Source organism: Kitasatospora sp. Xyl93, assembly GCF_055383135.1.
Window position 1 is genome coordinate 5,487,672 of record NZ_AP029185.1, and the last position, 115,343, is coordinate 5,603,014.

Annotated in this window: 90 protein-coding genes, 3 rRNA genes and 1 pseudogene (2 of these 94 cut by a window edge); 66 read left to right on the forward strand and 28 right to left on the reverse strand. The window is 72.9% G+C overall.

Annotated features, from left to right (window positions below):
- Both ACZ5GH_RS24370 and ACZ5GH_RS24375 read left to right on the forward strand, forming a co-directional pair.
- Positions 1–47, forward strand: partial view of an IucA/IucC family protein gene (locus tag ACZ5GH_RS24370; protein WP_464335229.1) — the 3' portion only. The gene continues 1,777 nt to the left of window position 1, outside the view; the window shows 47 of its 1,824 coding nt (coding positions 1,778–1,824); the start codon falls outside the window, past its left edge; its stop codon occupies positions 45–47.
- A 12-nt stretch (positions 48–59) separates the two neighbouring features.
- Complete coding sequence (locus tag ACZ5GH_RS24375; RefSeq protein WP_464335230.1) at positions 60–2,183, forward strand: ATP-dependent DNA helicase; 2,124 nt, start codon at positions 60–62, stop codon at positions 2,181–2,183.
- Positions 2,184–2,268: 85 nt separating this feature from the next.
- Here ACZ5GH_RS24375 and lexA read toward each other — a convergent pair whose 3' ends face one another.
- The gene (gene lexA, locus ACZ5GH_RS24380) at positions 2,269–2,931 is read right to left on the reverse strand and encodes a transcriptional repressor LexA (protein WP_464336859.1); all 663 of its coding nucleotides are present in this window, start codon (positions 2,929–2,931) and stop codon (positions 2,269–2,271) included.
- Between the two features lie 562 nt (positions 2,932–3,493).
- Here lexA and nrdR point away from each other — a divergent pair.
- From nrdR to ACZ5GH_RS24455, 15 genes are all read left to right on the forward strand, one after another.
- A complete protein-coding gene (gene nrdR / locus ACZ5GH_RS24385) occupies positions 3,494–3,994 on the forward strand; it encodes a transcriptional regulator NrdR (protein WP_387759488.1) in 501 nt (166 codons plus the stop codon).
- A gap of 206 nt (positions 3,995–4,200) precedes the next feature.
- Complete coding sequence (locus ACZ5GH_RS24390) at positions 4,201–7,092, forward strand: vitamin B12-dependent ribonucleotide reductase (protein ID WP_387759489.1); 2,892 nt, start codon at positions 4,201–4,203, stop codon at positions 7,090–7,092.
- A 170-nt stretch (positions 7,093–7,262) separates the two neighbouring features.
- Positions 7,263–8,027 carry an SDR family oxidoreductase gene (locus ACZ5GH_RS24395; protein ID WP_464336860.1) on the forward strand — a complete coding sequence of 255 codons (765 nt, stop codon included), beginning with the start codon at positions 7,263–7,265 and terminating at the stop codon, positions 8,025–8,027.
- Positions 8,028–8,085: 58 nt separating this feature from the next.
- On the forward strand, positions 8,086–8,322 hold the full coding sequence (locus ACZ5GH_RS24400; RefSeq protein ID WP_387759491.1) for an RNA polymerase subunit sigma-70: 237 nt from the start codon (positions 8,086–8,088) through the stop codon (positions 8,320–8,322).
- 2 nt (positions 8,323–8,324) lie between these two features.
- Entirely contained in the window at positions 8,325–8,891 is a 567-nt protein-coding gene (locus ACZ5GH_RS24405; protein ID WP_464335231.1) for a Clp protease N-terminal domain-containing protein, read from the forward strand.
- A gap of 274 nt (positions 8,892–9,165) precedes the next feature.
- Positions 9,166–10,995 (forward strand): sensor histidine kinase, encoded by a 1,830-nt coding sequence (locus ACZ5GH_RS24410; RefSeq protein ID WP_464335232.1) that lies wholly within the window; start codon positions 9,166–9,168, stop codon positions 10,993–10,995.
- Positions 10,995–11,429, forward strand: a complete 435-nt coding sequence (locus tag ACZ5GH_RS24415) for a roadblock/LC7 domain-containing protein (RefSeq protein WP_387759497.1) — start codon at positions 10,995–10,997, stop codon at positions 11,427–11,429. Before ACZ5GH_RS24410 ends, ACZ5GH_RS24415 begins: the two co-directional genes overlap by 1 nt.
- A complete protein-coding gene (locus tag ACZ5GH_RS24420) occupies positions 11,426–11,794 on the forward strand; it encodes a DUF742 domain-containing protein (RefSeq protein WP_401116657.1) in 369 nt (122 codons plus the stop codon). The genes ACZ5GH_RS24415 and ACZ5GH_RS24420 overlap by 4 nt, the downstream gene beginning before the upstream one ends.
- Positions 11,775–12,512, forward strand: coding sequence for a GTP-binding protein (locus ACZ5GH_RS24425; protein WP_387759501.1), 738 nt, complete (start codon positions 11,775–11,777; stop codon positions 12,510–12,512). The genes ACZ5GH_RS24420 and ACZ5GH_RS24425 overlap by 20 nt, the downstream gene beginning before the upstream one ends.
- Positions 12,509–13,753: a cytochrome P450 gene (locus tag ACZ5GH_RS24430; protein WP_387759503.1), complete on the forward strand. Its 1,245-nt coding sequence runs from the start codon at positions 12,509–12,511 to the stop codon at positions 13,751–13,753. The genes ACZ5GH_RS24425 and ACZ5GH_RS24430 overlap by 4 nt, the downstream gene beginning before the upstream one ends.
- A 75-nt stretch (positions 13,754–13,828) precedes the next feature.
- Complete coding sequence (locus ACZ5GH_RS24435) at positions 13,829–15,043, forward strand: cytochrome P450 family protein (protein WP_387759505.1); 1,215 nt, start codon at positions 13,829–13,831, stop codon at positions 15,041–15,043.
- A gap of 286 nt (positions 15,044–15,329) precedes the next feature.
- Entirely contained in the window at positions 15,330–16,715 is a 1,386-nt protein-coding gene (locus ACZ5GH_RS24440) for an ABC transporter substrate-binding protein (protein WP_464335233.1), read from the forward strand.
- Positions 16,716–16,953: 238 nt separating this feature from the next.
- Complete coding sequence (locus ACZ5GH_RS24445; protein ID WP_464335234.1) at positions 16,954–18,051, forward strand: carbohydrate ABC transporter permease; 1,098 nt, start codon at positions 16,954–16,956, stop codon at positions 18,049–18,051.
- 104 nt (positions 18,052–18,155) lie between these two features.
- Positions 18,156–19,058 (forward strand): carbohydrate ABC transporter permease, encoded by a 903-nt coding sequence (locus tag ACZ5GH_RS24450; protein WP_387759510.1) that lies wholly within the window; start codon positions 18,156–18,158, stop codon positions 19,056–19,058.
- Between the two features lie 258 nt (positions 19,059–19,316).
- The gene (locus ACZ5GH_RS24455) at positions 19,317–21,059 is read left to right on the forward strand and encodes a DUF4153 domain-containing protein (RefSeq protein ID WP_464335235.1); all 1,743 of its coding nucleotides are present in this window, start codon (positions 19,317–19,319) and stop codon (positions 21,057–21,059) included.
- Positions 21,060–21,239: 180 nt separating this feature from the next.
- On the opposite strand, the gene ACZ5GH_RS24460 is transcribed toward ACZ5GH_RS24455, so the two are convergent.
- Complete coding sequence (locus tag ACZ5GH_RS24460) at positions 21,240–22,787, reverse strand: MFS transporter (RefSeq protein WP_464335236.1); 1,548 nt, start codon at positions 22,785–22,787, stop codon at positions 21,240–21,242.
- Positions 22,788–23,204: 417 nt separating this feature from the next.
- On the opposite strand from ACZ5GH_RS24460, the gene ACZ5GH_RS24465 reads away from it, so the two are divergent.
- From ACZ5GH_RS24465 to ACZ5GH_RS24475, 3 genes are all read left to right on the forward strand, one after another.
- Positions 23,205–23,756, forward strand: a complete 552-nt coding sequence (locus ACZ5GH_RS24465) for a TetR/AcrR family transcriptional regulator (protein ID WP_387759516.1) — start codon at positions 23,205–23,207, stop codon at positions 23,754–23,756.
- Positions 23,757–23,959: 203 nt separating this feature from the next.
- Positions 23,960–24,658 (forward strand): ribonuclease HII, encoded by a 699-nt coding sequence (locus ACZ5GH_RS24470; RefSeq protein WP_464335237.1) that lies wholly within the window; start codon positions 23,960–23,962, stop codon positions 24,656–24,658.
- A gap of 101 nt (positions 24,659–24,759) precedes the next feature.
- Positions 24,760–25,413, forward strand: a complete 654-nt coding sequence (locus ACZ5GH_RS24475) for a hypothetical protein (protein WP_464335238.1) — start codon at positions 24,760–24,762, stop codon at positions 25,411–25,413.
- Between the two features lie 211 nt (positions 25,414–25,624).
- On the opposite strand, the gene ACZ5GH_RS24480 is transcribed toward ACZ5GH_RS24475, so the two are convergent.
- Together ACZ5GH_RS24480 and ACZ5GH_RS24485 are read right to left on the reverse strand one after the other, a co-directional pair.
- Positions 25,625–26,281, reverse strand: coding sequence for a hypothetical protein (locus ACZ5GH_RS24480; RefSeq protein ID WP_464335239.1), 657 nt, complete (start codon positions 26,279–26,281; stop codon positions 25,625–25,627).
- Between the two features lie 425 nt (positions 26,282–26,706).
- Positions 26,707–28,905 carry a RecQ family ATP-dependent DNA helicase gene (locus tag ACZ5GH_RS24485; protein ID WP_464335240.1) on the reverse strand — a complete coding sequence of 733 codons (2,199 nt, stop codon included), beginning with the start codon at positions 28,903–28,905 and terminating at the stop codon, positions 26,707–26,709.
- Positions 28,906–29,134: 229 nt separating this feature from the next.
- On the opposite strand from ACZ5GH_RS24485, the gene ACZ5GH_RS24490 reads away from it, so the two are divergent.
- On the forward strand, positions 29,135–30,700 hold the full coding sequence (locus ACZ5GH_RS24490; RefSeq protein WP_464335241.1) for a DUF4192 domain-containing protein: 1,566 nt from the start codon (positions 29,135–29,137) through the stop codon (positions 30,698–30,700).
- Positions 30,701–30,734: 34 nt separating this feature from the next.
- Here ACZ5GH_RS24490 and ACZ5GH_RS24495 read toward each other — a convergent pair whose 3' ends face one another.
- On the reverse strand, positions 30,735–32,048 hold the full coding sequence (locus ACZ5GH_RS24495) for an alpha/beta fold hydrolase (protein ID WP_387759523.1): 1,314 nt from the start codon (positions 32,046–32,048) through the stop codon (positions 30,735–30,737).
- A gap of 757 nt (positions 32,049–32,805) precedes the next feature.
- On the opposite strand from ACZ5GH_RS24495, the gene ACZ5GH_RS24500 reads away from it, so the two are divergent.
- The 8 genes from ACZ5GH_RS24500 to ACZ5GH_RS24535 all read left to right on the forward strand — a co-directional run bounded on the left by ACZ5GH_RS24500 (position 32,806) and on the right by ACZ5GH_RS24535 (position 43,948).
- Positions 32,806–34,932: an amylo-alpha-1,6-glucosidase gene (locus ACZ5GH_RS24500; protein ID WP_464336861.1), complete on the forward strand. Its 2,127-nt coding sequence runs from the start codon at positions 32,806–32,808 to the stop codon at positions 34,930–34,932.
- A 249-nt stretch (positions 34,933–35,181) separates the two neighbouring features.
- The gene (locus tag ACZ5GH_RS24505; RefSeq protein WP_387759525.1) at positions 35,182–35,940 is read left to right on the forward strand and encodes an NUDIX hydrolase; all 759 of its coding nucleotides are present in this window, start codon (positions 35,182–35,184) and stop codon (positions 35,938–35,940) included.
- Between the two features lie 171 nt (positions 35,941–36,111).
- Complete coding sequence (locus ACZ5GH_RS24510) at positions 36,112–36,390, forward strand: hypothetical protein (RefSeq protein ID WP_464335242.1); 279 nt, start codon at positions 36,112–36,114, stop codon at positions 36,388–36,390.
- 370 nt (positions 36,391–36,760) lie between these two features.
- Positions 36,761–38,485 carry an ATP-binding cassette domain-containing protein gene (locus tag ACZ5GH_RS24515; RefSeq protein ID WP_464335243.1) on the forward strand — a complete coding sequence of 575 codons (1,725 nt, stop codon included), beginning with the start codon at positions 36,761–36,763 and terminating at the stop codon, positions 38,483–38,485.
- A gap of 3 nt (positions 38,486–38,488) precedes the next feature.
- Entirely contained in the window at positions 38,489–39,397 is a 909-nt protein-coding gene (locus ACZ5GH_RS24520; RefSeq protein ID WP_464335244.1) for a hypothetical protein, read from the forward strand.
- 186 nt (positions 39,398–39,583) lie between these two features.
- Positions 39,584–40,516 (forward strand): FadR/GntR family transcriptional regulator, encoded by a 933-nt coding sequence (locus ACZ5GH_RS24525; RefSeq protein WP_387759532.1) that lies wholly within the window; start codon positions 39,584–39,586, stop codon positions 40,514–40,516.
- A 629-nt stretch (positions 40,517–41,145) separates the two neighbouring features.
- Positions 41,146–42,792 carry an RNA polymerase sigma factor gene (locus ACZ5GH_RS24530; RefSeq protein WP_464335245.1) on the forward strand — a complete coding sequence of 549 codons (1,647 nt, stop codon included), beginning with the start codon at positions 41,146–41,148 and terminating at the stop codon, positions 42,790–42,792.
- 355 nt (positions 42,793–43,147) lie between these two features.
- On the forward strand, positions 43,148–43,948 hold the full coding sequence (locus ACZ5GH_RS24535) for a S1 family peptidase (RefSeq protein WP_387759569.1): 801 nt from the start codon (positions 43,148–43,150) through the stop codon (positions 43,946–43,948).
- A gap of 251 nt (positions 43,949–44,199) precedes the next feature.
- Here ACZ5GH_RS24535 and ACZ5GH_RS24540 read toward each other — a convergent pair whose 3' ends face one another.
- Positions 44,200–44,433 (reverse strand): DUF7455 domain-containing protein, encoded by a 234-nt coding sequence (locus ACZ5GH_RS24540; protein WP_387759535.1) that lies wholly within the window; start codon positions 44,431–44,433, stop codon positions 44,200–44,202.
- A gap of 537 nt (positions 44,434–44,970) precedes the next feature.
- On the opposite strand from ACZ5GH_RS24540, the gene ACZ5GH_RS24545 reads away from it, so the two are divergent.
- The 6 genes from ACZ5GH_RS24545 to ACZ5GH_RS24570 all read left to right on the forward strand — a co-directional run bounded on the left by ACZ5GH_RS24545 (position 44,971) and on the right by ACZ5GH_RS24570 (position 52,350).
- On the forward strand, positions 44,971–47,082 hold the full coding sequence (locus tag ACZ5GH_RS24545; protein WP_387759537.1) for a DNA gyrase/topoisomerase IV subunit B: 2,112 nt from the start codon (positions 44,971–44,973) through the stop codon (positions 47,080–47,082).
- 156 nt (positions 47,083–47,238) lie between these two features.
- Entirely contained in the window at positions 47,239–47,724 is a 486-nt protein-coding gene (locus ACZ5GH_RS24550) for a DUF1453 domain-containing protein (protein ID WP_387759539.1), read from the forward strand.
- A 193-nt stretch (positions 47,725–47,917) separates the two neighbouring features.
- Positions 47,918–49,051 carry a sensor histidine kinase gene (locus ACZ5GH_RS24555; RefSeq protein WP_464336862.1) on the forward strand — a complete coding sequence of 378 codons (1,134 nt, stop codon included), beginning with the start codon at positions 47,918–47,920 and terminating at the stop codon, positions 49,049–49,051.
- A gap of 142 nt (positions 49,052–49,193) precedes the next feature.
- Complete coding sequence (locus tag ACZ5GH_RS24560; RefSeq protein WP_464336863.1) at positions 49,194–49,820, forward strand: response regulator; 627 nt, start codon at positions 49,194–49,196, stop codon at positions 49,818–49,820.
- 326 nt (positions 49,821–50,146) lie between these two features.
- Positions 50,147–50,572, forward strand: a complete 426-nt coding sequence (locus ACZ5GH_RS24565; protein ID WP_464335246.1) for a DUF485 domain-containing protein — start codon at positions 50,147–50,149, stop codon at positions 50,570–50,572.
- Positions 50,569–52,350, forward strand: a complete 1,782-nt coding sequence (locus ACZ5GH_RS24570; RefSeq protein ID WP_387759542.1) for a solute symporter family protein — start codon at positions 50,569–50,571, stop codon at positions 52,348–52,350. The genes ACZ5GH_RS24565 and ACZ5GH_RS24570 overlap by 4 nt, the downstream gene beginning before the upstream one ends.
- Before the next feature lie 89 nt (positions 52,351–52,439).
- Here ACZ5GH_RS24570 and ACZ5GH_RS24575 read toward each other — a convergent pair whose 3' ends face one another.
- Both ACZ5GH_RS24575 and ACZ5GH_RS24580 read right to left on the reverse strand, forming a co-directional pair.
- Positions 52,440–53,126, reverse strand: a complete 687-nt coding sequence (locus ACZ5GH_RS24575; protein WP_359912604.1) for a response regulator — start codon at positions 53,124–53,126, stop codon at positions 52,440–52,442.
- A complete protein-coding gene (locus tag ACZ5GH_RS24580) occupies positions 53,126–54,721 on the reverse strand; it encodes a sensor histidine kinase (protein ID WP_387759543.1) in 1,596 nt (531 codons plus the stop codon). The genes ACZ5GH_RS24575 and ACZ5GH_RS24580 overlap by 1 nt, the downstream gene beginning before the upstream one ends.
- Positions 54,722–55,058: 337 nt before the next feature.
- Here ACZ5GH_RS24580 and ACZ5GH_RS24585 point away from each other — a divergent pair, with 337 nt between their 5' ends.
- The 3 genes from ACZ5GH_RS24585 (at position 55,059) to ACZ5GH_RS24595 (ending at position 57,961) form a co-directional block, all read left to right on the forward strand.
- The gene (locus ACZ5GH_RS24585) at positions 55,059–55,868 is read left to right on the forward strand and encodes an ABC transporter ATP-binding protein (RefSeq protein ID WP_387759544.1); all 810 of its coding nucleotides are present in this window, start codon (positions 55,059–55,061) and stop codon (positions 55,866–55,868) included.
- Complete coding sequence (locus ACZ5GH_RS24590; RefSeq protein ID WP_387759546.1) at positions 55,858–56,763, forward strand: ABC transporter permease; 906 nt, start codon at positions 55,858–55,860, stop codon at positions 56,761–56,763. Before ACZ5GH_RS24585 ends, ACZ5GH_RS24590 begins: the two co-directional genes overlap by 11 nt.
- A gap of 121 nt (positions 56,764–56,884) precedes the next feature.
- On the forward strand, positions 56,885–57,961 hold the full coding sequence (locus ACZ5GH_RS24595; protein WP_464335247.1) for an ABC transporter substrate-binding protein: 1,077 nt from the start codon (positions 56,885–56,887) through the stop codon (positions 57,959–57,961).
- Positions 57,962–58,026: 65 nt separating this feature from the next.
- Here the strand turns inward: ACZ5GH_RS24595 and ACZ5GH_RS24600 are convergent, their stop codons facing one another.
- From ACZ5GH_RS24600 to ACZ5GH_RS24625, 6 genes are all read right to left on the reverse strand, one after another.
- Positions 58,027–58,929: a sucrase ferredoxin gene (locus ACZ5GH_RS24600; RefSeq protein WP_464335248.1), complete on the reverse strand. Its 903-nt coding sequence runs from the start codon at positions 58,927–58,929 to the stop codon at positions 58,027–58,029.
- 38 nt (positions 58,930–58,967) lie between these two features.
- Positions 58,968–59,690 (reverse strand): hypothetical protein, encoded by a 723-nt coding sequence (locus tag ACZ5GH_RS24605; protein ID WP_387759551.1) that lies wholly within the window; start codon positions 59,688–59,690, stop codon positions 58,968–58,970.
- A gap of 17 nt (positions 59,691–59,707) precedes the next feature.
- Complete coding sequence (locus tag ACZ5GH_RS24610) at positions 59,708–60,748, reverse strand: hypothetical protein (protein ID WP_387759553.1); 1,041 nt, start codon at positions 60,746–60,748, stop codon at positions 59,708–59,710.
- A gap of 13 nt (positions 60,749–60,761) precedes the next feature.
- A complete protein-coding gene (locus ACZ5GH_RS24615) occupies positions 60,762–62,030 on the reverse strand; it encodes a hypothetical protein (RefSeq protein ID WP_464335249.1) in 1,269 nt (422 codons plus the stop codon).
- 33 nt (positions 62,031–62,063) lie between these two features.
- Positions 62,064–62,357: a hypothetical protein gene (locus ACZ5GH_RS24620; protein WP_464335250.1), complete on the reverse strand. Its 294-nt coding sequence runs from the start codon at positions 62,355–62,357 to the stop codon at positions 62,064–62,066.
- Positions 62,358–62,544: 187 nt separating this feature from the next.
- Positions 62,545–64,995 (reverse strand): DNA gyrase/topoisomerase IV subunit A, encoded by a 2,451-nt coding sequence (locus tag ACZ5GH_RS24625; protein WP_464335251.1) that lies wholly within the window; start codon positions 64,993–64,995, stop codon positions 62,545–62,547.
- Positions 64,996–65,302: 307 nt separating this feature from the next.
- Between ACZ5GH_RS24625 and ACZ5GH_RS24630 the strand changes: the two genes are divergently transcribed.
- The 3 genes from ACZ5GH_RS24630 to ACZ5GH_RS24640 all read left to right on the forward strand — a co-directional run bounded on the left by ACZ5GH_RS24630 (position 65,303) and on the right by ACZ5GH_RS24640 (position 69,556).
- Positions 65,303–66,661 carry a M16 family metallopeptidase gene (locus tag ACZ5GH_RS24630; RefSeq protein WP_387759560.1) on the forward strand — a complete coding sequence of 453 codons (1,359 nt, stop codon included), beginning with the start codon at positions 65,303–65,305 and terminating at the stop codon, positions 66,659–66,661.
- Positions 66,662–66,681: 20 nt separating this feature from the next.
- Positions 66,682–68,046 (forward strand): M16 family metallopeptidase, encoded by a 1,365-nt coding sequence (locus tag ACZ5GH_RS24635; protein ID WP_387759575.1) that lies wholly within the window; start codon positions 66,682–66,684, stop codon positions 68,044–68,046.
- Positions 68,047–68,362: 316 nt separating this feature from the next.
- Entirely contained in the window at positions 68,363–69,556 is a 1,194-nt protein-coding gene (locus ACZ5GH_RS24640; RefSeq protein WP_464335252.1) for an RtcB family protein, read from the forward strand.
- 85 nt (positions 69,557–69,641) lie between these two features.
- Here the strand turns inward: ACZ5GH_RS24640 and ACZ5GH_RS24645 are convergent, their stop codons facing one another.
- Positions 69,642–69,923, reverse strand: a complete 282-nt coding sequence (locus ACZ5GH_RS24645) for an HPr family phosphocarrier protein (RefSeq protein WP_359817494.1) — start codon at positions 69,921–69,923, stop codon at positions 69,642–69,644.
- 229 nt (positions 69,924–70,152) lie between these two features.
- Here ACZ5GH_RS24645 and ACZ5GH_RS24650 point away from each other — a divergent pair, with 229 nt between their 5' ends.
- The 4 genes from ACZ5GH_RS24650 (at position 70,153) to ACZ5GH_RS24665 (ending at position 75,619) form a co-directional block, all read left to right on the forward strand.
- On the forward strand, positions 70,153–72,969 hold the full coding sequence (locus ACZ5GH_RS24650; RefSeq protein WP_387760804.1) for a bifunctional acetate--CoA ligase family protein/GNAT family N-acetyltransferase: 2,817 nt from the start codon (positions 70,153–70,155) through the stop codon (positions 72,967–72,969).
- Positions 72,970–73,060: 91 nt separating this feature from the next.
- Positions 73,061–73,660: a DUF5998 family protein gene (locus ACZ5GH_RS24655; protein ID WP_355254021.1), complete on the forward strand. Its 600-nt coding sequence runs from the start codon at positions 73,061–73,063 to the stop codon at positions 73,658–73,660.
- A gap of 44 nt (positions 73,661–73,704) precedes the next feature.
- On the forward strand, positions 73,705–74,892 hold the full coding sequence (locus ACZ5GH_RS24660; protein WP_464335253.1) for an alkaline phosphatase family protein: 1,188 nt from the start codon (positions 73,705–73,707) through the stop codon (positions 74,890–74,892).
- Between the two features lie 70 nt (positions 74,893–74,962).
- Positions 74,963–75,619 (forward strand): thymidine kinase, encoded by a 657-nt coding sequence (locus ACZ5GH_RS24665; RefSeq protein WP_387760802.1) that lies wholly within the window; start codon positions 74,963–74,965, stop codon positions 75,617–75,619.
- Between the two features lie 15 nt (positions 75,620–75,634).
- On the opposite strand, the gene ACZ5GH_RS24670 is transcribed toward ACZ5GH_RS24665, so the two are convergent.
- Positions 75,635–76,378, reverse strand: a complete 744-nt coding sequence (locus ACZ5GH_RS24670) for a VOC family protein (RefSeq protein WP_464336864.1) — start codon at positions 76,376–76,378, stop codon at positions 75,635–75,637.
- A 273-nt stretch (positions 76,379–76,651) separates the two neighbouring features.
- On the opposite strand from ACZ5GH_RS24670, the gene ACZ5GH_RS24675 reads away from it, so the two are divergent.
- Complete coding sequence (locus tag ACZ5GH_RS24675) at positions 76,652–77,530, forward strand: sulfurtransferase (RefSeq protein ID WP_387760801.1); 879 nt, start codon at positions 76,652–76,654, stop codon at positions 77,528–77,530.
- A 63-nt stretch (positions 77,531–77,593) separates the two neighbouring features.
- Here the strand turns inward: ACZ5GH_RS24675 and sepH are convergent, their stop codons facing one another.
- The gene (sepH, locus tag ACZ5GH_RS24680; RefSeq protein ID WP_464335254.1) at positions 77,594–78,676 is read right to left on the reverse strand and encodes a septation protein SepH; all 1,083 of its coding nucleotides are present in this window, start codon (positions 78,674–78,676) and stop codon (positions 77,594–77,596) included.
- A gap of 517 nt (positions 78,677–79,193) precedes the next feature.
- Here sepH and ACZ5GH_RS24685 point away from each other — a divergent pair.
- Both ACZ5GH_RS24685 and ACZ5GH_RS24690 read left to right on the forward strand, forming a co-directional pair.
- On the forward strand, positions 79,194–80,096 hold the full coding sequence (locus ACZ5GH_RS24685; protein ID WP_464335255.1) for a hypothetical protein: 903 nt from the start codon (positions 79,194–79,196) through the stop codon (positions 80,094–80,096).
- 74 nt (positions 80,097–80,170) lie between these two features.
- Positions 80,171–81,067 (forward strand): IS982 family transposase, encoded by an 897-nt coding sequence (locus ACZ5GH_RS24690; RefSeq protein WP_464335256.1) that lies wholly within the window; start codon positions 80,171–80,173, stop codon positions 81,065–81,067.
- A gap of 20 nt (positions 81,068–81,087) precedes the next feature.
- On the opposite strand, the gene ACZ5GH_RS24695 is transcribed toward ACZ5GH_RS24690, so the two are convergent.
- Together ACZ5GH_RS24695 and ACZ5GH_RS24700 are read right to left on the reverse strand one after the other, a co-directional pair.
- Positions 81,088–82,410 (reverse strand): D-arabinono-1,4-lactone oxidase, encoded by a 1,323-nt coding sequence (locus ACZ5GH_RS24695; RefSeq protein ID WP_387760798.1) that lies wholly within the window; start codon positions 82,408–82,410, stop codon positions 81,088–81,090.
- Positions 82,411–82,515: 105 nt separating this feature from the next.
- On the reverse strand, positions 82,516–83,784 hold the full coding sequence (locus ACZ5GH_RS24700) for an MFS transporter (RefSeq protein ID WP_387760797.1): 1,269 nt from the start codon (positions 83,782–83,784) through the stop codon (positions 82,516–82,518).
- Positions 83,785–83,914: 130 nt separating this feature from the next.
- On the opposite strand from ACZ5GH_RS24700, the gene ACZ5GH_RS24705 reads away from it, so the two are divergent.
- Entirely contained in the window at positions 83,915–85,057 is a 1,143-nt protein-coding gene (locus ACZ5GH_RS24705) for a ferrochelatase (protein ID WP_387760796.1), read from the forward strand.
- A 111-nt stretch (positions 85,058–85,168) separates the two neighbouring features.
- Complete coding sequence (locus ACZ5GH_RS24710) at positions 85,169–85,987, forward strand: inositol monophosphatase family protein (protein WP_464335257.1); 819 nt, start codon at positions 85,169–85,171, stop codon at positions 85,985–85,987.
- Positions 85,988–86,145: 158 nt separating this feature from the next.
- On the opposite strand, the gene ACZ5GH_RS24715 is transcribed toward ACZ5GH_RS24710, so the two are convergent.
- Entirely contained in the window at positions 86,146–86,331 is a 186-nt protein-coding gene (locus ACZ5GH_RS24715; RefSeq protein ID WP_030057688.1) for a hypothetical protein, read from the reverse strand.
- A 441-nt stretch (positions 86,332–86,772) separates the two neighbouring features.
- Here ACZ5GH_RS24715 and ACZ5GH_RS24720 point away from each other — a divergent pair, with 441 nt between their 5' ends.
- From ACZ5GH_RS24720 to ACZ5GH_RS24735, 4 genes are all read left to right on the forward strand, one after another.
- A complete protein-coding gene (locus ACZ5GH_RS24720; protein ID WP_030057689.1) occupies positions 86,773–87,426 on the forward strand; it encodes a response regulator transcription factor in 654 nt (217 codons plus the stop codon).
- Positions 87,427–87,498: 72 nt separating this feature from the next.
- Positions 87,499–88,797, forward strand: coding sequence for a sensor histidine kinase (locus ACZ5GH_RS24725; protein WP_387760794.1), 1,299 nt, complete (start codon positions 87,499–87,501; stop codon positions 88,795–88,797).
- A 229-nt stretch (positions 88,798–89,026) separates the two neighbouring features.
- Positions 89,027–90,010, forward strand: coding sequence for an acyl-ACP desaturase (locus ACZ5GH_RS24730; RefSeq protein WP_387760793.1), 984 nt, complete (start codon positions 89,027–89,029; stop codon positions 90,008–90,010).
- A gap of 472 nt (positions 90,011–90,482) precedes the next feature.
- On the forward strand, positions 90,483–90,782 hold the full coding sequence (locus tag ACZ5GH_RS24735; RefSeq protein ID WP_030285479.1) for a DUF4193 domain-containing protein: 300 nt from the start codon (positions 90,483–90,485) through the stop codon (positions 90,780–90,782).
- A 279-nt stretch (positions 90,783–91,061) separates the two neighbouring features.
- Here the strand turns inward: ACZ5GH_RS24735 and ACZ5GH_RS24740 are convergent, their stop codons facing one another.
- Positions 91,062–91,511: a DUF3093 domain-containing protein gene (locus tag ACZ5GH_RS24740; protein WP_387760792.1), complete on the reverse strand. Its 450-nt coding sequence runs from the start codon at positions 91,509–91,511 to the stop codon at positions 91,062–91,064.
- A 135-nt stretch (positions 91,512–91,646) separates the two neighbouring features.
- Between ACZ5GH_RS24740 and ACZ5GH_RS24745 the strand changes: the two genes are divergently transcribed.
- From ACZ5GH_RS24745 to rrf, 6 genes and pseudogenes are all read left to right on the forward strand, one after another.
- Positions 91,647–92,225 (forward strand): PaaI family thioesterase, encoded by a 579-nt coding sequence (locus ACZ5GH_RS24745; protein WP_387760805.1) that lies wholly within the window; start codon positions 91,647–91,649, stop codon positions 92,223–92,225.
- Positions 92,222–92,756, forward strand: a pseudogene (gene dut, locus ACZ5GH_RS24750) (dUTP diphosphatase). The gene ACZ5GH_RS24745 and the pseudogene dut overlap by 4 nt, the downstream one beginning before the upstream one ends.
- 2 nt (positions 92,757–92,758) lie before the next feature.
- A complete protein-coding gene (locus ACZ5GH_RS24755; RefSeq protein ID WP_387760791.1) occupies positions 92,759–93,562 on the forward strand; it encodes a DUF3710 domain-containing protein in 804 nt (267 codons plus the stop codon).
- Positions 93,563–94,014: 452 nt separating this feature from the next.
- Positions 94,015–95,538, forward strand: a 16S ribosomal RNA gene (locus ACZ5GH_RS24760).
- Between the two features lie 271 nt (positions 95,539–95,809).
- A 23S ribosomal RNA gene (locus tag ACZ5GH_RS24765) occupies positions 95,810–98,930 on the forward strand.
- An 80-nt stretch (positions 98,931–99,010) separates the two neighbouring features.
- Positions 99,011–99,127 (forward strand): 5S ribosomal RNA (rrf, locus tag ACZ5GH_RS24770).
- The 16S, 23S and 5S rRNA genes sit together here, the layout of an rRNA operon.
- A 64-nt stretch (positions 99,128–99,191) precedes the next feature.
- Here rrf and ACZ5GH_RS24775 read toward each other — a convergent pair.
- The gene (locus ACZ5GH_RS24775) at positions 99,192–99,653 is read right to left on the reverse strand and encodes a GNAT family N-acetyltransferase (RefSeq protein ID WP_387757792.1); all 462 of its coding nucleotides are present in this window, start codon (positions 99,651–99,653) and stop codon (positions 99,192–99,194) included.
- A gap of 113 nt (positions 99,654–99,766) precedes the next feature.
- Positions 99,767–100,558, reverse strand: coding sequence for a VOC family protein (locus ACZ5GH_RS24780; protein WP_387757793.1), 792 nt, complete (start codon positions 100,556–100,558; stop codon positions 99,767–99,769).
- 194 nt (positions 100,559–100,752) lie between these two features.
- On the opposite strand from ACZ5GH_RS24780, the gene recD2 reads away from it, so the two are divergent.
- The 3 genes from recD2 to ACZ5GH_RS24795 all read left to right on the forward strand — a co-directional run bounded on the left by recD2 (position 100,753) and on the right by ACZ5GH_RS24795 (position 105,785).
- On the forward strand, positions 100,753–102,990 hold the full coding sequence (gene recD2 / locus ACZ5GH_RS24785) for an SF1B family DNA helicase RecD2 (RefSeq protein WP_464335258.1): 2,238 nt from the start codon (positions 100,753–100,755) through the stop codon (positions 102,988–102,990).
- 225 nt (positions 102,991–103,215) lie between these two features.
- Positions 103,216–104,505, forward strand: a complete 1,290-nt coding sequence (locus tag ACZ5GH_RS24790; protein WP_387757796.1) for a citrate synthase — start codon at positions 103,216–103,218, stop codon at positions 104,503–104,505.
- A gap of 560 nt (positions 104,506–105,065) precedes the next feature.
- Entirely contained in the window at positions 105,066–105,785 is a 720-nt protein-coding gene (locus ACZ5GH_RS24795; protein WP_387757797.1) for an SDR family NAD(P)-dependent oxidoreductase, read from the forward strand.
- Positions 105,786–105,863: 78 nt separating this feature from the next.
- Here ACZ5GH_RS24795 and ACZ5GH_RS24800 read toward each other — a convergent pair whose 3' ends face one another.
- A complete protein-coding gene (locus tag ACZ5GH_RS24800; protein WP_464335259.1) occupies positions 105,864–108,116 on the reverse strand; it encodes a heavy metal translocating P-type ATPase in 2,253 nt (750 codons plus the stop codon).
- Between the two features lie 68 nt (positions 108,117–108,184).
- Positions 108,185–108,403 carry a heavy-metal-associated domain-containing protein gene (locus ACZ5GH_RS24805; RefSeq protein WP_387757800.1) on the reverse strand — a complete coding sequence of 73 codons (219 nt, stop codon included), beginning with the start codon at positions 108,401–108,403 and terminating at the stop codon, positions 108,185–108,187.
- 177 nt (positions 108,404–108,580) lie between these two features.
- On the opposite strand from ACZ5GH_RS24805, the gene ACZ5GH_RS24810 reads away from it, so the two are divergent.
- Positions 108,581–109,753 carry a PP2C family protein-serine/threonine phosphatase gene (locus ACZ5GH_RS24810; protein ID WP_387757801.1) on the forward strand — a complete coding sequence of 391 codons (1,173 nt, stop codon included), beginning with the start codon at positions 108,581–108,583 and terminating at the stop codon, positions 109,751–109,753.
- Positions 109,754–110,084: 331 nt separating this feature from the next.
- Here ACZ5GH_RS24810 and dhaL read toward each other — a convergent pair whose 3' ends face one another.
- Both dhaL and dhaK read right to left on the reverse strand, forming a co-directional pair.
- The gene (dhaL, locus tag ACZ5GH_RS24815; protein WP_464335260.1) at positions 110,085–110,711 is read right to left on the reverse strand and encodes a dihydroxyacetone kinase subunit DhaL; all 627 of its coding nucleotides are present in this window, start codon (positions 110,709–110,711) and stop codon (positions 110,085–110,087) included.
- A gap of 12 nt (positions 110,712–110,723) precedes the next feature.
- Positions 110,724–111,719: a dihydroxyacetone kinase subunit DhaK gene (gene dhaK, locus ACZ5GH_RS24820; RefSeq protein WP_464335261.1), complete on the reverse strand. Its 996-nt coding sequence runs from the start codon at positions 111,717–111,719 to the stop codon at positions 110,724–110,726.
- A gap of 137 nt (positions 111,720–111,856) precedes the next feature.
- Between dhaK and dhaM the strand changes: the two genes are divergently transcribed.
- Positions 111,857–112,249, forward strand: a complete 393-nt coding sequence (gene dhaM / locus ACZ5GH_RS24825) for a dihydroxyacetone kinase phosphoryl donor subunit DhaM (RefSeq protein WP_387757806.1) — start codon at positions 111,857–111,859, stop codon at positions 112,247–112,249.
- Positions 112,250–112,264: 15 nt separating this feature from the next.
- On the opposite strand, the gene ACZ5GH_RS24830 is transcribed toward dhaM, so the two are convergent.
- Positions 112,265–113,977, reverse strand: a complete 1,713-nt coding sequence (locus ACZ5GH_RS24830) for a bifunctional 3'-5' exonuclease/DNA polymerase (protein ID WP_464335262.1) — start codon at positions 113,975–113,977, stop codon at positions 112,265–112,267.
- 228 nt (positions 113,978–114,205) lie between these two features.
- Between ACZ5GH_RS24830 and ACZ5GH_RS24835 the strand changes: the two genes are divergently transcribed.
- Positions 114,206–115,343 carry the 5' portion of a M3 family metallopeptidase gene (locus tag ACZ5GH_RS24835; RefSeq protein ID WP_387757809.1) on the forward strand. Its footprint extends 887 nt past the window's final position, so only the first 1,138 of its 2,025 coding nucleotides appear in the window; the start codon lies at positions 114,206–114,208; its stop codon lies beyond the right edge, outside the window.

Consider the following 115,343-nt stretch of genomic DNA (forward strand, 5'->3'; position numbering starts at 1 on the left):
TGCGACAGCCCGGAGAACGGGACCGGATTGTCACCCCCGCCCCGTAGGCTGGGAGCGTCATGACGAACGACTCCGAATCCCACGACTCCGAATCCCAGCGGGCGGCGGACCTCGGCGACGAGGCCGAGGAAGCCGTCGCCGTCCCGCGCTCGCGGATCCCCGAGCTGCTGCACGCCGCGGTGGCGGCCGTCGGCGGCGTGGAGCGCCCCGGCCAGGCCCGGATGGCCGAGGCCGTCGCCGCCGCCGTCGACCACGGTGAGCACCTGCTCGTCCAGGCCGGCACCGGCACCGGCAAGTCCCTGGCCTACCTGGTGCCCGCGCTGGCCCACGGCGACCGCGTGGTGGTCGCCACCGCCACCCTGGCACTGCAACGGCAGCTGGTGGAGCGGGACTTGCCGCGCACCGTCGAGGCGCTGCACCCGGTGCTGCGCCGCCGCCCGCTGTTCGCGATGCTCAAGGGCCGCTCCAACTACCTGTGCCTGCACCGGGCCAACGAGGGCACCCCGAGCGACGAGGGCGAGGGCCTGTTCGATCCGGTGGACGCGCTCGGCGGCCCCACCGGGAAGCTCGGGCAGGACGTGCTGCGGCTGCGCGAGTGGGCCGACGAGACCGACACCGGGGACCGCGACGACCTCAGCCCCGGCGTCTCCGACAAGGCCTGGGCCCAGCTCTCGGTCACCTCCAAGGAGTGCCTGGGCGCCACCCGCTGCCCCTACGGGCAGGAGTGCTTCGCGGAGAAGGCCCGGGAGCGGGCCAAGCTGGCGGACGTCGTGGTCACCAACCACGCGATGCTCGCGATCGACGCGATCGAGGGCGCGCCGGTGCTGCCCGAGCACGGGCTGCTGATCGTCGACGAGGCGCACGAGCTGGTCAACCGGGTCACCGGAGCGGCCACCGCGGAGCTGACCGTCGGGGCGGTCAACCGGGCCGTGAAGCGGGCCGCGCGGCTGGCCAACGAGAAGGCGGTGGACGCGCTCCAGGCCGCCGCCGAGAACTACCACGGCCTGATGGAGACGGCCCAGCCCGGCCGGGTCGAGGAGCTGCCCGAGTACCTGGCGTACGCGGTCACCGCGATCCGCGACGCCTCCCGCCAGGTGATCACCTCGCTGGGCGAGACCAGGGACAAGGGGCTCAGCGACGAGGACGCCGTCCGCAAGCAGGCGATGGCCTCGGCCGAGGCGCTGCACGAGACGGCCGACCGGCTGCTGGAGGACTCCGAGTACGACGTGGTCTGGATCGAGCGCAGCGACCGCTACGGGCTGGGCGCCGCCTCGCTGCGGGTCGCCCCGCTGAGCGTCTCCGGGCTGCTGCGCGAGGGGCTGTACAAGGAGCGCTCGGTCGTCCTCACCTCGGCCACGCTCAAGCTCGGCGGGGACTTCAACGGCGTCGCCGCCTCGGTCGGCCTGCCCTCCGAGGCGCGGCTGCCGGACGTCCGCACCGCCGGGGACAACCCCGAACCGGGCTTCGGGGAGGATGCCGTCCCGCACTGGCGCGGGATCGACGTCGGCTCGCCGTTCAAGTACCCCAAGCAGGGCATCCTGTACGTCGCCAAGCATCTGGCCGACCCCGGGCGGGACCCGGAACGGCCGGACATGCTGGACGAGTTGGCCGAGCTGATCGGCGCGGCCGGCGGGCGGACGCTGGGCCTGTTCTCCTCGATGCGCGGTGCCCAGACGGCCGCCGAGGCGATGCGCGAGCGGCTGGACCACCGCGTCCTGCTCCAGGGCGAGGACACCCTGGGCGAGTTGATCCGGGAGTTCGCCTCGGACGCGACCACCTGCCTGTTCGGCACGCTCTCGCTCTGGCAGGGCGTGGACGTGCCCGGCTCGGCCTGCCAGCTGGTCGTGATGGACCGGATCCCGTTCCCCCGGCCGGACGACCCGCTGATGAGCGCCCGCCAGAAGGACGTCGAACAGCGCGGCGGGAACGGCTTCATGGCCGTCGCGGCGACGCACGCGGCGCTGCTGATGGCCCAGGGCGCGGGCCGGCTGGTGCGCGCGGCCGACGACCGGGGCGTGGTCGCGGTGCTGGACCCTCGGGTGGAGACCAAGCGGTACGGGGGCTTCTTCAGGTCCTCGATGCCGGAGTTCTGGTACACCACGGACCGCAACCAGGTGCGCCGCTCGCTGGCGGCGATCGACGCCTCGGCGGCGCCGGTGCGACCGGTGGTGAAGCGGGGCTGAGCGGCCCCCGGAAACGCCGGAGGGGCTCCTCGCGGATCGCGATGAGCCCCTCCCCGGTGTGTGCGGCGGCCGGCCGCCGGGGCGCTCAGAGCCGGCGCAGGACCGCGACGACCTTGCCCAGGATGGTCGCGTTGTCGCCGTTGATCGGCTCGTACGCCGGGTTGTGCGGCAGCAGCCAGATCCGGCCGTCCTCGCGCTTGAGCCGCTTGACGGTGGCCTCGCCGTCGATCATCGCGGCCACGATGTCGCCGTTCTCGGCGACCGGCTGGCGGCGCACGGTGACCCAGTCGCCGTCGCAGATGGCCGCCTCGATCATCGAGTCGCCGCGCACGGTGAGCGCGAACAGCTCGCCCTCGCCGACCAGCTGGCGGGGCAGCGGGAAGACGTCCTCGACCGTCTGCTCGGCCAGGATCGGCCCGCCGGCGGCGATCCGGCCGACCAGCGGGACGTAGGAGGTGGACGGGCGGCCGGCCGTCTCGGCGGTGTTCGGACGGGCCACCTCGACGCCGCGGACCTCGTACGCGCGCGGGCGGTGCGGGTCCCGGCGCAGGAAGCCCTTGCGCTCCAGGGCCATCAGCTGGTGGGCGACCGAGGAGGTGCTGGACAGGCCGACGGCCTGGCCGATCTCGCGCATGGACGGCGGGTAGCCGCGCCGCTGGACGGAATCCCGGATGACCTCGATCACCCGGCGCTGGCGCTCGGTGAGACCCGCCTCGTCGGTGCGGATGCCGGGGGGGCGGCCGGGCATGGCGCGGGCGGGGGAGGGGTGGGCGTCGTCCACGGCGGCGGAGTGTTCGATCGGCTGGTCGGGAACGCGGGGCGCGCCGGAAAGGGCCGCGCCGGGGAGACGGTGGTCTTCGCTACGGTCCATGCTGATGTCCAGACCCTGCTGATTCGTGGTGCGCTGCCCCACCTTGAACTGGGAGTGTTCCTGCACCGGGATGGTGTTGCTTTCGATCGTGTTCACGGCGGCCCCTCTCGACGGCTGTCCTCTCCCCTTTTCCAGCCCAACGCGCCTCCTATCGAAAGGTTGCGCCAAACACACGTTCGAGTGAATTATTCGGGAGTTGACTGACTCGATCAAGGCTTTGTTGTACATCGAGTAAATGTTCGAGCAGAACTCGACCACGGCAGTCTAATCGGCACCGACACGCCAAGGTGCTCACCTCCCCCCGAGGCCTACATGTAGTGGCTACAGTCCTCTCCGTGCCCAGTACTAGTGGTCGCCCCGCATGATCAGCTTGCCGAGGCCGGGGGCGCATCGCATAGACTCAACCGGTCCGAACGTTCTGCCAGGGAGGGATCCCGAGGTGCACTGCCCCTTCTGCCGGCACTCCGACAGCCGTGTTGTCGACAGCCGGACCACCGAGGACGGCAGCTGCATCCGCCGTCGTCGGCAGTGCCCGGACTGCGGCCGCCGCTTCACCACGGTGGAGACGGCCGCGCTGATGGTCATCAAGCGCAGCGGCGTCACCGAGCCGTTCTCCCGGCAGAAGGTCATCACCGGCGTCCGCAAGGCCTGCCAGGGCCGCCCGGTCACCGAGGACGCGCTGGCCCAGCTCGGCCAGCGGGTCGAGGAGTGCGTGCGCGCCAGCGGCAACGCCGAGCTGACCACCCACGACGTGGGGCTGGCCATACTCGGTCCGCTCAAGGAGCTCGACGTGGTCGCGTACCTGCGCTTCGCCTCCGTGTACCAGGCGTACGACGGACTGGAAGACTTCGAGGCCGCCATCGCGGAACTCCGCGCCGAGCGGCCCCACACCCCCGAGGCGGACGACACCCGCGTGTCCGTCTCCACCGCCGCGCCCTAGGAGGCACCGGCGCCGGGCCCCGACGGGCCCCTCCGCACCACCACGGCCCCACGGGGCCCACGCGTGCCCGAAATATGGGCACAGAACACTACAAACCGTGCGTAAGCAGGCGAGGTCTCCGCCTGCCCGCACACCGGAAGAACGAACCAGCAGTGCCCGGACTTTTCGGGGCACTTCGGGCGTTTGCCCAGGAGGAGGAGCGAGAAGTGACAGACACCACGAGCGGTTCCGCACGCGGGTCGAAGTCCGAGAAGGCCGCGGCCAAGGGCGCCAAGGCCCCGAAGGGCGGTCTCCGGATGGAGCGCATCTACACCACTCCTGGCGTGCACCCGTACGACGAGGTCCGCTGGGAGCGGCGTGACGTCGTGATGACCAACTGGCGCGACGGCTCGATCAACTTCGAGCAGCGCGGCGTCGAGTTCCCCGACTTCTGGTCGGTCAACGCCGTCAACATCGTCACGTCCAAGTACTTCCGCGGCGCCGTCGGCACCCCGCAGCGCGAGTGGAGCCTCAAGCAGATCATCGACCGCGTGGTGCTCACCTACCGCGCGGCCGGCGAGAAGCACGGCTACTTCGCCACCAAGGACGACGCCGAGATCTTCGAGCACGAGCTGACCCACGCCCTCCTCCACCAGGTGTTCAGCTTCAACTCGCCGGTCTGGTTCAACGTCGGCACCAAGCAGCCCCAGCAGGTCAGCGCCTGCTTCATCCTGTCCGTCGACGACTCCATGGAGTCGATCCTCGACTGGTACAAGGAAGAGGGCATGATCTTCAAGGGCGGCTCCGGCGCCGGCCTCAACCTCTCCCGGATCCGCTCCTCCAAGGAGCTGCTCTCCTCCGGCGGCAACGCCTCCGGCCCGGTCTCCTTCATGCGCGGCGCCGATGCCTCGGCCGGCACCATCAAGTCCGGTGGCGCCACCCGCCGCGCGGCCAAGATGGTCGTGCTCGACGTGGACCACCCGGACGTCGAGGCCTTCATCGAGACCAAGGTGAAGGAGGAGGAGAAGATCCGCGCCCTGCGCGACGCGGGCTTCGACATGGACCTCGGCGGCGACGACATCGCCTCCGTCCAGTACCAGAACGCCAACAACTCGGTCCGCGTCAACGACGAATTCATGACCGCCGTCGAGAACGGCACCGAATTCGGCCTGCGCGCCCGGATGACCGGCGAGGTCATCGAGACCGTCGACGCCAAGAAGCTGTTCCGCAAGATGGCCGAGGCCGCCTGGGCCTGCGCCGACCCCGGTATCCAGTACGACACCACGATCAACCACTGGCACACCTGCCCGGAGTCCGGCCGCATCAACGCGTCCAACCCCTGCTCCGAGTACATGCACCTGGACAACTCCAGCTGCAACCTCGCCTCGCTGAACCTGATGAAGTTCCTGCGCGACGACGACTCGTTCGACGCCGCCACCTTCGCCAAGGTCGTCGAGCTGGTCATCACCGCGATGGACATCTCCATCTGCTTCGCGGACTTCCCCACCGAGAAGATCGGCGAGACCACCCGCGCCTACCGCCAGCTCGGCATCGGCTACGCCAACCTCGGCGCCCTGCTGATGGCCACCGGCCACGCCTACGACAGCGAGGGCGGCCGCGCCCTGGCCGGCGCCATCACCTCGCTGATGACCGGCACCGCCTACCGCCGCGGCGCCGAACTCGCCGGTGTGGTCGGCCCGTACGACGGCTACGCCCGCAACGCGACCGCCCACCGGCAGGTCATGAAGCAGCACGCGGACGCCTCGCTGGACGCCGTCTCGGTCGACGACCTGGACTCCCCGGTCTGGCTGGCCGCCAACAGGACCTGGCAGGACGTGCTGCGCATCGGCGCCGAGAACGGATTCCGCAACGCCCAGGCCTCGGTGCTCGCCCCGACCGGCACCATCGGCCTGATGATGGACTGCGACACCACCGGCGTCGAGCCCGACCTGGCCCTGGTCAAGTTCAAGAAGCTGGTCGGCGGCGGCTCGATGCAGATCGTCAACGGCACCGTCCCGCGCGCCCTCAAGCGCCTGGGCTACCAGGACGAGCAGATCGAGGCGGTCGTCGCCCACATCGCCGAGCACGGCAACGTGGTGGACGCCCCGGGCCTGAAGCCCGAGCACTACGAGGTGTTCGACTGCGCGATGGGCGAGCGCGTCATCTCGGCCATGGGCCACGTTCGGATGATGGCCGCGATCCAGCCCTGGATCTCCGGCGCCATCTCCAAGACCGTGAACATGCCCGAGTCCGCCACTGTGGAGGAGATCGAGGAGATCTACTTCGAGGCGTGGAAGATGGGCGTCAAGGCGCTCGCCATCTACCGCGACAACTGCAAGGTGGGCCAGCCGCTCTCGGCCAAGAAGAAGGACTCCGAGACCGCCGGGGCCAAGGCCGAGGAGGCCCCGGCCGCCGTGGTCGAGAAGGTCGTCGAGTACCGCCCGGTCCGCAAGCGCCTGCCCAAGGGCCGTCCGGGCATCACCACCTCCTTCACGGTCGGTGGCGCCGAGGGCTACATGACCGCCAACTCCTACCCGGACGACGGTCTGGGCGAGGTCTTCCTGAAGATGTCCAAGCAGGGCTCGACCCTCGCGGGCATGATGGACGCCTTCTCCATCGCCGTCTCCGTCGGCCTCCAGTACGGCGTGCCCCTGGAGACGTACGTCTCGAAGTTCACCAACATGCGCTTCGAGCCGGCCGGTCTGACCGACGACCCGGACGTGCGGATGGCGCAGTCGATCGTCGACTACATCTTCCGCCGCCTGGCGCTCGACTTCCTGCCGTTCGAGACCCGCTCGGCGCTCGGCATCCACTCCGTCGAGGAGCGCCAGCGCCACCTGGAGACGGGCTCGTACGAGCCGCTGGAGGCCGAGGAGGAGCTGGACACCGAGTCGCTCGCCCAGTCCGCCCCCGTCGCGGCCAAGCCCGTCCAGCCGGCCCCGGCCGTCGAGGCGCCCAAGCCGGCCGCGAAGCAGGCCCACAACTCCACGGAGCTGATGGAGATCCAGCTCGGCCTCAATGCCGACGCCCCGCTCTGCTTCTCCTGCGGCACCAAGATGCGCCGCGCCGGCAGCTGCTACCTCTGCGAGGGCTGCGGCTCCACCAGCGGCTGCAGCTGACCACGCCCGACCCCGGTGGTCGCCTCCTGAGGTGACCCCCTGAAGCGGGGCGAGGACCTTCCCGGTCCTCGCCCCGCTTCTTCGTGTTCCCGGGGGTGCCGATGTCACGTCCGGGGGTGGTGTCCGGTCCGTAGGGGGTGACGGGTTCTGCCGAGAAGGAGTGGTGCGTGATGGGGACGGTGCTGGTGACCGGGGCGACGGGGACGCTCGGGCGGGAGGTGGTGCGGCTGCTGGCGGCGCGCGGGGTGGCGGTGCGGGGGCTGAGCCGGCGGGCGCGGGACGGGGGCGACGGGGTCGAGTGGGTGGTCGGGGACCTGGTGAGCGGGGCCGGGATCGCGGAGGCGGTGGCCGGGGTCGACGTGGTGCTGGACTGCGCGACCACGCAGCGGAAGGCGGACCTGGCGGGGGTGCGGACGCTGGTGGCGCGGGCGCGGGCGCGGGAGGCGGGGGTCCGGCACCTGGTGTACGTGTCGATCGTCGGGGTCGAACGGGTGCCGCTCGCGTACTACCGGACGAAGCTCGCCTGCGAGCGGGTGGTGCGGGAGTCGGGGCTGGGCTGGACGGTGCTGCGGGCGACGCAGTTCCACGACCTGGTGCTGAAGGTCTTCGACGCCTCGGTGAAGCTGCCGGTCTTCCCGGTGTTCGGCGGGGTGCGGTTCCAGCCGGTGGACGTGCGGGAGGTGGCGGCGGCGGTCGCGGACCTGGTGGGGGAGGAGCCGGCCGGGTTCGCGCCGGAGGTGGGCGGCCCGCGGGTGTGGACGTACCGGGAGCTGGCCGAGGCGTACCTGCGGGCGGCGGGCAGGCGGCGGGTGCTGCTGCCGCTGCGGCTGCCGGGGGCGGTCGGCCGGGGGCTGCGGGCGGGCGGGAACCTGACGCCGGAGCGGGCGGTCGGCACCGGGACCTTCGAGGAGGCGCTGGAACGGCGGTTCGGCTGAGCCCCGCGAATGTCAACCAGGGTTGACATTCGCGCGCGTGTCAACCAAAGTTGACGGCATGAGCGAGAGCGGAGAACTCGCGGCCGCCGCGAGCAGTCGTGACCCCGCCGTGGGGCTCCGGGCGGTCCGCGCCCTGCGCGATCTGGCCGATCGCCTGGAGTCCCTGCAGGTGGGCAACGCCCGGTCGCAGGGCTGGTCCTGGCAGGACATCGCGGTCTGCCTCGGGGTGACCAGGCAGGCGGTCCACAAGAAGTACGCGAAGCGCGGTACCCGCGGCGACCAGGACGGAGGCTGAGGATGTTCGAGCGTTTCACCCACGCGGCACGGCAGGTGGTGGTCGCGGCGCAGCAGGAGGCGAGGGAGCTGCGGCACGGCCACGTCGGGACGGAGCACCTGCTGCTCGCCATCCTGGCCCGGACGGACGACCCGGCCGCCGCCGTGCTGACCGGGGCCGGGCTCGACCGGGAGACGGCGCGGCAGGCGGTGCGCCGCCTGTCCGGGGACGGGGACCGGACCCAGGCGCTGGCCTCGATCGGGGTCGACCTGGACGCGGTGCGGGAGGCGGTCGAGTCGGTCTTCGGCGAGGGCGCGCTGGACGCCCCGCCGGAGGAGGAGTCGAAGCGCCGGGGCTGGTTCCGCTCCGGTGGCGGCAAGGGCGGGCGCGTCCCGTTCACGGCCCGGGCGAAGAAGGTGCTGGAGCTGTCCCTGCGCGAGTCGCTGCGGCTGAAGTCGGGGCAGATCGCGGTGGGCCACCTGCTGCTCGGGGTGCTCCGCGAGGGGGAGGGCCTCGGGGCCCGGGTGGTCGCCGACCACGGGCTGGACTTCCAGGCCGTACGGCGGGCGGTGGAGGCGGAACTGGCCTGAGCCCCGGCGCCCGTCGGGCCCGCGGTGGGGCGTCGTCGCCGGCGCCGAGCGGTGCGGACGGAGTGAAAGCAGGAGATTGGCCGTCAACTGGCCGCTTGAGGCCTATGTCTGAATCGATATGATCGGCCGAAAGCGTGAACCGATCAGACGCCCGGAGACGTTTCGTCACGTCTCCGGGCGGTCTGGTATGCGCCCGACCAGCTGTCGGCGGCCGCAACCGTCGCCGACCCGCCGCCCGCGCCGCCGCCCGCCGACGTTGCCGAGGACCGCACCGATGAGAGAAGCCACCAGCCCCGACGGCCGATCGCGCCGACGGCCCGCGCCGCGCACCGTCGCCCTGACCGCGGCGGCCGTGCTGCTGTCGCTGGTCGCCGCGCCGGTCGGCATCGTCCGGGCGTTCGGCGCGCACCAGCCGCTCACCGCCCTCGCGGTGGCCGCCGTCACGGTGCTCTGGCTGATCGCCGTCGGCCTCGCGGCGACCGGCGTCGAGCGCACCCGCGCGCTGACCGAGGACCTGGCCGCGCAGCACGAGGAGACCCGGGCCGCGCTGGTTGCCGCGGGCACGGCCCGGCAGGCCGAGACGGCCGCCGCCGACCGCGCCGGCGCCGCGCTCGCCGAGCGGGACGCCGCCCGGGCCGAGCGGGCCCGCGCCGAGGCGGACGTCACCGCCGCGCACGCCGAACTGGCCCGGCTGCGGGCCGAACTCGACGCCGAGCGGGCCGGGGCGGAGACCGAGCGGGCCCGGGCCGAGGCCGAGCGCGCCGAGCTGGCCGGGATCGCCGAGGGCGTGCTGCCCGAGGTGGTGGCGAAGCTGCGGGCCGGCGCGGCCGTGGACAGCGCGCTGGCCGCCCACCGCAAGCACCCCCAGTACGCGCTGCTGCGGGCCGTCGGCGAGGAGATCGGCCGCGGCGAGCGGCTGCGGGCCGCCGCGCTCGCGGTCTGCGCGACCGCCGCCGGCCGGGTCCAGGCGCTGGCCACGAGCATGCACGCCGAACTGCGCGAGATGCAGCACCGGCACGACGAGGAGGTCCTCGGCGACCTGCTGAGCCTGGACCACTCGACCGCCCAGGCGGGCCGGATGGCCGACAGCATCGCGGTGCTCACCGGTGCCCGCTCGGGCCGCCGCTGGGCCAAGCCGATCGCGGTGGAGTCGGTGCTGCGCGGAGCGCTCGGCCGGATCGGCGCCTACCAGCGGGTGCGGCTGCACAACGCCAGCACCGCCGCGGTCGCCGGGTACGCGGCCGAGGGCGTGATGCACGCGCTGGCCGAACTGCTGGACAACGCCACCAACTTCTCCGCCCCGCCGGCCGAGGTGCACGTCTACGTCGAGGAGGTGCCGGCCGGCCTGGCGGTCACCGTCGAGGACAGCGGGCTGGGCCTGGGCGAGAGCTGGCTGCGCCGGGCCGAGCGGGCCGTCTCCGCCGAGCCGCTGGACCTCACCACGCTCTCCGCCGGTACCCGGCTGGGACTGGCGGTGGTCGGCGTGCTGGCGCGCAAGCACGGGCTGCAGATCTCCTTCCGGCCGTCGGCGCGCGGCGGCACCGGGGTGGTGATGCTGATCCCGCAGCAGCTGGTCACGCACGCACCGGCCGCCACCTCGGCGCCCGTCCAGGCGTCCGTCCCGGCGCAGGCGCCGCCGCCGGAGACCACGCGCCCCGCGCTCACCTCGGCGCGTCCCGCGCCCGCCTCGCTGCCTCCGGCGCTCGCCGCGCCGCGGACCCCCGTCGGGCAGCGGACCTCCGAGGGGCAGCGGACCGCTGCGGGGACGCCGTCCGTCACCGGTACGTCGACCGTCACCGGGACGCCGTCCGCGCCCGCGCTGCCGTCCGCGCCCGCCCGGATGACCGACAGCGGCCTGCCGCAGCGCCGCCGGGGGCAGACGCTGACCGCCAACGCGCCCGCGACGGACCGGACCGCGAAGCCCGTCCGTGGCGACGCGGCGAGCGCGGCCGCCCGGTTCGGCGCGTTCCGCCGGGCCGCCGCCCTGCCCGCGGCGGCCGCGCAGTCCCCCGCCGGGGCGCCGACCACGGACCCCGCCGGGGCGCCGGCCGCGGATCCCGACACCATGCCCGACGCTTCCCCCGTCACCGAGAAGGACACCTGATGAGCAGTGCCACCGACCGTGACCTCGACTGGCTGTTGGAGAACCTGCTGGCGGCGACCCCCGGCACCCGGCACGCCCTGGTCCTCTCCGCCGACGGCCTCAAGCTCTGCCACACCGCCGGACTGAGCACCGACCAGGCCGACCAGCTGGCCGCCATCGCCTCCGGCCTCCAGAGCCTGGCGCACGGCGCCTCGATCGAGTTCGGCGACGGCAGCGGCGGCGTGCGGCAGTCGATGACCGAGTTCCACGGCGGCATCCTGTGCATCGTGGCGGCCGGCGAGGGCGCGCACCTGGCGGTCGTCACGGACGACGAGGCGGACGTCGGCGTGGTCGGCCACAACATGCACGGCCTGATCGAGCAGATCGGGGTCCACCTCAGCGCGCCCGCCCGGGGCGCGGAAGGCGAGGCCGCTCAAGAGAGCGCGACCATATGAGCGGGACGCCGCCGCTGCCGGGCCGTGACGATGACCCGGACCGCCTCTACACCATCACCCGGGGCCGCAGCCGTGCTCCGGAGAACGCCTTCGACCTGGTCACCCTGATCGTCGCCGAGCGGGAGCCGGCGCCCGGCATGCAGTCGGAGCACGCCCGGATCCTGCGGATGTGCGAGGCCCCGACCGCCGTCGTGGAGGTGGCGGCGGAGCTGGCGCTGCCCGTCTCGGTGGTGAAGATCCTGCTCGGCGACCTGCTGGAGTCCGGGGCGGTCACCGCCCGCCACCCCCGGTTCGCGCCGAACAAGGCCAGGCTGCCCGACCTCGACACGCTGAAGCAGGTGCTGCATGGCCTCCAACAGCTCTGACCTCCGGCCCGTCGGCGCGCGCACCCCGCTGCGGGCGACCGCCGACAACGCGCTGAAGATCGTCGTGGTCGGCGGCTTCGGTGTGGGCAAGACCACCCTGGTCGGCTCGGTCAGCGAGATCCGCCCGCTGAACACCGAAGAGGTGATGACCAGGGCGGGCGAGGGCATCGACCCGGCCGGCACCTGGGGCAAGCGCTCCACCACGGTCGCCTTCGACTTCGGCCGGATCACCCTCTCCGCGCGCCAGGTGCTGTACCTGTTCGGCGCGCCCGGGCAGGAGCGCTTCTGGTTCCTCTGGGACCGGCTGTTCAGCGGCGCCCTGGGCGCGGTCGTCCTGGTCGACACCCGGCGGCTGGAGGAGTCCTGGTACGCGATCGACCGGCTGGAGCACCACGGCACGCCGTTCATCGTGGCCCGCAACAACTTCGGCGAGCCCAGCCACACCCTGGAGCAGGTCCGCGAGGCGCTGGACCTGCCGGCCGAGGTGCCGCTGGTGGACTGCGACGCGCGTGACCGGGAGTCCGGCAAGCGGGTGCTGATCACCCTGGTCCACCACCTGGCCGCCCTGGCCGGGGCCGACGAGGCCGCCCTGAGCGACGGGCTCGTTCCGACCGACGGGCTCGTCCCGGCCGACGGCGGTGTCCTGGCCGGAGCGGCCGCCCCGGTCGAGGAGCCCGCCCCGGCCCGCACCGCGACCTACGAGGAGAGCACCCCGTGACCGAGCCCGCCGCCACCCCGCCCCCGGGCTGCCCGGCGCACGCCGGCGCCACGCCGCTGTACGGGCCGCGCTTCCAGACCGACCCGTCCCAGCTCTACCGCGAGCTGCGCGCCGCGCACGGCCCGGTCGCCCCGGTCGAGCTGGCCGGCGGCGTGCCCGCGTGGCTGGTCATCGGCTACCGCGAGCTCCAGCAGGTGACCGGCCAGCCGCAGCTGTTCGGCCGCGACTCCAGCCGCTGGCACGCCTGGGCGACGCTGCCCGCGGACTGGCCGCTGAAGCCGATGATGGCGCCCGTCCCCTCGATCCTCTACGCCGAGGGCGAGGAGCACGTCCGGCGCTCGCGCGCGGTCACCGACGCGCTGGCCGGGATCGACCCGTACGAGCTGCGCAAGCACGCCGAGGAGATCGCCGACCGGCTGATCGACGAGTTCGCCGGGCGCGGCGAGGCCGACCTGGTCGCCGAGTACGCGCACCGGATGCCGCTGCTGGTGCTGTGCCGGGTGCTCGGCCTGGACGAGGAACAGGCGCCGCAGCTGATCGCGGCGCTGCTGGCGATGCTGGACGGCGGTCCGGACGCGCCGGCCGGCGCCCAGCGGCTGCTGGAGCTGATGCTCGCGCTGGTCGAGGAGAAGGCCGAGTACCCGGGCGCCGACGTCGCCTCGCGGATGCTGGCGCACCCGGCCGGGCTGACCCACGACGAGGTGATGCGCGACCTGCGGGTGCTGCTGATCGCCGGCCACCAGCCGAGCTCGTACTGGATCTCCAACGCGCTGCGGCTGATGCTCACCGACGAGCGGTTCGCCGCCTCGCTGGCCGGCGGCCGGCGCAGCATCAGCCAGGCGCTGAACGAGGCGCTCTGGGAGGACACCCCGACCCAGATCTTCGCCGGCCGCTGGGCGGTCCGCGACACCCAGCTGGGCGGCCAGCGGATCGGCGAGGGCGACATGGTGCTGCTCGGCTTCGCCGGGGCCAACGCCGACCCGGCGGTCCGGCAGGCGGACGGCCGGCCGGCGGAGGGGAACCGGGCGCACATGAGCTATTCGTACGGCGAGCACGGCTGTCCGTTCCCGGCCCAGGAGGCGGCCGAGGTGATCGCCACCACCGCGATCGAGGTGCTGCTCGACCGGCTGCCGGACCTGCGGCTGGCGGTGGCCGAGCACGCGCTGGTGTGGCGGCCGTCGGCCTGGGTGCGCGGGCTGGTGGCGCTGCCGGTCTCGTTCACCCCGGGCCACCCGGCCTGATCCCTCGGTACTCGGCTCGACCGGCCGACGCCCGGCCCGACCCACCAACGCCCGTCGTTCGAAAGAGAGCTGTCGATGACCGCTGCCCCGGCCCGAATCGTCCTCGACCCGCTGGCCCGCGACAACGCGGCCGAGGGCGCGCTGCTGCGGGCCGCCGGTCCGGTGGTGCCGGTCGAGCTGCCCGGCGGGGTCGCCGCCTGGGCGGTGACCCGGCACGCCGCCGCGCGCGACCTGTTGACGGACGCCCGGCTGGTGAAGGACGCCGCGCACTGGGCGGCCTACCAGCGCGGCGAGGTGTCGAGGACCTGGCCGCTGATCGGCCTGGCGGTGCCCGGCCCGAGCATGGTGACCACCGACGGCGCCGAGCACCGCCGGCTGCGGGCGCTGGTCGCGCAGGCCTTCACGCCGCGCCGGGTGGAGCTGATGCGCCCGCGCGTCGAGGAGATCACCCACGCGCTGCTGGACGGCCTGGCGGCGGGCGAGCCGGTGGTCGACCTCAAGACCGCCTTCGCCTTCCCGCTGCCGATGACGGTGATCTGCTCGCTGCTGGGCGTGCCGGAGTCGGACCACGGCCTGCTGCGCGACCTGTACGAGCGGTTCTTCGGGACCAAGCCGAACCCGGAGGGCATCCAGGCGACCGTCGCCGGACTGAACGCCTTCGTGAACGGCCTGGTGGCGCAGCGCCGTTCGGCGCCGGGCGAGGACCTGGCGAGCGTGCTGCTGGCGGCCGACACCGAGGGCGGGGCGCTGACCGACGCGGAGGCGGCGGCCACCCTGCGGGTGATCATCGCGGCCGGCCACGAGACCACGGTGAACCTGATCGGCAACGCGGTGCGGGCCCTGCTGGCCCACCCGGACCAGCTGGAGCTGGTGCGCTCGGGCCAGGTGTCCTGGGACGCGGTGGTGGAGGAGTCGCTCCGCTGGACGCCGCCGACCAGCAACTTCCTGTTCCGCTTCACCGCCGAGCCGGTTCCGGTCGGCGAGGTGGTGATCCCGGCCGGCGAGGCGGTGCTGGTGTCGTACAACGCGATCGGCCGCGACCCGCTCCAGCACGGGGTGACGGCCGAGGTCTTCGACATCACCCGGGACCCGACCCGCCACCTGTCCTTCGGCCACGGCCCGCACGTCTGCCCGGGCTCCCCGCTGGCCCGGCTGGAGGCGGGGATCGCGCTGCCCGCGCTGTTCGAGCGCTTCCCGGGGCTGTCGCTCGCGGTGCCGGAAGGCGAGCTGCGGCCGAGCCCCTCGCTGGTGGTGAACAGTCTGCTGGAGCTGCCGGTCCGACTGTTCTGACGTGCCGTCACGTTGTGGGGCCCCGGCCGGTTTTCCGGTCGGGGCCTTCGACTTCTGGCGGTGGCGTTCCGGGAAGTGCCTGGTCGCGGGTCACGGTCAGGACACCGGCTTGTGAAGGTCGAACATGGACCTTGGCGAGGGGCGGCGGCTGCGTTAACGTCTTCGATCAGTCCGGCCGCCGTTCGTTCGTGATCCCGTCCGCGATTCCCCCTGCAGGCCCATCTCCGGTACAGCGCAATGTCGTTCAGCCCAACGTCGGCAGCACGCCTTGGCGAGGAGAACCGCATTGACCCTCAACCCGACCGCGCCGCACCAGAGGTCCCGCCGCCGTCTGGCCGCCTTGCCCGCCCTGCTGGCGGCGCTGGCCCTGACCGCGGCCTGCTCCAACAGCTCCGGCGGATCGGGCGGCGGAGGCGGATCGGCCGCGTCGCTGTCCGGTGAATGCGCCGGGTTCCAGCCGTACGCCGGGCATTCCGGTACCACCGTGACGATGTTCGCCTCGATCCTGAACCCGGAGTCGGACAACCTGGAGAAGTCCTGGGCCGAGTTCAGCAAGTGCACCGGGATCAGGATCAGCTACGAGGGGTCGAACGACTTCGAGTCGCAGCTGCCGGTCCGGGTCTCCGGCGGCAACGCCCCGGACTTCGCGATCATCCCGCAGCCGGGCCTGCTGGCGCAGATGGTGAAGAGCGGCAAGGTGGTGAAACCGCCCGCCCAGACCGTCGCCAACCAGGACCGGTGGAGCCCGATCTGGAAGACCTACGGCTCGGTCAACGGCACCTTCTACGCGGCCCCGATGAGCGCCAACATGAAGTCCCTGGTCTGGTACTCGCCGAAGGCCTTCAAGGCGGCCGGCTACGAGGTGCCCAAGACCTGGGCGGACCTGATGGCGCTCAGCGACAGGATCGCCAAGGCGGGCGGCGCCAAGCCGTGGTGCGGCGGCATCGCCTCCGGGACGGCCACCGGCTGGCCGGCCACCGACTGGCTGGAGGAGGTGGTGCTGGGCTCGTACGGCGGCGAGGTGTACGACCAGTGGGTCGGCCACCAGGTGAAGTTCTCCGACCAGCGGATCACCACCGCGATGAAGACGGTCGCCGACTGGATGCAGAACCCGGCCTGGGTCAACGCGGGCTTCGGCGACGTGAAGTCCATCGCCACCACCACCTTCCAGGAGGCGGGCACCCCGATCCTGAGCGGCAAGTGCCAGCTGCTCCAGCAGGCCTCGTTCTACGAGGCGCAGTGGCCCAAGGGCACCAAGGTCGGCCCGGACGGGGACGTCTTCGCCTTCCGCCTGCCCGCCGTCAACCCGTCGATCGCCAACCCGGTCGAGGGCGGCGGCGAGTTCCTGGCGGCCTTCTCCAGCCGGCCCGAGGTGCAGGCGGTGCAGAACTACCTGTCCAGCTCGGACTGGGCGAGCAGCCGGGTGAGGACCGCGAGCGGCTGGGTCTCGGCCAACCAGGGCGTGGACAAGAGCCTCTACACCGACCCGATCGACAAGCTGTCGGCCGAGGCCCTGACCGACCCGGCGGCGACCTTCCGCTTCGACGGCTCCGACCTGATGCCCGCCGCCGTGGGCGCCGGGCAGGAGTGGAAGTCGCTGACCGCCTGGTTCGCGGAGGGGCAGTCGATCCAGAAGACCGCTGCCGACATCGACGCCGCCTGGCCGCAGTAGCCGACGCGCCGGGCGCGGACCGGTCGAGGCGCCGGGCCGCTTCCGAGGCGTCGGACCGCTTTCGAGGCCTCGGGCCGAACCGGTCGAGACCCCGGGCCGGACCAGCCGAGGCGTTGAGCCGCTTCCGACCCGCCGGGACGCTTCCGGCGCGTCACAGGACCACCTGTCGAGGGCGGTGCGGGGCCACCCACCCGCACCGCCCACCCCCTTCCCACCACGACCGAAGGGACGCGCAGCCGTGTCCGTACCCGGATTCCCTTCACCCGTCCTCCCTCCGCTCGCCCTGCCCTCGCCCGCCCTTCCGGCCCCCGTCGTCGACTCGGCCGCCGATGGGCTGGCCACCGAGCGGCTCGCGGCCGGCGCCTGGACCGACGCGGCGGTCAAGTTCGGCAACACCTTCGGGGCCGTCGCGGGCTTCCTGGGCATCCTGCTGGTGGTCCTCCTGGTCGCCGGCCGGGCCCGGGGCCGGCTGGCCCGCCCGCTGGCCGTCGCGGTCTTCCTCGGCCCGGCGGTGCTGCTGCTGGCCGTCGGCCTGGTCGTACCGCTGATCCGCACGGTCTACCTCAGCCTCCAGAACGACGACGGCACCCGGTTCGTCGGCGGGGAGAACTTCGGCTGGGCCTTCACCTCCGACTCGGTGCAGAAAATCCTGGTCAACACGCTGCTCTGGCTGGTGGTCGCGCCGCTGGTGGCGACCGGGCTGGGGCTGGTGCTGGCGCTGCTGGTGGACCGGATGCGCGGCCAGTCGGTGTTCAAGTCGCTGATCTTCATGCCGATGGCGATCTCGCTGGTCGGCGCGTCGATCATCTTCAAGTTCGTCTACGAGTCGCGCGGGCCCGGCCAGCCGCAGATCGGCCTGCTCAGCCAGCTCGCCGTCGCGGTGGGCTGGGACGATCCGCCGAACTGGCTGCTCTCGCAGCCGCTGAACACCTTCCTGCTGATGGCGGTGATGGTCTGGGTGCAGACCGGCTTCGCGATGGTGGTGCTGTCGGCGGCGATCAAGGCGATCCCGGACGAGGTCGTCGAGGCGGCCCGGCTGGACGGCGCGAGCGGGGTGCGGCTGTTCTGGTACGTCACCGTGCCGATGATCCGCGCCACGGTGATGGTCGTGCTGACCACCGTCATGATCATCACCCTGAAGGCCTTCGACATCGTCCGCACCATGACCGGCGGCAACTTCGGCACCCAGGTGCTGGCCAACGAGATGTACTCGCAGTCCTTCGTGCAGTTCAACTCCGGCCGGGGCAGTGCCCTCGCGGTGCTGCTCTTCCTCGCGGTGCTGCCGCTGGTGGCCTACAACATCGTCCAGCTGCGGAAGGAGCGTGAGGTCCGGTGACCGGGACGGGGGGCCGGGAGCGGTCGGTGGAGCCGGGGGAGCCGGTGAAGCCGGCGGGGCCGGCGCGGGTGCGGCGCGTGCGGTCGGCTCGGCAGGTGCAGTCGGTGCGGCAGCCGGTGCGGAAGGCCTTCAGCAGCCCGCTGGCCTCGGTTTTCGTGGTCGCGATGACGGTGCTCTGGACGATCCCGACGCTGGGCCTGCTGGTGACCTCGCTGCGGCCCAAGCGGGACGTGAGTGCCAGCGGCTGGTGGAACGCGTTCCTCCACCCGGACCTCGGCCTCGGCAACTACCACTCGGTGCTGTTCGAGGGCGGGTCCGGCGTCTCCACCGGCCTGATGCCCTTCCTGGTCAACTCGCTGGCGATCAGCATCCCGGCGACGGTCTTCCCGCTGGCACTGGCGGCGATGGCGGCGTACGCGCTGGCCTGGGTGCGGTTCCGGGGCAGCGACGCGGTCTTCTTCACGGTGTTCGCGCTCCAGGTGGTGCCGCTCCAGATGGCGCTGATCCCGCTGCTGCGACTGTTCGCCGGCGGCGCGCACCTGGGCCCGCTGACGCTGATCCCGGCGGTGGACCTGAAGGGCAGCTACGCGCCGGTCTGGCTGGCGCACACCATGTTCGCGCTGCCGCTGGCGGTGTTCCTGCTGCACAACTTCATCGCCCAGCTGCCGCGCGACCTGATGGAGGCCGCGGTGGTGGACGGCGCCTCGCACTTCAAGATCTTCCGGTCGATCGTGCTGCCGCTGTGCACGCCCGCCCTGGCCTCGTTCGCGATCTTCCAGTTCCTGTGGGTCTGGAACGACCTGCTGGTGGCGCTGACCTTCGCGGGCGGCACACCGGAAGTGGCGCCGATGACGGTTCGGCTGGCGCAGCTGTCCGGCTCGCTGGGCGGGCGCTGGGAGCTGCTCACGGCCGGGGCGTTCCTGTCCACGATCGTGCCGTTGGTCGTCTTCTTCAGCCTCCAGCGGTACTTCGTCCGGGGGCTGCTGGCCGGGTCGGTGAAGGGGTAGCCGGGGAGCCCAGGGCGGTGAGGGTGTTCTGAACGCGTTCAGAGTCAACTTTTGAACCTGTTCAGAATGGTCTACAGTCGGCAGCGGCCGCGGCGCCGAGCGCGCCCGCCGGCGGATCGCCCGATGGGCGGCTTCCGCATGCCTGCCGACCACTGAGGGGGACTCATGTCAGGCCCGTCCATGCCTGCCTCGTCCGATTCGCCGGATTCGAACGCGTCGCCGGAGGCGAAGGAGTCGCCGGAGTCGCCGAAGTCGACCGTGTCGAACCCGTTGCCGGAGTCGCACGAGTCGCCGGAGTCGACCGTGCGGAACGAGTCGCCGAAGTCGAACGAGTCGGCTGAGGGGACCGGAACGCCCGGCCCGGCCGCGCCGCGCGATCCGTACGACCCGTACGACCCCTACCGCCGTCCCGCGGGCCCCGGCCCGCAGGGCGGCGGTCGGGGCCCGGGCCGGGCGCCCGGCGCACCTGGCGCGGCCGTGCCCCCGGCCGCCGCGTGGCTGCGCCGCAGCGACCCCGGGCGCCGGGCGGCGGCCACGCCCCGGATCCTCCTGGCGGCCCTGCTCACCGGCGTGCTGACGGCCTGGCTGCTCTACGACGGCCTGGGGCCCAACCTGCTGCTGCTCGGTGGCACCACCGCCGTCGGGGCCGGGATCGCCGCCCGGGCGGCCGACCGCCGGATCCGCCCGTGGACGGCGGTGTGGAGCCTGCTCGCCCTGGCGCTCCTGGTGGTCCCGGCCTGGTGGGACGCCGGCTGGCCCGCGGCGCTGGCCGCCGTCGGCGCGCTCGCACTGGCCTCGCTGGCCCTGCACGGCGGCCGCCGGTGGCCGGGCGTGCTGTTCCCGCTGCCCGGCATCCTCTGGCAGCTGGTGCCCTCGACGGTCTGGGCCTGGGAGAGCACGGACGGCCGGCGGCTGCCCGGCCGCGGCCGGATCGTCCCGGTGCTCAAGGCGCTCGTGGTCGCCGCCGTCCTGCTGACCGTCTTCGGCCTGCTGTTCGCCAGCGCCGACGCCGCCATGGCGGACCTGCTGGGCAACCTCAGCCCGGACCTCGACCTCGACCAGCTCCCGGGGCGCGGCGCGCTGTTCGCGATCGGGACGGTGGTCGCGCTGGGCTTCGCGCACATGGCCGCCGGCCCGCGCCGCTGGGACCGTGCGGTGATCCGGCCGGGCCGGGAGCGGCGCCGGCTGGAGTGGGCGCTGCCGCTGGTCGCGCTCAACCTGATGTTCGGCGCCTTCGCGGTGGTCCAGGCCGTGGTGGTGCTCGGCGGCGCGGACGCCGTGCTGCGCAACACCGGGATGAGCCGCTCCGAGTACGCCCGGCAGGGCTTCTGGCAGCTGAGCGTGATCACCGTGCTGACCCTCGTCGTGGTGACCTTCGCCAAGCGCTGGGCCCCGCGCACCACCCCCGCCGACCACCGGGTGGCGCGGATCCTGCTCGGCCTTCTCTGCGTGCTGGCACTGGCCGTGGTCGCCTCGGCGCTCGGCCGGATGTGGTTCTACGTGGACGCCTCCGGGCTCACCCGGCTGCGGCTCTGGGTGCTGGTGGTCGAGGTCTGGCTGGGCGCCGTCTTCCTGCTGCTGATCGCCGCCGGACTGACCCGCCGCACCGGCTGGCTGCCGCGCGTCGTCGTCCTCAGCGGGGTGCTCACCCTCGGGGTCTACGGGCTGATGGGCCCGGACGCGATCGTCGCCGAGCAGAACGTCAGCCGGTACGAGCGGGCCCTGCGGACCGACCCGCCCACCGCGGACATCGACCTGCGCAACGTCCGCCGGCTCTCGGCGGACGCGGTGCCCGCCCTGGACCGGCTCCCCGAGCCGCAGCGGAGCTGCGCGCTGCAGCTGATCGGGCGGGGCCTGGCCGAGGAGTCGAAGCCCTGGTACGCGACCAACCGCGCGGCCGCCCGGGCCCGGGAGATCCTGGCGGAACGGCCGCTGGTGGACTCGAAGGGGTCCGACCGCACGGCCTGCGACTGGGCCCGGCTGCCGTACGACGCCCGGTAGGCCGCCCGTCCTTGGTCGACGCCGCTCCTGGCGAGTCCGCGGAGCCCCCGGGCCCGCGGACTCACCGGGCCCGCGGAACCGCCGAGCCTGAGGACGGACGGACCTGCGGACAGCGGCAGGGCCGGTCGGGAGCGTGCTGCTCCCGACCGGCCCTGCCGCTGTCGGCCCGCCCTGACGGCGTCAGTGCATCGCGACGGCGGAGGCGTCACTCGGCAGGTCGCTGGCCTTGGCCTTGACCGCGAAGACCGCGACCAGCAGGGCGACCGCCGCGAGCGCGGCGCCCACGATGAAGCCGTGCGAAATGCCCTGGGTGAGCACGGTGTTGGCGGCGTCCGTGCCCTGCGGGAACTCGTGGTGCTGCTGGAGGTAGGCCAGCTGCTCCGGAGTCGCGCTCGCCATGAACTTCGGCAGCTGGACGGCCGACTCGGCCGTGGCGTAGTGCGCGAAGACCGTGGTCAGGATCGACAGGCCGAGCGAACCGCCGATCTGCTGCATCGAGTTGAGCAGGCCGGAGGCGGCGCCGGTCTCCTCGCCCGGGACACCCGCGACGGAGATCAGCATCACCGGGACGAAGATCAGACCCATGCCGAAGCCGAACACCACCGTGGGGCCGAGTACCCCGTCCAGGTAACCGCTGTCCTTGCTCATCTGGGTCAGCCAGCTGAGGCCGACCGTGACCAGCAGTGCGCCGCCCGCCATGAAGGGCTTCGGGCCGTACTTGGCCTGGAGGGTGGACGCGATCTGCGCGGCGATGATGATCGCGACGCTGATCGGGAGGAAGGAGACGCCGGCCTTCAACGGGCTGTAGCCGAGCGGGCCCTGCACGAACAGCACGACGTAGAAGAAGATGCCGAACATGGCCGCGGCCAGGCAGAGCATCATCACCAGGCCGCCGGTGCGGTTGCGGTCGGCGAACAGGTGCATCGGGGTGATCGGCTGGTCGGTGCGGCTCTCCACCACGAGGAAGGCGGCGAGCAGGATCGCGCCGGCCGCGAAGGAACCGAGCGTGATGCTGTCCGACCAGCCGTCCGAGGCGGCCCGGATGAACCCGTAGACCAGGCCGACCAGGCCGAGCGTCGAGGTGAGCGCGCCGGGCAGGTCGAAGCGGCCCGGGTGGCGCTGGGACTCGGCGATGTAGCGCGGAGCGGCGATCGCGATCAGGATCGCGATCGGCACGTTGACGAAGAACACCCAGCGCCAGTTGAGGTACTCGGTGAGCAGACCGCCGGCCAGCAGGCCGATCGCGGCGCCCGAACCGGCCACCGCGGAGAACACGCCGAACGCCCGGTTGCGTTCCGGCCCCTCGTCGAAGTTGGTGGCGATCAGCGCGAAGGCGGTCGGGGAACAGATCGCGCCACCTATGCCCTGGAGCGCGCGGGCGGCCAGCAGCAGGGTGCTGTCCTGCGCGAAACCGCCGAGCAGGGAGGCCAGGCCGAACAGCAGGGTGCCGAAGATGAACACCCGCCGGCGGCCGAGGATGTCACCCGCGCGACCGCCGAGCAGCAGCAGCCCGCCGAAGGTCAGGGTGTAGGCGTTGATGACCCACGACAGGTCGGTGGTGGAGAAGCTCAGGGCGTCCTTGATGTGCGGCAGCGCGATGTTCACGATGGTCGCGTCGAGGACCACCATGAGCTGCGTGGCCGCGATGACGGTCAGGGTGATGCCCTTGCCCCGCCCCTGGCTCGTGCGTGGTGGTGAGGTCTTGCTGAGCGTGTCGGAGATAGCCACGAATGTGCCCCCTGCTGGCTATGTGCTCGGTGGTGCGGGGTCCGGCGGAGTCGCCGGGCCGGGCATGGCGCTGCGCCCTTGCGCAGGCCGGGAAGGAACGGGATCGTTCACTAATCGGGACGATATCCTGGCCGTGATTGTGAACGCAAGCGTTCCTTAAGGATGGTGGCGATGGAGCGGTTGGTGCGGCGCCTGGTGGCGGACCGGTCCGGGGCCGAGCGGCCCGGGGCTGTCCGGTCCGGGGCTGTCCGGTCCGTGGGGCCGGGTGCCGGGACGGTGGCCGCGGGGTCGAGCGCCGGCGCGGGTGCGGAGCCGGATGCCGGGGCAGGCGCGGAGCGTGCCGCCGAACAGGGCTTCTGTCCGGTGCGGGCCGCCCACCAGGCCCTGACGCGGCCGGCGCGACGCCGGGGGAAGGAATTGGAGAACGCGATCTTCGAGGCCGCGCTCGACCAGCTCACCTCCGGCGGATACGCGCGGCTGACCATGGAAGGGGTCGCCAGTGCGGCGCGGACCGGTAAGGCCGCGCTCTACCGGCGCTGGACGTCCAAGGACGAACTCGTCATCGACGCCCTGGACGCCACTCTCCCACGGCCTTACGACACCCCCGACCTCGGGTCCGCCTGTGATGAACTCCGCCAGCTCATCGAGGGTTTCACGCAGGCGATGGCCTCCCGGGTGGGCTCCGCGCTCAACGCGCTGATGGGCGAGATCGACCACGAGCGGGCCGAGGTCTTCAAGGCGTTCATCACCGACCGGGTCATCGAACCGACCGCGCGGACCATCCTGGAGATCCTGCGCCGCGGCGCCGAGCGCGGCGACGTCCGGCCCGGCGCGGCCACCCCATTGGTGGCGGACGTCATCCCGGCGGTGCTGCTGTACCACGTCAAGATCCGCGGGCTGGAGAGCATGGGGCAGGGCTTCGCCGACCGGCTGGTGGACGAGGTGCTGGAGCCGATGATCCGGGCCTGAGCCGGCCGTCGCCGGGCCGGGAGTGTCGGGCCCGGGAGCGCCGGGTCGGGGCTGTGCTGGGCCTGGGTCCGCCGCAGCGGGCCCGGGCACGCGCCTGCGCGCCGCGCCCGGACTGCCGGAGGTCTCCTCCCGTCCGGGAGGCGGATCCGGCAGACGTGGGGCGGGCTTAGGCTGGAGGCTGCCCCCGCTGAACGGAAACCGCCATGCCCATCGTCCCCCCGACGCACTCCGTCGAACGCTCGCTCCGCCGGGCCGGCGCCAAGATCGTCGTCGGTCTCGACGAGGTCGGGCGCGGCGCCTGGGCCGGGCCGGTCACCGTGGGTGCGGCCGTCACCGGGCTGCGCAAGGCGCCGGAGGGGCTGACCGACTCCAAGCTGCTCACCGAACTGCGCCGCCGTGCGCTCGCCCCCGTCCTCGCCGACTGGGTCACCGCGTACGCGCTCGGGCAGGCCTCCCCGCAGGAGTGCGACGAGCTCGGCATGACGGCGGCGCTGCGACTGGCCGCCGTCCGCGCGTTGGAGGCGCTGCCCGTGGAACCCGACGCGGTGATCCTGGACGGCAAACACGACTACCTCGGCGGCCCCTGGCGGGTACGCACGGTGATCAAGGGCGACCAGTCCTGCGTCTGCGTCTCCGCCGCCTCGGTTCTCGCCAAGGTCCACCGCGACGGCCTGATGGCCGAACTGGGCGAGGGGCTCCCGGATTACGGATTCGCCGACAACGCCGGATACCCGTCCCCGGTGCACCGTGCCGCGCTGGAGGAGCTCGGCCCCACCGAGCACCACCGGCTCTCCTGGGCGTACTTGGACGCACTGCCGAAGTGGCGTCATCTCAAGCGGGTCCGGGAGATCGCGGGGGTCGGCCAGGGGGCCGCCGACGAACAGCTGACGCTCGGTTTCTGACGGTCCGTCTGGAATTGCCCCGGGAGGGGGCGGCGGGAGGCCTGTGCCCAATGGGTGGGGCGCCCGTGCGCGTCCGACCGGCATTTGATAGATATCCGGGTATGCCTGTCTTCCCCGAGGAGCCGGAGATTCACGAGAGCATCCCGGGCCCCGGCGTTCCCTTCCTCCGCGAGTCGGACGCACAAGCCCCCGCCACCGCACCCACCACCGTCGCCGCCCCGGCGCCGGTGCCCGGCCCCCGCCCGGCGCCCCCGCGTCCGGCCCCGCCGCGCGCCGCCCGTCCGGGCCCGCCGCGACTGATCCCCAAGCCGGGGCCGGCACCGCGCCGCCCGGCCCCCGCCGCACCGCAGGTGGAGGTCCGGCGGATCGCCGCCACCCCGGCGCAGGCGGTGGAGCTCGCCGACGACGCGGTCGACCGACTGCTGGAGTCCGGCCGCAACCCGGGCGACATCCTGGTGCTGACGGTCGGCGAGGCGCACCCCTGGCAGCAGCACGAACTCTCCTTCGGCGAGGAGCGCTACTGGGCGCAGCTCGCCGAGGGCGGGGACGTGTTCTACGCGGACGCCGCGCTGACCCGTCCGGTCCGCCGGGAGGCGGTCGTCCTGGTGGTCAACGGCGGACCGTCCGCCAAGGCCGCCGAGGCGTACACCAAGGCGCTCGACCACGCGACCGCGCTGCTGGTGGTCTGCGGCGACGCCGGTGCCGCCGGCGCGGGCGCGGCCGGCGCCGCGCCGGGCCGCCCGGTCAAGGCCTGACCACAGCCGTCCGGTTCGGGCCCGGTGCCGCCGTACGGCGCCGGGCCCGAGGCCCGTCCCGACGTTCGGCCCGAGGCCTGGCCCAGAGGCCTGTCCCAGAGTCCTGTCCCGAGGTCGGTTCGCCTGCGGTCCGGCCCGAGGGCTGTCGCGCGGTCGTCGACGAGCGGCACTCGATGGTCGGTGGCCCGGTGGGCCGATGGCCGCCGCTGGTTCAGCGCGTGCCGGTGCGGCGGTTCGGTTCGGCCGCCGTGACCCGGGCCTGGGCCCACGGGGGCTCGGACTGCCGGGAGCGCGCCGCGCCGTCGCCGTGCGTGGTCTGGTCGGCCGTCAGTTGGCGGGAGCGCTGGCCGCGCGGGGCGTCCAGCGCCGAGCGCGGCGGCAGTTCCGTCACGGTGTGCACCGGTCCGTCGGCCCACGAGCCCGCGTGCGGTTTGCGTCCGCTCCGCCCGTCCCCGAGGACCTGCCAGCCCGCCGGGGTGAGCCCGATGTACGAGCCGCAGCGCAGTCCGTGGAGCGCGGACGCGTCCCTCAGCGCCCACATCCAGGCGCCGTCCTGTTCCGTCCAGCCGGGCGCGCCGTCGCGGCAGCGCAGCAGCACGGCCGTCCGGACCGGCTCGGGCAGGCGCAGGTCGTGCGGGATGATCCGGCGCAGGTGCGTCAGCAGCGCGTTGCGGTGCTGCCAGCCGTCGGTGTCGTGCGGCCAGGGGGTGAACGAGGCCGAGGCGACGAGGCGGTGGAGCGCGTCCAGGACGGCGACCACGACGGTGCCCGGCTGGGGCAGGTGGCGCTGGTGCAGTTCCAGCACGAACTCGCGGGGGTCGCGCAGCAACGGGATCCCCGAGGCGGTCCAGGTCTCCAGGTCCAGCACCCGTCTGGGGTCCGGACTCCCGGAGAAGAGATTCCGACCTCGGTCGATACCGTTGATCACGATCCTCCTTCCTGACCCGTGGGCAGGCGGATGCCTGGGTGCGCCGAAGGACGGGTCCAGCGGACCGGGTTCCGGGTACCTCCCAATTCTCGGGGCATCGGGGGCGGAGCGGCAATGATGGAATGATGAACGCCATCCGATAGCCCGTGGTCTGCCGGATATGTTCCACCGTGGACCGAGCGCCGCGGGCGCGCCTCCAGGCCTTGATCACAAAGCCCGCAGGGCAGGGTGAACCGCCATCGACACGGTGGCCACTCCTTTCCCGGGTCGCTCGACCGGTGTGATCGAAATCGCCTCGCCTGATCCTTTCTGTTAGGCCATTCGGGTGAGCGGGAGGACGTCTCCGGCGGCTTTCCGCCGTCCCGTCACCCCTGCACGGCCAGCACCAGCGGCAGCACCGCTCCCGCCCCCGCCCGACGCAGCAGCCGGGCGGCCACGGTGACCGTCCACCCCGAGTCGACGAGGTCGTCCACCAGCAGCACCGGCCCGCCGGCGGCCGCCACCGCCTGCTCCACCTCCGGCGGCAGGACCAGCGCGCCGGCCAGCGAGTGCAGCCGTTGGGCACTGTTGCTGCGCGCGCCGCGCGGGGCCAGACCGCCGGCGTACTCGATCCGGCCGAGCAGCGGCAGCCGCCCGATCTCGGCGATCCGCGCGCCCAGGCTGCCGACCAGTTGGGGCCTGGTCGAGGAGGCCATCGTCACCACGCCGACCGGCCGCTCCAACCGGGCGCCCTCCGTCGTCGCGGGCCCGGCCCAGCCGCCCGGACCGCGGGCCCAGTCGGCGAGCACCGCCACCAGGGCGTCCACCGCCTCACCGGGCACCGGCACGTCCGGCGCCTGCTCGGCGAGCAGGGCGCGCAGCCGGTTGCCCCAGCCGATGTCGGACAGCCGGCCCAGCGCCCGGCCGGTCTCCGCCTGCTCGCCCGCCGGGATCCGGCCCTTGAGCGGCACCCCGAGCGCGTCCATCCCGGTCGGCCAGAGCCGGCGCGGCTCGAAGGTCACGCCCGGGCGGCCGAGCGCGGCCCGGGCGGCCGCCAGCGTCTCGGCGGAGACGTCCGGGGTGTGCAGCGGCCCGGCGCAGTTGTCGCACCGCCCGCACGGGGCGGCCTGCTCGTCGTCCAGCTGGCGGCGCAGGAACTCCATCCGGCAGCCGGTGCCGGCCGCATAGTCGCGCATCGCCCGCTGCTCCGCCTCCCGGGAGGCGGCGACCTTGGCGTAGCGGGCGGTGTCGTACGCCCAGCTCTGGCCGGTGGCCGTCCAGCCGCCCTTGACCCGGCGGACGGCGCCGTCCACGTCGAGAACCTTGAGCATGGTCTCCAGCCGGGCCCGGCGCAGGTCCACCCGGGGCTCCAGGGCGGCGGTGGAGAGCGGCCGGCCGGCCTCGGCCAGTGCGTCGATGGTGCGGCGCACCTGCTCCTCCGGCGGGAAGGCCAGCGAGGCGAAGTAGCGCCAGATCGCCTCGTCCTCGCGCCCGGGCAGCAGCAGCACCTCGGCCCGGTCCACCCCGCGCCCGGCCCGGCCGACCTGCTGGTAGTAGGCGATCGGGGAGCTGGGCGAGCCGAGGTGCACCACGAAGCCGAGGTCGGGCTTGTCGAAGCCCATGCCGAGCGCGGAGGTGGCGACCAGCGCCTTGACCCGGTTGGCCAGCAGGTCGGCCTCGGCGGTGCGGCGCTCGGCGTCCTCGGTGCGGCCGGAGTAGGAGGCCACCGGGAAGCCGCGCTCGCGCAGGAAGGCCGTCACCTCCTCGGCGGCGGCCACCGTCAGGGTGTAGACGATGCCCGAGCCGGGGAGCCGGTCGAGGTGGTCGGCCAGCCAGGCCAGGCGGTGCGCCGGGTCGGGCAGGGAGAGCACGCCCAGGGTGAGGCTCTCCCGGTCGAGCGGCCCGCGCAGCACCAGGGCGTGCTCGTCGGTGGCGCCGGTGCCGAGCTGCTCGGCGACGTCCGCGGTGACCCGGGCGTTGGCCGTCGCCGTGGTGGCCAGCACCGGGACGCCGGGCGGCAGGTCAGCGAGCATGGTGCGCAGCCGGCGGTAGTCGGGGCGGAAGTCGTGCCCCCAGTCCGAGATGCAGTGGGCCTCGTCGACCACCAGCAGGCCGGTGGAGGCGGCGAGTTCGGGCAGCACCTGGTCGCGGAAGTCCGGGTTGTTCAGCCGCTCGGGGCTGACCAGCAGGATGTCGACCTTCCCGGCGGCGACCTCCTCCTGGATCGCGGCCCACTCGTCGGTGTTGGCCGAGTTGATGGTGCGGGCGTGGATGCCGGCCCGGCCGGCCGACTCGACCTGGTTGCGCATCAGGGCGAGCAGCGGCGAGACGATCACCGTCGGCCCGGCGCCGCGGGCCCGGAGCAGGGCGGTGGCGATGAAGTAGACCGCGGACTTCCCCCAGCCGGTGCGCTGGACGACCAGGGCGCGGCGGCGGTCGACCACGAGGGCCTCGATGGCCGTCCACTGGTCCTCGCGCAGGGTGGCCGCGGGGCCGGCGAGCTCGCGCAGGACGGCCTCGGCCCGCGCCCGGACCTCGGCGCGGTCGGCGGCGGTGGCGGTGGTGTGGGTGTCGGGCTGCTGCATGGCGTCCATGTAACCCCGTACCGCCGACAAGCGACGAATGCGGGGAAGGGGAAGCGGGGGAAGACGGGGTGTATTTCATCCGCTGGTCCGCTGAACGGCGGTCGAAATCCACTCGCCGGAGGGAGTGTCGCCTGCTCCGAATGAGTGAAGGGAAATTCGGGGGCGGAGTTATCCACAGGAAAGAAGTCGGTTCCGGCATCATCCGCGGATCGCGTCCACTCTTGCGGCCATGAACGCGATGAACAACGAACACGTCATTCTGTCCCTCGGCCCGGCCTCCGAGCTCCGGCCGGTCGTCATGCGCGGTCCGGCCGACATGGCCGAGCTGCTTCCGTACTTCCTGGGCTTCTACCCCGACGACAGCATCGTCGCGGTCGGGCTCCACGGCCCCGGCCTGCACCAGGGCGGGGTGATCCGGGCGGACCTGCCGCGGTCGCCCGCGCAGTGGCCGGCCGCCGCGGAGGAGACGGCCGCCCTGCTGGTCGCCCTCTCCGAGCGGCACGGCGCCCGGCCGCTCCAGGTGCTCCTCTACCTCTGCCAGGATCCCGGCGCGGCCCACGCCCCGCCGGTGGTCGACGGGCTGCGGCCGCTGGCGGAGGCCCTCCGGGCGGCCTTCGGGCGCCGGGGCGTGGCCGTCAAGGAGTCGCTGTGCGTCTCGGACGGCCGCTGGTGGTCCTTCCTCTGCCGCGGTGACGGGTGCTGCGACGCGGCGGGCAATCCGGTGCGGCGCAGCCCCGACCCCGGCCCGGCGGCCGCCGCCGCGACGGTCGCCGGCCTGGCGCCGCGCGGCAGCCGGAAGGCGATCATCGGCGGGCTGGATCCGGTCGGCCCGCCGGAGGCCGCCGTCCAGCGCGACGCGCTCGCCCGGGCCGAGGCCGTGGACGCCCTCGCCCGGGAGCAGCGGATCGCCCTGCTCGACCAGGCCGTCGCCGAGTTCCAGGCCGGCGCCAGGGAGCTCGACGCGGACCGGACGGCGCAGCTGCTGCTCGCCCTGCGGGACCGCCTGGTGCGGGACCGCGGCGTCGAGTACGCCCGGGCGGCCGAGCTGGCCCCGGCCGAGCGGCTCTGGCGCTTCCTCGCCCGGCGGGCCGTACCGCCGTACGAGGGCTGCGCGGTGGCCCCGCTGACGTTGCTGGCCTGGACGTCCTGGGTCGCGGGGGACACGGCGACGGCCCGGGTCGTGCTCGGCCACGTGCTGAGGCTCGCCCCGGGCTACCTGCTGGCCGAGCTGCTCTACGAGTCGCTCAACGACGGCATGACGCCCCAGGGCCTGCTGGCCGCCGTCGAGGCGCAGCGGCGGCGGCGCGAGGGGCCGGAGGCCGAGGTGGCCCCGGCCGGTGGACCGCGGCACCCGACGGGCGGAGCGCCGAACGCCGAGGCGCCTGCCGACGGCGCGCCGCCCCGTGGCGACGCGGGTCCCGGCCCCGCCGTGCCGGGTGCGGGCGGGGCCGCCGGCGAGCGGCCCGGGCGGTCCGGCGGCGCCCGGCGGCACCGGAGGGGCGGCCGCCGGAAGGGCGCGTCCCCGGCGCCGGCACCGGCCGATCCGGCTCCGGGAGCCGTGGACGGCTGCGAAGGCCGCCCGGAGCCGGACGGCGGCGGCGCCGGGGCGGTCGCCCTGCTGGCGGCTCCCGGACGGGCCGCGACACCGGGGCACACCCGGGCGGCCGGGGAGCGGTCCGTCCGGGGCCTGCGGTTCGGCCGGGCCGCGGCGTGCACGTCTGCCGCGGCCCGCACCGGCCTCCACCGCTGCCGCGGCGTGCGGCGAGCGACGAGAGGAGGTCACCGTGCGCGCTGAGCCGGTCCGCGCGGGCGGGCCGGGCCGCTGGCCGCTACGCCTCGCCGCGGGCCATCTTGATCAGGCGGTCCAGCACCTTGCCACCGCTCAGCCGGAGGCCGTCGTGCTCCCACTCGTCGGTGACCCAGGTCCGCAGGCCACGCACCGCGCGGGCGGTCTCGAGCGAGTCGGCGGTGTCCACGTACATGTCGTCGTGGTACACCGCCGCCACGACCGGCACGGTGTTGGCGGCCAGCCGCGCCCGGTCGTACAGGTCGGGCCAGTCGGTCCGCGCGGCGAGCAGGTCCGCGGTCTCCTTCAGCGGGCGCAGCGCCGGATCGGTGTCGAACAGCCAGGGGTAGATCATCTCCCCGGTGAACAGCACCGGGGCGTCGGACTCCAGCGCGGCCCGGGCGTCGAACTGCGGGAACTCCTTGCGGACCCGCTCGGCCGCCCAGGCGGTGCCGCCCTGGTCCACGGACCGCTGGCCGTAGATCGACTCGTGCAGCACCGCGTACAGCGGGCCGCCCGCGAAGGAGAGCTGGGCCTGGGCGCCGGCCAGGAAGGTGTCGGAGAGCTCGGGCCCGGCCGGGCCCTCCACCCAGGCCTCCTCCAGCAGGTAGTGGAGCGTGCCGGAGCCGTTGCCGCCGCCGAGCAGCAGGCCGAGCATCTGGAACGCCTCGACGGTGAGCCGCCCGCCGTCCGGCAGGGTCGCGGGGGAGTCGGCGAGGTGGGCCGCGATCCGGCGCACCGCCTGGACGTCCTGGGGGAACCGGGCGTAGTGGTCCTCGTTCTTGCGGACCACCCGCGGGTAGGCGGCGCGGTAGACGTCGTCGGCCGAGCTTCCGAGGCCGGCGAGACCACCGGTGATGAAGGCCTCGGTCAGGCCCTCGGGGGCGATGGAGAGGTAGGTGAGGGTGCAGAAGCCGCCGAAGCTCTGGCCGAGCACGCTCCAGCGCCGGTCGGCGCCGAGCAGCCGCGCACGGATCAGCTCGGCGTCCCGGACGATCGAGTCCGCGCGGAAGTGGGCCAGGTAGTCCGCCTGCTCCTGCGGTCCGCCGCGCCGGGCGAGGGTCTGCCGGGTCGCGGGGGTGGACCGCCCGGTGCCGCGCTGGTCGAGCAGGAGCACCCGGTAGTCGTCCAGGGCGCGGTCCAGCCAGGAGTCCCGGCCGAGCGGGCGGGCGGCCTTGCCGCCGGGCCCGCCCTGGAGGAAGACCAGCCAGGGCAGGTCGTCCCGCTCGCGGCGTGCGGCCACCACCTCGCGGGCGTACACCTCGATCTGCTCGCCCTGCGGGGCGGCGTGGTCGAGCGGCAGCTGGAACACGTGGTCGGTCGTGACAATCCCGGGCAGCCGGCTGATGGTGGACATGCAACTCCTCGGTCTCTGCTGGTCACAGCGGTGGCGTCGCGGTTCACGGGGTCACCGGGTGCGGGGGCCGCGACCCCCGCACCGTATCCTGGCGGCGGTCGAGCACCGGTTCGACCGCCCCCGTCCGCCCGACCGGACGGCCGACCCCGGCCGACGCCCGGTCCGAGCGGGTCCGACGGCGGCCCGAGAAGCGGAGCGCCGCCCCGCGACCGCGGACGGCGAGGCGCCGGCGGCGAGGCTCCCGATGACGTTCCGGTGGGCGCGGTACGACCACCGAGCGGGGCCGCCCGACCAGCGGCGCAGCGGCGGTGCGTGACCTGGCGGCGGTGCGCGGCGTTGACTCCGGGGGCCTGCGCCCGATTCGGACGGGCCGATCGCCGCGCGGTGCGGACCCGGCCGCCCGGGTGCCGGCAGCGGTCGCGGCCGCGTGCGGCACCACGACCGGCCGCCACCGCGGGGCCGCACGGCCGGGCGGGCGCGGGCCGCGGGGGGGCGTCACCGACAGGTCGGGGCGCCGGACCTGACGCCGTGCCGGGTGCGGTGAAGGGCCCCCGGAACGAAGGCGCGGAGCGCCGGTACCGGCCCGGTACCGAGCACCGCATGGCACGACCCGCCACCGGGTACGGCCAGACACGGCACAGCGCCGGCGGGACGGCCCCGCCGGCCCGGCACCATCAGCACGCGATCGAGCATGCTCGCGGCCCACCGGCCTGACCGGCCACCGGACCGCCGAGGGGAGGAGAGTCCGGTGACCGCCATGAGGCCACCACAGGCCATGCCGGCCGAGAGCGTGGTCGGCGCCCCGCCCAGGCCGGTGGGCCGCCCCGACCAGGCCCCCGGGGCCGGGCCCGCGGGCGTACCGGTCGGCCCGGGCCGCCCCGCGGCCCCACCGCGACCGCAGCCGCCCGCCGTCCACCACGCGGTGATCTGCGTCAACGCCCCGGCGATGGCCGCCTCCGGCCCCGACGGCCAGCTGCGCGGCCACGGCCTGCACGGCTTCTACCGCAACGGCGTCCGGGTGCTGGCCCGGATGGAGCTGCGGCTCGGCGGGATGGAGCCGCTGCCGCTCCAGGGCAACCTGACCAGCATCGCCCAGGCCCGCTTCCTCGGTGCCGTCCGCCTGCCCGGCGACCTCGACCCGGACCCGGCGCTCACCGTCGAGCGGCTGCGCCACGCGGACGGCGTGGAGACCGTGGTCGTGCGCAACACCGGTCCGCGGCCCGCCCGGCTGCCGCTGGAGATAGCCCTCGGCACCGACCTCGGCCCGGTCGCCGAGATCGCCGCCGGGCACCGCCAGCCCGACCTGCCGGGCCAGGTGCAGTCCGCCGGGCTGCGCTGGACGGGCCCGGTGCACAACGCCGTGGTCAGCGCCCAGCCCTCCCCGCACGCCGTCCTGGCCGGCGCCGGCGTGCTCCGCTGGGACCTGGAGGTCCAGCCCGGCGCCCGCTGGTCCGTCGAGCTGCACACCGAGCTGGAGAGCGCCGCCGGCGGCCCGCGCCCGCCGGGCGGCCGCGGCACCGGCGTCCCGCTGCCCTGGTCCGAGCCGGAGGTCCGCAGCGACGACACCCGGGCCGCCCCGCTGGTCTCCCGCTCGCTGGACGCCCTCGGCGGGCTGCTGTTCGCCGACCCGGACCGCCCGACCGACCTCTACCCGGCCTCCGGAGCGCCCTGGCGCTTCGGCCTCGCGCCGGCCGACGCGCTCTGGGCCGCCCGGCTGACCCTGCCGCTCGGCACCCGGCTGGCGGCCGGCACCCTCCGGGCGCTGGCCCGCCGTCAGCAGCTCGTCCCCGCCCCGGGCCGCACCGAGGGCCTGCTGCCGGGGGCCCTGCGCCACGGCGGTCCCGAGCTGCCGCCCACCTGCACCGCCACCGAGGCCACCCTGCTGTTCGTCACCGTGCTGGCGGAGGCCTGGCGCTGGGGCCTGCCCCCGGCGGAGGTCGCCGAGCTGCTCCCGGCCGCCGAGCGGGCCCTGGCCGCCCTGCGCGAGGGACTGGCCGACGGCTTCGTCACCGATCTGAGCCGCCCCGCCGAGGAGCGCTCCGCCCATCCGGTCGCCGCCCGCGCCGAGGTCCAGGCGCAGGCCCACCGCGCCGCCCTGCACGGGGCCGAGCTGCTGGAGGCCTTCGGTCGACCGGGCGCCGAGGACTGGCGCGGCTGGGCCGCCGCGCTGCGCGGGCGCTTCCGCGAGCGGTTCTGGATCGACGACCTGTCCGGCGGCCGCCCCGCGGCCGGGCTGGCCCCGGGCGGCCAGCCGCTGCCCGCCGTCACCTCCTCCCTGGTGCACCTGCTGGACACCGGGCTCGCCGTCGACGGCGGCCGGCACGAGAGCCTGCTGGACCGCGAGCAGACCCGGCTGCTCGCCCAGCGCCTGGTCGCGCCCGAGCTGGACAGCGGCTGGGGCCTGCGCACCCTGAGCGCCAAGTCCTCCCGCTTCAACCCACTGGGGCACCGAGGCGGTGCGGTGCGGGTCCACGAGACGGCGCTGGCGATCGCCGGCCTGGCCGAGGCCGGTCACGAGAACGAGTCGGGCACCCTGCTGGAGGGCCTGCTCGCCGCGAGCACCCACTTCGAGGGGCGGCTCCCGGAGATGTACGCGGGGGAGCAGCGCATCCCCGGCTGCCCGCCGGTGCCGCACCCGGCGGCCTGCCGCCCGGCGGCGGTCTCCGCGGCCGGCGCCGCGCACGCGGTGTTCGCCCTCGCCGGGGTCCGGCCCGACGTCCCGGGCGGCCGGGTGCTGGTCCGCCCGGCCAGCACCGCACCCCTCGGCGAGCTGGAGCTGACCGGCCTGCGGGTGGCGGGCGAGCCCTTCTCCGTCCGGGTGAGCCGGATCGGCGTGGCGATGGTGGAGGAGGCGTCCACGGACCTGCAACTCGTCGCCCACTGAGCCCGGCGCCGCGCGTCGGTGCTCCGGCGTCCGTGAGCGGGCGTCCGTGCTCCGGCGTCGGTCCGTCCGGCACCGGTGACCCGGTGTCGGTGACTCCGGGTCACCGACACCGCGCCTGCCCGCTGCGGTCCCGGCGGGCCGTGCGCGGGCCGTGCGCGGGGCAGGCCGGGCCCGGCGGGCGGCACGGGCCCCTGCGCGGTCCACGCACGGCCTGTGCTTATCGTCAGAGAGACGACTATGATCGTGCCCATGTCGCGTTACGATCCGTCGGCCTTCCCCCCGTTCGCTGTCACGGTTGACCTGGTGGTGCTGACGGTGCGCGACCACTCGCTCTGCGCCCTGCTGGTCAGACGGGGCGAGCCGCCGTTCCAGGGGTACTGGGCGCTGCCCGGCGGCTTCGTCCGCCCGGACGAGGGCCTGGCCGAGGCCGCCTCCCGCGAGCTGGCCGAGGAGACCGGCCTGCGCGCCCACACCGCCCCCGGCCACGACGCGGTCGGCCCCGGCGCGGCCGGCGCCCACCTGGAGCAGCTCGCCACCTACGGCCACCCGCAGCGCGACCCCCGGATGCGCGTGGTCAGCGTCGCCTACCTGGTGCTCGCCCCCGACCTGCCCACGCCCCGGGCCGGCGGCGACGCCAGCGGCGCCCGCTGGGCCCCGGTCGGCGAACTCCTCGGCGGTAACCCGGCCGACGGCGTCCCGCTCGCCTTCGACCACGGTCTGATCCTCGCCGACGGCGTGGAACGCGCCCGCTCCAAGATCGAGTACTCCTCCCTCGCCACCGCCTTCTGTCCGACCGAGTTCACTGTCGGCGAGCTGCGCCGGGTCTACGAGGCGGTCTGGGGCGTGGTGCTGGACCCTCGGAACTTCCACCGCAAGGTCACCGGCACCCCCGGCTTCCTGCTGCCCTCGGGCGGCACCACGACCCGTCAGGGCGGCCGCCCCGCCCAGCTGTTCACCGCCGGCGGCGCGACCGTCCTCAACCCGCCCATGCTCCGCCCGGAGTCCTGAGCCCCGCCGCGCCCATGCCCGGCCCGCCCGGGCCGGGTGCCGTCCCGCCACGACGCGGCCCCGAACGACCGAATGGCCTGGCCTGGCTGCGGTTCCGGGGGCGGCGGCGCAGAGTGTCGATGGACGCTCCGGCCGCCGGGCCGGAGGCCTTCCGGCACAGGGAGCCCCGCGATGGCCACCAACGACTGCGCCAACCGGCGAACCCTCATCGAGGGGCTGGCGGCGGACTACCGGAGCCTGGACGCGACCACCGCCGCCACGGAGCGGGAGCTGGCCGCGTTGCAGGCGGAGCACGCGGCGCCCGAGTCGATCGCCGCCGTGCAGGAACGGCTGGCCGCCGAGCGGGAGCGGCTGGGCGAGATCACGGTCGAGGGCCGCGCCGCGGTCGACGGGTTCCACGCGGTGTGCGCCGGTGAGCAGCTCCCGCCGCCGCCCTGGTCCTCCCGGTAGCAGCCGCGCCCGCACCCTGCGCCGGGCACCGTGCTCCGCCCGGCCGAAGCCCCCGATCGCGCAGAGCCCCCGAATCTTCCGATCCCGCCGAGCGCGCAGCGCCCGCAGAAGTGGCCGAAGCCGCCGACGACACCGATGCCACCGAAGGCGCCGACGCCCCGGAACGGACCGACCGCCCGTGAATCGCAGGATCGGATTGTCCCCTGATCGGGTGAGGTGGGCAGTCGGCTGGCCCGCGCCGTTCCCGTAATGCCCGGAATGGCCGTCGCCGCCCCCTAATGTGCTGGCGCGGAGCCGCGCGGGTGCATGCCCGCCCGTCACGGGTGCTCCGTGTCGAGCAGGTCGGCCGAGGGCATGGGAGCAGCCAGCGATGATCCAGATCACCGGACTGACCAAGGTCTATCGCAGGGGCGCTCCACCCGCGGTGCTCGATCTGACCTTCGACGCCAAGCCCGGCACGGTGACCGCGCTGCTCGGAGCCGAGGGTGCGGGCAAGTCCACCGCGCTGCGGCTGATGCTCGAACTCGAACGCGGCCAGGGCGTCACGCTCTTCGGGGGCCGTCCCTACCGCCGGTTGCGCCACCCCGAGCGCGAGGTCGGGGTGCTGCTGCCCGGCACCGGGGAGGCCGCGGTGGCCGGGCACCCGGGCCGCAGGGCGCGCGGTCATCTGCGGATGCTCGCCGCGGCCGTCGGCGTTCCCGCCCGGCGGGCCGACGAACTGCTGGAGCAGACCCGGCTGGCCGCTGTCGCCGGTCAGCGGCTGCGGACCTTCTCGCCCGGCATGCACCGTCGGCTGGCGCTGGCCGCCGCCCTGCTCGGCGACCCCGGCGCGCTGCTGCTGGACGGGCCCGCCGACGGCCTGTCGCCGCGCAACGTCGAGTGGTTCCACTCCTTCCTGCGCTCCTTCGGCGCCGCCGGTGGAACGGTCCTGGTGACCACCCGCAGCCTGCAGGAGGCCTCGCAGCTCGCGGACCGGGTGGTCACCCTGGATCGCGGCCAGTTGGTGGCCGACCAGCCGGTCGAGGAGTTCCGGCGGACCAGGCTCAGCCCCGAAGTGGCCGTCCGGGGGCCGCAGATGGCGCGGCTGGCGGACCTGCTGACCAGTCAGGGCGCGGACGTGCGGCGGGAGAGCAGCGTGGGCCTCGCGGTGGCCGGCATCGACCGCACCGAGATCGGTGAACTCGCCTACCGCCACGGGATCCTGCTGCACGAGCTGGCCGACCGGGTGGTCGAGCAACCGGCGCCCAGGGTCGTCCTGCCGGTCGGCTCGGGCCGCTCCGGCCACCTCCGCCTCCATCCGGAAGCCGGGAGCGACCCGCGCCCGGAGCCGGCCCGGAAGCCGAGTCCGACGCCGGCCCTCCATCAGGTCCCCGAGCCGGTCGCTGAGCCGGCCGCTGAACCGGCCGCTGAACCGGCCGCTGAACCGGCCGCCGAGTCCGCCCCGGTCGAAGCCGTGCTACCCCCGGCCGAGCCCGCGACGGCCCCTGCCCTGCCCGGACCGGCCATCGCCACCACCTCCGCCTGCGCCACTGAAGCCGGCTCCGTCGCCGAAGCCGCCACCGAGGCCGCCGCCGCCCCCAAGCGCGGCCTCCTCCGCCGCCCCCGGCAGGACGGCTCCCTGCCCGCCCGCGCCCTGCCCGCCGTGTCCGTGGCCGCCGCCCTCCCCGCCGCAGCCCTCCCCGTCCTCGGCTCGGCCGGCCGCCGCCCCGAGCCGACCGCGGAGACCGGGAACGACTCCACCCACCCGTACGGCACCCCCGACGCCGCCGCCGAACCCGCCCCGACCGTCGTCGTCGAGCAGCTCTTCCGTGACGACCCGGCGCCGGTGCCCGCCCCCGCGCCTGCCCCGACCCCGAGCGCGACCTCGGCATCGGCCCTGACACCCGCCTGGTTCCGGCGCCTCGGCCGTCGGATGGGCGCCGACGACCTGCTCACCGACGACACCGTCCGCCTCCGCCTCCCGGCCTCGGGCGCGACCGCCGTCCGGGCTTCCGCCACTCGGACTCCCACGCCCAGCGCCCCCGACATCACCAGCCCCACCACCCCCGCGATCCCCGCAGCCCCCGCCACCCCCGACGACCACCGGAGCGAGTGAACCGTGCGTGTCCTGGCCTACGAACTGCGCCGCTTGCGCGGCCTGCGTTCCACCTGGCTGCTGCTCGCCGCCGTGCTGCTCGGCGACGCCGCCGTGGCCGCCGTCCTGGCGAGCCAGACCACGGACGGCCCGCTGGTGGCCCCCATCGGGGCGCGGCTGCTGACCGCCGCCGTCCCACTGGTCCCGCTGCCCTTCGCGGCGCTCGGCGCCGCGGTGCTGGGCGCGCTGTCGTACGGGCACGAGGTGCGCTACCCGGGGCTGCCGGCCTCGCAGGTGTCGTACCCGCGCCGGGTGCGGCTGCTGCTGGCCAAGCTGCTGGTGATCGGCCCGCTGGCGGCCGCGCTGGCGCTGGCGACCCTGCTGCTCGACGCGGTGGCCGTGCACCTCGCGCTGCCGGACGGCGTCACCGTCGAGGCCTGGACGGATCCGGACGCGCTGTCGGACGGGGTGTCCGGGGTGCTGACCGGTGTCGGGGTGTCCGGGCTGTCCGACCTGCCGGGTGCGTTCGCCCCGCTGGGGCTGGCGGCCGGCCACGGAGTGCCCGCCGCGCTGCTGGCCTTCGTCCTGCTCACCGTGGCGGCGGGCTGGACCGGGGTGCTGACCGCCTCGCTGACCCGCGGCGCCGCCGCCGGGGTGCTGCTGCTGTGCGCGCTGCCGCCGCTGCTGGAGTCCGGCGCCGCCCTGCTGCTGCGCCAGACCGGCAGGCCGTGGCCGACCCGGCTGACCGACCTGTTGCCGTTCCAGTCCGGGATCGAGTGGGCCTACGGCAGGGTGTACGGCGGTGGTTCGTACGAGGAGACGGTCGACGGCGCGGTATTGAGCGATCCGGCCCTGTTCGCCGCGGTCGCCGCCCCCGCGGCGCTCCTGCTGCTCGCCGCCCTGCTGGTCCAGGCCCGCCGCCGCGCCCTGTAGGCCGCCCCGCGCGGGACCTGCCCACGCGGAAGCCGCGCCCCGGCCGGGCCGCGTTCCGCCATCCCGAGCGCTGCCCCTCCGGTGCGGTCCTGTCCGGGAATTCCAAGATCGACCAGCAGTGACCGTATTGCGCGTTTCGTCCTGATAAGAAGTCAATTATCCAGTCACGGCCGATCACCCTTTCGTGTGCTTTTCACGAGAATTCTCAAGCCACGCCTGCGGATCGCCGACAAAGGAGGCGTGAGTACCCTTGCGCACCCCACCATGACCCCCGCCCGTTCCGCCGATGGGTCCATCCACGGTCCCGGCGACCTGGACCGCTTCTCGTACGCCGACCGGCCGACCCCGCCGGCGCCCCGCTGGGAGGGCGCCGAGTCCGACATCGCCAGGGTCGGCCGCAAGACCACCAGCAGCCGCGGCCGCGGCCTGCACGGCCAGCTGGTCCAGCAGCTCGGCCAGATGATCGTCTCCGGCGACCTCGGTGCCGACCGCCCGCTGGTGCCCGAGGAGATCGGCCAGCGGTTCGAGGTCTCCCGCACCGTCGTCCGCGAGTCGCTGCGCGTCCTGGAGGCCAAGGGCCTGGTCAGCGCCCGGCCGAACGTCGGCACCCGGGTCCGCCCGGTGAGCGACTGGAACCTGCTGGACCCGGACATCATCGAGTGGCGCGCCTTCGGCCCGCAGCGCGACGAGCAGCGCCGGGAGCTGTTCGAGCTCCGCTGGGCGATCGAGCCGCTGGCCGCCCGGCTCGCCGCCGGCCACGGCCGGGAGGACGTCCAGCAGCGCCTGGTCGAGCTGGTCGAGATCATGGGCCACGCCGCCTCCCAGGCCGACCTGTCCACCTACACCCGGGCCGACGCCGAGCTGCACGGCCTGATCCTGCAGATGGCCGGCAACCGGATGCTGGAGCACCTGTCCGGGATCGTCGCCTGCGCGCTGCAGGTGTCGGGCGGCCCGGCGATCTCCTGCGAGCGGCCCTCCGAGTCCTCGGTCGGCCTGCACGCCCGGCTGGTGGACGCGCTGGGCGCCGGCGACGGCACCGCGGGCGAGGCCGCGATGCGGGCGCTGCTCACCGTCCACCCCGAGATCGAGCCGTCCGTTCCCGCGCCCAGGGAGCACTGAACGGGCCCAGGAAGCGCTGAACGGGCTGTCCACGAGCGGAGGCGCCGGACGGCGGCGGTCCGCTCCGCCGGGCCCTCCGGCCGCACCGCGCGGCGCAGCCGGAGGGCCTTCGCATGCCGTCGGCGCGGGGCCGACCCCGGGAAGGTCTCGAGCTGCGGGCGGCCGGGCCGTGGGGAGACCGCGAGCCGGGGGAGACCGAAGGCCGGGAGCCGCGGGCCGGCGGAGGCCGCGGGCCCGGGGGGCGAGCCGGTGAAACACCGGCCCGGAAATCGGGCCGCGGAAAGCCGGGCCCCATTCGAGGGCTTGTTCATGACAATGGTTTGCCGCGCGAGTGCGCGATGATGGAAGCGGCCCCGGTTGCGGACGCCGGGTGGTGTGACCCGCGACACGAAGGCCATGCGTAACACTTGACGAGTAGCAGCGATGTGTCCTGAGCGGAAGCAGCTCCGGAATACTCCAACATGTCAGAATGCTGTGTTGGTCCGCGGCGCTGCTGCCGTCCTGCAAACCCAGTCCTCAAGCCCGAGTCGGTCGGAATCGACACCGCGCGCCCGGCGCGCGATCTCCTTCCCCGCCCGCTCGGGCGGCCGGTACGGGTTCGAGTCCACTCATCGTCCGAGAGGTTGTTCGTGTCGGCCAGCACATCCCGTTCGCTTCCCCCCGAGATCGCGGAGTCCGCAGCTCTGCTGGCGCTCATCGAGCGGGGCAAGGCCCAGGGGCAGATCGCCGGTGACGACGTGCGCCAGGCGTTCGAGGCGGACCAGATCCCGGTCACCAAGTGGAAGAACGTCATGCGCAGCCTCAACCAGGTGCTGATTGAGGAGGGGGTGGACCTCATGGTCAGCGCGGCCGAACCGGCCGGCGCCAAGCGCAAGAGCGTTGCTGCCAAGAGCCCCACCAAGCGCACCGCCACCAAGGCTGTCACCACCCGGACCCCGGCCGCCCCGTCGGCCCCGACCAAGCCGCCCGTGCGGATCGCCCCCGGCGCTCCCGTCGCGGCTCCGGCCGTCGCCGCCGCGGCGGCCCCGGCTCCCACCGTCTCCGCCGACATCACCGTCGAGGAGGCGACCGGCCTCGTCACCGAGGTGAAGGCGGCTCCCGCGAAGAAGGCCGCCCCGGCCAAGAAGGCCGCGGCCAAGAAGACCGCCGCGCCGGCCAAGAAGGCCGCCGCCAAGAAGACCGCCGCCGGCAAGGCCGCCAAGGGCGACGAGGAGCTGCTCGGCGAGGAGGAGCTGCTCGAGGACGTCGCGCTGCCCGGTGACAAGGCCGAGGCCGAGGGCACCAGTCCGGAGGAGGAGTCGGAGGGCTTCGTCCTCTCCGACGACGACGAGGACGACGCGCCGGCCCAGCAGGTCGCCGTCGCCGGCGCCACCGCCGACCCGGTCAAGGACTACCTGAAGCAGATCGGCAAGGTCCCGCTGCTCAACGCCGAGCAGGAGGTCGAGCTCGCCAAGCGCATCGAGGCCGGTCTGTTCGCCGAGGACAAGCTCTCGGCCGCCGACAAGCTCGCCCCGAAGCTCAAGCGCGAGCTGGAGATCATCGCCGAGGACGGCCGCCGGGCCAAGAACCACCTGCTGGAGGCCAACCTCCGCCTGGTGGTCTCGCTGGCCAAGCGCTACACCGGTCGCGGCATGCTGTTCCTGGACCTGATCCAGGAGGGCAACCTCGGTCTGATCCGTGCGGTCGAGAAGTTCGACTACACCAAGGGCTACAAGTTCTCGACCTACGCCACCTGGTGGATCCGCCAGGCGATCACCCGCGCCATGGCCGACCAGGCCCGCACCATCCGCATCCCGGTGCACATGGTCGAGGTCATCAACAAGCTGGCCCGCGTCCAGCGCCAGATGCTCCAGGACCTGGGCCGCGAGCCCACCCCGGAGGAGCTGGCCAAGGAACTCGACATGACCCCCGAGAAGGTCATCGAGGTCCAGAAGTACGGCCGTGAGCCGATCTCGCTGCACACCCCGCTGGGCGAGGACGGCGACAGCGAGTTCGGTGACCTGATCGAGGACTCCGAGGCGGTCGTCCCGGCCGACGCGGTCTCCTTCACCCTGCTCCAGGAGCAGCTGCACTCGGTGCTGGACACCCTGTCCGAGCGCGAGGCGGGCGTGGTCTCGATGCGCTTCGGCCTGACCGACGGCCAGCCGAAGACGCTGGACGAGATCGGCAAGGTCTACGGGGTCACCCGTGAGCGCATCCGCCAGATCGAGTCGAAGACCATGTCGAAGCTGCGCCACCCGTCGCGCTCCCAGGTGCTGCGCGACTACCTGGACTGATCGACGGCAGTCGTTCCACGCGAAGGCCCGGGGCCGCACGGCTCCGGGCCTTCGCGGCTGTCCGGGCCCGGCCCGTCGTTCTCCCGGCCTGCCCGGGCCCGGACGCGCTGGCGTCCGGCCCGTCAGCGTCCGGGTGGTGGTTGTCCCTCGTCCGGGTGGCGGCGCGGCGGTAAGCGGTCGCACCGTGTAGCCGGTCACCTACGCTGTGCCGGTTGCCTGCTACCGAGCCCCTGGAGTCACGGTGCCGACCGAGCCGGACCGCACTGACCTGCCGACGTCCACCCCGTTCCCGGCGGGCCCCGCCGACCCGGCCGATCCGGCCGAGGTCCGGGCGGGCCGGCGCCGCAGGGCCGCCGTGCTGGCGCTGCTCGCCGCCGTGCCCGTCCCGCTGGTCGCCCTCGGCACCGCGGCGCCGGCCGAGGCGCAGCGCCGGGTGGTCGGCGGCACCGCGGCGAGCACCGCGGACCACCCGTGGATCGTGGCGCTGTCCAGCCGCCAGCAGTTCGGCAGCGGCCGGTCCGGCCAGTTCTGCGGGGGCGCGCTGGTCACTCCGACCAAGGTGGTCACGGCCGCGCACTGCTTCTACGACGAGTCCAAGGGCCGGGTGGATCGGCCGGGCCTCAAGGTGATCGTCGGCCGGGACGACATGCGCGGGACGGCCGGGCGGGAGGTGGCGGTGCGGTCGGTGTGGGTCCACCCCGACTACTCCTTCGCCGCCAACATGAACGACGTCGCGGTGCTCACCCTCGCCGAGTCACAGGGCGCCCGGCCGGTGGTCGAGGTGGTCGGCCAGGGCGAGACCGCGCCGTACGCGGCCGGGACGACGGCGCAGGTGTACGGCTGGGGGGACACCACCGGGCGGGGCGACTACTCGCCCACCCTGCGCGGGGTGGCCGTGCCGATCGTGCCGGACCACGCCTGCGCGCAGGCGTACCCGGGCGGGCAGGACGGGAAGTTCGACGCCCGGGGCATGGTCTGCGCGGGCGAGGAGCGGGGCGGCAAGGACGCCTGCCAGGGTGACAGCGGCGGCCCGATGGTCGTCGACGGCCGGCTGGTCGGCCTGGTGTCCTGGGGGACGGGCTGCGCCGAGGCGGGCCACCCGGGCGTCTACACCAGGGTGTCGTCGGTCGCGGACGCGGTGCGCTCGGTCCTGTGAACGCCTGCCCACGCGCTGTGCCCGGTGCCGCCCGGATCGCGGTGGGTGAGCGGTCGGTCACGTGCTGATGCCGGGTTCTGACGGAGCGTCGGCCGCAAGGGCCCGGGCCCTCGCGGGGGCCGGGAGCACGCGCCGGGTACAGCAGAGCCGGGCGGCCGGCCCCCGAAGGGGTCAGCCGCCCGGCCCACCGGTCGCGCGCGGTGCGCGACCGGACACAGCTCGACGCCGGCTGCTGGTTTTGGCGCCCGGTATCAGCGCTCTTCGTCCGCGGCCGTGGCCGCGTCCGTCGTGGTGAGACGGCCGCTCTCGTCCTGTATCTCCACGGCGATCTTCTTGAGCTCGGGCTCGAACTTCCGGCCGTGGTGGGCGCAGAAGAGCAGCTCTCCGCCGCTGGCGAGTACGACGCGCAGGTAGGCCTGGGCGCCGCAGCGGTCGCAGCGGTCAGCCGCGGTGAGCGGGCTCGCAGGGGTCAGAACAGTAGTCACGTCGCCTCTTCTCTAGCTCGACGAGCTGTCGTACCAGGGTCAACATCCAACCAGGCCGAAAACGTTCCCGCTCGTGGCTTTCTTCTCTGAGGATTCTGCTGTGTTGATGAGGACGTGCCCCGGGCGCCGGTGGTTCATGCGTGCCGAATCCCGGGATCCGCCCCTCGCTCGAACGCCCGATCGGGATCGGGTACGAGGTCCGCGTAGCATAATCCTCTGCCGGGTTGGAGCATAAGCCCCGTCCCGGGCCCCGGTAGCCTGCATAACGGCAGTTCCGGAGCCTGCGCCGGGCCCCACGATCCGCCAGGACCGGTGGTACCGGGAGGAGATGGCGCCCCCGGGGTCCGCACCCGGGTGCGGTGCTTGTTCGCGCAGCGCGTACAAGCTGCGCGGGGCCGACCCGTCGTGCTGCGCACCCGGAGCAGGGGGTCGGGCACGCAGGGCGACGGATGTCGGTGCCGCGTGCTGCACTGGCGTTTGGTCCGGATGCGTCCGGATGTGACCGATGAGACAGAACTTCACCGAGGAGAGTGCCGCGTGAGTGCCGAAACGACCGTGCCGTCCGCGCTGCTGGCCGGCGACGACGGTTCCAACTACACCGCGCGGCACCTGCTCGTCCTGGAGGGGCTGGAGGCGGTCCGCAAGCGCCCCGGCATGTACATCGGCTCGACCGACAGCCGCGGTCTGATGCACTGCCTCTGGGAGATCATCGACAACTCCGTCGACGAGGCGCTGGGCGGCTACTGCGACCGCATCGACGTCGTGCTGCACCCCGACTCCTCGGTCGAGGTCCGGGACAACGGGCGCGGCATCCCGGTCGACGTCGAGCCCAAGACCGGGCTGTCCGGCGTCGAGGTCGTGATGACCAAGCTGCACGCCGGCGGCAAGTTCGGCGGCGGCTCCTACGCGGCCTCCGGCGGTCTGCACGGCGTCGGCGCCTCGGTGGTCAACGCGCTCTCCGCCCGCCTCGACGTCGAGGTCGACCGCGGCGGGCACACCCACGCGATCAGCTTCCGCCGCGGCACCCCCGGCATCTTCACCGAGACCAGCCCGGACGCGCCCTTCGAGCCCGGCAACGGCCTGACCAAGGCCCGCAAGGTGCCGAAGACCCGCACCGGCACCCGGATCCGCTACTGGGCCGACCGGCAGATCTTCCTCAAGGACGCCCGGCTCTCCCTGGAGACGCTGCACAGCCGCGCCCGGCAGACCGCCTTCCTGGTCCCCGGCCTGACCATCGTGGTGCGTGACGAGCGGCTCACCGAGAGCGAGCAGATCGAGGAGTCGGTCTTCCGCTACGACGGCGGCATCGCCGAGTTCTGCGAGTTCCTGGCCCCCGACAAGCCGGTCTGCGACGTGCTGCGGCTGCGCGGCGAGGGCACCTTCAAGGAGACCGTGCCGGTCCTGGACGACCTCGGCCACATGACCCCCACCGAGGTCACCCGCCACCTCGGGGTGGACATCGCGCTGCGCTGGGGCGCCGGCTACGACACCACGCTGCGCTCCTTCGTCAACATCATCGCCACCCCCAAGGGCGGCACCCACGTGACCGGCTTCGAGCGCTCGCTGGCCAAGACGGTCAACGAGGCGCTGCGCGCGGCCAAGCTGCTGCGCGTCGCCGAGGACGACATCACCAAGGACGACGCCACCGAGGGCCTGACCGCGGTGGTCACCGTCCGGCTCGCCGAGCCGCAGTTCGAGGGCCAGACCAAGGAGGTGCTCGGCACGTCGGCGGCCAACCGGATCGTCGCCGCCGTCGTCGCCAAGGAGCTCAAGGCCTTCCTCACCTCGGCCAAGAAGGACGAGAAGCTCCAGGCCCGGGCCGTGCTGGAGAAGGTGGTCGCGGCCGCCCGCACCCGGGTCGCCGCCCGGCAGCACAAGGAGGCCCAGCGCCGGAAGACGGCGCTGGAGACCAGCTCGCTGCCGGCCAAGCTGGCCGACTGCCGCAGCGACGACGTCGACCGCAGCGAACTGTTCATCGTCGAGGGGGACTCCGCGCTCGGCACCGCCAAGCTCGCCCGCAACTCCGAGTTCCAGGCGCTGCTGCCGATCCGCGGCAAGATCCTGAACGTGCAGAAGGCCTCGGTGAGCGACATGCTCAAGAACGCCGAGTGCGCCGCGATCATCCAGGTGATAGGGGCCGGCTCCGGCCGCACCTTCGACATCGACCAGGCCCGCTACGGCCGGGTCATCTTCATGGCCGACGCCGACGTCGACGGCTCGCACATCCGCACCCTGCTGCTGACCCTCTTCCACCGCTACATGCGGCCGATGGTCGAGCAGGGCCGGGTCTTCGCCGCCGTGCCGCCGCTGCACCGGATCGAGCTCACCAACCCCAAGCGCGGCCAGGAGAAGTACCACTACACCTACTCCGACGCCGAACTGCGCTCCACTCTGCTGGAGTTCCAGCGCAAGAACCTGCGCTGGAAGGAACCGGTGCAGCGCTACAAGGGTCTGGGCGAGATGGACGCCGACCAGCTGGCCGAGACCACCATGGACCCGCGCCACCGCACGCTGCGCCGGATCAACCTGGGCGACCTGGAGCAGGCGGAGAAGATCTTCGACCTGCTGATGGGCAACGACGTCGCCCCGCGCAAGGAGTTCATCGTGGACTCCGCGGCAACCCTGGACCGCTCGCGCATCGACGCCTGACGCGCACTCCGTCCGCGCGGGGCCTCCACCCACGGGTGGAGGCCCCGCGCGGACGCGTTCCACCCGGGGTCCACCCCGGCTCCGATCAGCGGGAACCGGCGCGTCCGTAGCGTCGGAGAGGTCAGTGACCAGCCCTCTCCCGGACGGAGAAGTCCGATGACCACCCTCGCCAACCTGCTCGTGATCGCCGTCGTGGCGGTCCTGGTGGTCCGGCGCCAGATGCGCGCCCAGCGCCTGGACACCGAGCGCCGCTTCTGGGTGCTGCCGCTCGTCCTGGGCGCGCTCGCGCTGCGGGACCCGCAGATCGTCGACCACCGGCACGCCGCGCTGTCGGCGGTCCTGCTGGCCGCCGGGCTGGTCGCGGTGCTCGGGACGGGAACGGCCTGGGGCTGGACGGTTCGGCTCTGGAGGACCGAGGACGGCTCGGTCATGGCCAAGGGCACCAGGGCCACGGTGGCCGCCTGGATCGGGATGGTCGTGGTCCGGATCGGCCTGTACGGGATCGGCGCCGCGTTGCACGTCCACCAGTCCGGCAGCTCCCTGATGCTCGGCATGGCGGTCCTGCTGCTGGTCCGCTCGTTCGTGGTCAACTGGAGGGCCCGGGCGCTGGAGCCCGCGCCGCCCGTCGCCGCCGTGCACTGAACCGGGTGGCTCCGCGGCCGTACGGACCCGACCCGAGCCGCTGACCCGAGCCGCTGACCCGAGCCGCTGACCCGAACCCTGGCCCGCGGCCCCGATCCGCACCCCCCGCCCGCTGACCCGACCCACCGCCGTGAACACCGAGGAGGCACCCGTGGCCGGGTGGTACTGGACCCGCTGGCCCTCCCGCGAGGGGATGGACCGCGAGGCCGAGAGCCGGCCGCGGCGGGTGCTCACCGTGCTCGGCCGGGGCGTGCTGCTGGTCACCGTCGTCTGGGGGACCTTCGCCGACGGCGGGTTCGCCGGCTGGGCGGCGGTGGCCGCGGCGGCCGGACTGGCCGCCGCCGTCGGGCTCTGCGCGGCCTTCCTGCGGGCCACCCGGGAACAGCGCCCGCTGCCCGCGTACCTGCTGGCCGGCGCGGTGCTCGGCGCCGCCTGGCTGGCCGACAGCGGCCGGGCGACCCTGCTCGCCGACGTGCTCTGGTACGGCCTGGCGGTGATGTCCCTGGTCCGGATGCCGCCCGTGCCGGGCCTGGTCACGTCGGCGGCCTCGCTGGCCTCGTACGCGGCGGTCACCACGGCGAGCTGGCTCAGCGTCGCGGCCACCGTCGGCGGGATCACCCTGCTCGGCTACCTGCTGCGGCTGGACGTCGAGGCCCGCGGCACCTCCCGCCGGCTGCTCGCCCAGGAGCGGGCTGCCCGGGCCGCCGAGGCGGAGAGCGCGGCGCTCGCCGAACGGGCCAGGATCGCCCGGGAGATCCACGACGTGCTCGCCCACAGCCTCTCCGCGCAGCTCGTCCACCTGGAGGCGGCCCGGCTGATGCTGGACGCCGGGACGGACCGCGAACAGATCCGCGAACGGGTCGTCGCCGCCCGGCGGATGGCGCAGGACGGGCTGGTCGAGACCCGGCAGGCGCTGTCCGCGCTGCGCGGGGAACTCACCCCGGTCGGGGAGTTCCTGGTCGAGCTGACCGGACGGGAGCGGGCCGCCCTCGTCGTGTCCGGCACGCCCCGGCCGCTCGCCGCCGAGGCCTCCCTCGCCGTGCGGCGCACCGCGCAGGAGGCGGTGACCAACGTCCGCAAGCACGCGGCCGGCGCCCGCTGCTCCGTCGAACTGCGCTACCTGGACGGCGCGGTGGAGCTGGAGGTGCGCAACGCCCGGCCGCCGCGCGGCCGGTCCGAGGGCGAGGGGGCGCCGGCGGAGCTGGCCGCCAGCGGCAGCGGGTACGGTCTGCTCGGAATGCGCGAACGCGCGGAACTGCTCGGCGGCTCGCTGGTGGCCGGCCCGGAGGACGGAGGGTGGCGCGTGCTGCTGCGGGTGCCGGAGTGAGTGGGAGCGGCGAGGCCGTCGTCGGAGGGCGCGCGTTCCGCGGAGCGACCGCCGGGCGCGGCGGGGTGGGCGCGTGAGCGAGCCGGAGGTGACCAGGGTGCTGGTCGCGGACGACCAGACGGTGGTGCGCGAGGGAATCGTGATGCTGCTGGGGCTGCTGCCCGGCATCGAGGTGGTCGGGGCCGCGGGGGACGGGGAGGAGGCCGTCGCCCTGGTGGAGCGTCATCACCCGGACGTGGTGCTGATGGATCTGCGGATGCCGCGCTGCGACGGCGTCGAGGCGACCCGGCGGATCCGCGCGGCGCACCCGGGGACCGAGGTCGTGGTGCTGACCACCTACGCCGACGACGACTCGCTGTTCCCGGCGCTCCAGGCCGGGGCGCGCGGCTACCTCACCAAGGACGCCGGCGCCGAGGAGATCGCCCGGGCCGTCGCGGACGTCCGCTCGGGCGCGGCGGGGCTCTCCCCGCAGGTCCAACTCCGGCTGCTGGAAAGTCTTTCGGAGCAGCGCGGCGGCGCCGGACCGGGCGCCGAGCGGCCCGGCGCCCGGCCGGAGGAGCTGCCCGACGGGCTGACCGCCCGGGAGGCCGAGGTGCTGGCGCTGATCGCCGAGGGGCTGTCCAACGCCGAGATCGCCCAACGGCTGTTCGTCAGTCAGGCCACCGTGAAGACCCACATCAACAATCTGTTCGCCAAGACCGCGGTACGGGACCGGGCGCAGGCGGTCGCGTACGCGTTCCGACACGGAATCACCAGGACGCAGCAGTAGTCGGATGAGCGTCTGTCGGATGATCGATCACCTCATCGAGTGAACGTATCTGCGATGGTCAGGGGCGCTCTCCAAGGGCCGCCATCATGGTTCGGGTCAGAACATCCGGCCGTCCAGGAGCAGCAGTGCCACAGCAGCAGACGAGCAGTCCCGGCCCGGGACAGCAATTCGACTGGTGGGCCGCTCCGGCCGCCGGCATCCCCGTTGAGTCCGCCGAGCCATCGGCTGCGCACCTCCGAACGGCGGTACCGGCGCAGTCCGGCCCCGCCCGTACGGACCACGCCCGCACGGCCCAGTCGGCAGAGGCCGTCGCCGGGTCGGCGGCCGTGGGCGCGCCCGTCCACGGGGCCGCCGTCGAGCCGTTCGCCCAGACCACTCCCGCCGATCCCGAGGACCCGGCCCGCCCGGGCGAGCCGCTCGCCGAGGAGCCGGTCGCCGACCGCACCGAGGTCTACCGGGCGGTCCAGGCCAGCGCCGCCTTCCGGGAGATCCGCCGCAGCTACCGGACCTTCGTCTTCCCGATCACCGGTGCCTTCCTCGCCTGGTACCTGCTGTTCGTCGCCGCCCAGGCCGGCGCCCCCGACCTGATGCGCAGGACGGTGGCCGGCCCGCTCAACGTGGCCTGGCTGCTGGGGCTGCTGCAGTTCGCCACGACCTTCCTGCTCACCTGGCTCTACGCCCGCAACTCCCGGACCAAGCGCGACCGCGCCGCCCTGGGCCTGCGCTGGGACACCCAGGACCAACTGCGATGACGACCGGAATGCTCACCGTGCCCACCGACGCGGCCAAGGCCGCCGTACAGACCGCGGTCCAGACCGTGTCGACCGCCACCCCGCCGCCCGTCGCCCCCACCGGCGACCACCACTCGCTCGCCATCGCGCTGTTCGCCGTGGTCGTCCTGGTCACCCTGGGCGTCACCCTCTGGGTCGGCCGCCAGGGCAACGCCGCCGAGGACTTCTTCGCCGGCGGCCGCGACTTCACGCCGCTGCAGAACGGCTTCGCGCTCTCCGGGGACTACCTCTCCGCCGCCTCCTTCCTGGGCGTCGCCGGGCTGATCGCGCTGTACGGCTACGACGGCGTGCTCTACAGCGTCGGCTTCCTGGTCGCCTGGCTGGTCGTGCTGATGCTGGTCGCCGAACTCGTCCGCAACGCCGGCCGGTACACCCTCGCCGACGTGCTCGCGCTGCGGCTGCGCCGCCGCAAGGTGCGCGCCGCGGCCGGCGGCGCCAGCGTCGTCGTCACCCTGCTCTACCTGGTGGCCCAGATGGTCGGCGCCGGCTCGCTGGTCGCCCTGCTGCTCGGCACCGGCAGCCCGCACGCCCGCACCTGGACCATCATCGCGGTCGGCGCCCTGATGATCGTCTACGTCACCATCGGCGGGATGCGGGCCACCACCTGGATCCAGATCATCAAGGCCTTCCTGCTGACCGGCGGTTCGGTGCTGCTCACCGTGCTGCTGGTGGTCCGCTTCCACGGGGACCTCGGCGAGCTGATGCGCCAGGCCGCCCAGCACAGCGGCGCCGGGCACCACTACCTGGAGCCCGGGCTCAAGTACGGCGGCAGCATCACCAGCCGGCTGGACTTCGTCAGCCTCGGCCTGGGCCTGGTGCTCGGCACCGCCGGCCTCCCGCACATCCTGTCCCGCTTCTACACCGTGCCCACCGCACGGGCCGCCCGCCGCTCCACGATGTGGGCGATCGGCCTGGTCGGCAGCTTCTACCTGATGGCCATCGTGCTCGGCCTCGGCGCCACCGCGCTGATCGGCTCGGCCGAGGTGCGGCACGCCAACTCGGCCGGCAACACCGCCGTCCCGCTGCTCGCCCTGTCGCTCGGCGGCGGCAACGGGAGCACCGGCGGGGTGGTGCTGTTCGCCCTGATCTCGGCGATCGCCTTCGCCACCATCCTCGCCGTGGTCGCCGGGCTGACCCTGGCCTCCTCGGCGGCCTTCGCCCACGACATCTGGGCCGGCGCCTGGCGCGCCCGGCCGGCGCGCGAGCAGGTGAAGGGCAGCCGCGGTCGGCGCCGTCGGGGCGAGAGCGTCCCGGCCTCCCGGTCGGGGAAGGAGTCGACCTCCCAGGTCAGCGAGCAGCAGGAGGTGGTGGTCGCCCGGATCGCCGCCGCCGGGATCGGGGCGACGGCGATCGTGATCAGCCTGTTCGCCCAGCACCTGAACGTCGCCTTCCTGGTCGGCCTGGCCTTCGCCGTCGCCGCCTCCTCCAACCTGCCGGTGCTGCTGTTCAGCCTGTTCTGGTCGCGGTTCACCGCCCGGGGCGCGGTCTGGGCGGTGTACGGCGGGCTGGTCCCGGCGATCGTGCTGGTGTGCTTCTCGCCGGTGGTGTCCGGTTCCGCCGAGGCGCTCTTCCCCGGTCTCGACTTCCACTGGTTCCCGCTGGAGAACCCGGGCATCGTCTCCATCCCGCTCGGCTTCCTGGCCGGCTGGATCGGGACGGTCACCTCGTCCGAGCCCGCCGACCCGGACCGGTTCGCCGAGCTGGAGGTCCGTGCCCTCACCGGTGCGGGCGCGGCCTGAGCCGTCGCGCCCCGGGGAACCCCGGCGGGCCTGGGGCCGCCGGGGTTCCCCCCTGTCCGCCCCCGGGCCGGGGCCGGGGGCGGTGGGGCTCAGGCCCGGGCCGCCAGCCCGTAGCGGTGCTCCGGGCGGCCGGTGTCGCCGTACCGCAGGGTCAGCCGCAGCCGGCTGTCCCGCTCCAGCTGCTTGAGGTAGCGCTGCGCGGTGGAGCGGCTCAGCCCGGTGGCGTCGGCGACCTCCTGGGCGGACAGCGGCCGGCCGGCCCGGCGCAGTACGCCCATCACCAGGTCGGTGGTGGGCGCCGAGTGGCCCTTGGGGAGCGTCCCGGCCGGGGCGGCGGCGCTGCGCAGGGTCGCGAACAGCCGGTCCACCTCGTCCTGGCCGGCCTCCCGGGCCGGGGCGGCGAGCGCGTGCCGCAGCTGCGCGTACGCCACCAGCTTCTCCCGCAGCCCGGCGAAGGTGAACGGCTTGACCAGGTACTGGAGCGCACCGTGCTGCATCGCGGCGTGCACCGTCGACACGTCCCGGGCGGCCGTCACCATCATCACGTCGCAGGCCACCTGGCGTTCCCGCAGCCGGCGCACCAGGGCCAGGCCGGTCTCGTCGGGCAGGTGGTGGTCGAGCAGCAGCAGGTCCACCGGGCGGCGTTCCAGGGCGGCCAGCGCCTCCCCGGCCGAGTGCGCGGTGCCGGTGACCCGGAAGCCCGGGACCTTGGCCACGTAGGCGGCGTGCACGTCCGCGACCCGGAAGTCGTCGTCCACCACGAGTACGTCGATCATCACGCCTCCGCGAGCTGAGTGGTGAGCAGGGCCTCGGGCAGCTCGACGGTGAACCGGGCGCCGCCGAGCGGCCCGGTGTCGAGCACGATCCGGCCGCCGGTCCGCTCGACCAGCCGCCGCACCATCGCCAGCCCCAGCCCGCGCGGACGGTGCGCGGGCGCGTCCTTGCTGGTCCACCCCTCCTCGAAGACCTGCTCGCGCAGCGCCTCCGGCACCCCCGGGCCGCTGTCCGCGACCTGCAGCAGCAGGGTCGGGCCGGCCGCGGCCAGGCTCACCTCCACCCGGCCCCCGCCGCCCGCGGCCAGCGCGTCCACCGCGTTGTCGACCAGGTTGCCGAGCACCGTCACCAGCGCCCGGGCGTCCACCACGGTGTCCGGCAGGTGCGCCGCCGGGGCCAGCGTCAGCCGCACCCCGCGCTCGGCCGCCACCGAGGTCTTGCCCGCCAGCAGCGCCGCCACGTGCGGGTCCCGCACCTGCTCGGCGATCCGCGCGGCGACCACGGCGTGCGAGCCGGACTGCTCCGAGATGAACGCCACCGCCTGCTCGTGACGGCCCAGCTCCAGCAGGCCCAGCAGGGTGTGCATCCGGTTGGCGTGCTCGTGGTCCTGGGCCCGCAGCGCCTCGGTCAGGCTGCGGGTGGTGTCCAGCTCGCGGACCAGCGACTCCAGCTCGGTGCGGTCGCGCAGGGTCACCACGGCGCCGCCCTCGGGCGTGGCCGTCCGGTTCACCACCAGTACCCGGTCGTCCCGTACGGCCGGCAGGTCGGCGCCGGCGATCCGCCCGGCGAGGACGTCCGCCAGCCGGCCCGGTGGCAGCACCGCGCCGATCGGGCGGCCGGTGCAGTCCTCCGGCAGGCCGAGCAGCCGGACGGCCTCGTCGTTGGCCAGCCGGATCCGGCCGCGCTCGTCCAGTGCCACCATGCCCTCGCGGATCCCGTGCAGCATCGCCTCCCGCTCCACCAGCAGGGCGGAGATGTCGGCCACCGCGATGTTGTGGGTGCGGCGCTTGAGGCGGCGGGCCAGCAGGAGGGTGGCGAGCGTCCCGGCGGCCAGGCCGGCGCCCGCGCACAGCAGGATGCCGGTGAGCATCTTCAGCAGCCGGCGGCGGATCGAGTCGTCGCTGATGCCGACCGAGACCTCGCCGACGATCCGGCCGTCCGCCGTCCGCAGCGGCACCTTGCCGCGGGCGGTGCGGCCCAGGGTGCCCTGCTGGATGGCGGTGACACTGCGGCCGCTGAGGGCGGGCTCCGGGTCGGTGCTGACCCGCTGGCCGATCCGGCCCGGGTCGGTGTGCGAGAGCCGGATGCCGTCCAGGTCGGTGACCACCACGAAGCTGGCGCCGGTGGCCAGCCGGATCTGCTCGGCGTTGCGCTGCGCGGCCACCACGTCGCGGCCGGCGGCGGCCCGCGCGATGCTCTCGTCGGTGGCGGTGGCCTGGGCGATCGACAGCGCCCGCTGCATCGCGTCGTGGTCCAGCTCGCTGCTGACCGGGGCCAGGAACAGTCCGGCGGTCACGGCGGTGACACCGACGGTGACGACGGTCTGGCTCAGCAGCAGCTGGGCGAAGACCCGACGGGGTCCGCGGGGGAGCTTCATCCGGGCCTCCTCTCGGCGGCTTCGGGCGGTTCTGCGCAGGTGGGCGGGCTGGGACGGGGCGGGACTCAGCGGGACGGGGCGGAACGGGACGGGGCCGGTCGGGGGAGGGCCGGCGGCCGGCGGGGGACGGGCCGGTGGGTGGGGGACCGGCGGGACGGGGTCGGGACACCCTACGTTTCGGGCGTGTTTCTGTCAGCCGCGTCCCCGCAGTTGTAGCGCAAGCAAAACGAGCAGAACACCCCTCTATGCGGAGAAGTCGCACTACGCGGAGAAGGCTCCCGCCGGGGCCGGGCCCGCTCCTACCTTTCCGGGGCAAGCACAGACCCGGGAGGATCGAATGAGCACAACCCCGGCGATCGAGCTGACCGGCGCGACCAAACGGTTCCGCACCCCCTCCGGGGCGCTGCACACCGCCGTCCGCGACCTCGATCTGACCGTCGCCCAGGGCGAGTTCGTCGCCGTCGTCGGCCCCACCGGCTGCGGCAAGTCCACCACGCTGACCCTGGTCAGCGGCCTGGAGGAGCCCACCGAGGGCGAGGTCCTGGTGTACGGCGAGCCCGTGCGCGGGATCGACCCCAAGGTCGGGTTCGTCTTCCAGCAGGACGCCGTCTTCCCCTGGCGCACCGTCCTGTCCAACGTGATGGCCGGCCCGCGCTTCCGCGGCGTGCCCGCCGCCGAGGCCCGGGACCGGGCCCGGGACTGGCTCGGCCGGGTCGGCCTGGCCGCCTTCGAGGACCGCTACCCGCACCAGCTGTCCGGTGGCATGCGCAAGCGCGTCGCGCTCGCCCAGACCTTCGTCAACGACCCGGCGATCCTGCTGATGGACGAGCCGTTCTCGGCGCTGGACGTGCAGACCAGGGCGCTGATGTCGGACCAGCTGCTGGAGCTGTGGGCCGGTACGGGCTCCTCGGTCGTCTTCGTCACCCACGACCTGGACGAGGCCATCGCGCTCGCCGACCGGGTCGTCGTCATGACGGCCGGACCGGCCACCGTCAAGGAGGTCTTCACCGTCGACCTGCCGCGCCCGCGCACCGTGGAGGCCGTCCGGCTGGAGCCGAGGTTCGTCGAGCTGTACCGCGAGATCTGGGCCTCGCTCGGCGAAGAGGTGCGCATCACCCGGGAGAGAGGAGCGGGTCGTGCCGCTTGAGACCGCGTCCGAGTCCGTACCCGAGTCCGCGCCCGCGTCCGGGCCGGCCGCCGGCGGGAAGCCCCCGGCCGCCACGACGAGGACCGAGGCCCGCGAACGGGCCGCACGCAACCGGAGGCTGGGCGTCTACGCGGCCCGGGTCGCGGTGCTGCTGGCCTTCCTCGGGCTGTGGGAGGTGTGCGCCCGCACCGACGTCATCGACCCGTTCAACTTCTCCCAGCCGTCGAGGATCTGGGACCAGATCTGGCAGTGGACCACCCACGGAACCGCGCAGGGATCGCTCGGCGAGCAGATCGGCTACACCCTCTACGAGGCGCTCACCGGCTGGGTGATCGGCGTCATCGGCGGCGTGCTGCTGGGCATCGCGCTCGGCCGGATCCGCTTCCTGGCCGACGTGTTCGGGCCGTACATCAAGGTGCTGAACGCCATCCCGAGGATCGTGCTCGCGCCGATCTTCCTGATCTGGTTCGGCCTTGGCCCGGCCTCCAAGGTCGCCTCCGCGGTGGTGCTGGTGTTCTTCCCGGTGTTCTTCAACGCCTTCCAGGGCGCCCGCGAGGTGGACCGCAACCTCGTCGCCAACGCCCGCATCCTGGGCGCCGACAACCGCAGGGTCACCCTCCAGGTGGTCATCCCCGCGGCCACCACCTGGATCTTCACCAGCCTGCACGTCAGCTTCGGCTTCGCGCTGATCGGCGCCATCGTCGGCGAGTACATCGGCGCCACCAAGGGCCTCGGCCTGCTCGTCGCGGCCGCCCAGGGCACCTTCAACGCGGCCGGCGTGTACGCGGCCATGACCATCCTCGCCGTCGTCGCGCTGCTCACCGAGGGGCTGCTGACCTTCGCCGAGAAGAAGCTGTTCCGCTGGAAGCCCGCCGACGCGGGCGACGGGCGCTGAACTCGCGCCGACGCGGGTGACGGGCGCCGAACCCCCGCCGCCACGGGCCACGGCCGCTGAACCCCCGCCGCGGCCGGAGCCGCTGACTCCCCTGCCAGTCCCCCCGAGAGAGGCCCCACCCATGCGCCCCGTTCCGACCGGCAGAGCGGCTGCCGCCGCCCTCGCCGCCGCCCTGCTCCTCCCGCTCTCCGCCTGCGCCAACGACGCCGCGACCGCCGGCCACGGCGCGGTCGCCGCCCCCGCCGGCCAGCAGGTCGACGGACCCAAGGTCAAGATCATGGTCGGCGGCCTGGACAAGGTCATCTACCTGCCCGCGATGCTCACCCAGCGGCTCGGCCACTTCGCCGAGGCCGGCGTCAACGTCGAGCTGATGACCGAGCCGGCCGGCGTCAACGCCACCACCGCGCTGCTCGCCGGGGACGTCCAGGGCGCCGTCGGCTTCTACGACCACACCATCGACCTCCAGGCCAAGGGCAAGAAGGTCGAGTCCGTGGTGCAGTTCGCCCAGGCGCCCGGCGAGGTCGAGGTGGTCTCCACCCGGCAGGCCGACGCCATCAGGTCCGGCGCCGACTTCAAGGGGAGGAAGCTGGGCGTCACCAGCATCGGCTCCTCCACCGACTTCCTCACCAAGTACCTCGCGGTCAAGAACGGCACCGCCGTCAGCGAGTTCAGCCCGATCGCGGTCGGCGCCGGCCAGACCTTCATCGCCGCGCTCCAGCAGGGCAGCATCGACGCCGGAATGACCACCGACCCGACCGTCGCCAACATCCTGGACAAGGGCCTCGGCAAGGTGCTGTACGACATGCGCACCCCCGAGGGCTCGCGGGAGGCGCTCGGCGGGCTGTACCCGTCCTCGTCGCTGTACATGAACACCGACTGGGTGGAGAAGAACAAGGACACCACCCAGAAGCTCGCCAACGCCTTCGTGAAGACCCTCAAGTGGATGTCCACCCACAGCCCCGAGGAGATCGCCGCGAAGATGCCCGCCGACTACGCACAGGGCGGCGCCGAGCAGTACGCGGCGGCGATCAAGGCGACGCTGCCGATGTTCACCACGGACGGCGTGATGCCGGCCGACGGGCCGAAGACGGTGCTCTCGGTGCTCGCCGCGTTCCACCCGGACGTCAAGGGCAAGGAGGGGTCGATCGACCTGGCGAAGACGTACACCACGGAGTTCGTCGCCAAGACCGGCGGCTGAGCCCGGACGGCAGCGGCCCCACAGGTGGCGGTCCCGCGCTCACCCCCACGGGCGCGGGGCCGCTCTCACGCGCCCCGGACCGACAGCACGTCCATCCGCGAGGGCGTTCCCGCCGCCTTGCCGCAGCTCTCCGGACGCGCCGGCTCGCTGACCGCCTCGACCACGTCCACCTCCCAGGACCGGCCGTCCCGGTGCAGCACCGTCACCAGCCAGCGGCTCTCGCCGTCCGGCCGCTGGGTGAGCGTCAGCACGTCCGCCCGGGTCTCGCCGGTGGCCAGCCGCACCGCGTGCTCGGCCGCCTGGCCCGGACGCTCCCAGCCCGAGCAGCCGCGCGACCACTCCGGCACCATGTGCCCGGCCGCCGTCGCCGCCAGCACCTCCTTGGCGCTCTCCGGCGTCAGCCGCCCGTACGCGTAGCCGTACGGCAGCACCAGCATGGTGGGGGAGAAGCGGTGCCCGCCCAGATGGGTGACCTCCCACACCTCGCTGTGCCCGGCCGCCGCCAGCTCCGCCGCGAGCGGACGGCCCAGCAGCGCGCAGCAGCGGTCCCGCCGCCCGTTGGTGCACACCAGCGCCACCGGGCCGCCGACGTGGTCCGCCCCGAAACCGGTGTGGTCGCCGGCGCCCAGCGCCGCGAAGTCCAGCCCCAGCAGCTCCGCCGGATCCGCCACCTGCGCCCGGCGAACCCAGCCGCGGCCCGGCACGGTGTGCGCGACGAACACCTCGTGGCGTGCGGTCGGCAGGCAGTCGGCGTGCCGACCGGGCCGCCGGATCAGCGCCACCCGCACGCCCGTCCCGGCCGCGGCCGCCTCCAGCGCCCGCCCGACCGCCGCGTTGAGATGGCTCTCGCTCAGCGCCTTCGCGCCCCACGGCCCGGCCTGCTCCACCAGCAGCCAGGTGGTCGCCACCGCCGCGGTCGCGGCCAGCGGCTCCGAAAGTTCACGCGACACGGTCGCACAGGTGCTCACGTCGGCAAGGCTACCCTCACCTGATCATCCTCACGCGGTCACCCGAACGCGGCCTTCACCCGCTCCGCCACCTCCTCGTCCACCGTGTCGTACAGCGGCTCGGAGACGGTCGGCAGGTCGGCGAACTCCAGGTGGATGCTGCGGACGACGTCCGCGAACAGCTCCGAGTAGAGCTCCCAGTCCTCGGGGCACGGGGTGCTCAGCTCCAGGGAGAGCAGCTGGGACTCGTTCGGCAGCGGCAGGTGCACCTGGACCACCGAGGTGGTCAGCACCCCGTCGACCAGCGGGACCGCCAGGGCGTCCAGCGCCGCCGCCCCGGCGTCGACCCGGGTCGCCACGGCGTCGATCACCGCCGCCGCGCGCCCGGCCGGCAGCTCTATCGCCGTCACCTCCGCCTCCGGACGGGCCCGGGCGAGGCGGGTCAGCAGGAAGTCCACGGCGTTCGGGTAGTCGGTGCCGACCAGGGGGCACACCGAGGCCGTGATGGTGGCCGTGCTCGGACGGCCGTCCACGTCCACCAGGCACATCCCGGCGTGGATCACCCCGGCCTCGGCCATCGACGGGATCAGCTCGGCCAGCGCCACGGCCCAGCGCACCCGCAGCTCGTCGGGATGGGAGGCCAGCACCTCGCAGACCAGCTCCCAGAGCTCCTCGGCCACCTGGTCGTCGGTGCCCAACACCGGGATCTCGTGGAAGGCGGGCGGGACGACGAAGCGGATCTGGAGCCGGGCGGCTGCGTGGTCCATCGGGGTGCTGGGCATCGGGCCTTCCACGGAGGTCATGAGGGCTTGCGGATCCGGTTGCGGACGTCCAGCCAGGCCGGTGGGACGGGGACCGGGACGCCGTACGCGCGGGCCTCGACGAGCAGGTCGAGGTAGGCGTCGCTGTGGTCGCGCAGCCCGGAGCGGCGCCACGTCCAGAGTTCCTTCAGAGCGGGGACAGCGGTGATCACGCCGATGGCGATCAGCCCCATGCCGAGGGACGTGAGCTGTCGGCGGTGCTCGGCACCGGCGGGGTCCATGCCCAGGGGGGCGATGATCATGCCGGCGACCACCGTGAGGATGAAGATCCTTCCCCATGTGCTGATCCACCGGCGGGATCGCTTCACAGCGGTGAGCAGTCCCCGGACGGCCTGTTCGTCCAGGAAGTCGAGGCCGTGCGGAGCGCCGATCTCACGGGCCCGGCCGGCCAGCGCCGAGTGCTGTGCGACCGCGGCGACCGGCAGCACCGGGAACTTCGGGTCGATCACGGCTTCAGTCGGCCACCAGGAGCCGGGCTGTGCGGCGACAGCGGGCAGGGCGGCGGCGGCGGGCAGGGCGGCGGCGGCGGGGTTGGCAGCCGGAGACGCCTGCGGCTGGGGCAGTGGATCGGCCGCAGGGCTTTCCTCCCACGAGGCCCGATCGGCATCGGCTCCCCACTCGGAGGGAAGTTGGAACATCATCCCCGCGCGCCTGGCCTGGTTCAGCAGACCGATGTACGCGGTGAAGTGCACCGAGGCGGTGTCCTTCTCCGACGCGCGGTGCGCACCCCACGCCCAGAGCGCGATTCCCGCCGGAACTCCCAGGATCACTGCTGCCCAGTTGCCAGTGACCGAGGTGGCCACGACCGCCATGATGATGAGCAGCCACGCCGCCTCGGCGTAGGAGCCCACCCGGTTCCGCAGTCTCAGGTGCTTGGTGACCACCGCGCGTGCCTCGTGGTCATGCAACAGGTTGATCCCGTAGAGGGTTTCGGCCCGTCGCGCGGCCTCGACCACCTCGGGTACCGCGGCGATCCGCCCGCCTTCGACGGGGAGCGTCGCATGGAGGTACTCGGCCATGGGGTCTCTCCTCTCAGCCGACGGCGTTCAGGAACGGTGCGGACGGCAGGCGATAGGCGGGCTTCGGTGCTCCGGGGGCGACGACGTGCGACTCCCTCTCCTTCCGTTCCTGGTCCTTCTCGTAGTTCTGGTAGAAGCTGTGGGAGAGCCCAGTCGCCTTGTTCGAGATCGTGATCATGCGGGGATCCGCCTCGACACCCGCCTTCTTGAGCCCGCCGACGATGGCCTTGGTCGACAGCGGGTTGCGAGTCATCTCGTACAGGGATGCGCCGGCGCCACGGGTCCGCGCGGCGACGCCGGATCCCTTCGCGAGCTGCATCGACTCCCTGAGGCCGCCGATCTGGGCCTTGACCTTGTTGACGACGCCCGGGACCTTTGCCGCCTTGGCCGTCTTTCCGGCGGTGGCGAAGCCCTTGACAGCGCCGAAGCCGGGGATCACCCCGAGCCCGTCCAGCCCGATCTTCAACCAGGAAACGTCCTGGCCACGGGACTTGGCGATGCCGTGCCCGGCCATCGCGGCCGCGCTGGTCAGCACGGCCGCGGCACCCAGGATCGGGCCCGCGACGGGGATCGCCAGCGCCGCGATCGCCAGCCCGGCGGAAATCTGGGAAAGGAGGTCCGCGTGGTCGGCCAGGAAGTCCAGCGACTTCTGCCAGGCGTGCTCCACCTTGTCCAGCATCCGCTTGAGCAGGTTCGGGTCCGGCGGATGGTGTCGGGACGCCTCCATGATCGCCCTGGCGGCCGCCTCGGCCTTGAGCTTGTGGTCCGCCAGCTGCTTGTGGCCGCTCGCGATCAGCTCGTCGAGCTGGTGCACGAGCTGCTGCCGGGCCTGGAGCTTGGCCTCGAAGTCGGCCTTGGCCCTCGCCTGGGCCGCCGCGTCGGTGGACTGCGTGGAGGCATCCAGGGCCTTCCCCGCAGCACTGCACTGGACGTTCATGTCGCCCACCCTGGACCGCAGTTCGACGGCCTGGCCCTCCAGGGTCTTCCCGGAGGCGAGCAGGGCGGTGAGCTGGGTGTGCCAGGTCTTGAGGGCCCGCGAGCAGGCGGCCATCGACTCGTGGCCCTGGGTGAGGTACTTGGGCAGTTCGCCGAGCCTGCCGGCGAAGTTGCGGGCCGCCTCGCCCTGCCAGGCGCTGCCGTCGGAGCCGAGGTCCGCGAGCGCGTGCCGCAGTTCCTCCAGTTCGCGGGCTACCGCGTCGACGTCCGTGTACATCTTGGCGATGGCCGGTAGGTCCCCCGGGGCCGGGCAGAATCCGAGGCCCGGCCAGTTCTTGTCGCTCATGGTGGAAAGTCAGTCCCCTACTGGCTGATTGGCTCAGGTCGCGCCGAGGCCCTTGGCGGTGCCCTGTTCGTTGTCCCCGTAGTTCTTGAGCGAGGCGTCCAGGCCCTCGCGCAGGCCCTGGGCGAGCTTGGCCATCCGGCCGATGCCGCCGTGCCAGTGGTCCTCGAATCCCCTGCAGGCCGAGTCGAGCCGCTCAGTGCCCAACTGCTTGCCCTTCCCGAGGTTCTCCAGGCCCTTGGCGACCGCCCCCATGCGGTTGCCGCATTCGCCGAGTTGTTTGGACACCGTTCTCATCGTGCCCATGTCGATCTTGAATTCCTCGGCCAACTCCCCGTCCCCCCACGTTTTGTGACGCTCAATGGAGCACCTGTTCGGTGAACCTAACCCATGGATGGGCAAAGTCCCGGCCATGGACGGGAATTGGGGACCGCCGTTCCGGATTCCCGGTCGGACGGGCACGAAAAAGCGGAAGGGCACCGGACGGTTCCGGTGCCCTTCCGCTCGTGCGAGGCCGTTACGCCGGGCCGGCGACCACCGCGACCGGGGTGGTGACCGGGGTGCCGGAGCCGTCGCGGCGCGGGTCGCGCTCCGGCAGGTCGACCGGGGTGCCCTTGGCGGTGGCGGCGCGGGCCGGGGCGGCACCGGCCCAGGCGAAGGCCAGGGCGTCCTCGCCGCGCAGGAAGCGCTGGCAGCGCACGCCGCCGGTGGCGCGGCCCTTGCGCGGGTACTGCTCGAACGGGGTGACCTTCCAGCTCGTCTGCTCGCCGCCGGCCAGCGTGCCCGTGGCCGTGGCCACCGAGACCACCACCGCGTCCGCCGCCGGGTCCACCGCCGTGAAGGACAGCACCCGCGCGCCGTCCGACAGCTTGATGCCCGCCATGCCGCCCGCCGGGCGGCCCTGCGGACGCACCTGGCCCGCCGGGTAGCGCAGCAGCTGGGCGTCCGAGGTGATGAAGACCAGGTCCTCCTCGCCGGTGCGCAGTTCGACCGCGCCCACCAGCTCGTCACCCTCCTTGAGGGCGATCACCTCGAACTCGTCCTTGTTCGCCGGCCACTCCGGCACCACCCGCTTCACCACGCCCTGCGCCGTGCCCAGCGCCAGGCCCGGCGAGGACTCGTCCAGCGTGGTCAGCGCCAGCACCCGCTCCCCGGCCTCCAGCCGCAGGAACTCGCCCACCGCGGCCCCGCCCGCCAGCGTCGGCGAGGGCGTCGGCGGCAGCGCCGGCAGGTCGATCACCGGCAGCCGCAGCACCCGGCCCGCGGACGTCACCACGCCCACGTCCGCCCGCGCCGTCGCGTGTACCGCGGACACGATCACGTCGTGCTTCGCCCGCTTCTCCGACACCTCGAACGGCTCGCCGTCCGCCGTCCGCGCCAGCAGGCCCGTCGACGACAGCAGCACCCGGCACGGGTCGTCCGCGACCTCCAGCGGCACCGCCAGCGCCGCCGACGGCACCGCCCCCGCCTCCAGCAGCACGGTGCGCCGCTCGGTGCCGAACTGCTTCGCCACCGCGCCCAGTTCGGACGACACCACGCTGCGCAGCTTGGTGTCCGACTCCAGGATCTCGGTCAGGTCCGCGATCTCCGAGGTCAGCTTCGCCTTCTCCTGCTCCAGCTCCACCCGGTCGAAGCGGGTCAGCCGCCGCAGCGGGGTGTCCAGGATGTACGCCGTCTGCGTCTCCGACAGCGAGAAGCGCTCCATCAGGCGCTCCTTGGCCTGCTGGGCGTTGTCGCTCGACCGGATGATCGCGATGACCTCGTCGATGTCGAGCAGCGCCACCAACAGGCCCTCGACCAGGTGCAGCCGCTCCTCGCGCTTGCGGCGGCGGAAGTCGCTGCGCCGGCGCACCACGGTGAAGCGGTGGTCGACGTAGACCTCCAGCAGCTCCTTCAGGCCCAGCGTCAGCGGCTGCCCGTCCACCAGCGCCACGTTGTTGATGCCGAAGGTCTCCTCCATCGGCGTCAGCTTGTACAGCTGCTCCAGCAGCGCCTCCGGCACGAAGCCGTTCTTCACCTCGATGACCAGCCGCAGCCCGTGCTCGCGGTCGGTCAGGTCCTTGACGTCCGCGATGCCCTGGAGCTTCTTCGCGTTGACCAGGTCCTTGATCTTCGAGATGACCTTCTCCGGGCCGACGTTGTACGGCAGTTCGGTGACCACGATGCCCTTGCGGCGGGCCGTCACCGCCTCCACCGTCGTCGTCGCCCGGATCTTGAACGTGCCGCGGCCCGACTCGTACGCGTCCCGGATGCCCGACAGGCCGACGATCCGCCCGCCGGTCGGCAGGTCCGGACCGGGCACGAACCGCATCAGCGTGTCCAGGTCCGCGTTCGGGTGCTTGATCAGGTGCCGGGCCGCGGCCACCACCTCGGACAGGTTGTGCGGCGGCATGTTCGTCGCCATGCCGACCGCGATGCCCGTCGCGCCGTTCACCAGCAGGTTCGGGAACGCGGCCGGCAGCGCCAGCGGCTCCTGCTCGCTGCCGTCGTAGTTCGGGCCGAAGTCGACGGTGTCCTCGTGGATCGACTCCACCATCGCCATCGAGGCGGCCGTCAGCCGCGACTCGGTGTAGCGCATCGCTGCCGGCGGGTCGTCGTTGCCCAGCGAACCGAAGTTGCCGTGCCCGTCGATGAGCGGCAGCCGCATCGAGAACGGCTGCGCCATGCGGACCACGGAGTCGTAGATCGACGCGTCGCCGTGCGGGTGCAGCCGGCCCATCACCTCGCCCACCACGCGGGCGCACTTCACGTGCGCGCGCTCCGGGCGCAGGCCCATCTCGTTGGCCTGGTACAGGATCCGGCGGTGCACCGGCTTCAGACCGTCCCGCGCGTCGGGCAGCGCACGCGAGTAGATCACCGAGTAGGCGTACTCCAGGAAGGAGCCCTGCATCTCGTCCACGACGTCGACGTCGAGGATCCGCTCCTCGAAGTCTCCGGGCGGCGGGGTCTGCGAACTGCGGCGGGCCATCGCGGCGGGGCTCCCTTACGTGTCGCTGGCTGTGTCTCGGTGGTTCTTCGGTCGGCCGCCGAACGCCGGGGGCGGTCGTCGGCCGTCTCCGGCACCGTCCTGCCGTCGGACCCGTCAACCGGGCGCCGTCGACAGGGCGCGGCGCCCCCATTGTGGACCCTCCCGCCGACACTCCCGGTCAGCGGCCCTCTTCCGCCCCTGGCGAACGCCCCCGTCCGCGCGGACACGAACGCGGCTCCCGCGCGTTGCACCACAATGGGGGACGCCACACGAACCCCGACATCGACGACGGGAAGGACCCGAGCGCATGGCCAACCCGGCCCCCGCCTCCAGCCGAGGCATCGCCATCACCGAGCACCGCCTGGCCAACGGCCTGCGCGTCGTCCTCTCCGAGGACCACCTCACCCCGGTCGCCGCCGTCTGCCTCTGGTACGACGTGGGCTCCCGCCACGAGGTCGAGGGCCGCACCGGCCTCGCCCACCTCTTCGAGCACCTGATGTTCCAGGGCTCGGCCAACGTCTCCAACAACGGGCACTTCGAGCTCGTCCAGGGAGCCGGCGGCTCGCTCAACGGCACCACCAGCTTCGAGCGCACCAACTACTTCGAGACCATGCCCGCCCACCAGCTGGAGCTCGCCCTCTGGCTGGAGGCCGACCGGATGGGCTCGCTGCTCGCCGCGCTCGACGAGACGTCCATGGAGAACCAGCGCGACGTCGTCAAGAACGAGCGCCGCCAGCGCTACGACAACGTCCCGTACGGCACCGCCTTCGAGAAGCTCACCGCGCTCTCCTTCCCCGACGGCCACCCGTACCACCACACCCCGATCGGCTCCATGGCCGACCTCGACGCGGCCACCCTGGAGGACGCCCGCACGTTCTTCCGGACGTACTACGCGCCCAACAACGCCGTCCTGTCCATCGTCGGCGACATCGACCCCGAGCAGACCGTCGCCTGGGTCGAGAAGTACTTCGGCTCCATCCCGGCGCACGACGGCAAGCAGCCCCCGCGCTCCGGCGAACTCCCCGAGACCATCGGCCGGGAGATCCGCGAGGAGATCCACGAGGACGTCCCCTCCCGCGCGCTGATGGCCGCCTACCGCCTCCCGCACGACGGCACCCGCGAGGCCGACGCCGCCGACCTCGCCCTCACCATCCTCGGCAGCGGCGAGTCCAGCCGCCTCTACAACCGGCTGGTCCGCCGCGACCGCACCGCCGTCGCCGCCGGCTTCGGCCTGCTGCGGCTGGCCGGCGCCCCCAGCCTCGGCTGGCTCGACGTCAAGACCTCCGGCGACGCCACCATCGAGCAGATCGGCACCGCCGTCGACGAGGAGCTCGCCCGCTTCGCCGCCGAGGGCCCCACGGCCGAGGAACTGGAGCGCGCCCAGGCCCAGATCGAGCGCGAGTGGCTCGACCGGCTCACCACCGTCGCCGGCCGCGCCGACGAACTGTGCCGCTACGCCGTCCTGTTCGGCGACCCCAAGCTGCTCAACGACGCCCTCCCCAAGGTCCTCGACGTCACCGCCGAGGAGGTCCAGGCCATCGCCAAGGCCCGGCTCCACCCCGACAACCGGGCCGTCCTCGCCTACGAGCCGACCGCCGCCGAGACCGCCGCCGAGACCGACGCCGACTCCGACGCCGCTTCCGAAGAGGAGGGTGCCGCCGTATGAGCACCGACTACGTCCCCGCCATGACCTTCCACCCGCAGCCCCAGCCGGGCACGCCCAGCCCCTGGGACTTCCCCGCCCCCGAGCGGGCCGCCCTCGGCAACGGCATCACCGTGCTGCACTGCCACCGGCCCGGCCAGCAGCTGGTCGCCGTCGAGGTCCTGCTCGACGCCCCGCTCGCCGCCGAGCCCGAGGGCCTCGACGGCATCGCCGGCATCCTCGCGCGCGCCTTCAGCGAGGGCACCGACACCCTCAGCGCCGAGGAGTTCGCCGCCGAGCTGGAGCGCGCCGGCGCCACCCTCGACGCGCACGCCGACCACCCGTGCATCCGGATCTCCCTGGAGGTCCCCGCCTCCCGGCTCCAGCGCGGCCTGTCCCTGCTCGCCGACGCGCTGCGCGCTCCCGCGCTGCCCGAGGAGGAGATCGAGCGGCTGGTCGCCAACCGGCTGGACGAGATCGTCCACGAGCAGGCCAACCCGGCCCGGCGCGCCGCCAAGGCCCTGTACGCCGAGCTGTTCGACGGCGCCGACCGGCTCTCCCGGCCCCGCGCCGGCACCGCCGACACCGTCAAGTCGATCGACCGCGCGGCCGTCAAGGCCTTCTACGACGCCCACGTGCGCCCCGCGACCAGCACCGTCGTGGTGGTCGGCGACCTCACCGGCGTCGAGCTGCCCGCGCTGCTGGAGAACACCCTCGGCACCTGGACCGGCACGCCCGCCGAGCCGTCCACCCACGCCCCGGTCACCGGCGACGACCGCGGTCGCGTCGTCATCGTGGACCGCCCGGGTTCCGTCCAGACCCAGCTGCTCATCGGCCGGATCGGGCCCGACCGCCACGACCCGGTCTGGGCCGCCCAGACCCTCGGCACCTACTGCCTCGGCGGCACCCTCACCTCCCGCCTCGACCGCGTCCTGCGCGAGGAGAAGGGCTACACCTACGGCGTGCGGGCCTTCGCCCAGCCGCTGCGCTCGGCCGCCGACGGCAGCGGACGCGCGATGCTCGCCATCAGCGGCTCGGTGGACACCGCCTCCACCGCCCCCGCGCTGGCCGACACCTGGACGATCCTGCGCACCCTCGCCGCCGAGGGCCTCACCGACGCCGAGCGCGACGAGGCCGTGCAGTTCCTGGTCGGCGTCGCCCCGCTGAAGTACGAGACCGCGGGCTCGGTCGCCGGCACCCTGGCCGACCAGGTCGAGCAGTACCTGCCGGACGACTACCAGGCCGAGGTCTACCGGCAGCTCGCCGAACTGCCCACCGCCGCCGCCACCGAGGCGGTCGTCGCGGCCTTCCCGCCGGACCGCCTGGTGACCGTCCTGGTCGGCGACGCCTCGGTGATCGCCGACGACGTGCGGGCGCTCGGCATCGGCGAGGTCACCGTCATCAGCTGACCCGATCGTCGGATCACCGTCCGGCCCGGTGGAGCACCCGCTCCGCCGGGCCGGACGCGTTTGTAAATCCGTTGCGGGCCAGGTCCGTTCCGTGGATAGATGTTCCCCGGCGCACAGCACGTGCGAACGCGACGAAGGAAGGGAGGCGGTCACCATGCGGGTCGAGCAAGCGATACGACGCTCCCCGAGGCCGTATTCCCCCTGTCCCGTCGCCCCGGGCGTCTGAGCCCCCCTGAACTTCCCCGAGCCGCGCCGGGATCGCTGTCGCGCGGCAATCCTCTTCCCGAACCACCCGACCCCTGGAGGTCGTTCACCCATGTCGTACACCGAAGTCCCCGGCGTCCGGGTCCCGATCCGGATGTGGACCGACCCGGCCACCGTCGAGGGCCAGGCGATGCAGCAGCTGCGCAACATCAGCTCCCTGCCGTGGCTGCACGGCCTCGCCGTGATGCCCGACGTCCACCTGGGCAAGGGCGCCACCGTCGGCTCCGTCATCGCCATGGACGGCGCGGTCTGCCCGGCGGCGGTAGGCGTGGACATCGGCTGCGGGATGAGCGCGGTGAAGACCTCGCTCACCGCGAAGGACCTCCCGGACGACCTCTCCGGCCTGCGCCGCGAGATCGAGCGGGCCATCCCGGTCGGCCGCGGCCTGCACTCCGAGCCGGTCGACCCGGCCAAGCTGCACGGCTTCCGCACGGCGGGCTGGGACGACTTCTGGCAGCGCTTCGACGGCATCGCGGAGGACGTGAAGTGGCGCCGTGAGCGGGCGATGCAGCAGATGGGAACGCTCGGAGCCGGCAACCACTTCTGCGAGGTTTGTGTCGATACCTCCGGTTCTGTCTGGCTGATGCTGCACTCCGGCTCCCGGAACATCGGCAAGGAACTGGCCGAACACCACATGGGCGTCGCCCGCTCGCTGCCGCACAACCAGGGCCTGATCGACCGGGACTTGGCCGTCTTCCTCGCGAAGACCCCGGAGATGGCGGCCTACCGCCAGGACCTCTTCTGGGCACAGGAGTACGCGAAGCACAACCGCGCGGTCATGATGGCGCTCTTCCAGGAGGTTGTCCGCCGCGAGTTCACCAAGGCGGAGGTCACCTTCGACGAGGTCATCAGCTGCCATCACAACTACGTGGCGGAGGAGCGGTACCACGGCGTCGACCTGCTGGTGACCCGCAAGGGGGCGATCCGGGCGGGCTCCGGCGACCTCGGGATCATCCCCGGTTCGATGGGGACGGGCTCCTACATCGTCCGCGGTCTGGGCAACGCGGCGTCGTTCAACTCCGCCTCGCACGGCGCCGGCCGCAAGATGAGCCGCAACGCCGCGAAGAAGCGATTCACCGCCCAGGACCTGGTCGAGCAGACCGAGGGCGTGGAGTGCCGCAAGGACGGCGGCGTGGTGGACGAGATCCCGGGCGCCTACAAGAACATCGAGAAGGTCATCGCCCAGCAGAAGGACCTGGTCGAGGTGGTCGCGCACCTCAAGCAGGTCGTCTGCGTCAAGGGCTGACCAGGCCGGCCGCGGAAGCGGCCGGAAAGGCCGATCGGGGTGCCGCCGGAATCCGGCGGCACCCCGATCGGGCGGCTGCGGGGCCTCAGACCGCGGCGGGGAGCTCGTCGAGGCCCTCGGAGACGAGCTTGGCGAGGCGGTCGAGCGCGTCGTCGGCGTTCTCCGCATCGGAGGCGAGGATGACCTCGTCGCCGCCCTGGGCGCCCAGGCCGAGGAGGCCGAGCATGGAGGCGGCGTTGACCGGGTTGCCGCCCGGCTTGGCGATGGTGATCGGCACGCCGGTGGCCGTGACGGCCCGGACGAAGACGGAGGCGGGACGGGCGTGCAGGCCCTCGGCCCAACCGATGGTGACGCGGCGCTCAGCCATGAGACGTGCCTTTCCGGTGAAGCTGGTCACGGCCGTGCTCGGGGGGAGCGGGGGAAGCGGCCATGTTGTCTAGACCAGTGTTGCACGCAGGCGACCCCTGGGAACCGCCGCGTTCAGGACTTGTGATTGTTTCTTTTCGGGGCATAAACCCCGGTCGATGGTCCCGGTCCACCCTGCCGCGAGCACGCGACCGGCGCCATTCGGCTCGCCGCCGGATAACCTGACGAACGTGGAAGACCCCGCGGTGGCGAACCCCGAGCAACCCGACTATCCGCAGCACTGGGAAGCGGACATCCTGCTGCGCGACGGAGGCACGGCCCGGATCCGGCCGATCACGCCCGAAGACGCCGGACGGCTCGTGGAGTTCTACGAGCAGGTGTCGGAACAGTCGAAGTACTTCCGGTTCTTCGCCCCCTACCCGCGGCTCTCCGACAAGGACGTCCGCCGCTTCACCCACCACGACTTCGTGAACCGGGTCGGCCTCGCGGTGGTGGTCCGGGACCACTTCATCGCCACCGTCCGGTACGACCGGATCGACGCCGAGGGCCGCCCCTCCGAGACCGGCACCGACGCCGAGGTCGCCTTCCTGGTGCAGGACGCCCACCAGGGCCGCGGCGTGGCCTCCGCCCTGCTGGAGCACATCGCGGCGGTCGCGCAGGAGCGCGGCATCCGCCGCTTCCAGGCCGAGGTGCTGCCGGAGAACCGCAAGATGGTGAAGGTCTTCACCGACGCCGGCTACACCCAGCACCGCAGCTTCGCCGACGGCGTGGTGCACCTGGAGTTCGACCTCGAACAGACCGAGCGCTCGCTCGCCGTGATGCGCGCCCGCGAGCACCGCGCCGAGGCGCGCTCCGTGCAGCGGCTGCTCACCCCGCGCTCGGTGGCGGTGATCGGTGTCTCCCGCACCCCGCAGACCGTCGGCCGGGCCATCCTGCGCGACCTGCTGGGGGACGACGCCCCGGCCGACCGCCCGGTGTACGCGGTGAACCGCAACGCCGCGCCCGGTACCGAGCTGGACGGCGTCCCGCTCCACCGTTCGGTTCTGGACATTCCCGGACCGGTGGACCTCGCGGTGATCGCCGTCCCCGAGGGCGCCGTCCCGGCCGTCGTCGCCGAGTGCGGCGCCCACGGGGTGCAGGGCCTGGTGGTGGTCACCGCCGGCTACGCGGAGACCGGTCCGGAGGGCCGGGACCGCCAGCGCGCGCTGGTTCGCCAGGCGCGCGCGGCCGGCATGCGGGTGATCGGCCCGAACGCCTTCGGCCTGATCAACACCGACCCCCGGCACCCGCTGAACGCCTCGCTCGCCCCGCGCCTGCCCGGCCGCGGCGGCTTCGGGATCTTCTGCCAGTCCGGCGCGATCGGCGTGGCCCTGCTGGAGGCCGCCCACAAGCGCGGTCTCGGCGTCTCCTCCTTCGCCTCGGTCGGCAACCGGTCCGACGTCTCCGGCAACGACTTCCTCCAGTACTGGGCCGAGGACGAGGCCACCCGGGTGGTGCTGCTCTACCTGGAGTCCTTCGGCAACCCGCGCAAGTTCACCCGGATCGCCCGCCGGCTCGCCGCCGTCAAGCCGGTCGTGGTGGTCAAGGGAGCCCGGCACACCGGCAGCCTGCCGCCCGGCCACGCCGTCCCCGCCACCGCCACCGGCCTGCGCGACGCCACCGTGGACGCGCTGTTCGAACAGGCGGGCGTCACCCGGGTGTCGACCATCACCGAGCTGTACGACACCGGCGAGCTTCTGGCCCAGCAGCCGCTGCCGCCGGGGGACCGGGTCGCGGTGGTCGGCAACTCCGACTCGCTCGGCCTGCTCACCTACGACGCCCTGCTGGGCGCCGGCCTGCGCCCCCGCACACCCGTCGACCTCACCACCGCCGCGACCGGCGAGAACTTCCGGATCGCCCTGGACGTCGCGCTCGCCGACCCGGCCGTGGACGCGGTGATCGCCGTCGCCATCCCGCCGATCGGCACCTCCGCCCACGCCTTCATGGGCGGCCGGCTGACCGGCGAGGACGACCCCGCGATGGGCTCGGACGACCCGGAGATCGCCGCCGCCCTGCTGGAGGCCGGAAGCCGCGCCCGGGAGCTGGGCAAGCCGCTGCTGCTCACCCACCTGGCGCTGACCGACCTCCCGGTCCGGCTGCGCCCCGGCGGCATCCCCGCCTACGCGGCGCCCGAGCGGGCCGTGCACGCCCTCGCCCACGCCGTGCACTACGCGCAGTGGCGCCGCCGTACGGCCCAGGCGGAGGAAACTGCGCGCGTCCCCGAGCTGGACCGGATCGACGAGCCCGGCGCCCGCCGCCTGGTGGAGGCGGCGCTGAGCACCCGGGCCGCGATCGCCGCCCGCACCCAGCCCGGCGGCGCCCGGATCACCCTGCCGGAGGCGGAGGCCCAGGAGCTGCTGGCCCGCTACGGGATCGACGTCTCGCCGGTGCGGCCGGCCCCGGACGAGGAGAGCGCGGCGGCGGCCGCCGGGGCACTCGGCTACCCGGTGGCCCTCAAGGCGACGGCCCCGCACCTGCGCCACCGCCCCGACCTGGGCAGCGTCCGGCTGGACCTGACCGACGAGGCGGTCCTGCGCCGCGCCCACCGCGAGCTGGACGCGCTGCTCGGCGGCGCCGCGCAGGCCGAGCTGGTCGTCCAGCGGATGGCACCGCGCGGCGTGGACACCGTGATCGCCGCCACGGTGGACCCGGCGGTCGGCGCCATCCTGTCCTTCGGCCTGGCCGGCGCACCGGCCGAACTGCTGGGCGACACGGCGCACCGGCTGGTTCCGGCCACCGACCAGGACGTCGCCGGGCTGATCCGGGAGGTCCGGGCGGCGCCGCTGCTGTTCGGCTGGCGCGGCGCCGAGGCGGTGGACACCGACGCCCTGGAGGAACTGCTGCTCCGGGTGTCGCAGCTGGTGGACGACGTGCCGGAGATCGCCTCGGTGGACCTCGAACCGGTGGTCGTCGCCCCGCACGGACTGGCGATCCTGGGGGCGCGGGTGCGGGTCGCACCCCTGCCGGTCCGCAGCGATCTGGGCCCGCGCGCGATGAGCACGCTGTAACCTTCCTTGGTTGCGCCCTGCCCGGGCGCTGTTGTCCGAAGCTCGGCGCCGTGCCGCCCGCTTCGTCGGCGGACCATGCCAGGATGGAGATATGGCGAAGACCGGTACCACCACCACTCAGGACCTGCGCTCGGCTATCGAGCGCAGCGGCTACTACCCGGCCCTGGTGTCCGAGGCGGTCGAGTCCGCGGTGGGCCCGGAGCCGATCAGCTCCTACCTGGTGCACCAGGAGACGACCTTCGACGCCAACGAGGTGCGCCGGCACGTGACGGTGCTGGTGCTCACCCCGACCCGGTTCGTGGTGAGCCACACGGACGAGCAGTCGGGGGCCGAGGGCAGCCCGGCGGTGCCGTTCGCGACCACGTCGACGGAGAGCGTCCGGCTCGACCGGATCGGCTCGGTCGTGGTGAGCCGGATGGTGGCGAACCCGGAGACGTACACCCCGGGCACCCTGCCGCGCGAGGTCGTGCTGACGATCGGCTGGGGCGCGGTGCAGCGCCTGGACCTGGAGCCGGCCGGCTGCTCCGACCCGAACTGCGAGGCGGACCACGGCTACACCGGCTCGGCCACGGCCGACGACCTCTCCCTGCGGGTGAGCGAGGCCGGTGACGGCCCGGAGACGGTGGCCCAGGCGCTGGTGTTCGCGCGGGCGCTGTCCGACGCCACGATCAGCAACGGCCCGCGGGTCTGAGTCCCACCGCTTCCGACCGCCCGCACCGCTACGAATCCGGTTCCATGTCCTTCGTTCCTGCCGACGGCTACGACGCCTTCGAGATCCTTGACCCGGCCACGGCCCCCGCGCCCCCGTACGGCAGCGGTTCGCTGTGCGACCTGCTGCCCTCGGTGGCGGCGGGGCTCGGCGTCCCCGGGTTCACCGCGACGCTCCCGATCGCCCCGGCGGACCGGGTGGTGGTCTTCCTGGTGGACGGCCTGGGCTGGGAGCTGCTGCTGCGCCACCCCGAGTACGCGCCGTTCCTGTCCTCGCTCGCCGGCAGCTCGATGGGCGGCAGCGGCCGTCCGCTGACCGCGGGCTTCCCGTCGACCACGGCGACCTCGCTGGCCTCGGTCGGCACCGGCACGCCGCCGGGCCTGCACGGCCTGGCCGGGTACACGGTGGCGGTGCCGGGCGCCGGCTACCTGATGAACCAGCTGCGCTGGCAGCCGCCGACCGAGCCGCACGCCTGGCAGCCGTACCCGACGGTCTTCGAGCGCACCCACCAGGCCGGGGTGGCGACCGCGCAGGTCTCCTCCCCGCTGTTCGCCCAGACCCCGCTGACCAGGGTGGCGCTGTCCGGCGGCACCTTCCTCGGCCGCACCACGGGCGAGGAGCGGATGGACCAGGCGGCGGCCTGGCTGGCCGAGCACGACCGGGCGCTGGTGTACACCTACGTCAGCGAGCTGGACGGCGCGGGCCACCGCTTCGGGGTCGACTCGGACGAGTGGCGGATGACGCTGGACGCGGTGGACCGGCTGGCCCGCCGGCTGGCCGAGCAGCTGCCGCCGCGCTCGGCGATGTACGTGACGGCCGACCACGGCATGATCGACATCGCGCCGGAGGACCGGATCGACTTCGACGAGGACTGGGAGCTGGGCGCCGGCGTCGCCCTGCTCGGCGGCGAGGGCCGGGCCCGGCACGTGTACGCGGTGCCGGGCGCCGCCGCCGACGTGCACACGGTCTGGAGCGAGGTGCTGGGCGACCGGATGTGGGTGGCCACCCGGGACCAGGCGATCGCGGCGGGCTGGTTCGGCCCGGTCGTGGACGAGCGGGTGTACGCCCGGATCGGCGACGTGGTCGCCGCGGCGCGCGACGACATCGCGATCGTCGCCTCCCGCAACGAGCCCGGCGAGTCCACGATGATCGGTCTGCACGGTTCGATGACCCCGGTCGAGCAGTTCGTGCCGCTGCTCGAGGTCCGCGGCTGACCGGGCCGTACCGCCCAATTGACTTATCTGTGCCCGAACTCCCTTGATTTGAAAGGCCTTTGCTCCACCCATGGCTGAACTGGTGTTCTTCTCGGGCACGATGGACTGCGGCAAGTCGACGCTGGCGCTGCAGATGGACCACAACCACACCGCGCGCGGCCGGCAGGGCGTGATCCTCACCCGCAACGACCGGGCGGGCGAGGCGACGATCTCCAGCCGGCTGGGCCTGCGCGCCGACGCGGTCGAGGTGACGGACGACTTCGACTTCCACGCGCACGTGGTGCACCGGCTCTCGGCCGGCGGCCGGGTGGACTACCTGATCTGCGACGAGGCGCAGTTCTTCGCCGCCGAGCAGGTCGACCAGCTGGCCCGGGTGGTGGACGAGCTGGACATCGACGTCTACACCTTCGGCATCACCACCGACTTCCGCACCCGGCTGTTCCCGGGCTCGCAGCGGCTGATCGAGCTGGCCGACCGGGTGGAGGTGCTCCAGGTCGAGGCGCTGTGCTGGTGCGGCGCGCGGGCCACCCACAACGCCCGTACGGTCGGCGGGGTGATGGTGGTCGAGGGCGCCCAGGTGGTGGTCGGCGACATCTCGGTGGACCAGGACGAGGTCGGCTACGAGGTGCTGTGCCGCCGCCACCACCGCCGCCGGCTGACCGCCGCGACGGCGCGCGCCTCGGTGCTCTCCCCGGACGTGCTCCCCTTCGAGGAGCAGCAGGTCTGACGGCGGGCCCCCGCCCTAGGGGGCCGCTTCCAGGACGGAGAAGTGCCCGCCCTGCGGGTCGGCGAGCCGGGCGGCCCGGCCGCGGGCGGTGTCGTGCGGTTCGACCAGGACCCGGCCGCCGAGCTCGACGGTGCGACGGGCGGTCAGCTCGGCGTCGCGGACCGCGAAGTGGGTGCGCCAGCGCGGCGGGTGGCCGCGCAGCTCGGCGCGGTGCCGGATGCCGGCGACCGGACGCCCGTGCACCAGCAGCGCGCTCTCCTCAGCGGCGGAGCGGACCGGGCGGTCGAGCACGGCGGAGTAGAAGGTGGCCGCGCCCGGCGCGTCGGGCGTGAGCAGTTCGGCCCAGGCCGGGGCGCCCGGCTCGCGGCCGGCCTCCCGGCCGAGGTGCTCCTCGCCCTGCCAGAGGCCGAAGACGGCGCCGGAGACGTCGGCGGCGATGGCCATCCGCCCGGCGCGCTCGGCCTGGAGCGGCCCGACGGCGACGGTTCCGCCGCACTCGCGGACGAGTTGGGTGGTGCGGTCGGCGTCGTCCACGGCGAAGTAGGTGGTCCACTGCACCGGGAAGCCGGTGGCGGTGGAGACGCCGAGGCCGGCCACCGGCGCCCCGTCGAGCTCGGCCCGGACGTAGTCGCCGAGCTGGCCGGGCCCGGGCGTGTACGTCCAGCCGAGCAGGGCGCCGTAGAAGGCGCGGGCGCCGGGCAGGTCGTCGGTCAGCAGGCTGACCCAGCAGGGCGTGCCCTGGGCCAGTCGGAGTTCCACCGCGGGCAATGCGGGCCTCCTCGTGGGTGGTCGGCGCACGGAGATCCCTGCGCGAGGGTGATGCTTCCACCCTGGCGGTCGCCCAACCCCCGGGCCGCGCGGAAAGTCCGGCAAAGACCCCACAAAGAGCGGTGGGCCGGGGTGTTCGCTGCGGATTTCCGCCGCCTTCTGCCGTCTTCCGTCGGATTCCGTCGTGTTCCGTCGGTGCGGGAAACGGGGAGGAGGATCCGGATGCCCCCGCCGCCCGGGCCGCGCTGCGCGACAATGTGCGCCATGACCACCACCTACAACGACGGTTCCCCGCTGATCTCCGCGGCCGGGCTGCGGGAGGCGCTGGCCTCCGCGCTGCCGCCGGTGCTGCTGGACGTGCGCTACCAGCTGGTCGGCGCCGCGCCGGGAGGCCCGACCGCGGCCGAGGAGTACCGGGCCGGTCACCTGCCCGGCGCCCACTTCGTCGAGCTGGACCGGGACCTGGCCGCCGCGCCCGGCGCGCCCGGCCGGGGCGGGCGCCACCCGCTGCCGGACCCGGAGGAGTTCGGCGCGGCGATGCGCCGCTTCGGGGTGAGCGCCCGGCGCCCGGTCGTGGTCTACGACGGCGCGGCCTCGATGGCGGCGGCCCGGGCCTGGTGGCTGCTGCGCTGGGCCGGCCACCGGGACGTCCGGGTGCTGGACGGCGGCTTCGCGGCCTGGCAGGCGGCCGGGCTGCCGGTGACGACCGAGCTGCCGGAGCCCGGGGAGGGCGACTTCAAGCCGGTGCCGGGGCAGCTGCCGACGGTGGACGGGGACGGCGCCGCGGCCTGGGCGCGCGGCGGCCTGCTGCTGGACGCCAGGTCGGGGGAGCGCTACCGGGGCGAGACCGAGCCGGTGGACCCGCGGGCCGGGCACATCCCGGGCGCGGTCTCGGCGCCGACGGCCGGGAACGTCGGCCCGGACGGCAGGTTCCTCCCGGCCGCCGAGCTGGCCGCCCGGTTCCGGGCGCTGGGCGCGGGGGAGCGGGAGACCGCGGTGTACTGCGGTTCGGGGGTGACGGCGGCGCACCAGATCCTGGCGCTGGAGGTGGCGGGGCTGCCGGCCACGCTGTACCCGGGCTCGTGGAGCGAGTGGTCGAGCGACGGGGCGCGCCCGGTGGCGGTCACCGGGCAGCCGGGCTGATCCCCCGGGTACGCCGCAGGGGCGGGAGGCCGAGCCTCCCGCCCCTGCGGCGTACCGCCGCTGCTACTCCTGCTTCTTGCGCCGGCTGCCGAAGACGATCTCGTCCCAGCTCGGCACGGTGGCCCGGCGACCGGGCCGGACGCCGTCCGCCTCGGCCTGCCGGTCGGTGGTGCCGACCAGGCGGTCGCGGTGCGGGGCGACGGCGCGCGGCATCAGGATGTCGGCGTAGGCCGAGCCCGCGCCGACCGCCGGGGCGGCCGCCGCCGCGGCCGGCTCCTCGTTCTCCTCGGCGACCTCGGCGGGCACCGGCTCGATCGGGGCGGGGGCGCCGACGGCGAGGTCGCCGCGGAAGGCGGGGACCACGTCGAGCAGGCTGGTCAGCGAGTCCCGGGACTCGGCGGTGGCCTCCCGCGACTCGCGGACCTCGCGGGCCGACATGATGCGGTCGGCCGAGGGCCGGTCGATCATCGCGCGGGGCGGCCGGTCCTGGGGGAGCCGGGCGATCCGCGGGATGAACGGGAAGACCGACTCCTCCTCGCGCTCGACGTTCTCGCCGATCAGCGCGCGGGCCTCGTCGTCGTTGGGCTGGACCAGGCGCCGGGGCGGGTCGTACGTCCAGGAAGCGCTGCGACCCTCGCCGTCGGCCCGGTAGGAGAGGATGACCTCCCAGGTGCCGTCGTCGCGCCGCCAGGAGTCCCAGCGTTCGGTCTCCTTCTCGGCGCCGCGCAGCGCGAGCCGCTCGGCGACGGCCTCGCCGAGCTGAGGGCCGGGGGACTCGCCGTTGCGGCGGATCGCGGTCTTGCGGGCGCGCTCGGCCATGAAGGCGCGCTCGGCGAGCACCGGGCCCTCGAAGCGGCGGACGCGGTCGACGGAGATCCCGGCGGCCTGGGCGACCTCCTCGGCGGAGGCACCGGCTCGTATCCGGGCCTGGATGTCCCGGGGGCGCAGATGGCTCTCGACCTCGATCTCGATCTGGCCGAGGCGCGGCCGGTCCCCGCGGATGGCGGCGCGTAGCCGCTCGTCGATGGGAAGGGTGTACTCCGTGCTGTCGGCAGCCTTGAGCACCAGCCGTGTGCCGTCGTTGCTGACGGCCACAACCCGCAGTTCGGGCACGGTTACCTCCCGGGTGGTGCCTGCCGACGTCACCTGCGTCGCTGCTCCCGTACTGAGTGTGGCCTGCCCACTCGCGACTGGCCACAACCTTGCTGAGTTCCCCGGCGTGTCGGGCGTATGCCCGTGCATGCCGCTGTGGCACGGTTGCCTTTTTGCCACGCCGTCGGTCGGCGTCGCGCCTGGGTGTCCCGGCCGTCCTCGCACGCGCAGTGAACGCGACGATCCGGGACGGGCGTCGCCGTGCGTGCCCGCTCCGTGGCTCCTCGTCAAGCTGTCGGTGTAGGCACAGTCGACAAGTCGACCCAAGGCTCGGGCTTTACGAACAGTACTCCATTCGTGGCATCCACAGGGGCGGCTCGCCGCTCAAGTCTCCCGCGATTCACGGGAATCTCAAGAGCGCGCTCCCCCAATGGCGGATGGCCGCCGGACGGACGGTGATCATCTTCACACAATCCGGGCGTGGAGAACCGCATTTTCGTCCCTTGTGTCCTTCTTTGGGCAAGATGGAGAGTCTTGTTCGAGGAACAGCCGTACGGACCGAGGGATGTTGATGCCGGAGCGGAGCCCCGCCGAGGAGGGCGGCAAGGCCAAGGAGGAGCGCAGGCGCATCGATCTGAGTGTGGCTCAGGTCGCGGCGAGTGCGCTGGCCACGGTGGTGGGTGCGCTGCTCGCCTCCGAACTGGGGGTGTACGGCACGATCCTGGGCGCCGCCGTGGTGAGCGTCGGGGCCACCACCGGCGGCGCGGTGTTCCAGCACCTCTTCAAGCGGACCGGCGAGCAGCTGCGCGGGGCGGTGGACCGGGGGCCGAACCGGACCGTCAACGCGCTGCGCCAGGTGCCGGTCGGCGCCGGCGAGCCCGGGCCGCGGGCGGAGCCGCCGGTGATCACCTCGGAGTGGAACGAGCCGCAGGTGGTGCGGGCGCGTCGGCGGTGGCGCTGGAAGACGTACGCGGCGGTGTCCGGGCTGGTCTTCCTGCTGGCGATGACGCCGATCGTGGCGTTCGAACTGGCCACCGGGCAGCCGGTGTCGGCGACGGTCAAGGGCGAGTCCGGCAACGGCACGTCCTTCGGCGGCTCGGTGACGCCCAGGTCGTCCCAGCAGCAGGACGACCCGGCGGACCGGCCGTCCCCGGGCGGCCGGCCGGGCCAGGACGCCACGCCGTCCGGCGGTGCCTCGGCTCCGGCGACCACCCGGCCGAGCCGGGGGCCGGGCGACACGCCGAGCGGCGGCGCCGGGACGGCCACGCCCTCGGCGGGCCCGAGCGCGACCCCGTCGGCCGGCGCCTCCCCGTCGGCGGGCGGCGGGAAGCCCAGCGGCGCGGCGAGCCCGCAGCCGCCGGCGCCGAGCGGCGCTCCGTCGAACGAACCGGCGAAGGACCCGGCGAAGGCGCCGGTGGCCCCGCCACCGGCCGACGGCACCGGCGCCACGTCCTGGGAGGGCGCGCGGAGCTAGACGAGTAGTTCCGAAGTGGGCTGGGTTTGCCGGTTCTGCTCCGGGCATGCAGGAAGGGTGTCCAGCATCGGGTTGTGACGACCGAAGAGCTGGACACCCTCCTGACGGCACTCTACGTGCAGATCGACGATCACCTGCCCCGAACGCGAGGGTTGGGCCGCCCGCCGTTGCTGACGGACTCCGAACTGGTCTGCCTGGCCGTGGCCCAGGCCCTGCCCGGCTTCCACTCCGAGGCCCGCTGGATCCGCTTCGCCCAGGCCCATCTGCGCGGCATGTTCCCGAACCTGCCCGGCAGGCCCGGCTACAACAAGCGCCTGCGCGCGGCACGGCCGCTGCTCCAGCAGGCCGTGCGCGACCTGGCCCGGGCGACCGACCTGTGGGGCGACCCGGTGTGGATCACCGACTCGACGCCCGTGGAGTGCGGCCGCTCCCGCGACACCGTCCGCCGCTCGGCGCTGGCCGGCTGGGCCGGCTACGGCTACAGCCGCTCCCACTCGCGCTGGTTCTGGGGCCTGAAGCTGCACCTGGTGTGCACCCCGGCCGGCCTGCCCGTCACCTGGGCCCTCGCCAACCCCAAGGTCGACGAGCGCGAGGTCCTGGCCGCGCTCGTCGAGACCGAGCCCGGTCTCGTGCGCGAGCGGCCCGGCCTGCTGATCCTCGCCGACAAGGGCTACGTCTCCGCCGAACTCGACCGCTTCCTCGACCAGTACGGCATCCAGCTGCTGCGACCGTCGTACCGCAACCTCGCCCCTCGCCCGGGCGAGGGACTGCTGAAGTCGGTCCGCCAGCTCATCGAGTCCGTCAACGACACGCTCAAAGGCCAACTCGGACTCGAACAACACGGCGGCCGCACCATCGAAGGCGTCGGCGCCCGGGTCGGCCAGCGGCTGCTGGCGATGACCTGCGCGATCTGGCACAACCGGACCACCGGCCAACCCGTCACCCGCTCACTGATCGCCTACGACCACTGACCGACTTCGGAACTACTCGTCTAGGCGCCCAGCACCCGGCGCAGGTAGTCGTTGCCGAACACCCGCTGCGGGTCGACCTCGTCGCGCAGCGCGGTGAAGTCGGCGAAGTGCGGGTAGACGCCGGCCAGGTAGCCGGCGTCGCGGGTGTGCAGCTTGCCCCAGTGCGGCCGGCCCTGATGGGCGGTCATCAGCTGTTCGACGCCGGTGAAGTAGCCCTGGTCGGCGGTGCCCCGGTAGAGGTGGACGGCGATGTAGGCGCTGTCCCGGCCGGACGCGGTGGAGAGCCAGAGGTCGTCGGCGGGGGCGAAGCGCACCTCGACCGGGAAGCTGACCTTCCAGCCGGAGCGCTCGACCAGGGCCCTCAGCTCGCGCAGCACCTCGCCCACGGCCGCGCGCGGCACCGCGTACTCCATCTCCACGAAGCGGACCTTGCGCGGGCTGGTGAACACCTTGTACGCGGTGTCGGTGAAGCTGCGCTCGGACCAGGCCCGGCTGGCCAGCGAGGCGATCGAGGGGATCGAGCCGGGGAAGCGGCGGCCGACCCGGCAGGCGCCCTCCCAGACCGTGTTGGAGAGGAAGTCGTCCTCCAGCCACTCCTTGAACCGGGGCAGCGGGGCGGCCGGGCCCTGGCTGCGGTTGTTGCGCTTGGTGGCGCAGCGGTCGGTGTGCGGGAACCAGTAGAACTCGAAGTGCTCGTTGACGGCGGTGAGGTCGTCCAGGCGCTCCAGCACCTCGTCGAAGCCCATCGGCTGCTCGTGCGCGGTGAGCAGGAAGGCCGGCTCGACGCCGAAGGTGAGCGCGGTGATCACGCCGAGGGCGCCGAGGCCGAGCCGGGCGCCCTGGAAGAGCCGGGGGTTCTCGGTCGGGGAGCAGTGCCGGACGGTGCCGTCGGCGAGGACGATCTCCAGCGCGCGGATCTGGGCGGCCAGCGAGCCGGAGTCGCGGCCGGTGCCGTGGGTGCCGGTGCTGGTGGCGCCGGCCACGGTCTGGACCTCGATGTCGCCCATGTTGGTCAGCGAGAGGCCCTCGGCGGCGAGGAGCCGGTTGAGCCGGTGCAGCGGGAGGCCGGACTCGACGGTGACGGTGCCGGCCTCGCGGTCGATCCCGCGGACGGCGGTGAGCGCGTGCGGGCGGATCTGGACGCCGTCGCCGGCGGAGGCGATCGAGGTGAAGGAGTGGCCGGAACCGACGGCCTTGACGGTGCGGCCCTGTTCGGCGGCCCGCCGGATCTCCCTGGCCAGTTCCTCCGCGGTGCCGGGGGCGGCGGTCCGGGCGGGCCGGGCGCTCTGGTTGCCGGCCCAGTTGGTCCACCGGGCGGGGGTCGCGGTACTGGCCTGCGGCATTGCGCTGCCTCCTGCTCCGTGGCCGAACGGGTCGGCGCGGTCCGGGGCGGCGCGGCCGCCCTACCCGCTGGTAGGGCCTGCGGGTAGGGCGAGAGACTAGTCAGTTCACCGTTCGGCGTCTACGGGTTGTCCGACCCCGTCGGCCGTCGCCGCGGCGGGCGTGCCGGAGGCCAGTCCGGCGCGCAGCCGGCCGAGGCCGGCGAGGGCGGCGACCACCCCGAGCAGGCCGGCGGCGACCGGCACCCAGTAGCCCGCGGCGGCGCCGGAGGCGTCGACCACCCAGCCGCCGGCCGAGGAGCCGGCCGCGACGCCGAGGGCCAGGCCGGTGGTGGTCCAGGTCATCCCCTCGGTCAGCTGGGCGGCCGGGACGAGCCGTTCGACCAGGGCCATCGCGGTGATCAGGGTGGGGGAGATGGCGATGCCGGCGACCAGCAGCGCGCCGCCGGCCGAGACCAGTCCGCCGATGCCGTGCACCGCGTGGGCGACCAGCACCAGCGGCACCATGCTGATCGCCATGAACAGGACGCCGCCGAGGAAGCGGACGGCCATCGAGCCGGTGAGCCTGAGGGTGCCGAAGACCACCCCGGCCAGGCAGGAGCCGAGGGCCCACAGGGCGAGGATCACGCTGGAGATCGACTTGTGGCCCTGGTCCTCGGCGAAGGCGACGGTGACCACCTCGACCGAGCCGAAGATCGCGCCGGTGGCGACGAAGGTCAGGATCAGCACCTGGAGGCCGCGGTTGAGGATGACCGAGCCGCCCTGGTGCCGGGCGGCCGGATGGACCGGCGGCTCGGTGGAGCGCTGCCCGGCGAACAGCAGGACGCCGACGGCGAGGAAGAGCCCGGCGAGCAGCACGCCGGCCTCGGGGAAGACGGAGGTGGCCAGGCCGATGGAGAGGATCGGGCCGACGATGAAGCAGACCTCGTCGACCACGGCCTCGAAGGAGTAGGCGGTGTGCAGCCTGCCGGCGTCCTCGCGGTAGAGGTGGGCCCAGCGGGCGCGGACCATCGCGCCGGTGCTGGGCATCACGCCCATGCCGGCGGCGAAGACGAACAGCGTCCAGTCGGGGGCGCCCAGCCGGGCGCAGAGCAGCAGGCCGGTGACGGCGACGACGGTGATCGCCATGGCGGGGACGATGATCCTGCGCTGGCCGTGCCGGTCCACCAGCCGGGAGACCTGGGGGCCGAGCACCGCGGCGGAGATCGCGAGGCAGGCGGAGACCAGGCCGGCGACCCCGTAGGAGCCTCTGAGCTGGGACAGCATGGTCACGATGCCGATGCCGGTCATGGAGATCGGCAGGCGGGAGACGAAGCCGGTGGAGGAGAAGGCCAGAGTGCCGGGGGCGGCGAATATCTGGCGGTAGCTGGACAGCACGGGAGCTCCGGGCGGGGAGTAAGGAACAAGGCTGGTGAACACAGCTTACGTACGTTGGCAAACGGTATTTTCCGGACACCCGCGCGGCCCCGGCGACGGCGCCCGCCCCCTCAGTGGCAGGATCGGTGCCATGTCCGACGCGCGCAATCCCTCCCCTTCCGGCGCCGCCCCGTACGACGCCCTGCTGCTGCTGTCCTTCGGCGGGCCCGAGGGCCCCGAGGACGTCGTCCCCTTCCTGGAGAACGTCACCCGCGGCCGAGGCATCCCCAGGGAACGGCTGAAGGAGGTGGGCAAGCACTACTTCATGTTCGGCGGGGTCAGTCCGATCAACGGGCAGAACCGCGAACTGCTCGCCGCGCTGCGCAAGGACTTCGCCGAGCACGGGCTGGACCTGCCGGTCTACTGGGGCAACCGGAACTGGGCGCCCTACCTGGTGGACACCCTGCGCGAGATGGCCGCCGACGGCCACCGCCGGATCGCCGTGCTCGCCACCAGCGCCTACGCCGGCTACTCCGGCTGCCGCCAGTACCGGGAGAACCTGGCCGACGCGCTGGCCGCGCTCGCCGAGGAGGGCGTGCCCGCCCTGCGGGTGGACAAGCTGCGGCACTTCTACAACCACCCGGGCTTCGTCCAGCCTATGACCGACGCCGCCCTGGCCGCCCTGGACGAGCTGCCCGAGGCCGTCCGCCCCGGCGCCCGGCTGGCGTTCACCACCCACTCCATCCCGGACTCCATGGCCGAGACCTCCGGCGCCCCGGACGACCCGGCCCGCGGCGAGCCCGGCGGCGCGTACGTCGCCCAGCACCTGGACGTGGCCCGGCTGATCGCCGCCGCGGTGGCCGAGCGCACCGGCGTGGCCGACCGGCCGTGGGAGCTGGTGTACCAGAGCCGCAGCGGCGCCCCGCACACCCCGTGGCTGGAACCCGACATCTGCGACCACCTGGAGGCCCAGCACGCCGACGGCGCGCCCGCCGTGGTGATGGTCCCGATCGGGTTCGTCTCGGACCACATGGAGGTCAGGTACGACCTGGACACCGAGGCCGTCGCCAAGGCCGCCGAACTCGGCCTGCCGGTGGCCCGCGCCGCCACCGTCGGCGCCGACCCCCGGTTCACCGCCGCGGTGCGCGAACTCGTCCTGGAGCGGGCCGCCACCGAGCGCGGGGAGCGGGTGACCCGCTGCGCGCTCGGCGCGCTCGGCCCCAGCCACGACGTGTGCGCGGTGGCCTGCTGCCCCAACCCGCGCGCCCCGCGCCCGGCCGTCGCCGAGCGCTGAGCGCGGATCCCGGGCTTCCCGTCCGCCCCGCGCGTCCGGCCAGTCCCGTCCGAGCCGTCCGATCCGTCCGTCCGTCCGATCCGTCCGTCCGTCGTTCCGGAGGAGAACCCCGTGCCCACCCCCGCCCTGCCCGACGACCGGCTCCTCGACGACCTGCTGGAGGTCGCCCTGGACGCGGCCCGGCAGGCCGGCGCCCTGCTGCGCGACGGCCGCCCCGCCGACCTCGGCGTGGCCGGCACCAAGAGCAGCCCGGTCGACGTGGTCACCGAGATGGACCTCGCCTCCGAGAAGCTCGTCCTGGAGCTGATCACCGACCGCCGCCCGGAGGACGGCTACCTCGGCGAGGAGGGCGCCGAGCGGCCGGGCGCCAGCGGCGTCCGCTGGGTCGTGGACCCGCTCGACGGAACGGTCAACTACCTCTACGGGCTGCCGTCCTGGGCGGTCAGCGTGGCCGCCGAGCTGGACGGCCGGGCGGTCGTCGGGGTGGTGTACGCCCCGGCCCGCGGCGAGCTGTTCCACGCCGTCCTGGGCCGTGGCGCCCGCCTGGACGGCCGGCCGGTCTCGGCCCGCCCGGCCCCGCCCTGGGGCCAGGCGCTGATCGCCACCGGCTTCAACTACGTCCAGCCGGTACGGGTGCGGCAGGCCGAGGTGCTGCTGGCGCTGATGCCGGAGGTGCGGGACGTCCGCCGGGGCGGGGCGGCCGCGGTGGACCTGTGCGACGTCGCCGCCGGGCGGCTGGACGGCTACTACGAGCGCGGCCTGGCCCCCTGGGACCGGGCGGCCGGCTGCCTGATCGCCGCCGAGGCCGGCGCGCTGGTCGGCGGCCGCCCCGGGCACGGGCCGGACCGCGAGCTGACCGTGGCCGCCGCCCCGGGGGTGTACGAGCCGCTGCAGGAGCGGCTGGCCGCGCTGCGCGCCTGGGCGGACTGACCGGCTCCGGCCGTGCCGCCCCGGACCCCCGGGGCGGCACGGCCCCGGACATGCGAAGAGCCCTGACATACGGGGGATGCCAGGGCCTGGGTTTCGCACGGCCCCCTCAGGGCCGCTGGTGCCGGAGGTCCGGCGACGGGTCGGTGGTGCCGAACGGGTCAGGCAGCGGTGCGGTGGCGCTCCAGCACCGTGTCCACGCCGTGCTCGGCGGCGAGTCGGCGGAGGTCGTCCAGCTCGGACTGCTCCACCTCGGCGAGGAACTCGTCCCCGGCCTCGATCGCGCGGTGCAGGTCCTGCTCGGCGTTGGCTATGCGCTGCAGGATTCCGGCCTTGAAGGCGTCCATACGGGCCCCCTTACTGTGTCGGACGTGCACGGTCGTGCGCTCTCCGCCCCGAGGAGGTCCAGCCGGTGAGAGCACCCGGGCCGGAGGGTGATGGATCTCCGGATGGGTGCGGAGAGGCCTTCGGCCGCTCCCGGTGATGTCCCAGCCCCAGGGCCGGCGCGGATGAACGCACGGCGGGTGGGTGCGACCGGCCGTCAGCCAGATCGCGGGTGTGCAGCTGTCCTCCCCGCCCCGGGGGCCGGGAAACCTCCGGGTGGAAGAAAGTTGCCCGTGTCACAGTCCAAACGGAATGATGCGGGTGCGAACGGTCGCCGACGCGGCCCCGGGGCCCGTGCCCGAGGGGCAGCTTATCGCTGCTTTACCGCAGGACCAGGCAGGATGGAGGCACCGTCGGAGCCGTGCGTCCGCTTCCGGGGCCGGCCTGGAGAAGGGACAACGACCGTGCGGGTTCTCGTCGTCGAGGACGAGCAGCTGCTTGCCGAGGCCGTCGCGACCGGCCTGCGCCGCGAGGCGATGGCCGTCGACGTGGTGTACGACGGGGAGGCCGCGCTCCAGCGCATCGCGGTCAACGACTACGACGTCGTCGTCCTGGACCGCGATCTTCCGCTGGTGCACGGGGACGACGTCTGCCGCAAGGTGGTCGAGCAGGGCCTGGCGACCCGGGTGATCATGCTGACCGCCTCCGGCGACATCAGCGACCGGGTCGAGGGCCTGGAGATCGGCGCGGACGACTACCTTCCGAAGCCGTTCGCCTTCAGTGAACTCGTCGCCCGGGTAAGGGCGCTGGGCCGCCGCGCGACCATCCCGCTGCCCCCGGTGCTGGAGCGGGCCGGCATCTCGCTCGACCCCGGCCGGCGCGAGGTGATCCGCGACGGACGCACCGTCCAGCTCGCGCCCAAGGAGTTCGCCGTGCTGGAGGTGCTGATGCGGGCCGGCGGCGCCGTCGTCTCCGCCGAGCAGCTCCTGGAGAAGGCCTGGGACGAGCACACCGACCCGTTCACCAACGTCGTGCGCGTCACCGTGATGACGCTGCGCCGCAAGCTCGGAGACCCGCCGGTGATCGTCACCGTGCCGGGCTCCGGCTACCGGATCTGACGACCGGAGTCCGCCCGCCCCGGACTCCCCGCCGTACGCGCCCGCCCCGGCGGACGCCCCGAGAGGACCATCATGACCACCCCGCCCCCCGCCGGCGGGGCCTCCGGCGCGCCCGCCGGGGGCCCACGTGCCGTCCCGCCGAAGCCCCTGACCCCGCCGCGCGTCCACCGCCCCGGGCCCTACGTCCCCGGCGACGGCATGCTCGCCTGGCTCCCCTTCCGCCCCACCATCCGGATGCGCCTCACCCTGCTGTACGGCGGGATGTTCCTGATGGCAGGCGTGGTGCTGCTGCTCCTGATGTACGTGTTCTTCCAGGACGCCGTCTCCTACCTGGCGCCGCGCCAGCTGTTCGTCGACGGCGGCATCCGTGTCACCACCCCTGACGGCACCGTTCGCACCATGGACTCCGCGGCGTTCAACCAGTGGCAGGCCGCCGACTACCTGGGCCGCTCCGACTCCGCGCTCAACACCCTGCTGCGCAAGTCGCTGACCATGCTGGTCTGCCTCGCCGTGATCGCCTTCGCCGCCGGCTACGCGATGGCCGGCCGGGTGCTGCGACCGCTCGGCCGGATCACCCGCACCGCCCGTGACGTGGCCTCCTCCGACCTGCACCGCCGGATCGAGCTGGACGGCCCGGACGACGAGCTCAAGGAACTCGCCGACACCTTCGACGGCATGCTGGACCGGCTGGACCGCTCCTTCGACTCCCAGCGCCGCTTCGTCGCCAACGCCTCGCACGAGCTGCGCACCCCGCTGGCGATCAACCGCACCCTGCTGGAGGTCCAACTCTCCGACCCGGCCGCCTCGTCGGACCTCCAGCAGCTCGGGAAAACCCTGCTGGCCACCAACGAGCGCAGCGAGCAACTGGTCGAGGGCCTGCTGCTGCTCGCCCGCAGCGAGAACGAGCTGACCGACCGGCGCCCGGTGGAGCTGTCCGAGGTGGCCACCCGGGCGCTGGAGCAGAGCCGGGGCGAGGCCGACAAGCGCGAGGTCGAGCTGCGCTCGAAGCTCGATCCGGCCATGGTCGGCGGCAACGGCGTGCTGCTGGAGCGGCTCGCGCTGAACCTGCTGCAGAACGCCGTCCGCTACAACACCGCGGGCGGCTGGGTCGAGCTGGCCACCACCGCGGTGCCCGGCGGCGGCGAGCTGGTGGTCTCCAACACCGGCCCGGTGGTGCCCGGGTACGAACTGGAGCACATCTTCGAGCCGTTCCGCCGGATCAAGGGCGCCGACCGCACTCGCAGCGACAAGGGGGTCGGGCTCGGCCTGTCCATCGTCCGCTCGGTGGTGCGCGCGCACGGCGGCACCATCGAGGCCACCCCGCGCTCCGGCGGCGGTCTCACCATGCGGGTTCGCATCCCCTCCCCGTAAGGGGCCGACGCCCCTTTCGCGGGCGACAGTTCCCAGCCGCCCCCGCCAGGCCCGTCAAGACGACATAAGGCCTGGCGGGGGCGGCTTGTCATTTGCGGTCCGAGCAACTTACGGTGTCGTAACCTACGCAACCGTAGGTGAATCCGTCGGCGGACCGTCGACGGGTCGAACGATGTGTCCCAGTCCCCGCGCCCGTCCCAGCGCGTGCCGTCCCCTCAGGAGCAAGACCTTGACCATCGCCCCTGTGCAGAGCAGCTCTCCGCTCGTCGCGAGCGGCTGGACCGACGCGCGGCTGATCCTCGCCCTCGAGGAGGTCGTGGAGACCGAGCTCAACCGCCACCTGGGCGTGGCCAAGGAGTGGATGCCGCACGAGTTCGTCCCGTGGAGCCAGGGCCGCGACTTCGACGGCGTGCTGGGCGGCGAGGCCTGGTCGCTGGAGCAGTCCCGGGTGACCCCGGTGGGCCGGGTGTCGCTGGTGGTCAACCTGCTCACCGAGGACAACCTGCCGAGCTACCACCACGAGATCGCGACCATGTTCGGCCGCGAGGGCGCCTGGGGCACCTGGGTGCACCGCTGGACGGCCGAGGAGGGCCGCCACGGGATAGCCATCCGCGACTACCTGCTCGCCACCCGGGCGGTCGACCCGGTGGAGCTGGAGCGGGCCCGGATGAGCCACATGTCCGAGGGCTTCGAGTCCGACAACTCGCACAGCATGCTGCACTCGGTCGCGTACGTGGCCTTCCAGGAGCTCGCCACCCGCATCGCGCACCGCAACACCGGCAAGTACGCCGGCGACCCGCTCTGCGAGCAGCTGCTGGCGAAGATCGCCAACGACGAGAACCTGCACATGGTCTTCTACCGGAACCTGCTGAAGGCCGCCCTGGAGATCGCCCCGGACCAGGCCATGCGGGCCGTCGCCGACGTGGTCACCGAGTTCCGGATGCCCGGCCACGGCATCCCCGGCTTCGAGCGCGCGGCCGCGCAGATCGCCATCGGCGGGGTGTACAACCTGCGCATCCACCACGACGACGTGCTCCAGCCGGTGCTGCGCCACCTCAAGGTGATGGAGATCGGCGGCCTCGGCCCCGAGGGCCTGCTGGCGCAGAACGAGCTGGGCGTGTTCCTGGACGGGCTGGACGGTCAGGCCCGGAAGTTCGAGGAGCGCCAGGCCGCCCTGCTGGCGCGTCGCGAGGCCCGGCGGAACGCCGGCTGAGGCGCGGCGACGTACGGTCGGAGTGGGTGGATTTTCCGCGATTTGCCCTGGAAGATTCTGAACGTGACCAAGCTCACACCGTGTCGCTCCATGATTCCGGGCAACCCCGGAGAGTGATCACCTGATCAGGGGTGCCGATCGCCGTCCGTGATCGGTTTTCGACCCCCGCCCGGTCCGCCGGATCGGTCGGCATCCCTGATGGACAAGGGATTTCGTAGGCGTCCGAAACCGTCGTGCTCACTGTGCGTGGTCGGTCAACCGGGCCCGGGGAGGGCCGGCGATGGCCGAGCGTGAGGCCTTCCGCAGCCCCGGGGATCACCCCGATGGAGCCCGGGCTGAGTGTCGATTGAGTAACAGGGCTTGAAGTAAGGCAAAATCTCCGCCTCGGGTCGGGCACAAGACCGACCCCCCATGCGTTACGTGCGCTGGAGATACCGCACACACCGCACAACCCGGAGGGGGAGAGCGAAAAATGGCAACCGACTACGACACCCCACGCAAGACCGACGACGAGCTCAACGAAGACAGCATCGAGGAGCTCAAGGCTCGGCGGAACGACAAGGGCGGCAGCTCTGTCGACGTCGACGAGTTCGACGCCGCCGAGGGCATGGAGCTCCCCGGTGCCGACCTCTCGAACGAGGAGCTCGCCGTCCGCGTCCTGCCCAAGCAGGCCGACGAGTTCACCTGCATGAGCTGCTTCCTGGTGCACCACCGCAGCCAGCTGTACAGCGAGAAGAACGGCAACCCGATCTGCCGGGACTGCGGCGCCTGAGCACCGCGGCGGACAGGGCCCGGGGCCCGCGGCTGCGCCCGCGGGACCGGCACACCGCTCCTTCCGGCCCCGGGCAGCGGGGCCGGACGGCAGGTCCGGGTACCGTCCGGCTGGACGGGCCCGACAGGACGGCGTCGGCCGGCGCATCGGCCAGGACAAAGTCGTAGGGACGGTCCCGCAGCAGCGGAACCGTCCCTCTCCGTTTGTCCGGCCTCTTCCGTCCGGCCTCTTCCGTCCGGCCCGTTCCGGTCCGGCCGGCTCCCGGCCGGCCGGACCGCCTCAGGTGCGGGCGCCGCGCCGGGCGTCCTCCAGCGCCTCCGCCAGCTTCATCGGCGAGCGGGTCGACAGGTAGAGGTACGGCGTCGGGTCGGCCGGATCGGTCACCTCGATCCGCAGCGCCGTCGGGACGTAGCTGCGCAGCAGCATGAAGGCGCGCGGATCGGCCTTGGGGCCGCGCCAGGCAGCCGCCTCGGCGGGGCTCAGCGCCTGCGCGTCGCCGAGCGCGTCCACCGGGATCCGGGCCGGACCGGCCACCAGCGAGCCCTGGACCACGCGGATGCGGGCCGAGCCGTAGCCGCTGATCGCCACCGCGCCGGCGGCGATGCCGACCACCAGCCCGATCAGCGCGGCCGGACCGCTGACCCGGATCAGGATCAGCGCGAGCGTGAAACCCACCGCGATCGGGAGCAGCCACCAGGAACGCGGCACCGTGAGCCGTTCGTCGTACATGCCCCCCATTGTGGTCGCCCTGACGTCCGGCAGGGGACGCCACCCCCACGGCGGCCGCCCTACCCCTGGGTAGGGTGGGGCCCCGTGACCGGTACGACAGCCCCCAGCACCCCCGACGACCGGCCGGCGCCCCCCATGCCGCCGTCCCCGACCACGCCGCCGCCGGACGCCGTCCTGCCGGCGCGCCACCCCCAGGCGCCCGCCCCCGGCACCCGGCTCGGCTCGCACTACGAGCACTGCTTCGGGTGCGGCCCGCAGCACCCCGGCGGCCTGCGGATCGACGCGGTCGCCGGCGAGGGGCTCGTCGTCACCGCCGAGTTCCCCGTCCGCGACGTCCACCAGGGCGGCCCCGGCCTGGCCCACGGCGGGCTGCTGACCACCGCCATGGACGAGACCCTCGGCGCGCTCAACTGGCTGCTGCACGCCCCCGCGGTGACCGGCCGGCTGGAGACCGACTTCCTCAGCCCGGTGCCCGTCGACTCGGTGCTGCACCTGCGCGCCTGGATCACCGGAGTGCACGGCCGCAAGATCTACAGCGCCGCCGAGGCGCGGATCGGCGGGCCGGACGGGCCGGTCGCCGTACGTGCTCAGGCGCTCTTCGTCCAGGTGAAGCTGGAACACTTCACCACGCACGGTCGTCCCGAGGACATCGGGAAGGTCCTCGACGACCCGGATCTGATGAAGCGCGCACGAGCCTTTGAGGTGAACCCTTGAGCGACACCCCCCGTCCGCAGCTGGACGTCCTGATCAAGCGCATCGACCCCGAGCTGCCGCTGCCGGCCTACGCGCAGCCCGGGGACGCCGGTGCCGATCTGCGGACCACCGTCGACGCCGAGCTGGCCCCCGGTGAGCGGATCGTCCTGCCCACCGGCATCGCCATCGCCCTGCCGGACGGCTACGCGGCCTTCGTCCACCCGCGGTCCGGTCTGGCAGCTCGTTGCGGCGTTGCCCTCGTGAACGCCCCGGGGACGGTCGATGCCGGGTACCGTGGAGAGATCAAGGTGATCGTCGTCAATCTGGACCCGCGCGAGGGGGTCAGCTTCCGCCGAGGGGACCGGATCGCCCAGCTGGTGATCCAGCAGGTCGAGAAGGCCCGTTTCCACGAGGTGGAGGAGCTGCCTGGGTCGGCACGCGCCGAGGGCGGGTTCGGGTCGACCGGCGGCCATGCCGCGGTCTAGCATTCCCGCGGCCTCGCAGGAAGCCGAGCAGGTATTCGCATCGGTCTTGGACCGGGAAGGACAGTGACCGTGTTCCGTCGTCGCCAGAAGAGCGAGGACGCTGTCGAGCAGCTCGCCGACGACGCCATCAGCGCCGACGAGACGGCCGATGACGTCGAAGGTTCCGCCGAGAGCGAGAACGTGACCGACCTGGACCCGGCCGACAGGGTCGGCCTGCCTCCGGCTCCCCGGCCGGACGGTCCGTGGGACCACTCCGAGCTGGAGAACCCCGAGGAGGGACGAGTCGACCTCGGGGGTCTGCTGGTCCCCGGTGTCGAGGGCATGGAGCTGCGCGTCGAGGTCGCCGGTGACGCGATCGTGGCCGCCACCCTCGTGCTCGGCAACAGCGCCATCCAGCTCCAGGCCTTCGCGGCTCCGAAGTCGGAGGGCATCTGGGGCGAGGTCCGCGAGGAGATCGCCAACGGCATCACCTCGCAGGGCGGGATCATCGAGGAGGAGGAGGGCCCGCTCGGCTGGCACCTCCGCGCCCAGGTCCCCGTGCAGCTGCCGGACGGCACCCAGGGCGTGCAGCTGGTCCGGTTCGTCGGCTGCGACGGTCCGCGCTGGTTCCTGCGCGGCGTGATCTCGGGCCAGGCCGCGGTGCAGCCGGAGATGGCCGGAATCCTGGAGCAGGTCTTCCGGCAGACGGTCGTCGTGCGCGGCGAGTCCCCGATGGCTCCGCGTGACCCGATCGTCCTGAAGCTTCCCGAGGACGCCCAGATGGTCGCCGACGGTGGCGGGGCGGCCGCCGCCGCGGGCGAGGGCGAGAACCGCTTCGGCGGCACCGCGCTCGACCCGTTCGCACGCGGCCCGGAGATCACCGAGGTCCGCTGACCCGGCTCCGGCCGGCTCTGATCGGCATCGATCGCCCCTGCCCGGGCTCCGGGGCAGGGGCGATTTGCATGTGGCGGGCCCGTCCCCGTACAGTTCCGGAGTCGCCGCGGGAGACCGGGGCGGCAATGCGGAAAGCGAATCCGATGAATGAAACTCCGGAAAACGGGGCGGAAAACGTCTGATAAGCTGGAAACACGAAAGAACGAAGCCCGGAGGGCCTGCTGGAAGGCGGCTCGAAGGAAGCGTCCGTTCCTTGAGAACTCAACAGCGTGCCAAAAGTCAACGCCAGATATGTTGACATCCCCGGCCTCAGGATTCCTGGGGTTGGAGATTCCTTTTGAAACAAACACTAGCGAGGACGCAGTGCGCGGGGCCGCCCTATTCCGGTGGTTGCCGTGCCGCTCAACGCGGGTGTGAACCGGCGCTTTTAATCGAGCACTGCCGGGTAAGCATTCACGGAGAGTTTGATCCTGGCTCAGGACGAACGCTGGCGGCGTGCTTAACACATGCAAGTCGAACGGTGAAGCCCTTCGGGGTGGATCAGTGGCGAACGGGTGAGTAACACGTGGGCAATCTGCCCTGCACTCTGGGACAAGCCCTGGAAACGGGGTCTAATACCGGATACGACCTTCCTCCGCATGGGGGTTGGTGGAAAGCTCCGGCGGTGCAGGATGAGCCCGCGGCCTATCAGCTTGTTGGTGGGGTAATGGCCTACCAAGGCGACGACGGGTAGCCGGCCTGAGAGGGCGACCGGCCACACTGGGACTGAGACACGGCCCAGACTCCTACGGGAGGCAGCAGTGGGGAATATTGCACAATGGGCGAAAGCCTGATGCAGCGACGCCGCGTGAGGGATGACGGCCTTCGGGTTGTAAACCTCTTTCAGCAGGGAAGAAGCGCAAGTGACGGTACCTGCAGAAGAAGCACCGGCTAACTACGTGCCAGCAGCCGCGGTAATACGTAGGGTGCGAGCGTTGTCCGGAATTATTGGGCGTAAAGAGCTCGTAGGCGGCCTGTCGCGTCGGATGTGAAAGCCCGGGGCTTAACCCCGGGTCTGCATTCGATACGGGCAGGCTAGAGTGTGGTAGGGGAGATCGGAATTCCTGGTGTAGCGGTGAAATGCGCAGATATCAGGAGGAACACCGGTGGCGAAGGCGGATCTCTGGGCCATTACTGACGCTGAGGAGCGAAAGCGTGGGGAGCGAACAGGATTAGATACCCTGGTAGTCCACGCCGTAAACGTTGGGAACTAGGTGTTGGCGACATTCCACGTCGTCGGTGCCGCAGCTAACGCATTAAGTTCCCCGCCTGGGGAGTACGGCCGCAAGGCTAAAACTCAAAGGAATTGACGGGGGCCCGCACAAGCAGCGGAGCATGTGGCTTAATTCGACGCAACGCGAAGAACCTTACCAAGGCTTGACATATGCCGGAAACACCTGGAGACAGGTGCCCCCTTGTGGTCGGTATACAGGTGGTGCATGGTTGTCGTCAGCTCGTGTCGTGAGATGTTGGGTTAAGTCCCGCAACGAGCGCAACCCTTGTTCTGTGTTGCCAGCATGCCTTTCGGGGTGATGGGGACTCACAGGAGACTGCCGGGGTCAACTCGGAGGAAGGTGGGGACGACGTCAAATCATCATGCCCCTTATGTCTTGGGCTGCACACGTGCTACAATGGTCGGTACAAAGGGCTGCGATGCCGTGAGGCGGAGCGAATCCCAAAAAGCCGGCCTCAGTTCGGATTGGGGTCTGCAACTCGACCCCATGAAGTTGGAGTTGCTAGTAATCGCAGATCAGCATGCTGCGGTGAATACGTTCCCGGGCCTTGTACACACCGCCCGTCACGTCACGAAAGTCGGTAACACCCGAAGCCGGTGGCCTAACCCGTAAGGGGAGGAGCCGTCGAAGGTGGGACCAGCGATTGGGACGAAGTCGTAACAAGGTAGCCGTACCGGAAGGTGCGGCTGGATCACCTCCTTTCTAAGGAGCACATAGCCGCTTGCAGGCGAATGTCCTGCACGGTTGCTCATGGGTGGAACGTTGACTATTCGGCACATTCGGTAGGGTCTGTTAGTACTGCTTCGGCGTGGAACACAGGGTCTTGGCGGGTGTGTCGGGCACGTTGTTGGGTCCTGAGGGAACGGGTAACCGTTGTCTCAGAGCCGGCCTCACTTGAGGCGTTCCGTTGGGAGCGTCGAGGGTGGGTGACTGGTCGTTGTTTGAGAACTGCACAGTGGACGCGAGCATCTGTGGCCAAGTTTTTAAGGGCGCACGGTGGATGCCTTGGCACTAGGAACCGATGAAGGACGTGGGAGGCCACGATAGTCCCCGGGGAGCCGTCAACCAGGCTTTGATCCGGGGGTTTCCGAATGGGGAAACCCGGCAGTCGTCATGGGCTGTCACCCGCTGCTGAACACATAGGCAGTGTGGAGGGAACGCGGGGAAGTGAAACATCTCAGTACCCGCAGGAAGAGAAAACAACCGTGATTCCGGGAGTAGTGGCGAGCGAAACTGGATGAGGCTAAACCGGAATGGTGTGAGACCCGGCAGGGGTTGCCGTTTCGGGGTCGTGGGATTTTTCTTGACCGGTCTGCCGGCCGGTCGGCGAGTCAGAAACCGTATGGGTAGTCGAAGGACATGCGAAAGGTCCGGCGTAGAGGGTAAGACCCCCGTAGACGAAATCTGTACGGCTCGCTTGAAGAACACCCAAGTAGCACGGGGCCCGAGAAATCCCGTGTGAATCTGGCGGGACCACCCGCTAAGCCTAAATATTCCCTAGTGACCGATAGCGGATAGTACCGTGAGGGAATGGTGAAAAGTACCGCGGGAGCGGAGTGAAATAGTACCTGAAACCGTGTGCCTACAAGCCGTGGGAGCGTCGTTCACGTTTTCGGACGTGGGCCGTGACTGCGTGCCTTTTGAAGAATGAGCCTGCGAGTTTGCGGTGTGTAGCGAGGTTAACCCGTGTGGGGTAGCCGTAGCGAAAGCGAGTCCGAATAGGGCGGTTGAGTTGCATGCCCAAGACCCGAAGCGGAGTGATCTAGCCATGGGCAGGTTGAAGCGCGGGTAAGACCGTGTGGAGGACCGAACCCACCAGGGTTGAAAACCTGGGGGATGACCTGTGGTTAGGGGTGAAAGGCCAATCAAACTCCGTGATAGCTGGTTCTCCCCGAAATGCATTTAGGTGCAGCGTCACGTGTTTCTTGCCGGAGGTAGAGCACTGGATAGGCGATGGGCCTTACCGGGTTACTGACCTTAGCCAAACTCCGAATGCCGGTAAGTGAGAGCGTGGCAGTGAGACTGTGGGGGATAAGCTCCATGGTCGAGAGGGAAACAGCCCAGAACACCGACTAAGGTCCCTAAGCGTGTGCTAAGTGGGAAAGGATGTGGAGTCGCAGAGACAACCAGGAGGTTGGCTTAGAAGCAGCCACCCTTGAAAGAGTGCGTAATAGCTCACTGGTCAAGTGATTCCGCGCCGACAATGTAGCGGGGCTCAAGCACATCACCGAAGTCGTGTCATTGCAGCGTGAAGACCTAACGGTTGCTGTGATGGGTAGGGGAGCGTCGTGTGCCGGGTGAAGCGGCGGTGGAAACCAGTCGTGGACGGTATACGAGTGAGAATGCAGGCATGAGTAGCGATACAAGAGTGGGAAACTCTTGCGCCGATTGACCAAGGGTTCCTGGGTCAAGCTGATCTGCCCAGGGTAAGTCGGGACCTAAGGCGAGGCCGACAGGCGTAGTCGATGGACAACGGGTTGATATTCCCGTACCCGCTTTGAAGCGCCAACGCTGAACCTCTTGATGCTAAGCCCGTGAAGCCGGCCTGGAGTCTTCGGACGAAGGGACGTGGTGGAGCCGGTGACCCAACGGGGTAGTAGGTGAGCGATGGGGTGACGCAGGAAGGTAGTCCAGCCCGGGCGGTGGTTGTCCCGGGGTAAGGGTGTAGGCCGTGAGGTAGGCAAATCCGCCTCACATGAAGGCTGAGACCTGATGCCGAGCCGATTGTGGTGAAGTGGATGATCCTATGCTGTCGAGAAAAGCCTCTAGCGAGTTTCATGGCGGCCCGTACCCCAAACCGACTCAGGTGGTCAGGTAGAGAATACCGAGGCGTTCGGGTGAACTATGGTTAAGGAACTCGGCAAAATGCCCCCGTAACTTCGGGAGAAGGGGGGCCATTCCTGGTGATGGGTCTTGCACCTTGAGCTGGGGGTGGCCGCAGAGACCAGCGAGAAGCGACTGTTTACTAAAAACACAGGTCCGTGCGAAGCCGTAAGGCGATGTATACGGACTGACGCCTGCCCGGTGCTGGAACGTTAAGGGGACCGGTTAGCTTGGTTTCGGCCAGGCGAAGCTGAGAACTTAAGCGCCAGTAAACGGCGGTGGTAACTATAACCATCCTAAGGTAGCGAAATTCCTTGTCGGGTAAGTTCCGACCTGCACGAATGGCGTAACGACTTCTCGACTGTCTCAACCATAGGCCCGGTGAAATTGCATTACGAGTAAAGATGCTCGTTTCGCGCAGCAGGACGGAAAGACCCCGGGACCTTTACTATAGCTTGATATTGGTGTTCGGTTCGGCTTGTGTAGGATAGGTGGGAGACTGTGAAGCAGCAACGCCAGTTGTTGTGGAGTCGCCGTTGAAATACCACTCTGGTCGTGCTGGATGTCTAACCTGGGTCCGTGATCCGGATCAGGGACAGTGTCTGGTGGGTAGTTTAACTGGGGCGGTTGCCTCCTAAAGGGTAACGGAGGCGCCCAAAGGTTCCCTCAGCCTGGTTGGCAATCAGGTGTTGAGTGTAAGTGCACAAGGGAGCTTGACTGTGAGACTGACGGGTCGAGCAGGTACGAAAGTAGGGACTAGTGATCCGGCGGTGGCTTGTGGAAGCGCCGTCGCTCAACGGATAAAAGGTACCCCGGGGATAACAGGCTGATCTTCCCCAAGAGTCCATATCGACGGGATGGTTTGGCACCTCGATGTCGGCTCGTCGCATCCTGGGGCTGGAGTAGGTCCCAAGGGTTGGGCTGTTCGCCCATTAAAGCGGTACGCGAGCTGGGTTTAGAACGTCGTGAGACAGTTCGGTCCCTATCCGCTGTGCGCGTAGGAGTGTTGAGAAGGGCTGTCCCTAGTACGAGAGGACCGGGACGGACGAACCTCTGGTGTGCCAGTTGTTCTGCCAAGGGCATGGCTGGTTGGCTACGTTCGGGAGGGATAACCGCTGAAAGCATCTAAGCGGGAAGCCTGCTTCGAGATGAGCACTCCCACCTCCTTGAGAGGGTAAGGCTCCCAGTAGACGACTGGGTTGATAGGCCGGATATGGAAGCCCTGTGAGGGGTGGAGTTGACCGGTACTAATAGGCCGAGGGCTTGTCCTCAGTTGCTCGCGTCCACTGTGTTGTTCTGAAACAACGACCCCAATCCAGCGTGGTTGGTGCGGTTGACAGTTTCATAGTGTTTCGGTGGTCATAGCGTGAGGGAAACGCCCGGTTACATTCCGAACCCGGAAGCTAAGCCTTACAGCGCCGATGGTACTGCAGGGGGGACCCTGTGGGAGAGTAGGACGCCGCCGAACAATCATTGCTGAAGAACCCCCATCCGGGATCCGGATGGGGGTTCTTCGCGTTTCCGGGGCAGTGTCAGAGCTTGAGTTTGAACCCGACGTGGGAGGCCGTGAACCCGAGCCGCTCGTAGAAGCGGTGGGCGTCCGTACGCGTCGCGTCGGAGGTGAGCTGGACGAGGTCGGCTCCGAGTTCGCGGGAGCGTGCGACGGCCCACTCGATCAGTTCGGTGCCCAGTCCGCTGCCGCGTTCGTCGGCGTGGATGCGGACGCCCTCGATGATCGTGCGGGTGGCGCCGGCCCGGGAGAGACCGGGGACGACGGTGAGCTGCAGGGTGCCGACGGTGCGGCCGGCCCGGTCGGCGACGATCAGGTGCTGGTGCGGGTCGCCGTCGATCCGGGCGAAGGCGGTGCGGTAGGGAGTGAGGTCGTCGGGGCTCTCGCGGGTGGCGCCCAGCGGGTCGTCGGCCAGCATGGCCACGATCGCCGGCAGGTCGTCGGGGGTGGCCCGTCGGATCGTCAGAACAGCCGTTTCAGTCATGATCAGAGAGTAGAAGCAGTACTTACGGCCACCAACCCCGGTCTACGCCCGTAGCACCCCTTCACGGCCCTTCTGAAGGGCCCTGGGACCCCATCGAGACCACGTACGGCCCGTCAGTCCCCGGGCTTGGCGCTGGTGATGACGGCGAAGACCGCGCCGTGCGGGTCGACCAGCTGGGCGAGGCGGCCGACGCCGTGCACGTCGGTGGCCGGGACCCGTACGGTCGCGCCGAGGGTGGCGGCGATGGCGAGGCCGGCGTCGGTGTTGGGGACCTCGAAGTAGGGGAGCCAGTGCGAGCCGGTGCCGCGCGCGGTCTGCTCGGGGCCGAGTTGCGCGATGCCGCCGTGGGCGTCCTCGGTGCCGCCGCCGGCCGGGGTGAGGACGGTGTAGACCGCCTCGCCGAGCGGGACGTCCTGCTCCTGCCAGTCGAAGACGGCGCGGTAGAAGGACTTGGCGGCTGCGGCGTCGATGCTGTGGCACTCGGCCCAGCACAGGCTGCCCTCCTCGGTGACGAGGTCCAGACCGCGGGTGTCGTGCGGCTGCCAGACCGCGAAGTCGGCGCCGGTCGGGTCCGTGTAGCCGGCCATCCGGCCGGCGGTGAAGACGTCGAAGGGGGCGAACCGGACGCGGCCGCCGGCCTGTTCGACCAGGGCGGTGGTGCGGTCGGCGTCCTCGGTGGCGAAGTAGAGCGTCCAGCCGGGAGGGCTGCCGTCCTCGGCGAGCGGACCGAGCGCGGCGACCGTCCGGCCGTCGAGCTGGAAGAAGCCGTAGCCGCCGGCTTCGGGGCCGGCCGAGTCGAAGGACCAGCCGAACAGCGTGGTGTAGAAGTCGACGGAGGCGTGGGTGTCGGGGCTGCTCAGGTCGAGCCAGACGGGGGAGCCGGGGCGGAAGTCGGTGTTGAGCACGGCGGCACTGCTCCTCGGACGGGGCCCGGGCGGGCGCGGTCGACGGCGGGCCCCCCTCGGTCCCCTCCCAGCCTGGCACCCCGGCCGGGCAGGCGCACGGCAGCGCTGTGCGCCCGGAGGGTGCGGGACTGTCGGGCCGGGGCGGTACGGTGCGTAGCGGAATCGATCCACCCGTACCGGTCGAAGGGGGTCCGGTGAGCAAGCAGGCGGCGCAGTCCGGGCAGCAGGTGCCGCGCCAGCTGGCGCAGGTCGAGGGCGTGCTGGAGCGGATCACCTACGCCAATGAGGAGACCGGGTACACGGTGGCCCGGGTGGACACCGGCCGGGGCGGGAACGACCTGTTGACGGTGGTGGGCGCGCTGCTGGGGGCGCAGGTCGGGGAGTCGCTGCGGCTGCACGGGCGGTGGGGCTCGCACCCGCAGTACGGGCGGCAGTTCACGGTGGAGAACTACACCACGGTGCTGCCCGCCACGATCCAGGGGATCCAGCGGTACCTGGGCTCGGGGCTGATCAAGGGGATCGGGCCGCGGTTCGCCGAGCGGATCGTGGAGCGCTTCGGGGTGGACACCCTGGAGGTGATCGAGAACGAGCCGGGCCGGCTGATCGAGGTGCCGGGCCTGGGGCCGAAGCGGACGAAGAAGATCGCGGCGGCCTGGGAGGAGCAGAAGGCGATCAAGGAGGTGATGGTCTTCCTCCAGGGGGTCGGGGTCTCCACCTCGCTGGCTGTGCGAATCTACAAGCAGTACGGCGACGGCTCGATCGGGGTGGTGCGCAACGAGCCCTACCGGCTGGCCTCGGACGTCTGGGGCATCGGCTTCCTGACGGCGGACCGGATCGCCCAGGCGGTGGGCATCCCGCACGACAGTCCGGAGCGGGTGAAGGCCGGTCTGCAGTACGCGCTGTCGCAGAGTACCGACCAGGGGCACTGCTTCCTGCCGGAGGAGCGGCTGATCGCGGACGGCGTGAAGCTGCTCCAGGTGGACGTCGGGCTGGTGATCGACTGCCTGGCGGAGCTGGTGGCCGCCGAGGGGGTGGTCCGCGAGGCGGTCCCGGGTGAGGGCGGCGAGCCGGTCACCGCGGTGTACCTGGTGCCGTTCCACCGGGCGGAGATCTCGCTGGCCAACCAGCTGCTGCGGCTGCTGGGTTCGGACGCGGACCGGATGCCGTGGTTCGGCGACGTGGACTGGCCGGTGGCGCTGGCCTGGCTGGCGAAGCGGACCGGGGCGGAGCTGGCGCCGGAGCAGGAGCAGTCGGTGCGGCTGGCGTTGACGGAGAAGGTCGCGGTGCTGACGGGTGGTCCGGGCTGCGGCAAGTCGTTCACGGTGAAGTCGATCGTGACGCTGGCGCTGGCGAAGCGGGCGAAGGTGGTGCTGGCGGCGCCGACCGGCCGGGCGGCGAAGCGGCTGGCGGAGCTGACCGGGGTGGAGGCCTCGACGGTGCACCGGCTGCTGGAGCTGAAGCCGGGCGGGGACGCCGCGTACGACCGGGACCGGCCGCTGGACGCGGACCTGGTGGTGGTCGACGAGGCCTCGATGCTGGACCTGATCCTGGCGAACAAGCTGGTCAAGGCGGTGCCGCCGGGCGCCCACCTGCTGTTCGTGGGGGACGTGGACCAGCTGCCCTCGGTGGGTGCCGGGGAGGTGCTGCGGGACCTGCTGGCCGAGGGCGGGCCGATCCCGTCGGTGCGGCTGACCAGGATCTTCCGGCAGGCGCAGCAGTCCGGCGTGGTGACCAACGCACACCGGATCAACGAGGGCAGGCCGCCGCTGACGGAGGGCCTGGCGGACTTCTTCCTGTTCGCCGAGGACGACGCGGAGCGGGCGGCCGGGCTGACGGTGGACGTGGTGGCGCGCCGGATCCCGCAGAGGTTCGGCTTCGACCCGCGCCGGGACGTGCAGGTGCTGGCGCCGATGCACCGGGGGCCGGCCGGCGCGGGGACGCTGAACACCCTGCTCCAGGCGGCGGTGACGCCGGCCCGGGAGGGGCTGGCCGAACGCCGGTTCGGCGGCCGGACGTTCCGGGTGGGGGACAAGGTCACCCAGGTCCGCAACAACTACGACAAGGGGCGGAACGGCGTCTTCAACGGCACAGTGGGAGTGGTGACCGCCCTCAGCGCGGACGACCAGCGGCTGACGGTGCTCACCGACGAGGACGAGGAGGTGGCGTACGACTTCGACGAGCTGGACGAGCTGGCCCACGCGTACGCGGTGACGATCCACCGCTCGCAGGGCAGCGAGTACCCGGTGGTGGTGATTCCGGTCACCATGTCCGCTTGGACGATGCTCCAGCGAAACCTGCTCTACACCGCTGTGACCAGGGCTCGGAAACTGGTCGTGCTGGTGGGGTCACGCAAGGCGATCGCACAGGCCGTCCGAGCCGACAGCGCAGGTCGCAGGCATACCGCACTCGACTACCGGCTGGCAGCTGGATGATTATCCAACGGGATGGTTGCCTCTAATGTTCTCTTGACGTGAAGAGATTTACGGCAGAGCCTAGGGTGGTGCCGATCTTGTCCGGTTCGTACCGGCTGCGGCGGCAGGTTTTGTAGGGGCGGGCCCTTTCGGGCCACCCCGGGTGCGCGGCTGTCCTCCGGATGGGGGATGGTGGAGACAGTCAGGGCACCTTGGAAGAGGATTCATTTCGTCGGTGAGGAAGACGTGAGCGACAACTCGGTAGTACTGCGGTACCAGGACGGCGAGTACGAATACCCCGTCGTCGAGAGCACTGCGGGCAACTCCGGCTTCGACATCTCGAAGCTGCTCCCGCAGACCGGCCTGGTCACCCTGGACAACGGCTTCGGTAACACCGCCGCGTACAAGTCCGCGATCACCTTCGTGGACGGCGACAACGGCATCCTGCGGTACCGCGGCTACCCGATCGAGCAGCTCGCCTCCGATGGCGGCTTCATCGAGACCGCGTACCTCCTGATCAACGGCGAGCTGCCGAACGCGGACCAGCTGGCGGAGTTCAACCGCGAGATCACCCAGCACACCCTGCTGCACGAGGACGTCAAGCGCTTCTTCCAGGGCTTCCCGCGGGACGCCCACCCGATGGCGATGCTGTCCTCGGTCGTCGGCGCGCTGTCCACGTTCTACCCGGAGAGCCACAACCCGTTCGACGCGGCCCAGCGCCACCTGTCGACCGTCCGCCTGCTCGCCAAGCTGCCGACGATCGCGGCGTACGCGTACAAGAAGGCGATGGGCCAGCCCTTCGTCTACCCGCGCAACGACCTCAGCTACGTCGAGAACCTGCTGCGGATGACCTTCGCCGTCCCCGCCGAGGACTACGAGCTCAACCCGGTCGTCGTCAACGCGCTGGACAAGCTGCTCATCCTGCACGCGGACCACGAGCAGAACTGCTCGACCTCCACCGTGCGCCTGGTCGGCTCCAGCCACGCCAACCTGTTCGCCTCGATCTCGGCCGGCATCTCGGCCCTGTGGGGCCCCCTGCACGGCGGCGCCAACCAGGCCGTGCTGGAGATGCTGGAGAGCATCCAGAAGGACGGCGGCGACGTCGACTCCTTCATCACGAAGGTGAAGAACAAGGAAGCCGGCGTCAAGCTGATGGGCTTCGGCCACCGGGTCTACAAGGCGTTCGACCCGCGTGCCGCCCAGGTCAAGCTGCTCGCGCACGAGGTCCTCGGCCAGCTCGGCAAGAGCGACGAGCTGCTGGAGATCGCGCTCAAGCTGGAGGAGCACGCCCTCAAGGACGACTTCTTCATCTCGCGCAAGCTGTACCCGAACGTGGACTTCTACACCGGCCTGATCTACCGCGCCATGGGCTTCCCGACCAGCATGTTCACCGTGCTGTTCGCGCTCGGCCGGCTGCCGGGCTGGATCGCCCACTGGCACGAGATGATCAACGACCCGACCAGCCGGATCGGCCGTCCGCGCCAGATCTACACCGGCACCGCGATCCGCGACTACGTCCCGCTGGACGCCCGCTGACCGGAGCGGAGCCGGCCACCGGCCCGCGCGGAAGCTGAGAGGGGCCCGACCGCTGCTGAGCGGCCGGGCCCCTTCGCGTCCCGGTGGCGGGCCCGAGGGCCCGCGCGGGGGACGGAACCGTACGGCGCACGACTCCGGGGCCGGCCGCAGCCGGGGACGGCCGCTCAAAGCGTCCCAGGCCCGCCAGAACCCCGGCGTCGTGCGCGAAGGCCGTCGAGGTCGACGACCGTTCCCGGGGCCCGCCGGAGCCCCGTCGGCGGCAGCCCGACGGAGGCGCGGGGACACGTTGCCGTTCAGCGTGTGCCCGCCCGTCGGAAAAACTGCCGCACTACCAACCTAAGACGTATCAGGGTGCGAGAAGTTACGCCCGGGGGGTGTGAGCTGCCTCTCGCCACGCTCCGTGTGCGCCTCGTACCACGCCCATATCACACCTTCACTCCGGCGGGACGTCACCCTCCCCGCAGTCACGGCAACCGAGCGTGATAGGAATCGTGGCATTCCGGTACGGACCGTCGCGCACATTCGCCGCGCGACGGCGGAACTGGGGAGGGAGTGCGCAGATGGCCAGGAACGTCGTCGTCACCGGCGGTGGCACGGGAATCGGGTACGAGGTCACGCGGCGGTTCGTCGAGGCCGGCGACCGCGTGGTGATCGTGGGCCGCCGCCGGGAGGTCCTGGAGAAGGCCGCGGCCGATCTCGGGCCGGACGTGACCCCGCTGGTGTGCGACCTCGCCGACCCGGACGCCGTCGAGGCCGCGCTCGCCGAACTGCCCGAGCGGATCGACGTCCTGGTGAACAACGCCGGCAGCCGGGAGACGGTGGTGGGCGGCGGGCCGCACGCCCTGCTGGCGCGCTGGCGCGGGGACTTCGAGCGCAACGTGCTGACCGTGGTGCTGCTCACCGAGTCGGTCCGCGACCGGCTCACCCCGGGCGCCGGCCGGGTGGTCACCATCAGCTCCATCGCCGCCCTGCGCGGGGCCGGCTCCTACGGCGCGGCGAAGGCCTCGCTGCACGCCTGGAACCACTTCCTGGCCGCCCAGTTGGGCACCTCGGGCATCACCGCCAACATCGTCGCGCCGGGCACCGTCGCGGGCACCGAGTTCTTCGGGCCGCGGCTGGACGAGGCCGAGGTCGCCCGCCGGGCCGCCCGCACCCTGCTCGGGCGGATCGGCGAGACCGGCGAGGTCGCGGCGGCGGTGCAGTTCCTGGCCTCGCCCGAGGCCGGGTTCATCACCGGCGAGATCCTGCACTGCAACGGCGGGGAGTTGCTGGGGCGTTGAGGGAGGCCCCGGAGCGCCCCTGGAGCATGCCGGAAGGCCCCGGACCGGTCCCGGTCCGGGGCCTTCGCGCGTACCGGGTCAGGCGGGCCGGAAGCGGCGCAGCCGCAGGCTGTTGGTGACCACGAAGACCGAGGAGAAGGCCATCGCGGCCCCCGCGATCACCGGGTTGAGCAGGCCGGCGGCGGCCAGCGGGACCGCCGCCACGTTGTAGCCGAAGGCCCAGAACAGGTTGCCCTTGATGGTGGCCAGGGTCCTGCGGGAGAGCCGGATGGCGTCGGCGGCCGCACGGAGGTCGCCGCGGACGAGGGTGAGGTCGCCGGCCTCGATCGCGGCGTCGGTGCCGGTGCCCATCGCCAGGCCCAGGTCGGCCTGGGCGAGCGCGGCCGCGTCGTTGACGCCGTCGCCGACCATCGCCACGACCCTGCCCTCGGCCTGCAGCCGCTTGACGGTGGAGACCTTGTCCTCGGGGAGCACCCCGGCGATCACGTGCTCCGGCGCGATGCCGATCTCGGCGGCGACCGCCTCGGCCACCGCCCGGTTGTCACCGGTCAGCAGCACCGGGGTCAGGCCCAGGGCGCGCAGCTCGCCGACGGCCTCGGCGCTCGTCGGCCTGACCGCGTCGGCGACCTCCAGCACGGCCCGGGCCTCGCCGCCCCAGCCGACCGCGATCGCGGTCCGGCCGGCCGCCTCCGCGGTGGCCGCGGCGCGGGCCAGGGAGGGCGGCAGCTGCTGCGCGCGCTCGGCGAGCAGGGCCGGGTGGCCGGCGACGACCGTGCGGCCCGCGACGACCCCCTGCACGCCCCGTCCGGGCACGCTGCGGAAGTCCGTGACGGCGGGCAGTCCGCCGGCCTCGGCGGCGGCCTCGGCGATCGCGCGGGCGATCGGGTGCTCGGAGGCGTGCTCGACGGCGCCGGCCAGGCGCAGGGCCTCGGCCCCGTCCACGCCCTTGGCGGTGTGCACCGCGAGCAGGGTCATCCGGCCGGTGGTGACGGTGCCGGTCTTGTCCAGGACGACGGTGTCCACCGTCCGGGTGGTCTCCAGCACCTCGGGGCCCTTGATCAGGACGCCGAGCTGGGCGCCGCGGCCGGTGCCGACCATCAGCGCGGTCGGGGTGGCCAGGCCCAGCGCGCACGGGCAGGCGATGATCAGCACGGCGACGGCGGCGGTGAAGGCCTCGGTGGGGCTGTCGGTGGCCAGCAGCCAGACCACCAGGGTGGCCAGGGCGATCAGGACGACGGCCGGGACGAAGACGGCGGAGATCCGGTCGGCCAGCCGCTGGGCGGCGGCCTTGCCGTTCTGGGCCTCCTCGACCAGCTCGGCCATCCGGGCCAGCCGGGTGTCGGCGCCGACCCGGGTGGCCTCGACCACCAGACGTCCGCCCGCGTTGACGGTGGCGCCGGTGACGGCGTCGCCGGCGGTGACCTCGACCGGGACGGACTCGCCGGTCAGCATCGAGGCGTCCACGGCGGAGGCGCCCTCGACCACCACGCCGTCGGTGGCGATCTTCTCGCCGGGGCGGACCACGAAACGGGTGCCGACCGTCAGCCGGTCCACCGGCAGCCGGACCTCCCGGCCCTCCTGGAGGACCGCGACGTCCTTGGCGCCGAGGTCGAGCAGGGCGTGCAGCGCGGCCCCGGCCCGGCGCCTGGAGCGGGCCTCCAGGTAGCGGCCGAGCAGGATCAGCACGGTGACACCGGCGGCGGTCTCCAGGTAGAGCGTGGCGGAGGCGTCGGTGTCGCCGACGGACAGCGAGAAGTCGTGGCGCATCCCGGGCATGCCGGCGCGGCCCAGGAAGAGCGCCCAGCAGGACCAGCCGAAGGCGGCCAGGGTGCCGAGCGAGACCAGGGTGTCCATGGTGGCGGCGCCGTGCCGCAGGTTGGTCCAGGCGGCACGGTGGAAGGGCAGCCCCCCGTACGCCACGACCGGGCCGGTGAGGGCGAAGGCCAGCCACTGCCAGTTCGTGAACTGGAGGGCGGGGACCATCGACAGCAGGACCACCGGGACGCTCAGGACGGCGCTGGTCAGCAGCCGGTCGCGCAGGGGGTCGGGATGCTCCGGCCGGGCGGACCGTTCGGGCTCGGGGGCGGCCGGGGGCGGGGGGAGCTCGGCGGTGTAGCCGGTGCGCTCGACGGTGGCGACCAGGTCCTCGACCGTGGTGCCGGGGCCGAAGTCGACCCGGGCCTTCTCCGTGGCGAAGTTGACGGTGGCCTCGACGCCGTCCATCCGGTTGAGCTTCTTCTCGATCCGGGCCGCGCAGGAGGCGCAGGTCATCCCGCCGATCGACAGCTCGACCCGGTCGCGGGCCCCGAGGTCGGGCGCGGACGTGCTCATGCGGTTCAGCTCCTCGGTGCGGGCGGACGGCGGGGGACACCGTGGCGGCCCCCGCCCTCCGGGGTGGTTCAGGCGCTGCGGCCGACCAGCTCGTAGCCGGCCTCGTCGATCGCGGCGCGCACCTGCTCGTCGTCCAACGGGGCGGCGGAGGAGATCGTCACGGTACCGGCCGTGGCGTCGGCGGCGACCTCGGTGACCCCGGCCAGGGCGGAGACCTCCTCGCTGATCGCCTTCTCGCAGTGGCCGCAGCTCATGCCGGACACGGTGTAGGTGATGGTGCTGGACATCGGAGGCCTCCGGGAGGTGTGGGCGGCCCCGGGTGCTCGCCCGGGTGCGGTGCTGGCAACGACTCTTCCGACACCGTACCCCTGCAGGGTATTCCCGGGATGGCGGGCCCGGCCGCCCCGCCCCCTGGGGCCGGGGCCGACAGGGCCTCCGCCGTGATCGTCCCTTATGTTCGGTATGTGTTTCCGCTCCGCCGCGCCCAGTCACCCTCGGCTCCCACGGCAGCCGGACTGCCGCCGGACCGGCAGCGCGGCGCGCTGCTCGCCGCCGACCTCCAGGACGTGCCGTTCTGGTGGCGCGCCACCCCGGCGCTGGTCGCCGTCCTGCTGGTCGGACTCGCGGACTTCTTCTCCGGCAAGGACCGCTACCTGGCCCCGCTGATGACCGTGGTGCCGACCATCGCGGCGCTGACCCTGAAACCCGGCGAGCTGCTCCTGGTCTGCTCGCTGGGGCTGCTCGCGGTGTTCGGGCTCAGCCACCACGACCAGGTCGACAACATCAACGACGCCCGCTTCCTGTACGGGGCGATGATCAGCTACGTCGTCCTGACGCTGTTCTCGGCCTGGGTCGCCAAGATCCGGATGCGGCGCGCGGCGGCCTTCGCAGCCGTCAGCTCCGTCGCCGAGGCCGCCCAGCGGGCCCTGCTGCAGCTGCCGGGGCCGGCCGTCGGGCCGCTGCGGCTCGCGGTGCGGTACGTGTCGGCGGCGGACGCCTCACGGATCGGCGGCGACCTGTACTCCGTCCTGGAGACGCCGCACGGGACCAGGGTCGCGGTCGGGGACGTCCGGGGCAAGGGGCTGGGGGCGGTGCAGACCGCGGCCGTCGTGCTCGGCGCGTTCCGCGAGGCGGCGTACGACGAGCCCGGGCTGCGGGGCGTCGCGGCGCGGATCGAGGCCAGCGTCGAGCGCCACGTGCCGGACGGCGAGTTCACCACGGCGCTGTTCGCGGAGTTCCGGACGCCGGGGACGATGGAGCTGCTGCAGTACGGGCACGTGCCGCCGATCCGGGTGGACGGCGAGGGCCGGGCGCACGTGCTGCACGCGCCCGACCCGTGGGTGCCGCTGGGGCTCGGCCGGCTGGCGGCGGGGGAGCCGACCACCTGGGGGCAGCCGTTCGGGGCGGACGACGTGCTGGTGCTCTGCACGGACGGGGTGATCGAGGCGCGGCACCGCGCGAGCGGGGAGTTCTACCCGCTGGCGGAGCGGGTCGGGCCGCTGGTGCGGGGCGCCGCGCGCTCGGCGGGGGAGCTGGAGGCGGCGGTGGGGCGGGTGTACGCGGATCTGCTGGAGCACACGGGTGGGGAGTTGCGGGATGACGCTTTGTTGTTGTTGATCGGGTGGGCGGATGGGTGAGGGGGCCTGCGGGGTGGGGTGGTGGGGGGTCCTCGGGAGGGTGGGGGCTCTCGGGAGGGTGGGGGCGGGGCGGCTCCGGGGGTGGCCGCTCCGGGGGCTGGATGATTTTCAGACTGCCCTCCTCGTGGGTGCGACGCCGGGCAACGGTGGCAGTCTGAAAATCACCCGCAACGCCCCTCTCCGGGCCACCCCCTGCGCCGCCCCTTCCGCAGCGCGTCCCTCTCGCCGGAGGGGAGGAGGGGGGAAGGGCGGAGGGGGAGGTGGGTGGGGGTGGGTGGGGGTGGGGCGTCCCCTCTCGCCGGGGCGGGGGTGGGGGCGCGGGTGGGGGGCGTCAGGGGGTGGTGGTGTCGGCGAGGGTGCGGAAGAGGAGGGCGGTGGAGGTGGCGCCGGGGTCCTGGTGGCCGGTGCTGCGTTCGCCGAGGTAGGAGGCGCGGCCCTTGCGGGCCTGGAGGGGGGTGGTGTCGCGGGCGCCCTGTTCGGCGGCGTCGGCGGCCGCTGCGGCCGCTGCGGGGAGGTCCGCGCCGCCGGCGGCGGCGGCGCGGAAGGCGGCGACGGCGGGGGTCCAGGCGTCCACGATGGTCTTGTCGCCGGGTTCGGCCTTGCCGAGGAGGCGGACGGCGTCCAGTCCGGCGGACAGGGCCTCGGCGACGGCGGCGGGGGCGGCCGGGCCGGGGAGGGCGGCGCCGATGGCGCGGAAGGCCTTGCCGTAGAGCGGGCCGGAGGCGCCGCCGACCTTGGAGATGAGCGTGGTGCCGGTCCTGGTGAGGACGGCGCCGGGGCCGTCCGGGTGGAGGCCGTCCAGTGCGGCCAGGGCGGCGGCGAAGCCGCGCCGGAGGTTGCTGCCGTGGTCGCCGTCGCCGATCGCGGAGTCCAGCTCGGTGAGCCGGGCGTGCTCCTTCTCGACGGCCGCGGCGATCGCGCGGATCCAGGCCTCGGCCAGCGGGGTGTCGAAGTCCATCGCGGTTCCTCCTCAGGCCCGCTTGAGGGCGGGGGTGTCGGCCGGGGCGTCCCAGAGTTCCACCAGCTGGGCGTCGGCCTTGGTGAGGGTCAGCGAGAAGCCCGCCATGTCGAGGCTGGTGACGTAGTTGCCGACCAGGCTGCGGGCCACCGTGATGCCGCGTTCGGCGAGCCGGGCGGCGATCTCGCCGTAGACCACGTACAGCTCCAGCAGCGGGGTCCCACCGAGGCCGTTGAGCAGGGCGATGACCTCGTCGCCCGGGGTCAGGTGGTGGTCGGTCAGGATGGTCTCGACGACCTCGGCGGCCAGTTCGCGGGCCGGGCGGAGCTTCTCGCGCCGGCGGCCGGGCTCGCCGTGGATGCCGACGCCGACCTCGATCTCGTCCTCGGGCAGGTCGAAGCCTGGCTTGCCGGCGGCCGGGACGGTGGCCGCGGTGAGCGCGACGGCGAAGGAGCGGGAGGCGGCGTTGACCCGCTCGCCCAGGGCGGCCACCTCGTCCAGCGGGGCGCCGCGCTCGGCCAGCGCGCCGGCGGTCTTCTCGACCAGCACCGTCGCGCCGGTGCCCCGGCGTCCGGCCGTCCAGGTGGAGTCCTCGACCGCGACGTCGTCGTTGACCAGGACGGTGCGGACCTCCAGGCCCTCCTCGGCGGCGAGTTCGGCGGCGAGCTCGAAGTTCATCACGTCGCCGGTGTAGTTCTTCACGACGAAGACCACGCCGGCGCCGTTCTCCACGGCCTTGGCGGCGGCCAGCATCTGGTCCGGGACGGGCGAGGTGAACACCTCGCCGGGGCAGGCGGCGTCGAGCATGCCGGGGCCGACGAAGCCGCCGTGCAGCGGCTCGTGGCCGGAGCCGCCGCCGGAGACCAGCGCGACCTTGGGAGCGGCCGGGCGGACGGCCCGGGTGATCACCCGGTTGGGGACGTCCACCGTCAGCTCCGGATGGGCGGCGGCGACACCGGCCAGTGCGTCCTCCAGGACGCTCTCCGGGGTGTTGATCAGCTTCTTCAACGCTCTTCGCTCCCTCTACGGCGGCGGACGCTGCTGACCCGACGCTACGCCAGACGGGGGTGGTGGGCACGGGGTGCGACACGCGGTGGTCCGGTCACTCTCCCGGAGCAGTCGGTTCCGGCCGTAGGGTCGGCCGCATGAGTGGGAACGTGGGCATTGTTCTGGTCTCGCACAGCGCCCGGCTCGCGGAGGGGCTGCGCGAGCTGCTCGGCGAACTCGCCTCGGACGGCGTGCGGGTGGTCGTCGCGGGCGGCACCGAGGACGGCGGGCTCGGCACCAGCTACGAGCTGATCGCCGGGGCGATCGCGCGGGCCGACGCGGGGGCGGGCGTGGTCGTGCTGCCGGACCTCGGCAGCTCGGTGCTCACCGCCGTCACGGTGCTGGAGGACGAGCCGCGCCCGGGCGTGGAGCTGGTGGACGCGCCGTTCGTGGAGGGCGCGGTGGCCGCCGCCGTCACCGCCTCGACCGGGGCCGGGCTGGCCGAGGTGGTCGCGGCGGCCGAGGACGCGCGCGGGTTCAGGAAACTCTGATCGTCCGGCGTCCGCTCACTTGGCGTCCGCGTAGCAGTCCACCACCGCCGTGCTGAGCGGGAAGCGCACCGGGGTGTCGCCGAACACCAGTCGGCGGGCTTCGTCGCCCGCCTCGGCGACGGCGGCGGCCACCTCGTCGGCGAGGTTCGCCGGGGTGTGCACGATCACCTCGTCGTGCTGGAAGAACACCAGGTGCGGACGGTCCGCCGGGCCTGCCGCCGGCAGTTCGTTCAGCCGGCGGCGCAGCGCGGCGAGCAGGGCCAGCGCCCAGTCGGCGGCGCTGGCCTGGATGACGAAGTTGCGGGTGAAGCGGCCGCGGGCCCGGGCGGTGCGGCCGCCGGCCTCGCCCGCGGTGTCGCCCTCGGTGAGGTCGAGGAAGTCGGCCGAGGCGGGCGGACAGACCCGGCCGAGCCGGGAGGCGACCACGCCGCCGTCCTCGCCGGTGCGGGCGGCGGCCTCCACGTAGCCCATCGCGGCCGGGTAGCGGCGGTGCAGGGTGTTCAGCAGCGGGCCGATGTCGCCGCTGGTCTGCCCGTACATGGCGCCGAGCAGGCCGAGCTTGGCCTTGTCGCGGTCGCCCTGGAAGGCGTGGGCGGCGAGCGCCTCGTACAGGTCGCCGCCGGCGGCGGTGCGGGCCAGCCCGGCGTCCTGGGAGAGCGCGGCGAGCACCCGGGGCTCCAGCTGGGCGGCGTCGGCGACCACCAGCAGCCAGCCCGGGTCGGCGACCACGGCGCGGCGCAGGATGCGCGGGATCTGCAGGGCGCCGCCGCCGCGGCTGGCCCAGCGGCCGGAGACCACGCCGCCGACCACGTACTCGGGCCGGAACCGGCCGCCGCGGGCCCAGGCGTCCTGCCAGGCCCAGCCGTGCGCGACGTGGATCCGGGACAGCTCCTTGTAGCGGACCAGCAGCTGCGCGGCCGGGTGGTCGACGCCCTTGAGCTCCCAGGAGCGGGTGGAGCCGAGCTGGATGCCCGCCTCGGCGAAGGCGCGCAGCACCTGGGTGTGCGAGTCGGCGTTGAACGGCTTGGCGCCGAGGGCCTGTTGGAGGTCGACGGCGAGTTCGGCGAGGACCCTGGGCTGGGTGCCGGGGACGGTCGGGCGGGGGCCGAGCAGCTCGGTGAGCAGCCGGTCGTGGACGTCGGCCCGCCAGGGCAGGCCGTCGTGCGCCGTCTCGGCGGCCACCAGGGCCCCGGCCGACTCGGCGGCGACCAGCAGCCGGAACCGCTGCCGGGCGCCCGGGTCGGCGATGGCGGCGATCCGGCGCTGCTGTTCGGCGTGGACGGCGACCACGGCGGCCAACGGGTCGGCGCCGGGCGGCAGTTGCAGCCGGTCGGGGGCGAACAGGGTGTCCTGGCCGTCGTCCGCGTCGGCCGGGCCCGGCTCCGGCAGGTCCTCCGGGACGGGCAGGCCGCGCAGCCGGGACCAGGCGGCGCCGAGCGAACGCGGCGCGCCGAACCGGCCCTCGTGCGCCAGCAGCAGTGCCTCGACCAGCCGCAGGTCGTGGCAGCGGGCGAGCCGGTCGGGCAGGCGCGGCAGCAGCGGGGCGTACCCGGAGTCGGCGGCGGCCCAGACCCAGCGAGGACGGTCGGCGGCCTCCCGGGCGGCGACGGCGGCGGCGAGGTCCCGCACCGCCTCCGGCGGGCCGAGCGGGGCGCCTGCGTCGTCCAGCGGCTGGAGCCGGCCGCCGGGGCCGTGCGGGTCGGGCGCGAGGGCCGTCCTGGGTGCCACGGGGGCTGCTCCTCTCCGGCGCGCGGTGGGGCGTGCGGGTACGGTACGGGGCGCGGGCGGGCGCGCCGCGGCCCGTGACCGACGGGTCCGCGGGGTCGACGTTAACGGGTGGGTACGACAACGGGCGGCAGGCGGGCGGCAGGCGGCCGCGACGGCACCGGCGGGCGGGCCCGCGCCGGGCTGCAAAAGCACGTGGGCAGGGCGCAGGACACGGCGTAGGGTCGCGGAATGACCGAGAACCCGTTCTTCCAGGCCAGCCCCCTGGTCTACGAGCTCCCGCCGTTCGCCGAGATCCGCGAGGAGCACTACCTGCCCGCGTACGAGCGGGGGATGGCCGAGCAGCTGGCCGAGATCGCGGCGATCACCGCGGACCGGAGCCTGCCGACCTTCGAGAACACCCTGGTCGCCCTGGAGCGTTCCGGGGAGCTGCTGCGCCGGGTCGACGCGGTGTTCCGCAACCAGTCCGCCTCGGACACCACCGACGTGCTGGACGAGGTGGAGGCGAAGGTGAGCCCGCTGCTCGCCGCCCACCACGACGCGATCCACCTGGACCGCGCGCTGTTCGCCCGGATCGAGGCGCTGTACGAGGACCGCGCCGCGCTCGGCCTGGACCCGGAGTCACTGCGCCTGCTGGAGCGCCGCTACACCGCCTTCGTGCGCTCCGGCGCCCGGCTGGGCGCGGCCGAGCAGGCCCGGCTGCGCGAGCTGAACGCCGAACTCGCCGCGCTCGGCACCACGTTCCAGCAGAACGTGAACGCCGACAGCCGGGCCGCCGCGCTCGTCCTGGACTCCGCCGAGGAGCTGGCCGGGCTGTCCGAGGGCGCGATCGCCGGGGCGGCGGAGAACGCCCGGGTGCTCGGCCACCCGGGCAAGTACGTGCTGAGCGTGCGGAACACCTCCGCCCAGCCCGAGCTGGCCCAGCTGACCGACCGCTCGGTGCGCGAGCGGCTGCTGGCCGCCTCGCTCGGCCGGGGCGTCGAGGTCAACGGCCCGCTGGCGATCCGGATGGCCGGGCTGCGGGCCGAGCGGGCCGAGCTGCTGGGGTACCCGAGCCACGCCGCGTACGTGGTGGCCGACGAGACGGCCGGCACCGTCGAGGCGGTCTCCGCGCTGCTGTCCCGGCTGGTCGGCCCGGCCGTGGCGATGGCCCGCCGGGAGGCCGAGGAGCTGGCCCGGGAGGCCGCCGCCGACGGGATCGGGGAGATCGCCGCGCACGACTGGGCGTACTACTCGGAGAAGGTCCGGCAGAGCTCCTACCAGGTGGACGCGGCGGCGCTGCGCCCGTACTTCGAGCTGGAGCGGGTGCTGCGGGACGGCGTGTTCTTCGCCGCGAACCTGGCGTACGGGGTGACCTTCACCGAGCGGC

What these genes read in the sequence shown, in the direction of transcription:
- ACZ5GH_RS24405 (WP_464335231.1), top strand. Translation starts at nt 8,325, where the DNA reads ATGTTCGAGCGTTTCACCCACGCGGCACGGCAGGTGGTGGTCGCGGCG.
- ACZ5GH_RS24490 (WP_464335241.1), top strand. Translation starts at nt 29,135, where the DNA reads ATGAACGCGATGAACAACGAACACGTCATTCTGTCCCTCGGCCCGGCC.
- ACZ5GH_RS24805 (WP_387757800.1), bottom strand. Translation starts at nt 108,403, where the DNA reads ATGTCCAGCACCATCACCTACACCGTGTCCGGCATGAGCTGCGGCCAC.
- ACZ5GH_RS24615 (WP_464335249.1), bottom strand. Translation starts at nt 62,030, where the DNA reads ATGAGCGACAAGAACTGGCCGGGCCTCGGATTCTGCCCGGCCCCGGGG.
- ACZ5GH_RS24645 (WP_359817494.1), bottom strand. Translation starts at nt 69,923, where the DNA reads ATGGCTGAGCGCCGCGTCACCATCGGTTGGGCCGAGGGCCTGCACGCC.
- ACZ5GH_RS24570 (WP_387759542.1), top strand. Translation starts at nt 50,569, where the DNA reads ATGACGACCGGAATGCTCACCGTGCCCACCGACGCGGCCAAGGCCGCC.
- ACZ5GH_RS24375 (WP_464335230.1), top strand. Translation starts at nt 60, where the DNA reads ATGACGAACGACTCCGAATCCCACGACTCCGAATCCCAGCGGGCGGCG.
- ACZ5GH_RS24775 (WP_387757792.1), bottom strand. Translation starts at nt 99,653, where the DNA reads ATGACTGAAACGGCTGTTCTGACGATCCGACGGGCCACCCCCGACGAC.
- ACZ5GH_RS24560 (WP_464336863.1), top strand. Translation starts at nt 49,194, where the DNA reads ATGCTGCTGGGGCTGCTGCCCGGCATCGAGGTGGTCGGGGCCGCGGGG.
- ACZ5GH_RS24575 (WP_359912604.1), bottom strand. Translation starts at nt 53,126, where the DNA reads ATGATCGACGTACTCGTGGTGGACGACGACTTCCGGGTCGCGGACGTG.
- ACZ5GH_RS24605 (WP_387759551.1), bottom strand. Translation starts at nt 59,690, where the DNA reads ATGCCCAGCACCCCGATGGACCACGCAGCCGCCCGGCTCCAGATCCGC.
- ACZ5GH_RS24725 (WP_387760794.1), top strand. Translation starts at nt 87,499, where the DNA reads ATGACCACCCCGCCCCCCGCCGGCGGGGCCTCCGGCGCGCCCGCCGGG.
- ACZ5GH_RS24595 (WP_464335247.1), top strand. Translation starts at nt 56,885, where the DNA reads ATGCGCCCCGTTCCGACCGGCAGAGCGGCTGCCGCCGCCCTCGCCGCC.
- ACZ5GH_RS24515 (WP_464335243.1), top strand. Translation starts at nt 36,761, where the DNA reads ATGATCCAGATCACCGGACTGACCAAGGTCTATCGCAGGGGCGCTCCA.
- ACZ5GH_RS24585 (WP_387759544.1), top strand. Translation starts at nt 55,059, where the DNA reads ATGAGCACAACCCCGGCGATCGAGCTGACCGGCGCGACCAAACGGTTC.
- ACZ5GH_RS24675 (WP_387760801.1), top strand. Translation starts at nt 76,652, where the DNA reads ATGACCACCACCTACAACGACGGTTCCCCGCTGATCTCCGCGGCCGGG.
- ACZ5GH_RS24630 (WP_387759560.1), top strand. Translation starts at nt 65,303, where the DNA reads ATGGCCAACCCGGCCCCCGCCTCCAGCCGAGGCATCGCCATCACCGAG.
- ACZ5GH_RS24735 (WP_030285479.1), top strand. Translation starts at nt 90,483, where the DNA reads ATGGCAACCGACTACGACACCCCACGCAAGACCGACGACGAGCTCAAC.
- ACZ5GH_RS24420 (WP_401116657.1), top strand. Translation starts at nt 11,426, where the DNA reads ATGAGCGGGACGCCGCCGCTGCCGGGCCGTGACGATGACCCGGACCGC.
- ACZ5GH_RS24800 (WP_464335259.1), bottom strand. Translation starts at nt 108,116, where the DNA reads ATGAGCACGTCCGCGCCCGACCTCGGGGCCCGCGACCGGGTCGAGCTG.
- ACZ5GH_RS24660 (WP_464335253.1), top strand. Translation starts at nt 73,705, where the DNA reads ATGTCCTTCGTTCCTGCCGACGGCTACGACGCCTTCGAGATCCTTGAC.
- ACZ5GH_RS24555 (WP_464336862.1), top strand. Translation starts at nt 47,918, where the DNA reads ATGGACCGCGAGGCCGAGAGCCGGCCGCGGCGGGTGCTCACCGTGCTC.
- ACZ5GH_RS24400 (WP_387759491.1), top strand. Translation starts at nt 8,086, where the DNA reads ATGAGCGAGAGCGGAGAACTCGCGGCCGCCGCGAGCAGTCGTGACCCC.
- ACZ5GH_RS24580 (WP_387759543.1), bottom strand. Translation starts at nt 54,721, where the DNA reads ATGAAGCTCCCCCGCGGACCCCGTCGGGTCTTCGCCCAGCTGCTGCTG.
- ACZ5GH_RS24475 (WP_464335238.1), top strand. Translation starts at nt 24,760, where the DNA reads ATGCCTGTCTTCCCCGAGGAGCCGGAGATTCACGAGAGCATCCCGGGC.
- ACZ5GH_RS24505 (WP_387759525.1), top strand. Translation starts at nt 35,182, where the DNA reads ATGTCGCGTTACGATCCGTCGGCCTTCCCCCCGTTCGCTGTCACGGTT.
- ACZ5GH_RS24795 (WP_387757797.1), top strand. Translation starts at nt 105,066, where the DNA reads ATGGCCAGGAACGTCGTCGTCACCGGCGGTGGCACGGGAATCGGGTAC.
- ACZ5GH_RS24625 (WP_464335251.1), bottom strand. Translation starts at nt 64,995, where the DNA reads ATGGCCCGCCGCAGTTCGCAGACCCCGCCGCCCGGAGACTTCGAGGAG.
- lexA (WP_464336859.1), bottom strand. Translation starts at nt 2,931, where the DNA reads ATGCCCGGCCGCCCCCCCGGCATCCGCACCGACGAGGCGGGTCTCACC.
- ACZ5GH_RS24550 (WP_387759539.1), top strand. Translation starts at nt 47,239, where the DNA reads ATGACCACCCTCGCCAACCTGCTCGTGATCGCCGTCGTGGCGGTCCTG.
- dhaM (WP_387757806.1), top strand. Translation starts at nt 111,857, where the DNA reads ATGAGTGGGAACGTGGGCATTGTTCTGGTCTCGCACAGCGCCCGGCTC.
- ACZ5GH_RS24740 (WP_387760792.1), bottom strand. Translation starts at nt 91,511, where the DNA reads ATGTACGACGAACGGCTCACGGTGCCGCGTTCCTGGTGGCTGCTCCCG.
- ACZ5GH_RS24470 (WP_464335237.1), top strand. Translation starts at nt 23,960, where the DNA reads ATGCCCATCGTCCCCCCGACGCACTCCGTCGAACGCTCGCTCCGCCGG.
- dhaL (WP_464335260.1), bottom strand. Translation starts at nt 110,711, where the DNA reads ATGGACTTCGACACCCCGCTGGCCGAGGCCTGGATCCGCGCGATCGCC.
- ACZ5GH_RS24610 (WP_387759553.1), bottom strand. Translation starts at nt 60,748, where the DNA reads ATGGCCGAGTACCTCCATGCGACGCTCCCCGTCGAAGGCGGGCGGATC.
- ACZ5GH_RS24415 (WP_387759497.1), top strand. Translation starts at nt 10,995, where the DNA reads ATGAGCAGTGCCACCGACCGTGACCTCGACTGGCTGTTGGAGAACCTG.
- ACZ5GH_RS24425 (WP_387759501.1), top strand. Translation starts at nt 11,775, where the DNA reads ATGGCCTCCAACAGCTCTGACCTCCGGCCCGTCGGCGCGCGCACCCCG.
- ACZ5GH_RS24685 (WP_464335255.1), top strand. Translation starts at nt 79,194, where the DNA reads ATGCCGGAGCGGAGCCCCGCCGAGGAGGGCGGCAAGGCCAAGGAGGAG.
- ACZ5GH_RS24485 (WP_464335240.1), bottom strand. Translation starts at nt 28,905, where the DNA reads ATGCAGCAGCCCGACACCCACACCACCGCCACCGCCGCCGACCGCGCC.
- ACZ5GH_RS24435 (WP_387759505.1), top strand. Translation starts at nt 13,829, where the DNA reads ATGACCGCTGCCCCGGCCCGAATCGTCCTCGACCCGCTGGCCCGCGAC.
- ACZ5GH_RS24635 (WP_387759575.1), top strand. Translation starts at nt 66,682, where the DNA reads ATGACCTTCCACCCGCAGCCCCAGCCGGGCACGCCCAGCCCCTGGGAC.
- ACZ5GH_RS24640 (WP_464335252.1), top strand. Translation starts at nt 68,363, where the DNA reads ATGTCGTACACCGAAGTCCCCGGCGTCCGGGTCCCGATCCGGATGTGG.
- ACZ5GH_RS24655 (WP_355254021.1), top strand. Translation starts at nt 73,061, where the DNA reads ATGGCGAAGACCGGTACCACCACCACTCAGGACCTGCGCTCGGCTATC.
- ACZ5GH_RS24510 (WP_464335242.1), top strand. Translation starts at nt 36,112, where the DNA reads ATGGCCACCAACGACTGCGCCAACCGGCGAACCCTCATCGAGGGGCTG.
- ACZ5GH_RS24395 (WP_464336860.1), top strand. Translation starts at nt 7,263, where the DNA reads ATGGGGACGGTGCTGGTGACCGGGGCGACGGGGACGCTCGGGCGGGAG.
- ACZ5GH_RS24705 (WP_387760796.1), top strand. Translation starts at nt 83,915, where the DNA reads ATGTCCGACGCGCGCAATCCCTCCCCTTCCGGCGCCGCCCCGTACGAC.
- ACZ5GH_RS24695 (WP_387760798.1), bottom strand. Translation starts at nt 82,410, where the DNA reads ATGCCGCAGGCCAGTACCGCGACCCCCGCCCGGTGGACCAACTGGGCC.
- ACZ5GH_RS24410 (WP_464335232.1), top strand. Translation starts at nt 9,166, where the DNA reads ATGAGAGAAGCCACCAGCCCCGACGGCCGATCGCGCCGACGGCCCGCG.
- ACZ5GH_RS24495 (WP_387759523.1), bottom strand. Translation starts at nt 32,048, where the DNA reads ATGTCCACCATCAGCCGGCTGCCCGGGATTGTCACGACCGACCACGTG.
- ACZ5GH_RS24500 (WP_464336861.1), top strand. Translation starts at nt 32,806, where the DNA reads ATGAGGCCACCACAGGCCATGCCGGCCGAGAGCGTGGTCGGCGCCCCG.
- ACZ5GH_RS24745 (WP_387760805.1), top strand. Translation starts at nt 91,647, where the DNA reads ATGCCGCCGTCCCCGACCACGCCGCCGCCGGACGCCGTCCTGCCGGCG.
- ACZ5GH_RS24665 (WP_387760802.1), top strand. Translation starts at nt 74,963, where the DNA reads ATGGCTGAACTGGTGTTCTTCTCGGGCACGATGGACTGCGGCAAGTCG.
- ACZ5GH_RS24715 (WP_030057688.1), bottom strand. Translation starts at nt 86,331, where the DNA reads ATGGACGCCTTCAAGGCCGGAATCCTGCAGCGCATAGCCAACGCCGAG.